This window comes from Nocardia sp. NPDC046473 (genome assembly GCF_040645995.1).
Lineage (GTDB): Bacteria > Actinomycetota > Actinomycetes > Mycobacteriales > Mycobacteriaceae > Nocardia.
On the sequence record NZ_JBEYZJ010000013.1, the window covers coordinates 112,606 to 227,948 of the forward strand.

Genomic DNA, 115,343 nt, shown 5'->3' on the forward strand with positions numbered 1-115,343 from the left:
CCGAAGACCAAACCCCAGCCGATGCCCTTGGCGAAGCTGCCGTTCACCATCTCCGCGATCCGCTGCGCCCACCAGCGTGGGATGAACGCGGACAGGATGAAGTAGGCGATGAGCAGGACGGCGAGCACCGCAAGCCCGCCGACGACCCAGGTCTTCCAGGCGATCCCGGTCGATTTCTGCTCCAGCTGTCCGTCGGTCGCAGTCATGAGCCCAGCGTAAGCCGGGTGAGCGGCGGAAACGTGGTGATCGCCCCGGCGTTTCCGGTACGGCCGTCCCGAGTGTCGCCCGGGACGCGCCGGGAACTACTTCGCGCGCTCGCGCAGGAACTTCAGCGCCTCGTCGGCGTGCACGTTGGCGCGCAGCTCGCCGGTGATGATCTTGCGGACGGTGCGGTCCTGATCGATGACGAAGGTCTGCCGCTTGACCGGCGCTAATTTGCCGAGCAGCCCGCGCTTGACGCCGAACTGTGCGGCGACCGTGCCGTCGGGATCGGACAGCAGCGGATAACCGAGCCCCTGCCTGTCGGCGAAACCGGCCTGGGTGTCGACGCCGTCGGCGCTGATGCCGACGCACGAGGCGCCGAGCGCGGCGAAATCGCTTGCCACATCACGAAAGTGGCAGGCCTCCGCCGTGCACACGGGGGTGTTCGCGGCGGGATAGAAGAAGAGGACCAGTGGGCCGTCCGCGAGCAACGCGTCGAGCGAACGGGGCGTGCCGGTTTGATCGGGGAGCTCGAACTGGGGAGCGAGCTGTCCTGTCTGCATAGAAAGGGACAGTACCGGGCACATGTCGCACCCGGTACCGGTCCGTTCGGGCTCCATGGCCAACCGTCGCCTGCCTGCCGACCGGATGTGGCCTGCCTGCGGACGACGCGGCTACGTCCTATATGCCGATCAGTGCCGCGACTTCGGGGTTCTTGATCTGCATGACGTCGAGAATGCCGTGCGCGCGCAGGAAAGGCTTGAGTTCCTTGATCCGGTCGGCGTGCGTGGCGTATTCGTCCGGGAAGTGGTTCTTGTCCAGGGATTCGAGTGCCTTCGCGTAGGTGACGAAGGTGGCTAGTGCGTTCGGGGCACCCTGTTGGCCTGGCTTCGACTGCAGACCGACCATCCGTGGGGCCTGGCTCGGCGCACCGCCCGGGGCGGCATGCCTGCCCTCCGGTTGCGAGGGGTACATCAGTTGTCTCCTCTCGATCATGGATACCGCGTGCGAGATGGAACGGAGCGAGCATAGAGACGCCCGTCACAGCGCTTCCTGGGGCATGAGAACCGGGCGGTCGTGTTTGTGACTGGTGTGAATTAGTGGGTGTGCGTCATCGACCCGGCAGATCCCTTCGGGGTGCGCCCGGGAAGGTGTCGGACGGACCTGGGAGGATGGGCCCATGCAAGGCGCGTCGACTCCCACCACCACGACCCGTGCACAGTTCCACCAGCTGGCCGCGGAACATCGAGTTGTCCCGGTGACCCGAAAGGTGTTGGCGGACTCCGAAACTCCGCTCTCCGCCTACCGCAAGCTGGCCGACGACCGAGCGGGCACGTTCCTGTTCGAGTCGGCGGAGAACGGACGATCGTGGTCGCGCTGGTCGTTCATCGGCGCGGGTAGCCCGTCGGCATTGACCGTGGTCGACGGCGAGGCGGCCTGGCTCGGCAACATCCCGGTCGACGCGCCCTCGGGCGGCGATCCGCTGCAGGCGCTGCGCGAAACACTCGAACTGTTGCAGACCGAGCGACTGCCCGGCCTGCCGCCGCTCACCAGCGGCATGGTCGGCTACCTCGGCTACGACGCGGTGCGCCGGATCGAACGGCTGCCGAACCTGGCAGCCGACGATCTGCAACTGCCCGAGATGGTGCTGCTGCTGGCCACCGACCTCGCCGCGTTCGACCATCACGAGGGCGCGATCACGCTGATCGCCAACGCCGTCAACTGGAACGGCACCGCCGACCGGGTCGACGAGGCCTATGACGACGCGGTCGCCCGACTGGACCGGATGACCGAGGCGCTGGCCGCCCCCGCACCGTCCACCGTGTCGGTCTTCGATCGGCCCGAGCCGGAATTCCGCCGTCGCCGCACCACCGAGGAGTTCGGTGTCGGCGTGCGCCGCCTGGTCAAGGAGATCGAGGCGGGCGAGGCGTTCCAGGTGGTGCTCTCGCAGCGGTTCGAGATGGACTACGACGGCGCGCCGCTGGACCTGTACCGAATGTTGCGCGCGTCGAACCCGAGCCCGTACATGTACCTGCTGCACATCCCGGACGGCGACGGCGGCACTGCGTTCTCCATCGTCGGCTCCAGCCCGGAGGCGCTGGTCACCGTGAAAGACGGTGTGGCGACGACACATCCGATCGCGGGCACCCGCTGGCGCGGTGCCACCGAAGAGGACGACCTGCTGCTGGAGAAGGGCCTGCTCGCCGACGAGAAGGAAAACGCCGAGCACCTGATGCTCGTCGACCTCGGGCGCAACGACCTCGGCCGGGTCTGCCAGCCGGGCACCGTGCGGGTCACCGAGTATCGGCACATCGAGCGCTACAGCCACGTGATGCACCTGGTCTCCACGGTGTCGGGTCGTCTCGCGGAAGGCAAGATCGCGTTCGACGCGGTGCGCGCCTGTTTCCCGGCGGGCACGCTGTCCGGCGCGCCGAAGGTGCGCGCGATGGAACTCATCGAAGAACTCGAGCCGACCCGTCGCGGTGTCTACGGCGGTGTTGTCGGTTATCTCGACTTCGCGGGTGACGCGGACACCGCGATCGCGATCCGCACCGCGCTGCTCAAAGAGGGCACCGCCTACGTCCAGGCGGGCGCGGGCATCGTCGCCGATTCGGTTGCCGAATACGAGGACGTCGAGGCCCGCAACAAGGCGATGGCGGTGCTCAAGGCGATCGCGGCGGCGAAGACGGTGCGCGCGTACGGCGCGACGAACGGCGGCGACGCATGACGGCAGGGCACAGCGACGGCGGCCCCGTGACCCCGGCGAACGCGGGGACCGAGTCGGCACCGCCGACCGAAACGTCGGGCCTCGATTCCGGCGTTCACCGCGGCGGCGCCGGCGGTGGAAATGCCGGGGCCACACCTGATCCCGACGTCGCCACCCCGGACACCGAGACGGTCGAACCGGCGCGGCGCAAATCCCCGATCGGCGCGCTCGTTCTGCTCGCCGTCGCGGCCGCCGCGCTGTGGGGCTCCTCGCGGATGACGTGGGTGACGGTCACCTCCAGCGACGGCCTCACCGAACCACGCACCGACCACCTCAACGGCGGCGTGTGGTTCGGCGCGCTCACCCCGCTGGCCTTGGTACTGCTCGCCTCGATCGCGGCCGTGCTGGCCACCAGGGGCTGGTTACGCCGCGTCCTCGGCGTGGTGATCGCCCTGGTCGCCGCCGTCGCCGCGGTACCGGCCTTCGCCCTGCTCACCAATTCCGGCAAGATCGCCGAACGCGCCGCCAAGCTGGCCGAGCTCCCCGCACGGGCACAGGTCGGCGAGGCGACGACCTCGGCGCTCCCGGCCGTACTCGCCCTGCTCGGCGCGTTGGCGGCGTTCGCGGCGGGCGGATTGCTCGCACGGATGCCACAGGACACCGCGCGACTGTCCGGCAAATACGACAACCCGGTGTTCCGCCGCGCCGCCGCCACCGAGCAGGTGACCAAGCAGCGCGCTGAGGCCGCCGCCGAGCCGGGCAGCACCCAGCTGTCCGAACGCGTGCTGTGGGACGCGCTGGACGCGGGCACCGACCCCACCGAGGACGCCGTGAACTCCGGTGGGCGACCCGACGATCCGGACGCCGGCCAGTCGGGCGGACGCGTCCGCTGAGTGATTCGCGCACGGTGACTGTGGCGGTACCCACCTTGCGCACGGACTGGTTGCCTGGTCCACAACATGCCCCGGCGCAAACGCGGCCGGTACGCCCATTTATTCTTTGTCAGCATCGGTGAGACAGCGCCTGGGGAGATTCTCAGGCAGCAAGTCCGTCTCCCCAGAAAGGATTCGAGCCAGATGACGGTACTCGACTCGATTCTCGACGGGGTCCGCGCGGATGTCGCCGCGCGGGAAGCCCTCCTCGATTTCCAGGCGATCAAGGCGGCCGCCGCGGCGGCCAACAGCCCGCTCGACGCACGCGCGGCCCTCCTCGAAGACGGCATCGGCGTGATCGCCGAGGTGAAGCGGGCCAGCCCCTCCAAGGGCGAACTCGCCGACATCCCCGACCCGGCCAGTCTGGCCAAGTCGTACGAAGACGGCGGCGCGCGCATCATCAGCGTGCTGACCGAAGGCCGCCGCTTCCACGGGTCGTTGGAAGACCTGGACGCGGTCCGTGCCACCGTGAGCATCCCGATCCTGCGCAAGGACTTCGTCGTCGGGCCGTACCAGATCCACGAGGCCCGTGCGCATGGCGCCGACGTGATCCTGCTGATCGTCGCGGCGTTGGAACAGGACGTGCTGTCCTCGCTCATCGACCGCACCGAATCGCTCGGCATGACCGCGCTCGTCGAGGTGCACACCGAGGAAGAGGCCGACCGCGCGCTCGAGGCAGGCGCCTCGGTGATCGGCGTGAACGCCCGCAACCTCAAGACCCTCGAGGTGGATCGGGACGTGTTCGCCCGGATCGCGCCCGGCCTGCCCACCGAGGTCATCCGGATCGCCGAGTCCGGCATCCGCGGCACCGCTGACCTGCTGGCCTATGCCGGTGCGGGCGCGGACGCCGTCCTCGTCGGCGAGGGCCTGGTGACCAGCGGTGATCCCCGTGCGGCCGTGTCCGAGCTGGTGACCGCGGGCACCCACCCGTCCTGCCCGAAGCCGGCGCGGCGGGGCCGGTGACCGGAGTGACCGAACTACCCAAGGCCAGCGAAGGCGTCGCGCACCGCAGCAAGCACGAGCCCGACACCGGCGGCCACTTCGGCGTCTACGGCGGCAGGCACGTGCCCGAGGCGCTGATGGCGGTCATCGAGGACGTCACCGCGGTCTACGAGAAGGCCCGGCTCGACCCGGACTTCCTCAACGAGCTCGACCGGCTGCAGCGCGACTACACCGGGCGTCCGTCGCCGGTGTTCGAATGCACGCGGCTCGCTGAGCATGCGGGCGGCGCGCGCATCCTGCTCAAGCGAGAAGACCTGAACCACACCGGTTCTCACAAGATCAACAATGTGCTCGGCCAGGCCCTGCTCGCCAAGCGGATGGGCAAGACCCGGATCATCGCGGAGACCGGCGCGGGCCAGCACGGCGTCGCCACCGCGACCGCGTGCGCGCTGCTCGGCCTCGACTGCGTCATCTACATGGGCGCCGTCGACACCGCGCGGCAGGCGTTGAACGTGGCCAGGATGCGGCTGCTCGGCGCCGAGGTCATCTCGGTGACCACCGGCTCGCAGACGCTCAAGGACGCGATCAACGAGGCGCTGCGCGACTGGGTCAGCAACGCCGACGACACCTACTACTGCTTCGGCACCGCCGCGGGCCCGCACCCGTTCCCCATGCTGGTGCGCGACTTCCAGCGCGTCATCGGGCTGGAAGCCCGGGTGCAGGTGCAGGAATCCACCGGCCAGCTGCCCGACGCGGTTGTCGCCTGCGTCGGCGGCGGCTCCAACGCCATCGGCATCTTCCACGCCTTCCTCGACGATCCCGGCGTCCGCCTGATCGGCTACGAGGCGGCCGGCGACGGCGTCGAAACCGGCAGGCACGCGGCCACTTTCACCGGTGGCACGCCGGGTGCGTTCCAGGGCGCCTACTCGTACCTGCTGCAGGACGAGGACGGCCAGACCATCGAGTCGCACTCCATCTCGGCCGGTCTGGACTACCCGGGCGTCGGCCCGGAGCACGCGCTGCTCAAGGACATCGGCCGCGCGGAGTACCTGCCGATCACCGATACCGAGGCGATGGACGCGCTGCTGCTGCTCAGCCGTCGTGAGGGCATCATCCCCGCGATCGAGTCCGCACACGCGGTCGCTGGCGCGCTGCAATTGGGCAAAGAACTCGGCCCCGGCGCGATCATCCTGGTGAATCTGTCCGGCCGCGGTGACAAGGACATGGATACGGCGGCGCGCTGGTTCGGGCTGTTCGATGAAGGGGCGGTGCAGTCGTGAGGGAGCGTAAAGAGCGAACCATGGATACAGCGTCTAGGGCGTCGACGGAGCCGAGCGTCAGCGAGGCGCAGTCGTGAGCCAACAGTCTCGTCTTGCGAATACCTTTGCTGCGGCGCGCGGTGAAGGTCGGGCTGCGCTCATCGGCTACCTGCCCGCAGGCTACCCGGACCTGGCCGGTTCCATCGAGGTCGTCCGCGCGATGGTCGAATCCGGTTGCGACATCATCGAAGTCGGCGTCGCCTACTCCGATCCGGTGATGGACGGCCCGACCATCCAGGCCGCCGCCGATCAGGCGTTGCGCGGCGGCGTGCGGGTGCGCGACGTGTTCTCCGTCGTCGAGGCGATCACCTCGGCGGGCGGCCAGGCCGTGGTGATGAGCTACTGGAACCCGGTGCTGGCGTACGGCGTCGACCGTTTCGCGCGCGATCTGGCCGGTGCCGGTGGCGCGGGCATCATCACACCGAACCTCATTCCGGAGGAGGCCGACGACTGGTTCGTCGCCTCGTCCACGCACAACCTCGACCGTATCTTCCTGGTCGCACCGTCCTCCACCGAGGAGCGTCTGGTGAAGACCCTGGAGGCGTCGCGCGGCTTCGTGTACGCGGCCTCGACCATGGGCGTCACCGGCGCCCGCGATGTGGTGTCCTCCGCCGCACCCGCATTGTGCGCGCGGATCCGGGCGCATTCCGACATCCCGATCGGTGTCGGTCTCGGCGTTCGTTCGGGTGCGCAGGCGGCCGAAATCGCTTCCTACGCAGACGGAGTCATCGTGGGTTCGGCGCTGGTGAGTGCCGCCGGTGAGAGCATCGACGCGGTCCGCGCGCTGACCGCCGAACTGGCCGAGGGCGTGCGTTCGGCGACCGTCGCCTCGTAGGGCCGCTCGACCGCTCTCCGGGTCTGGGGACGACTGTGGCGGTGCGGTGGTTCCAGTGTCGCTGAGCTTCTCCGCTACGGTGGCCCCGTGACCTTACGAGTCCTGGCGTACATACCCAGCCCCCCGCAGGGCGTGTGGCACATCGGCCCATTCCCGCTGCGGGCCTACGCGCTGTGCATCATCATCGGCATCGTCGTCGCCATCTGGTGGGGCGAACGGCGCTGGCGCGACCGCGGCGGACAACAGGGCGCGATCCTGGACGTCGCGATGTTCGCGGTGCCGTTCGGTCTGGTCGGTGGCCGGCTCTATCACGTCGCCACCGACTGGCAGAAGTACTTCGGCCCCGACGGCGACCCCAAGGCCGCGCTGGAGATCTGGAACGGCGGCCTCGGCATCTGGGGCGCGGTGGCGCTCGGTGGCATCGGCGCCTGGATCGGCTGCCGGGTGTATCGAATCCCGTTGCCCGCGTTGGGTGATGCGATCGCCCCGCCGATCCTGCTGGCCCAGGCCATCGGCCGCCTCGGCAACTACTTCAACCAGGAGCTGTACGGCCGCAAGACCGACCTGCCCTGGGGCCTGGAGATCTACTTCCGCTACAACGACAACCTGAAGCCGGACGCGATGAACGGCGTCTCCAACGGTGTCGTCGACAAGGTCGTGCATCCGACGTTCCTGTACGAGCTGATCTGGAACGTGCTGATCGTGGTGCTGCTCGTGCAGCTGGACAAGCGTTACCAGATCGGGCACGGGCGCCTGTTCGCACTCTATGTCGCGGGCTACAGCTTCGGCCGGTTCTTCGTCGAGCTGATGCGCGACGACGAGGCGACCAAGATCGCGGGCATCCGGATCAACTCGTTCACCTCCGCGGTCGTATTCCTCGCGGCCATCGCCTATTTTGTGTTCGCGACCAAGGGGCGCGAGACCGCCGAGCAGTTGCAACCGGCGACGGAACGCCGCCCGTGGCCGTGGCAGTTCGGCAAGTTGCGCGCTGTGGCCGCCGCGTCCGAGGCGGCGCTGGCCTCGGACAAGGTTGAGCTCGAAAAGGATTCGGCCGCCGATACCGACGGTGCGACGGCTACGGACGAACTCGAGCCAGACGAGTCGACCGAGACGGTCGAGGCAACCGCCGAGAAAACGGCAACCAGCACCGACACCGCCACGGTGAAGACGGTGGCGACGAAAGCCACGGATTCCGACAAGTCCTGAATACGACGGTGCCGCCGCCGATTACGCGGCGGCGCCGTCGTACCGCCCACCGGTTTGCTCCGAATTTCCCCTCGCCGATAACGATGGCGTATCACCTGCGATAACCCGGGGGAGAGCCGAGCATTACGGGGCGACAAATCACACTGGTCCGACCACAATGACTCGTGATCGTCGCGAGCATCTTCCCCGCTCGGCGGATCGATCAATGCCGGGCAGAGGGTGCCCAGCACGAATGAGGAGGACATTGGTGACCGACCCCTACCAGCAGAACAACCCAGGATTCGGCGGACCGCAGTACGGTCCGCCCGGTACGGGGCCGGATCTGAACAAGCCGCAGGACACCTCGGCGCTGCCGCAGTACGACTCGCAGCCCTACGGTCAGCAGCCGCCCGCCGACCCGTACGCCCAGCCGCAGTACGGCCAGCCCAACCCGTACGGCCAGCAGCCTGGCGGCTATCCGCCGGTCGGCGGCTACGGCCCGCAGGGCTACAACCCGAACGATCCGGAAGCGCCGTGGGGCCGTGACCAGTTCGGCGCGCCCTTCTCGGACAAGCAGAAGCTGATCGCGGGCCTGCTGCAGATCTTCCTCGGCGCGTTCGGCGTCGGCCGTTTCTACACCGGCTACACCGGCATCGCCATCGCCCAGATCGCGGTCACCTGGCTGACCTGTGGCATCGGCGGCATCTGGCCGCTGATCGACGGCATCCTGATGCTGGTCGGCAAGGTGCCCGACAGCGACGGGCGCCCGCTGCGCGACTGAGTCACACCGATAGACGACGGGCATCGCCGATCAGGCGGTGCCCGTTCGGCGTTCCAGGACCGGTACGGGCAGGTCAGAGGCCCCGAGAAATAGGGGCACACCCTCGCGACTCGTCCTCGAATTCGGCGAGTGCAACCCTTTCACGCACCATGATCGAGATAGGGTCCTTCGGATAAGTCCCGGCGTAGCATGAGCCGGATTTGCGTGTTGTGCGTGGGATGTCCGCGTACCGAAGAGAGGGAACCCGTGCGTCGCAAGCTGTTCGCCGCCGCCATGCTCGCCATCGTCGCCGCCACCGGGCTCACCGCCTGCGGTAGCAGCAGCGATCCGAACGTGTTGAAGGTCGGCACCGAAGGCACCTACTCCCCGTTCAGCTTCCAGGGCGCCGACGGCAAGATCACCGGCTACGACGTCGAGGTGATCCAGGCGATCGGCGACAAGCTCGGCAAGAAGGTCGAATTCGTGCAGACCCCGTGGGACGCCATCTTCGCCGGGCTCGAGTCCAAGCGCTTCGACCTGGTCGCCAACCAGGTGACCATCAATGACGAGCGCAAGGGCAAGTACGCGCTGTCCGCCCCGTACACCACCTCCGACGGCGTGATCGTCACCCGCGCCGACAACAACGCCATCACCACCCTGGCCGACCTGAAGGGCAAGACCTGCGCCCAGTCCGCCACCAGCAACTGGGGCAAGGTCGCCACCAACGCGGGTGCGAAGGTCGAGGCGGTGGAAGGCTTTGTGCAGGCCATCCAGCTGCTGAAGAACGGCCGCGTCGACGCCACCGTCAACGACACCCTCGCCGTCGCCGAGTACACCAAGAAGACCGGCGACACCGGCGTGAAGGTCTCCGGCAAGACCGGCGAGACCAGCCAGCAGGCCTTCGCCGCGCGCAAGGACGACGCGCTGATCAAGGACGTGGACAAGGCGCTCACCGAACTGCGCGCCGACGGCACGCTGGCCAAGATCTCGGACAAATACTTCGGCACCGACGTCAGCAAGTAGCCGACGCTCTCCATGGACCCCGCTACCAGGGAACTGATCTGGCACAACCTGTGGCCGATGCTGCAGGCCACCCTCAAAATGACCATCCCGCTCACCGCGGTCAGCTTCATCATCGGCCTGGCGATCGCGTTGTTCGTCGCGCTGGCCAGGATGTCACCGGTGTGGCCGCTGTCGGCGGCCGCCCGGTTCTATATCTCGATCATCCGCGGTACGCCGCTGCTGGTGCAGCTGTTCATCGTGTTCTACGCGCTGCCGCAATTCGGGTTGGTGATCGATCCGTTCCCGGCGGCGGTGATCGCGTTCAGCCTCAATGTCGGTGGCTATGCCGCGGAGATCGTGCGCGCGTCCATTCTCAGCGTTGCGAAGGGGCAGTGGGAGGCCTCGCAGGCGTTGGGGCTGACGTATCCGCAGATGATGCGGCTGATCATCCTGCCGCAGGCGTCGCGCATCGCGGTGCCGCCGCTGTCGAACACGTTGATCTCGTTGGTCAAGGACACGTCGCTGGCCTCGACGATCCTGGTGACCGAACTGCTGCGCGTCGCTCAGCTGGCGGCCGCGCCGACCTTCGATTTCTTCGCGCTGTACGGCGTCGCGGCGATCTACTACTGGGTCATCTGCCTGATCCTCGGCTTCGGCCAGACCAGGCTGGAGACGCGGCTCGCGCGGCACGTGGCAACCTGACGCGCCCCTCCTTTTCCCGGCTTGGCGGGCGCACGACCCGGCGTTAGGTTGTCCGGATCGAAAGGGGCTGCGGTGGACGGCTGGTATGTGCTCGAAGCCAGTGCGCCACATCGCTGTCGAATGCCGGTGCAGGACAACGCGCTACCGGCGGCTGTCGCGGCCGGTGAGTCGCTGGCCGCGGACTACTTTCGCGGGTGGTTGAGTTATCGCGCGTTGTACGGTCAGTGGTTCTTCCGGCTCTGGTGGACGGCGCGTCCGCCGGAGAGCTTGTGGGAGGTCGATCGGGTCGCCGCGCGTGGCGAATGCCTGCTCGCGGTGGGACCGCTGGACGAGGTGGTCGTCGAGTTGCGGCATGCCGTCGATGGGCTGCCGCATCGATATCGGATCGCGCGTCGAGTCGCGCCCGACTCGTCGTCGCGCACTGTGCGGTTCGGGCTCGGTCATGCGGTCACGGCCCGCGCCGACGAGGTGTTCGACGTGGACGCGGCCGCCGAGTTGTTCTGTGCCTACTACCGCACCGGGACTGTGCCGAGTGCGGAATATGTACTGCGAGAACTGGATTCGCCCGATGTGCTGACCGATTTCGGCGCGCAGACGCATGTGCTGACCGTCGAGTACGACCAGCTCCGGCCGGTGCTGGCGACGGTCGGTGACGGCGAGTTCGCAAAGGTGTTGCAGGAGTTCGCCGTCGACGCGGGTTTCGCCGTGCTCGTCTTGTCGCCACTGCCGTCGGGGCGGACATGGGCCGAGCTCGAAGGCGACGAGGCCACCGGGACCGAGGAATTCGTGCAGGCCGCCGGTTCGGGCGGACGTTACCTGGTCGAATGGCGAATGCGGGATGGCGACGATTACCGAATGTTCGTCGTCGGTCGTCACGCTAGGTCGGCGGTGGAAAGTCTGAAGGAGTCGATGCGGCGGCTCGGTGAGATGGGGGAGGAGATCCGGACGCTGCGGGTCTCGATGGACCGGACGTTGGACTCGATCAACGTCTCGGCGGTCGAGTTGGCGAGTGTCGCGGACTTCCCGGAGATCAAGTCCGCCGAGATCGTTTACTCGGATCCAACGGTCGCACGCGGGTACTCGGAGCCCACGATTGCGCCTCGCCCGATGACTGCGGCGGCCGAGATCAGGTACTCGGAGCAGGAGCCCTCGACCGCGCCTGTCCCGGCGACCGAGATGGCCGAGTCGAGCTACTCGGAGTCTGCGGTCGCTCCTTTGCCGGTGACCAAGGTGAACGAGATCAGGCATTCGGATCCGACGATCGCATGCGGGCACCTGGAGCCCTCGACCACGCCTCGCCCGATGACTGAGGTGGCCGAGATCAGGCATGCGGAGCCTACGATCGCGCCGCCACCGGTGACCGAGGCGGCCCAGATCGTTTACTCGGATCCGTCGCTGGCACCGCCCGCCGCTAACGACTCGGCGAACAGCGCTGCACGACAGCCCGGTCCGATCGATGAATCGAGCATCGCGCTGCCCGCCCCCGAGGTCGCGGCCGCCCCGCCCCAACCCGACCGCTTACCGACCGACGACATCCCGATCACCTTCGACGGCCACCTCCAACACGTCCACCCGAACGAGGTCTTCACACCCGCCGAAGTCGACCTTCTCCTCGTCCACTACACCCGCACCGGCACCCTCCCCGAACTCGGCTACAGCTACCGCGAAATCACCTTCGATTCGTGACCCAGCAACCCTGCGCCGACACGACCAATTCACTCGATTCGGCCTCGCGAATTTCTACCAGCGAGTAACATTTTCGGGTCATGTTTCAAATACACAGCGTTGGCCTGGGATGTTGCGCCATCCGTAACGCTTGTAGGTTTCACCAAGTCGCGAACGTTTTTTTCACTCAGCTTTCACCTGGGGCACAGGCGGCCCCGGGTACCCGTCGGGACTAGGCTCTACCCGTGATGCGACGGACGAAGATTGTGTGCACGCTCGGCCCGGCTACTGCCTCCGAGGACCGTATCCGCGAACTCGTCGAGAGCGGCATGGACGTGGCTCGACTGAACTTCAGTCACGGCGAACACGCGGATCACGCAGAGAATTACAAGAAGGTACGGGCGGCCTCCGATCACCTCGGCAGAGCGGTCGGCATTCTCGCCGACCTCCAGGGACCGAAGATCAGGCTCGGCCGATTCATCGAGGGCAAGACCGTCTGGGCGACGGGTGAAGAAGTCAGGATCACCGTCGACGACGTCGACGGAACCCACGACCGTGTTTCGACGACATACAAGGAACTCGCGCAGGACGCGAAGGCGGGCGATCGACTGCTCGTCGATGACGGCAAGGTCGGGCTCACCGTTATCCGGGTAGACGGCAACGATGTCGTCTGCCGGGTGACCGAGGGTGGACCGGTTTCCAACAACAAGGGTGTTTCGCTGCCGGGCATGGACGTCTCGGTGCCCGCGCTGTCCGAAAAGGACATCGAGGACCTGGAATTCGCGCTGAAGCTCGGCGTCGACTTCATCGCGCTGTCGTTCGTGCGGTCCCCGGCCGATGTCGAGCTGGTGCACGACATCATGGACCGGGTCGGCCGCCGGGTGCCGGTGATCGCCAAGCTGGAGAAGCCGGAGGCGATCGACAACCTGGAAGCCATCGTGCTCGCGTTCGACGCGGTCATGGTGGCCCGCGGCGACCTCGGCGTCGAGCTGCCGCTGGAGCAGGTGCCGCTCGTGCAGAAGCGGGCCATCCAGATGGCGCGCGAGAACGCCAAGCCGGTGATCGTGGCGACCCAGATGCTGGAGTCGATGATCGAGAACTCGCGCCCCACCAGGGCCGAGGCCTCCGATGTCGCCAACGCGGTGCTCGACGGCGCCGACGCGGTGATGCTCTCCGGCGAGACTTCGGTCGGCGCGTGGCCGATCGAGACGGTGCGCACCATGGCGCGCATCGTGCACGCGGTGGAGACCGAATCCACCAGGGTGCCACCGCTGACCCACGTGCCGCGCACCAAGCGCGGCGTCATCTCCTACGCCGCCCGCGACATCGGCGAGCGGCTCAACGCGAAGGCACTCGTGGCGTTCACCCAGTCCGGTGACACCGTGCGTCGCCTGGCCCGGCTGCACACCCCGCTGCCGCTGCTGGCGTTCACCCCGCTGCCGGAGGTGCGCAGCCAGCTCGCGCTGACCTGGGGCACGGAGACCTTCATCGTGCCGATGGTGGACACCACCGACGCTATGATCCACCAGGTCGATGTAGCACTGCTGTCCATGGAGCGATACCAAAAGGGTGACCTCGTGGTAATCGTTGCCGGCTCCCCGCCGGGTACGGTCGGTTCCACCAACCTGATCCACGTGCATCGCATCGGTGAGGAGGATCATTAATAGTGAATAGCTCCCTTGGCGGGTCGGTCGTCGATTCATCGGCGGCCGGGAAGTCTGATCTGGACGTTTTACTCGGTCTGCTCGATCTGGAGCAGATGGACGAGGATGTGTTCGTCGGTCAGCATCCGGAGAAGGTGTGGAGCCGCACATTCGGCGGCCAGCTCGTCGCGCAGGCGATCATCGCGGCGGGCCGCACGGTCGGTGACCGTCCGGTGCACGCGATCAACGCGCATTTCGTGCGCGGCGGCGACACGAAGAAGCCGATCGAGTACCGGGTCGACCGGCATCGCGACGGCCGAGCGTTCGCCAACCGCACCGTCACCGCCCTCCAGGACGATCAAGAGCTGTTCGTGATGCTCGCGGCGTTCCAGGACTGGAACAAGGGGCTCGAGCACGGGCACCCGCTGCCCGACGTGCCCGACCCGGACACGCTGCCGCGCATCGAGGAGAGCTTCGTCGGCTTGGAAGACAAGCTGGAGATGTTCATCAAGGCGCCGCACCCGATCGACATGCGCTACACCAACGACCCGGCCTGGATCATGAAGGCGACAGGGGAGCGGCTCAACCACAATCGGGTGTGGATGCGCACGGACGGGCGGCTGCCCGACGATCCGCTGCTGCACGTCGCGACGCTGGGTTATTCGTCCGACACGACGGTGCTGGATTCGATCATCACCACGCACGGGCTGTCCTGGGGACTCGACCGGATCGTGGCGGCGACGGTGAACCATTCGATCTGGTTCCACCGGCCGTTCCGGTTCGACGAGTGGGCGCTCTACGCCACCGAATCCCCGGTGGCGTCGGGTTCGCGTGGCCTGGCCACCGGTCGTTTCTTCTCCCGCGAGGGTGAGCTGCTGGCTACCACCGTGCAGGAGGGGCTGATCCGGCACTTCCCGGCGCGGGGCAAGTCGCCCGCGCGAGAGGTCTAGTTATCCGCTGAACTTCGCCGCATCCGCTTCCCGATCCACTGGGAAGCCGGTGCGGCGCAGTCGTTTCCGGGGTCAGATCCGTTCGCGCTCGACGTCGAGGTCCACGTCGGCGCGCTGCCTGGCGCGGATCGAGAACGGAATGTTCTGGCCCGGCTCGGTGCTCGCGGCGCCGTAGATCCCATGCAGCAGTTGCTGTTCCAGTCCGGCCGTATCGGCATCGGTGAGTTCGGCGGGCGCACCGACCAGGCTCAGCGCGATTTCATAGGTGCCGCGCTCGCCCGGCTCGTCGCCCGGATGCTCCATCCGCCATTGGGTTTCGAGCGTCACGTGGTTCGGCTCGTCGGTGTCCACCGGCAGCGTGAAGCGCCAGGCGAACACCTCGCGGTCCTGTAGATAATCGTCCACAACCTCGCGTACGGTCTCGACGACTCGTTCGAGGGTTTCCGGTGTCACATACACATGGAGCGAAACATCCGAAATGCGTTTCGGCATGTCTATTCCTGTCGTGTGTCGAACCAGCAACGGTGGAAGTTGGTGTCCGCGGGAGTGTAATACGTCCTGCCGGGAAATGGACATAGCAGCTCTGCATTGCTGTGTCGGGAGAGTGGTATTCGGTGAGTCGGAAGACTACCTGATGCGGTGCGCCGCGAGGAAAGAAGCCAGCGGCGGTGCCGCCTCGCCCGGCTCGATAACGAGGCCGGGGCGCTCGTCCGCGACGGGCCTGGTCTGCTCGTGCGGGGCCAGCGCGAGCAGCAGCGGCACCAACGCCTCGGCGATCCGGTCGCCCACCTCGCAATACGCCTGCTCGGACAGCCCGATCGGGTCGGTGATGTTCTCCCGGCCGACGATCGACAGATCGTTGCGGGCCCGGTGCAGTTCGGCGATCGAGCGGGCACCGGTCACGTGCGCGATCCGGTGCGCCTCCAGCAGCGTGAAGGTGCGGGCCGCGACGCCGAAGCCCATCTCGCTCACCGTGTCGCGGAGCTGCTGGGTCATGGTCAGCACCAGATCGGCGTTGTCGACCATCTCGTCCTTGAGTCGCCGCGCCTTGAAACCGCCGGCGTCCGCCCCCAGGCCCTCGATGGCTTGCGCGGCCAGCGGTTCGACCGGAAAGCCGACCAGGGCACGGGTTCCGGCGCTCTCCGCAGTGAGGTTCGGCAGGCCGTGTTCGACCGCGAGCGCGCGGGTGAGGCGCTCGGCGATCACCGAACGGCAAACATTGCCGTTGCAGACGAACAGGACGTGCATAGGAATACGGTAAACGTTGGATAACGCTGCCGATGTCCGAAAACCTCCGAAACTCACGGTCTAGACCAATATTTCATCTACAGGTCAGATGCCGTACACGAATAGCGGCGCACATGAGGCGTGCGTCGCATTGGTGATTGATCATGTTCGAGTGTGTCCCTGTGCACTTACCCTGCATCGGGATCATCGAAACGCAATGTTGTGATTGCGTTGTGATTTGACCGTACAGGAGATCATGGGACGACTGGGGAGCTAGTCGAGTTCACCACTGTAGTAAGTCTTTTCGTCCACCACCGGCGCAACCTTCGACTGCTTGTTCTCCACGCGGCCCCTGGTGGAGAACATCCGCCCGCGCGAGGCGATCACCGGCGCGAACCGCGCCATCCCCGTCGAGGCGTCCATGTCGTCGTACATCGCGTCGATGCCACCCCGCAGGAAGTACGCCTCGTGCCAGAACCCCGTCCCGCCCGAGTCCTGCAGGAACTTCTGCCACCAATCCCGATGCGGCGCCGACCGAGTCCACGCCTCCAGGCTGTCCAAGTCTCGCCAGTACTGCCGAGCTCCCCAGTGCGGCGGAAACAGCGACCAGATCACATCCTCGTGCGACAGCAGCCCATCCGGCCGATCCTGATGCGAGCTATACAGTTTCGGCCCCAGCCCGAGCAGCCGCAGCATGCCGCGGGGCTTGCGCACCCGCATCCCCAGATAGATGACGACAAGATCCGGATACCCACCCAGATCCACCGTGGTCCTGCTCACCCGCATCGCAACCTCCGCTGATTTGGGCGTCGTAGTTGCCCACCCTACGCGTGAATACGAGCCCGGTGGTCGATCGGTTCGATGTCTGTGGCGTCATGCGCTGACCGCCGTGGCCTGTCGTTCGCCGAGCGGAGCCATCTTGGTCGATAGCGTCAACGTGGGGTCGACCGTCCGGCTTCGGTTCGCTCTGCCTGGAATTTGTCGCTACTGATGAAGGTCATCGAAGCCCCGTTCGCACCTTAGGTGTGCTGACCGGATGGTCGGCCTGGCCGTAGCCGGCCTCATTGCCGCAGGCAGCCTCACCGTAGTTGCTCCCACGGCGCGAGCTGTCGATGTCTGGTTTTACGCCTGCGACACGAAGTCGCTCTCGGGTGGACAAACCGTCGGCGGAGGAGGGAATTGCGAGGCGTCAGGCAGGCACACAAATCCGGCTCGTTCAAGCAACGTTTCACCGTCAGCTTCCGCGACCGGCCCGGTGTCGACGTGACCTGCACAGACGGCGGTACCGCAACTTTGCCGCCGAAAGTTGTTGGCAAGGGCTGCATCACCGACTCCGGAATGGTCGGCTAGTCGCCGCGCTCGAACTATCGAATTCCTCGCACACCCCGCTCGGTTCTTCGCCCGATACAAAGGGTGTGCACACCCTCTGTATCACCTGTACACCCGCTATACCGGGTGTTCGGCTTACAACCGGGGTGTGCACTCAGTGCCCGGTGGCGCGGGATGGAACCTGTTTGGAACGTTCCAATCGAGTATGGCCGTTTTTCTGTAATCGACTGTGTTCCAACAGTTCTCGTCGGTGCTTCGACGTAAGGTATTGGCACCTCCAACCGAGGGGCGGTGGACATTGTCCAGACACCGCGCCCAGGAGGGAGGTGGTGGGGAATGGCGAAACATCGCCGAGCAAAGAGCAAAGCCCCGGTCGACTACGGCATCCTGCTGACAACAGCTGCCGTGGTCGCCGGGGCGCTCGTGCTAGTCCGCTGGTTGAGGGGCTAGGAGACCCACCAGGTGGGGCGTCGGTCACAACGGCGTCCCACCGCCCAGCATCACTTGCGTGACATCTCGATAATACTCGACTTCGAGCGAACCGTCTGGATTCGAACCAAATCGAACGTCGTTACGGGATCGAGGACGCGATCTGCGGCGACGAGATGCTCACCGACGCAACCGTGTCGGCCACTCCGTCTGGATGCGCAAAGCCCACAACCGCACGCTTTCTGATTCCCGCACCTGAATTCGCATGCGATTACCGGTGCGGTAAATCAAGAATGGTGCCGCCGTTGTGCCAGCGCTTCGCGTCGACCAGATCCGGTGTGGTAGGCCAATTTTGGAACGTGCGGTAGATCGTTCTGCCCTGTGCGACAGAGCCAATTTGGAACGTTCCATTGAGCAATGGTCGTTTTTCCGAAATCGACTGTGTTCCAACAATTTCGGTCGGTGGCTTGACGTAAGGTATTGGCACCTCCTTCCGAGGGGCGATGGACATGGTCCAAACATCGCGCCCAGGAGGGAGGTGGTGGGGAATGGCGAAACATCGCCGGGTAAAGAGCAAGGCCCCGGTCGACTACGGCATCATCTTGGCAACTGCTGCCGTAGTCGCCGGGGCGCTCATGCTGGTCCGCTGGTTGCGGGCTAGCTAAACCCACCAGGTGGGGCGTCGGTACGAACGGCGTCCCACCGCCCAGCATCACTTGCGTGACATCTCGATAATACTCGACGCCGAACGAGAAGGCTCGATTCGAAGAAAAAGAGTCGCCACGGAATCAAACGACGATCCACAACTACGAGATGCCAAGCGGCGCAAGTCGTGAGCTGCTGCGGACTGGTTGTGGAGTGCTGTCACTGGTTCGCTCCGGCTGAGTCTGTACGTGACCTCCACACCGCCCTTGATGGCCTGCCCCTGGACGGGCCTGCACGCTATATATCCGGTGTGTCCCATCCAAGATGTCCACAGGACCGAATACGTTCGAAACCTACGGTCAAATCGGCCGAATGGGTCCAACTCTAGGGATGGGAAGCACTGATGCGTATTGACCGCACACGAATCACCGCCCTCACCGCCGCTTGTGCCTTGACTGCCGCAGGTTGGGTTGCCGCCGCACCCGCGGCCTACGCCGCGGGCCCGACGATCACTCTGGACAAGGAGCTCAAGATCCTCAACGCAGGAGATGAGGTCGGCGCGACCGGGACCGCTTCCTGCTCTGGCGACAAACCTCAATACGTGGAGGTCCAAGTGACGCAAAACGACGGCGATAAGATCAGTGAGGGTATTGCCGAGATTGCGTGTGACGGGACCGTCCATAAATGGACTGCCTACGTAAGAGTCGCTCCCGCCGATTTCCGCCGTGGCGTCAAGTTCAAGCCGGGCGACACCACCGGCGTCGCAACCATCACTGGCGATGACGACAAGCCGGTCACGACTGGCAAAGTGCCTGTCGTGCTCATGTCGTAGTCTTTGCTGATTCCCTCGCGGAGAACTTCAGCGCGTCGCCGAGTCCGGTGCACATACCCGTCGCTACCGCTGATCGGGTGGTCTGTCGATCCCGGGTGTGTAACCCGGTGATGAGGATCCATTTCTCTGTGTGCTGCAACATGATTCGCCCTTCCACGGATAGCTCGCCTATCCGGCGACTTTCCATGCTGATCCGGCGATGAGAGCGGGCTCGGCCATGACGAGGATGATCGCGACGGATGGCCGAGCCCGACACGAAGAACCACCCGACTCCTACGGTCCCGGTGCCTAGAATCCTGGTGAAGGAGCTCGCGAAGCTGCTGGAGGGCCGTGTGTTGGATGAGCTGGTGTTCCCGAGCCATAAGGGCGGCTACCTGACCTCGACGGAATTTCGGTGGGTGTTTGACCAGGCGGCGGCCACGGTCGGATTGAAGGGTGTTGTGCCGCATGCTCTTCGCTATACGGCAGCGTCCCTGGCGATCAGTGCAGGGGCGAATATCAAGGTCGTCCAGCGGATGCTCGGCCACAAAACCGCGACGCTGACTCTGGACCTCTACGGCAACCCGCCCACGCACGCAACCACAACAAGGGGGTTCGGGGGGCGAAGCCCCGCCGAGCGGGGTCTGGGGGTCGCACCCCCAGTGTGATGACGAGACGACCCCCGTTCGCGCCTTCCGCGAACAGGGGTCGCCTGTCGTCGAGTGCCGAGTGTGGGACTCGAACCCACACGTCCTTCCGGACAACGGTTTTTGAGACCGTCGCGTCTGCCAGTTCCGCCAACCCGGCGCACCGGGAGGAAATGATAGCGGGTGGGTGGGGCTGGTACCTAACCGGTTGCTCGCCGACTCGCGCGCGGTGGGTTTGCCCTGGGTATATGCGTTCTATGCCGAAGTGAAAGGTACTCTTTACATCACTCGATAGCGCGGTGGTGAGGTCGATGGTCGGCTTGTTGGACCAACGTCCACACTGCCGCGTGTCGGGACAGGCATCTGAACCAGAGGGGTCTACCTATGAGCACAGCAGCAGGGGGCGCAAGCACTAAGCGCGACGCGGGGGCGAAGCGGGTTGTCGTCGCTGAGGATGAGGCGCTCATCCGCATGGACCTGGTCGAGATGCTGACCGAAGAGGGCTATCTGGTGGTCGGTGAGGCCGGCGACGGCCAGCAGGCGGTGGATCTGGCGGTGGAGCATCGCCCGGATCTGGTCATCATGGATGTGAAGATGCCGCGCCGGGACGGTATTGATGCGGCGGCCGAGATCGCGTCGAAACGTGTTGCGCCGGTGGTGATTCTGACCGCGTTCAGCCAGCGTGACTTGGTTGAGCGGGCGCGCGATGCCGGCGCGATGGCGTATCTGGTGAAGCCGTTCACCAAGTCGGATCTGGTGCCCGCGATCGAGCTGGCGGCCAGCCGCTTCCATGAGATCACCGCGCTGGAGGGCGAGGTCGCGAACCTGTCCGACCGGCTGGAGACGCGCAAGCTGGTGGAACGGGCCAAGGGCGTGCTGATGCAGACGCAGGGCCTTTCCGAGCCGCAGGCTTTCAAGTGGATTCAGCGGACCGCGATGGACCGCCGGACTACGATGAAGGCGGTCGCCGAGGTCGTGTTGGAGAACTTGGCTCCCAAGTGAGCGGTCGGGTCCGCTGAACGGACCGCAACCTCGGGGCACGGCGCGATGAAGGTCTGCGTCCGTCTGGGCTCATTAGGCGTCGATTTTACGTACGCGAAACGCAATCGTGAACAAAAATTCGACACGATGTCGCGTTCATGATCCGAATGTGATGCGGAACTAACGTATGAACGCTAAGTTCTGACCGGGCTGACGTGGTCGGCCTCCTCGGTGATCCCGGGGGAGCATGAGGACTTAGAGGTGAAACGTGCTTAGTTCGACATGGCACAGTCGTACGACGCGAGGTGTTTTGGCTATCGGCGCTGCCGCCGCGCTGGTGCTGACCGGATGTAGCGACAAATCGACCAGCACTGGTACGGACTCGTCCGGCACCAGCGGCGCGGCCGGGCTGGCCATCGTCCCGGTGGCGCAGGTAGACATCAACGGCAAAGAGGTCGCGAAGACCGACCCGGCCAAGGCCGCCGATCCCGCCGGTGACGGCAAGGGGACTTGCCCGGCCGGTACCGCGATCGCCTTTGCCGGCGCGTTGACGGGCCCGAACGCCGCGCTCGGGATCAACATCCAGATGGGTGTCAAGCTCGCGCTCGACCAGCACAACAAGGCCAACGCGGGCTGCAAGATCGAACTGAAGTCGTTCGACACCGAGGGCGACCCGCAGAAGGCCACTCAGGTCATCCCGCAGGTCGTCAACGACAAGTCGATCATCGGCCTGGTCGGCCCGGCGTTCTCCGGTGAGACCAAGGCGACCGGCAAGATCCTCAGCGACGCCGGCCTGGTTTCGGTGACCTCCTCGGCCACCAACGCCACGCTCACCCAGAACGGCTGGACCACCTTCTTCCGCGGCCTGGCCAACGATGACGTGCAGGGTCCGTCCGTCGCGAAGTACCTGACCGGCACCTCGGGCTACAAGAAGGTCTGCGTTGTCCAGGACAACAGCGACTACGGCACCGGCTTGGCCAAGAGCATCACCGAGGGTCTGGGCGCCGCGGCCGACGCTGCCTGCTCGTCCAGCATCAAGACCGGTGACAAGGACTTCTCCGCGACGGTCACCAAGATCGCCTCGGCCAACGCCGACGCTGTCTTCTACGCCGGCTACTACGCCGAGGGCGCGCCGCTGGCCCAGCAGCTGAAGTCCGGTGGCTTCAAGGGTGTCTTCATCGGCCCCGACGGCGTCAACGATCCGCAGTTCCTGTCCCAGGCGGGCAGCGCGGCCAAGGGCGCGATGCTGACCTGCCCCTGTGGTCCCGCCCCGGAGAAGTTCGCCAAGGACTACCAGGCCTTCAACGGTCAGGCGTCCGGCGTGTACTCGGTGGAGGCCTACGATCTGGCCACGATCCTGTCCAAGGGCATCGACGGTGGCAAGGTCACCCGTCCCGACCTGCTCGAGTACGTGAAGTCCTATGACGGTGCCGGCCTGGCGCGTCAGTACAAGTGGAACCCGAACGGCGAGCTGAGCAACGCGTTGATCTGGATCTACACGGTCAAGTAACCCACACGACGAGATCGCGCAGCACGTACCGGGGTTCGCGCGAATCCCAGTACGTGCTGCTGTGTCGTTCGGGCGAATCTATGAGGGCGAATCGATGAGGGCGAATTAGCGAAATGACTTCAACGGCATTAACCGGCGCTGTACAACTCGCCGGCGGATCAATCGACTTCAACTATGAAGGAGTGATCCACGATTTCTGGCGACTGACCGTCGACGGATTGTCCTACGGTGCGATCTACGCGCTGGTTGCTGTGGGCTACACCCTGGTCTACGGCGTTTTGCGGCTGATCAATTTTGCCCATTCGGAAATTTTCATGCTCGGCTTGTTCGGCCAGTATGTCGGGCTGATGTTGCTCGGGTTCTCGCCCAGCGGTGATGTCTACTCCCAGGGCATCGTGCTCACCATTACCTATCTGGCGTTGGCGATGATCTTCGGCATGGCGGTGTCCGGCGCCGCCGCGGTCGGATTGGAGCGCGTGGCCTATCGGCCGCTGCGCAGACGCGGCGCCAAACCACTGATCTTTCTCATCACCGCGATCGGCGCCTCGTTCGTGATCCAGGAGGTGGTGCACTTCGTGCTGCCGAAGATCTGGCCGAGCCTGGGCGGCACCAACGCGCAGAAGCCGATCATGCTGGTGGAACCGACCAAGCAGTTCAGCTTCGGCGGCGCGGACATCACCAACGTGACGCTCGTGATCATCGGCGCCGCAGTCATTCTCGCGATCGCCACCGAACTGCTGATCAACCAGACCAAGTTCGGCCGCGGCATCCGGGCCGTCGCGCAGGATCCCGATACCGCGACGCTGATGGGCGTTTCGCGGGAGCGGATCATCATGCTCACCTTCCTCATCGGCGGCGTGCTCGCCGGTGCGGCGGCGCTGCTGTACGCGCTCAAGATCCCGAACGGGATCATCTACTCGGGCGGGTTCATCCTCGGCATCAAGGCGTTCAGCGCCGCGGTGCTCGGCGGCATCGGCAACCTGCGTGGCGCGTTGCTCGGCGGCCTGCTGCTCGGGTTGGCGGAGAATTACGGTCAGATCCTGTTCGGCACCGAATGGCGTGACGTGGTCGCGTTCGTGGTGCTCGTGCTGGTTCTGATGATCCGCCCGACCGGCATTCTCGGTGAGAGCCTCGGGAAGGCACGAGCATGAGTGACACGAAAACCGTTACCCCGCCGACCAAACCGGAACGGCCGATGCACGGCGTCGGTGACAGCCTGCGTTCCTGGTGGGGCGGGCTGTCCCGCCCGGCCCAGTGGGCCGTCGGCGTGCCCGCGATCATCGTGCTGGCGTTGCTTCCGTTGTTCCCGCCGCCGTTCCTCGACACTCCGGGCACCAGCTTCGGCGGCGTGATGGCGCAGTTCGCCATGTACGCGCTGCTCGCGGTCGGCCTGAATGTCGTTGTCGGACAGGCGGGTCTGCTCGACCTCGGCTATGTCGGCTTCTATGCCGTCGGTGCGTACACCGTCGGCTTGCTCACCAGTCCGAACAGTCCGTGGAATCAGACGGACGGCGGCTGGCTGAGCGAGGACTGGGCCTGGCTGGCCTGCCTGCCGTTGGCGGCGGCGGTCACCGCGGTGTCCGGTCTGATCCTCGGCACCCCGACGCTGCGGTTGCGCGGCGACTACCTGGCCATCGTGACGCTCGGCTTCGGTGAGATCGTCCGGCTGCTCGCCGACAACCTCGGCGACGTGACCAACGGCAGCCTCGGCCTGTCCGGCATCGCCTACCCGCACATCGGCGAGTCCGAACACAAGCAGAACGGCGTGTTCTCCTCCGGCAACGTCGGAAACTCGGAGACCTCCAACATCTTCGACAAGGCCAACGCGGGCACCTGGTGGTTCTGGGTCGGCATGATCCTGGTGATCATCGTCCTGCTGATCGTCGGCAACCTGGAGCGCAGCCGGGTCGGCCGGGCCTGGGTCGCCATCCGCGAGGACGAGGACGCGGCCGAGATCATGGGCGTGCCGACGTTCAAGTTCAAGCTGTGGGCGTTCATGATCGGCGCCGCGGTCGGCGGGCTCTCCGGCGCGCTGTATGCGGGGCAGGTGCAGTTCATCAACCCGACCGGGTTCAACATCATCAACTCGATGCTGTTCCTGTGTGCGGTGGTCATCGGTGGGCAGGGCAACAAGCTCGGCGTGATCGTCGGCGCGTTCATCATCGTGTACCTGCCGAACCGGCTGCTCTCGGTGCAGGCCGTCGGGCAGACCGCGGTCGGCTGGGTGTTGATCGTGTTCTCGGTGGCCGTGCTGATCGCGTTGATCGTGGTGTGGCGCAGGTGGGCTCGCGATCAGGAACGGCCGATCAGGCTCGGTTATCTGGCCGGGTCGATCGTGGCGATCGTGGTGCTGTTCGTCTTGCTCGGCAATGTGCTGAAGTTCCACGAACCCGGCGCGCAATCGCTCGGCGACTACAAGTATCTGTTCTTCGGTATCACGCTGATGGTGGTCATGATCTTCAAACCGCAGGGCCTGTTCCCGGTCCGGCAGAAGCTGCTCGCCTACGGGCGTCAGGTGTACCAAGCTGTGCGCAAACCGTTCGGCGACGAGGCTATGGGAGCGACCCGATGACCGGGCCGGGCGCCGGTGGCGCACTGTTCGACAACGAGGACATGGCCGCGGGTTACGTGGCCGAACCGGAGGCGGCGCCCAGTGCCGGTGTGGTCGATCTGACCGCGGTGATTCCGGACCTGGCCAACGCGGAGACGGTCGCCGAGGTCGTCGCCTCCAGCCGGGAGATCGAAACGGCCGTCGGTGCGCCCCTTTTGCGCACCGAGGACCTGACCGTGAAATTCGGCGGTCTGACCGCGTTGGACGCGGTGAGTTTCGAGATCCGCCGCGGCGAGATCCTCGGTCTCATCGGACCCAACGGCGCCGGCAAGACCACCTGCTTCAACGCCATCACCGGCGTCTATCGGCCCTCGTCCGGCACGGTGTTCTTCGACGGCGCCCCGCTGACCAAGACCAAGCGCAACGCCATCACTCGGCTCGGCATCGCGCGCACCTTCCAGAACATCCGGCTCTTCGGCGAGATGACGGCGCTGGAGAACGTGGTGGTCGGCACCGACGCCAGGCACAAGACCTCGGTGCCCGGCGCCATCTTCCGCACCAACCGGCACCGGCGCGAGGAACACGACGCGATCGAGCGGGGCATGGCGCTGCTCGAATTCGTCGGTATCGCACCGAAAGCGGTGGAGAAGGCGCGCAACCTGTCCTACGGCGATCAGCGCCGACTGGAGATCGCCAGGGCGCTGGCCACCGAGCCGAAGCTGCTCTGCCTGGACGAGCCCGCCGCCGGGTTCAATCCGAGCGAGAAGTCGGCGCTGATGGATCTGATCCGCAAGATCCGCGACGACGGTTTCACCGTGCTGCTGATCGAGCACGACATGCGCCTGGTGATGGGCGTGACCGACCGGATCGTGGTGCTGGAGTTCGGCCGCAAGATCGCGGACGGGTTGCCCGCCGACATCCGGGAGGACCCCGCGGTGATCGCCGCCTATCTCGGTGTGCCCGATGACGGCACCGAGGCTGAGACGGCAAGCGCGCACGGGACGGACGGGTAGGAGCAGCGATGGTGCACAGAGAACCGGAACAGCAGACCGTCGAGGTGACCAAGAGCAGTTCTGACGCGCTGCTCGAGGTCACCGACATGGTCGTCAACTACGGCAGAATCCAGGCGCTGCACGGGATTTCGTTGCAGGTGGCGGCGGGCGAGCTGGTTACCCTGCTCGGCGCGAACGGCGCGGGCAAGACCACCACCATGCGGGCGTTGTCCGGGCTGCTGCCGCTGACCCGCGGTCGAATCATGTTCGAGGGTCGCGACATCACCCACATGAAGGCGCACGAGCGGGTGGGCGAGGGACTGATCCAGGCACCGGAGGGCCGGGGCGTTTTCCCCGGCATGACGGTGCAGGAAAACCTCGACATGGGTTGCTACGGAAGGCCGTTCAAGCAGAAGTCGGAATACAACACGACGCTCGACTGGGTGTTCGAGTTGTTCCCGCGAATGTCGGAGCGGCGCAAGCAGGTCGGCGGCACGCTGTCCGGCGGCGAGCAGCAGATGCTCGCCATCGGCCGGGCGCTGATGGCGCGACCGCGGCTGCTGTTGCTGGATGAACCGTCGATGGGTTTGGCGCCCATGATCATTCAGCAGATCTTCCGGATCATCTCGGAGATCAACCAGCAGGGCACCACGGTGCTGCTCGTCGAGCAGAACGCGCAACAGGCGCTCTCGCGCAGCGACCGCGCCTACATCATGGAGACCGGCGAGGTCACCAAGACCGGCTCCGGCCGGGAACTGCTCACCGATCCGTCGGTGAAGTCGGCGTACCTCGGCGTCGGATAGTCCGGTGTAAACCCCAGTGCCGCAAGGTCGTCCTCGAGGCATGATCGTCACCATGAATGGTCACGATGAGCTGACAGGTCTGGCCGAGCGGTACTGGGACACCTTCCTCGAGGCGAAACCCAGCGACGCTACACTGCTCGGCGACCGTCGATTCGACGACCGCATCGAGGATCTGTCCGGCGCGGCCGAGGAGCGTTTGCTGTCGACCTGGCGTGACCTGTTGCGTCAGGTCGACGCGCTCGACGCCGCCGCGCTCGACTCGACCGACCGAGTCACCCGCAGCCTGCTGCGCATCGAATTGTCCGGTGCGATCGAGCGGCTGGAATGGCGGCCGCTGGAAATGGCCTCCGATCAAATGGAGGGCGTGCACGCCTACGCGCTGACGATGGCGCCGCAGACCAACGCGCCGACGCCGGGGAACGCGCGGGCGCTCGTGCTGCGGTATCGGCAGTTCGGCGACATGCTCGGGCAGGCGGTCGTGCGGTTCCGAGACGGGCTCGCCGCCGGCCGGACACCGGCGCGGATCACCCTCGAACGATCGCTGAACCAGCTCGACGGATACCTGGCCTCGGAGCTGTCGGCGGACCCGTTCGTCACCATCGCCGGTCCGCCGGACTGGGACGGCGAGGCCAACTGGCGGGCCGAATTGACCGACGTGGCAAGGGATATCATTCGCCCGGCGTTCCAGAGCTACCGGGAGGTGCTGTTCGACGAGCTGCTGCCCGCGAGCCGCCCCGACGACAAGCCCGGCCTGTGCTGGCTCGGCGCGGACGGCGAGGACATCTACCGCCGCCAGCTGCGCTATCACACCACCCTGCCCGACCTCGGCGCCGACGAGATCCATGAGCTCGGCCTCACCGAGCTGGCGGCGCTGCGTGAGGAATACGCGACGATCGGGGAGCGGCTGTTCGGCACCGCCGAGCTCGGCGAGATCTTCGCCAGGCTGCGCGACGATCCGGCGCTGTGTTACGTCGACGGCGAGCAGATCATGTTCGACGCCCGCCACGCACTCACTTCGGCGAATGCCGAGATGGGCAACTGGTTCGGCAGGCTGCCCAAGGAATCGTGCGACATCGTCCCGATGCCCGACTTCCTTGCCGCGGACGCGCCTGCGGCGTACTACTTTCCGCCCGCCGCGGACGGTTCCAGACCGGGCACCTACTTCGTCAACACCTACCATCCCACCGGTCGCGGCCGGTTCGAGACGGCCGCGGTGGCGTTCCACGAGGCCATCCCCGGCCACCACCTGCAGCTCACTATCGCCAACGAGCTCGACCACCTGCCTCGCTTCCAGCGCCAGTCCTACGCGAACACCGCGTTCGTCGAGGGCTGGGCGCTCTACACCGAGCGCCTCGCCGACGAAATGGGCTTGTACGAGGACGATTTGGGCCGCCTCGGCATGCTCTCCGGCGACTCGTTGCGCTCCTGCCGCCTCGTCGTCGACACCGGCCTGCACGCGAAAGGCTGGACCAGGCAACAGGCCATCGACTTCATGGTCGCCAACGCCCCCGCAGGCATCGCCGAAATCACCACCGAGGTAGACCGCTACATCGGCATGCCGGGCCAGGCCGTCGCCTACAAAATCGGCCAACTCGAAATCCGCCGCCAACGCCTCACCGCCACCGAACGCCTCGGCAGCGCCTTCGACATCAAGCCCTTCCACGACACAGTTCTCGGCTCCGGCTCGGTGAGCCTCCCCGTCCTACGCGAACTCGTAGCAACGCTGCTGTCGTGATCCGCCGCCTCAGATTTCGGTCTCGGGTGGGCGGCCCTCGGGCGTGAAGGAGAAGGACGCGGCGAACGGGCCGGTGCCGTAGCGCGTCGCGAGCAGGATCGGTTCGGCGTGCTTCGGCCAGGTCTTCGTGTCCGGATCGGAGCCGTTCCACAGGTGGAAGAAGACCATCGGGTCTGATTTGTCTGCGGTTGCGTAGGCCAGCGTCTTCTCGTATCGCGGGTTCGTCCCGCCGAACAGCACGCTGGGTTCGCCGAATGCGTCGAGCACATCGCGCCAGGTGCGGTTTTCCGCGACGAACGTTTCGATCGAAGTGCGTAGGTGCGTGTGCTCGTCCATGGTCAGTGTCCGGTCGAGGCGGAGCCACCCGCGTTGCCGAGCGGCCTCGGCATACATCGATGGCAGCGCTGAGCCGAGGTCGCCGGGAAGGTGGCGTTGTAGCGCGCCCTTGACGCCGGTGGGTGTGAAAGCGTTGCGGGCGCGCCAGGATTCATGCAGGTCCTGCACGCCGTTGTCCGCGTCTTCCAGGAAGAACAGGTGGTCGAAGAGCGTCCACAGCGCGGGTTCGCCGCCGTACATCTCCAGTCGGCGCAGCATGAGGTTGACCTGGTCGATCAGATAAGCGTGCACGGCTTCGGCGGAACGGACCATCGGATTTTTCGTACTCCTCGTGACACTGCGGCCGGTACAGCAACGGAATCGTATGCCGTACCGCAGGCCGGCACCGGTGCGTCGAACATACGCAGGCAGTGAGTTGCGGTCTTGCCCGGCAAGGCGATTCGGTTCAGCAGTGCTCCACGATCATGACCAGGACGCGGTGGTCGGAGTCGCGGAACTCGGTGAGGAAGAAGTCGGCCATGGGTTGGGCCCGGCCTGCCCAGAATTCCTCGAGCCGGCGCACGAGGTCGTCTCGCTCTTCGCCGACGTGCTCGTGTGCCGGTCCGACGTACACGTGGTACACGATCGTGTCGGGTCTGCGCAGCAAGCGACGGGCGCGTGCCATGGGGAGTGGGTCCTGCCCTCGTCGACGCCAAGTCAGACCACTCGCGTCGGTCCAGAAACGTTCGAGGTGGGGCCGTGGACTCTCGTAGTCCGCACCCGTGTTCTCGGGAGCGGTGACAATGAGGCGCCGACGACGGTTGGTCGACATCCCTCGATTATGTCAGCGGCTACGGCGCTGCCCCGCAGCATTTTCCAGGCACGGACCGGTGCCTCGAGGCCGCTGGAAGCCGGGATCGTACGAGGCTGGTGTTATCTGGGTCACTCGGCGAGGTGGACGGGACTCGATGCACTGTGCATGGGTGTCGGCGTATCACCTTGTCGGTGCTGGTCCCTAGACTCTGTGGCGTGAGTTCACCCACGACTGCTCAGCGTCCTGCCACCGCGTCCGGCTCCGGCGATACCGCGTCGGGTGACCGGCCGACTCTGCTGTTGTTGGACGGGCATTCGATTGCCTATCGCGCGTTCTTCGCGCTACCGGCGGAGAACTTCAAAACGGTGACGGGGCAGACCACCAACGCGGTGTACGGGTTCACCGCGATGCTGATCAACCTGCTGCGCGACGAGAAGCCGACGCACATCGCGACGGCATTCGACGTGTCGAGGAAGACCTTCCGCACCGAGGCGTACCCGGAGTACAAGGCGAACCGTTCGCAGACGCCGGACGAGTTCCGCGGGCAGGTCGAACTCACCAAGGACGTGCTCGGCGCGATGGGCATCCCGGTGATGGCGATCGAGGGTTTCGAGGCCGACGACCTCATCGCCACCTTGACCACGCAGGCCGAGGCGCAGGGCTTCCGGGTGCTGATCGTCTCCGGCGACCGCGACGCCATCCAGCTGGTCGACGACAACGTGACGCTGCTGTACCCGAAGAAGGGTGTCTCCGATCTCACCAGGTTCACCCCCGATGAGGTGTTCGCCAAGTACGGTCTCACCCCGGCCCAGTACCCGGATTACGCGGCGCTGCGCGGCGACCCGAGCGACAACCTGCCCGGCATCCCCGGCGTGGGGGAGAAGACCGCGGCCAAGTGGATCCGCGAATACGGCGACCTGAACAGCCTCGTCGACAAGGTGGACGAGGTGAAGGGCAAGGTCGGCGACGCGCTGCGCGCCAACCTGAGCAGCGTGGTGCTCAACCGTCAGCTCACCGAGATGATCCGCGACGTGCCGCTGCCTTACACACCGGACCAACTGGCGCAGGCGCCGTGGGATCGCAACAAGATCCATCAGCTCTTCGACGACCTGGAATTCCGCGTGCTGCGCGACCGGCTGTTCGAGACGCTGGCCCCGAAGGAGCCCGAGGCCGAGGCCGGCTTCGAGATCAGCGGCGGCGCACTGGAGGTCGGCGCGGTCGCCGACTGGCTCGCCGAGCACGCGAAAGCCGGTGTCCGGCAGGGCGTCTCGATCGTCGGCACCGGCACCCCCGGTAACGGTGACGTGCGTGCGCTCGCCATCGCGGCCGCCGACGGTGAGAGCGGCTACATCGACGTCGCCATCCTCACTCCGGAAGACGAAGCGGCCCTAGGCGCTTGGCTCGCCGACCCGGCCGTGCCGAAGGCGCTGCACGAGGCGAAGGCCGCCATGCACGCGCTGCGCGGTCGCGGCTGGACCCTCGGCGGCCTCACCAGTGACACCGCCCTGGCCGCCTATCTGGTCCGCCCCGGCCAGCGCAGCTTCAACCTCGACGACCTCTCGCTGCGCTACCTGCGCCGCGAGCTGCGCGCCGAGACCGACGAGACCCCGCAGCTGTCGCTGCTCGACGACGAGGACACCGTCGACGCCGAGCTCGCGCAGACCGAAATGCTGCGCGCCAGGGCCGTCGCCGACCTGGCCGACGCGCTCGACGCCGAACTCCAGCAGATCGAATCCGTGCCGCTGCTGGAGGATATGGAGCTGCCGCTGCTCAGCGTGCTCGCCAACCTGGAGGACGCGGGCATCGCGGTCGACACCGACCAGCTGGAGACGCTGCAGCGCCAGTTCGCCGACAAGGTGTCCGAGGCTGCCAACGCCGCCTACGAGGTGATCGGCAAGCAGATCAACCTCGGCTCGCCCAAGCAGCTGCAGGTGGTGCTGTTCGACGAGCTCGACATGCCGAAGACCAAGCGCACCAAGACCGGCTACACCACCGACGCCGATGCGCTCGAGTCGCTGTTCGAGAAGACCGAGCACCCGTTCCTGCAGCACCTGCTCGAGCACCGCGACGCGACCCGGCTCAAGGTCACCGTCGACGGCCTGCTGAAGTGCGTCGCCGACGACGGCCGCATCCACACCACCTTCAACCAGACCATCGCCGCCACCGGCCGCCTCTCGTCCACCGAGCCGAACCTGCAGAACATCCCGATCCGCACCGACACCGGCCGGCAGATCCGCGACACCTTCGTCGTCGGCGCCGGCTACCAGTCGCTGATGACCGCCGACTACAGCCAGATCGAAATGCGCATCATGGCGCACCTTTCCGAGGACGAGGCGCTGATCGAGGCCTTCAACTCCGGCGAAGACCTGCACACCTTCGTGGCCTCCAAGGCGTTCGACATCCCGATCGCCGAGGTGACCCCCGAACTGCGCCGCCGCATCAAGGCGATGTCCTACGGCCTCGCCTACGGTCTCAGCTCGTATGGTCTTGCCGCCCAGCTGAAGATCAGCACCACCGAAGCCAAAGAACAAATGGACGTCTACTTCGACCGCTTCGGCGGCATCCGCGATTACCTCTACGAGGTCGTCGAACAAGCCCGTAAGGTCGGCTACACCTCCACTCTCTTCGGCCGCCGCCGCTACCTCCCCGACCTCGATTCCAGCAACCGCCAGCGCCGCGAGGCCGCCGAACGCATGGCCCTCAACGCCCCCATCCAGGGCACCGCCGCCGACATCATCAAGGTGGCGATGATCAACGTGCACAAGGCAATCCAGGAAGCAGGTCTGCGTTCCCGGATGCTCCTGCAGATCCACGACGAATTGCTGTTCGAGGTGGCCGAAGGCGAAAAGGAAACCCTCGAGGCCCTCGCCAAGGAACAAATGGCCGCCGCCATCCACCTGTCCGTTCCCTTGGACGTCTCCGTCGGGACCGGCCGCAGTTGGGACAACGCCGCCCACTGACGATGACGATGTTGCGCGCCGAATTTGGTCGGCGCGCAACATGATCAGGAATCAGGGACAGATCGTCAGGCCTTCTGTGTGTACGCGGGCCGGATCAGTCGGTGATCGGTCCGTGGAGATCGGTTCGGCGCGAGCCGATTTGGGTGAGCCCGTGGTCGATGAACCGGATCATCCAGTCGAAACTGGCGTCGGTGTCTTCGCTCCACTGGAAGCCGTCGGACGTTTGCAGGGTGGCGAATCCGTGCAGGGCGCCGCGTATCGAGCGCATCGCGTGCACCATGTCGGTCTCGTCGATGCCGTAGCCGTGCAGGACCGCTTCCAGGGACTGGAGTATCCGGGAACCGCTGTGCAGCATGGGATCTTCCGGTCCGGTGTAGGGCTCGCCGATGGTGGCGGCGTAGCGGCCGGGATGGGCGACAAGGTAGTTGCGGAAGGCGGTGGCGAACGCGGCCAGCGCCTCGGTTCCGGAGCGATCCTGCATGGCGTCGCGGACCTGCTGGTCGAGTTCGGTGATGGCCAGGGCGGCGATGCCGTGGCGCAGATCGGCGAGGCTGTCGATGTGTTTGTACAGCGACGGGGTGCGCACACCCACCCGCTGGGCCAGCGTGCCCAGTGCGAGGTTGGCGAAACCGACGTCGTCCGCGAGGGCGGCTCCTGCGGCGACGACGTCGGTTCTGTTCAGGCCGACCCTAGGCATGATGTTCCTTCAGGAACGGCAGGATCACCTCGGCGGTGCGCTCGGCGGCGTCGAATTGTGGGTAGTGCCCGCTGCCGTCGATCACGACGAGGCTGCCCAACCCGGCAGGCAGTGCGGCGACGATGCGTTCGCCTTCGGCCTGTGGGCTCGGGAAGTCGGGGTCGGCTGAGCCCATGATGATCAGTGTGGGCTGAGTTACGTTGGGCAACTGCGCTTCCGCGTCCGCAGGCGTCGTTTCACCGGTCTTCATGAACTCGGCCATCCGGCCGGGCTCGCGCAGCTTCGTCGCGACCGCGGCCAGGTACTCGTCGTAGTCGGTGGGCTTGACCGGAATGGCCACGCTCAGGTACTTCAGCCACTGGCCGACGCTCTTGAAGATCATCGTGCCCATCAGCGGCACCATGCCGCGCCGGTGGCGCGAGTTGGTGAGAAGCGCTGCGATATCGGTCTTCTGGGTCAGCGTGAACGGGTTGATCTCCACGATCGCCCGCACCAGGTCCGGCCGCCGCGCGGCAGCGACGGTGGCCGATCCGCCCGAGAGCGAGTTCCCGATGATGATCGCAGGCCCACCGCCCAGCTTCTCGATGACCGCGAGCAGATCCTCGGCCACGTCGGTCCGGCTGATGGCCGCCTTGCCGGTAACCGAGGCCCAGTTCATGCTCGACTCGCCGTGGCCGCGCATATCGGTGTTGACCACCCGGTATCCGGCGCCGACCAGCAGCGGGATCAGGTGCCGATAGACCTGCCGGTCCAGGCCCATCCCGTGCGACAGCACCACCAGCGGACCGGTGCCGCTCTCGTCGTACGCGATCCGGCCGCCGTCGATGTCCACATACTGCGTCATGGTCTTACCTTCCGAGAAAAGCTAACTGCCTTAGCCACTAAAGCTAATCGCATTAGCCTCGGGCGTCAACCCCTGACTGAGGATCTGGGAGTCGATGCGGGCGGCCGTCGGAATGGCTCGCCCGTATCCACCCACAGCACGAATGGCTTGCGGCACTGGCCGGTTCGCCTCGTGCGGCGGAGTAGCACGGACCCGTGGAAGGGGTGGCCGACTTGACCTCGACTGCGCTCGAGGTTGCATAGTGAGTGAATGCGGCTTAATCAGGTCACCGTGGGGAGCACCGACCTTGCTCGGTCCGAGCGGTTCTATCAACTTCTCGGACTGAGACTGATCGTCAAGAACGACCACTACATGCGGTTCGAATGTCCAGACGGTGGCAGTACGTTCTCGGTCGATCTGGTCCAGGCGGTCTCCGACGATGAGCACGTGACTGTGTACTTCGAGACGGATGACCTCGATGATCAGTGTGCGCGGTTGACGGACGCAGGCATTGTGTTCGACAGCCCGCCCGGTGACCAGTCATGGTTGTGGCGAGAGGCGCGGCTTCGCGATCCCGACGGACATCTACTGTGCCTGTTCTACGGCGGGGAAAACCGACGCAATCCACCATGGCGCCTCGCTGATTCAGCACTCAGCTGACACAACCGATGCCTCGGACTGCTCGGCACCGGGTAACCAATAGCGGGCGCCATCGCGGGTGCGATCGAGGCGGCCGGACACGACCAGATAGCGGCGTAGAGCGACGTAATCATCGAAGATTTCCGCGAGACGCTCGTTGACCTGCCCCTCGGTGTAGAAAACGTCCGGCTCGAAACGAGTGCGGGCAATGTGGCTGAGCAGCATCTCCCGCAACGCGCGACGCCGGGACTTCAGCGACGGCATCGACATCAACCGGCCATCGCGGAAGAGACGATCGATGGCCGGGTCACTACTACCGCTGCCGCCGTCGGGGCGCGGTCGAACGGGGACGGACGCCTTCGCCTCATTCATGCCCTCAGTGTCATGCGACCGCTCACGCTGTCGCAACCGGATTTCGAACCGGCCACACGACAGTTCGGCGGACACCAACGCGCGTCGTTCAATTGGGTTGGGCGGCAGCGGGAGTGGTGGTGGTGCGTGCGGTGAACGCGGCCAGTGCCGCGGCGGCGAGCAGGATGGTGCCTTCGATGGTGTGCACGATGTTGCCGAAAGTGTCGACTGCCATCAGGTGCAGGACGTGGTCGCCGCCGGAGAATCCGAGCGCCGCGATCAGCAGGTAGAACGGTCCGCAGGTCCAGGTGTAGGCGATCGCGCGGGCATATACGGGCGCGAGGACGAGCCCGGCCAGTCCGGTGAGTAGGTGAAAGAGGGCATGCCAGCCGTTCACGGTGACGGGGATGAACCCAAGGAACTGGATGGTGCATGAGTGCATATCGCCGCCGAAGGCCATATCGGGGTAGATGCCGAAGGCGATCACTCCGTTGGCGGTGAACCATGCTCCGGCCACGAAAACGAAGAACTGCAACGGTGTTTCGAGGATCGCCGTGACGTAACGCAGGGCTAGGGAGCGAAAGGCGTCGAACAGCATGGCGCGGGACCTCCGGTATGTCGGGTACGGGGGTGCCCCGCATTTCTAGGCCAGGTGTCCTAGACGGTTGGGTGCGAGTATGTTCTAGGACTACTGTCTTAGTCAAGGACGAGGCCGGGGAGGTGCGGTGGCGCGCGATACACGGATGCGGATGATCCGGCAGGCCGCGCTGCTGTTCCGCGGGCAGGGTTACGCCGCGACGGGCTTCCGCGAGATCGTCGAGAAGGCCGGGACCCACCGCGGCGTCATCTACCATCACTTCCCGCGCGGCAAGACCGAACTCGGCGAGGAAGTCCTCGCCCTCACCGACGCCGCGGTCGGCCCGGCCATCGAAGCGGTATGCGCAGACCTGGACCCGGTCTCGGCGATGCGCGCGATCATGGCCGGCGCGAAGATGGTCATGACCGGCGGCGGCTACCCGCCCGGCTGCCCGATCGCCGCCATCGCCCTCGGCGCCGGGCCGGAGGACCCGGCGCTGCTCACCGCCGCGCGTGACGTGTTCCGCCGATGGCAGCAACCGTTCCGGGAATGCCTGCGACGCAACGGAATCCACGAACCCGACGCCACGAATCTGGCGACGCTGTTGATCGCCGGCCTGGAGGGCGCGCTCGTACTGTGCCGGACCGAAGGCACAGTCGAGCCGCTGGACCGCGTCGCCGCCGGGCTGGAACGCGCACTGAAAACATGACCGAGCTCCTCGGCCGGCGGCTCGATCCTGTTCGTCGATGAACCACGGCAATAGGTCGGCATGACTCGACTCGAACCGCGATTCAGCGGCGTTGCGCTGCCCGGCGCTGTAGGGCGCGACGCAGCGGGATGGCTGTCGCGAACACGAATACCGCGAAGGCGGTCAGCTGGATCAGCCCGCCCTTGTTTGCGGCAAGCCAGCCGAGGTTGTCGTGGTAGTACTGCCAGTCGCTGATCCAGTTCCCGGTCAGATCCACTGCGACGACCGCGGCGGCGAGGATCGGCGCCACCGGACGCCGCAGCACGATCAACACCACGATAACGGCGTCGATGACGGCGAGGGCGACGAAGAATTCTCGAAATGGGTGTGGCGCATAGAGATATGCGTCGGGCCCGGACGCGACGAGATCGTGGAGATGGTTCCGGACGCCGACTGCCGCGAACACGGTCGCGTACACCGCTAGCGTCACGAATACCCAGCCCCGCACCGGCCGATTGCATCACAACCGGACCAGAATTCGCGATGTTTCGACGACTGGCCGGGTCTAGTACTCGACCGGTGAGCGCAACGTTCCGCGCGAACCAGGCGGGTGACGGCCATCGGCTGATCGGTTGGCCGCCAACGCCTCTGGAACGTTCGATCGTTCGGCTCTGGATGTCAGAAGCCGTGTTTCGCGAGGAAGTGGCGCTGTGCGGCGGCGCGGTCGAGGTCTTCTGGCGTATCGCCGCCGAATCCGCCGTGGGGCATGGCCTCGAAGACGTGTAGGTCGGCGTCCACGCCCGCGGTGCACAGTTTGCGGTGCATGCGGACTGTGTTGGAGAGCTGGGGCGGTGGCTTCGGCATGCGACTGAATTTGCTGTCGATAGCAATGAACACCCAAGCGCCGCACTGAGGTTCATCGAGCCGAACCTGTCCTTTTCCGCCGCCAGGACCGATGCGAATCTGATCGATCTGAGCATCGGTTTGGATTTGGAGTTCTCACCACCATGGCGACACCACATACGCGCTGGCGATCCGTTCGTCATCCGAAGTCGGTTCACCGCGGAGTCCGTGTCGGCCGCGGCGACCGATTGGACCGCCGAGACCGGCGACTATCCACCCTGAGGGAACGCGGCCCGAGTTCCCTCATCTCAGCGGTCCGAGTCAAGTCAGGGCTGGATGTTCTCCAGGTCCTCCAGGAGGCTGGGGTGCTTTGGTTCCCAGCTGAGTGTCTGGCGGGTGTGGGTGCTGGAGGCGGGCTGGTCTGCGGCGAAGATCGGGCCGAGGGGGCCGTAGGTTTCCGTTGGTACCGGCTCGACCGGGAGGTTCAGTCGTCGGCCGATGACTGCGGCGATGTCACGTACCGTGTCGCCCTCGTCGGCAACGGCGTGCCAGGAGGTACCAGCTTCGGCCTGTTCCAGGGCGAGCCGGAAGAGGACTGCCGCGTCGAGTGCGTGCACTGCGGGCCAGCGCTGGGTGCCGTCGCCGGGGTAGCCGGACACTCCGGTCTGGCGTGCGACGTTGGTGAGGACACCGGCGAATCCGCCTGCGCCCTCGTTGTGCACCGTCCGCGGCAGGCGCACGGCAGAGCTGCGGACTCCGCGCGCGGCCAGCTCGAGGACCGCCAGCACCGCACGACCGCGACCGCCGACCGGCCCGTCGGTCGGGGGCGGGTCGGCCTCGGTGGCGGCGCGGCCCGGCACCCACGGCGTGCCCGAGGCGGTGACGAAGGGGCGGTCGCTGCCGACGAGTTCCGCACCGAGGGTCGCGAGCGCGGCGGTTTCCTCGGCGACCCCACGCGCCAGCGCCTCGGGGCTGCTGAAGTCGTTGGCGAATGCCAGGTGGATCACCCCGTCGGCCTGGGCGACGCCCGCGCGAAGAACGTCCAGGTCGGCGAGCGCGCCGCGGAGCGGCTCCGCGCCTGCGGCCTCGGCGGCCAGCGCGGACGTGTCGGAGCGAGCGAGTGTGAGAACGGTGTGTCCGTTGCCGAGTAACTCCGCGACGACGGTGGACCCGATCAGGCCGGTGCCGCCGGTGACAAAAACACGCATGGGAACTCTCCTCAAGTGATGCGACTTTTGTCCCATCACTGTAACAGTACGACGGGACAAAAGTCCCGTCACATATGATGAGCGCATGGCTCGATGGGAACCAGGCGCGCGCGAACGCCTCGTAGTGGCCGCTGTCGACCTGTTCACCGAGCAGGGCTACGACGCCACGACGGTCGCGCAGATCGCCGAACGCGCCGGGGTCACCAAAAGCACCTTCTTCCGGCACTTTCCGGATAAGCGCGAGCTGCTGGTCGCCGGGCAGGAGACGTTGAGTCAGCTGCTGGCCGAGGGAATCGCCGAGGCGCCCGGTAGTGCCACCCCGCTCGAGGCGGTCGCTGCCGGTCTCGTACGCGCCGCGAGCGCGATGGGCCCGACGAGTCGCGAGCTCGCCCCGCGCTTGAAGGCGGCTATCGCCTCCAGTGTCGAACTTCAGGAGCGTGACGCCCTCAAGAGCGTCAGCCTCGCCGCCGCGATGACCACCGCGCTGATCGCGCGCGGCGTGCCCGACCCGACCGCGGCGCTCGCGAGCGAACTCGGCCTGCTCGCCTTCAAGCGGGGATACGCCGAATGGTCCGAGGGAGACGCCGACGACGAGCTCGCCGGGTACGCCCTGGCGGCCCTGGAGGAGCTGCGGGCGGCAAGCGCATCGTTGGGCTGACCAGAACTCCCCAGTTGCCTATTGCCGCATGTCAAGCGTTGGGGAACAACGGCTTTGGTTGTGCAGTCGAACAGTTCGTATTGTTGCTTTGCCCCCTTCTGTTTCTCGCCACTGCACGTAGCCATTTCTGGTAAACGGCAGTGTTTTCCACACCTTTGCGCCGCTGCTGTGCCCTCTCCCTGGAGCAAAAAATGATTCGCGCCCGTGCATTACAGGTGACGTTCGCCGCACTCGTGACCGCCTTGCTGCCCGCCACCGCCGCCCTTGCCGCACCCACCCCGGCACCCACCGACTATGTCGCACTCGGCGACTCCTATTCTTCGGGCGTCGGCACCGGCGACTACCGGTCCGACAGCGGCGACTGTCTCCGCAGCGACGCCGGCTACCCGGCACTATGGGCGAAATCCCATACGGTGGGCTCGTTTTCCTTCAAAGCCTGCAGCGGCGCCACCACCCAGGACGTGCGCACCAGCCAACTGAATACGCTGAGCGACCGGACCAGCCTGGTGACGATCACCGCCGGCGGCAACGATGCCGGTTTCTCCGACATCCTGCGCTCCTGTGTATTCCCGGCCAGCGACGCTGCTTGCGACGCGGCAGTAAATAAGGGCATCGCTTATGCCAACCGCACCTTGCCTGGTCGCCTCGATGGTCTCTACCAAGAAATCAAAGCCAAAGCGCCGAAGGCCAAGGTCGTCGTCCTGGGGTACCCCCGACTCTTCGAACGCGACGCCTGCCCGTTCAGCTTCAGTCTCCACAAACGCGACTCCCTCAACCACGGAGCCGACGAACTCAACCGGGTCACCGGAACCCGCGCTCAGTCCGCCGGATTCACCTTCGCCAACCCGACCCCCCGCTTCGCTGGACACGGAATCTGTGGCGGCGATCCGTGGATCAACCAACTGAACATTGCCGACCCTGTCGAGTCCTATCACCCCACCGCGGATGGCTACGCCCGCGGCTACCTGCCGACGCTGAACTCGGCCACCGGGCAAGCAGCCCTCGAGTCGGTCACCTCGAACGGGTCGTAGGCACCGATTGCCCGCGTTCGGCTGCTCTCCAGGAAAAGCCGACGCGGGCACGGTATGTCAGAATTCGCGGGTGCGAAGCCCCGTGATCGAGGCCGCTGTGGGTAGTGACATCGGCAGACGCTATCCGGCGAATTTCGATGTCACCTACCTACGCGAACAACCGCTGCTCGCCGTGGTGGCCGACGGTATGGGCGATGGCCCGGGCAGCGCCGCCGCCGGACGGACCGCGGTCGATCTCTTCGTCGGCTACCTCACCCGGGACCCCGAACCTGGGCCGGACACATTCCGTGCCGCAGTGGCCGCAGCCGACGCCCGGGTCGGCCAAATCGGCCAGGAATTGCGGAGTTTGGCCGGATGCACGCTGACCGCCATGGTGGCGACACCTCAGGGCTACTGGCTCGTTCAGATCGGTGACTCACGCGTGTACCGGTTGCGCAGCGGACTGCTCGAACTCCTGACGACGGACCACACGATGGCCTGGCTCGGAGCCGTAAACGGTTGGTACCCTTTCGATTCCGCGCAGGCCGCGTCGGCGCGCTACCACCTGACCCGCTACGTCGGTCTCGGCGCAGTCGAACCCGACGTGCTCAGCGTGACCATGCGCCCAGGCGACCGCTACCTACTGTGTACCGACGGAGTATCAGAGCAGGTCACCTACGACGACCTCCGCACCTTCCTCCACCGCGACGAGCCGCCGCAGTCCGTCATCACCAACCTGCTGGCCACCTGCGACAGAGCAGGCGGAAACGACAACGCCACCGCCATTGTGATCCGCGTCGACTGATCTATCGGCCGATGGAGCCGCACTTCGCTATGTGAGGCGAGCATGTGTCGCTCTGGCCACGCCAGTAAACGAATCACGGTGAGCAGGACCGGTTCGGGTGGGGCCGAGCGAGCCTATGGTGAGCCACGCCACGCATAAGCGCATACGTATCCACGCATACCGACCGCAGGGGACCAGCCATGACTGTGACCGATGAGTACCTGCAGAACAACGCTACCTACGCGAGCACTTTCACCGGGCCGCTGCCGTTGCCGCCTGCCAAGCATGTCGCGGTGGTAGCGTGCATGGACGCCCGCCTGAATGTCTATGGCGCGCTGGGCATCAACGAGGGGGAGTCGCACGTCATCCGCAACGCGGGCGGCGTGATCACGGCCGACGAGATCCGGTCGCTCGCCATCAGTCAGCGGCTGCTGGGCACCCGCGAGATCATCCTGATCCACCACACCGATTGCGGCATGCTGACTTTCACCGACGACGACTTCAAGGCGTCGATCCAGCAGGACGTCGGCATCAAGCCGGAGTGGGCGGCGGAGTCGTTCACCGACCTGGAAACCGATGTGCGCCAATCTATTGCCCGCATCGTCGCCAGCCCGTTCGTGCCGCACAAGGACTCGATCCGCGGGTTCATCTTCGATGTGGCCACGGGCAAGCTGAACGAGGTACTCGCCGACTGACCCGGCGAACACATCACGAGATCCGGGTCCACGGGCCCGGATCTTGTCGTTTCACGGAAAGCCGCGCGTCAACCCGACACACCGGCCCCGACACGCCCTCGCACATGTCGCGTACATGACGCACAGCTGAACATGTGCCGCGTGGCGCCGTCATGATCGGCCGTAACGCCGCCCAGCGCCCCTGAGCTGCGCGAACGCTACCGGCCAGTAGACAAATCGGGCATCGAATATGGTTGCTATTGCGCGGAGATGTCCCTATCCTCAAGCGCGTGCCGAATCCCGCCGACCGCCACAGCGCAGCGCTCACAGTCGCAGACCGCGACAGCGCCGTGCTAATTCCGCTTACCGCGATGGTGGCGACCCGGCGAATTCTCCTCGTAGTAACCCGCCGTAGCGGGGTCTGATTCGGACCGGCCCCCTCGCTGCGGGCTGAACGACTTGTTAGTGCTGGTCCCCTCTGTCAACTGAGCCACGACATTCCTCGGGAAGACCTACTTTCAAATGACAATCCTCACTCTCGATACCCACGCGTTCCATGCCGCCGCGCCCAAGGGCCTGCGCCACGAAAGCGCCGACCTCACCCCGGCGCAATTCCACGACCGCTACTGCGAGCACACCGGGCCGATCAAGCTCGGTGAATGGTCGCCCGCAGGTAGCCGAAACGCCGATTTCGCGGTCACGCTGGAGTTCACCGACCACCTGCGCACTGTGGTCGCCTCCGGCAGCCTCGTCGCGGCGATGACCTCGGCCCTCTACGAGGAGGGCTATCACGTCGAGATCCTGCAGTTCCACCAGCGTCGCACCGGCGAGGGCACCGCGACCTTCGTGCAGCTCGAGTGCAACGGCAGGCGCGGCTGGGGTGCCGCACTGGCCGACGACAGCGCCGAATCGACGGTTCGCGCGATGATTGCCGGAGCCAACAGGCTCGGCAGCTGACCCACAGCAAAAGGGCCGTCCCTCTCCGTTGAGAGGGACGGCCCTTTGTGGTTCGGCGTGTTTACTGCTCGGCGCCGGCCTGCTGCTCGGCGAGCTGCTTGCGCACCTCGTCCATGTCCAGCTCCTTCACCTGGGTGACCAGGTCCTCCAGCGCGGCCGGCGGCAGCGCACCCGGCTGCGCGAACACCAGCACACCCTCGCGGAAGGCCATGATGGTCGGGATGGAGCGGATGTTGGCGGCGGCCGCGAGTCCCTGCTCGGATTCGGTGTCGACCTTGGCGTGCACGACATCGGCGTGCTTCTCCGAAGAGGCCTCGAAGGTCGGCGCGAAGCTCTTGCACGGGCCGCACCACTCAGCCCAGAAATCGACGAGTACCACGTCGTTTCCGGTGACTACCTCATCAAAATTCTGCTGGGTCAGCGTCTGGGTGGCCATGACGTCCTCTCGTATTCGGTGTGCCAGCTACAACGCCGACAGTTGCCTATATCTTCCACGGACAAAATGGGCGGCGCACGGACGCTGCTTACCCGCGGTAGTCGACCGGCTCGGTTTTTGTCGCTTCCGCTGAGTTGTCCTCAGTAGGGTTCTTCCCCGGCAGTGGCCGCCTGACACCCGAAATTCGACCAACCGCACGATCTCCAGAAAATAGCGGTTGCCGAGCCGACGGTGGGTCGGTTCGCCGACAGCGGCTGCGCGGCGCGAGGATGATCCGGTGACCGAGTGTGGCGAACTACCCAAGAGGGCAGCGACCGGAGAGCTGTCGTGAGCGCGGCGACCGAATCGACGCTGCGGCTCGGGCTGATCGACGGCGACGGCATCGGCCCGGAAGTGGTGCGCGCCACCCGGCAGGTCGTCGACGAGGCGGTGTCGGCGGCGGGTGCCGCGCCGATCGAATGGGTGCCGCTGCCCATGGGCCATCGTGCCATCGAGGAACACGGCGACCCGCTGCCCGAGCCGACCCTGACCGCCCTGGACAGCGTCGACGCCTGGATCCTCGGCCCGCACGACAACGCCTCCTACCCGGCCGAACACCGCACCGCGGTCGCGCCGGGCGGTGCCATTCGCAAGCGGTTCGGCCTGTACGCCAACATCCGCCCGGCTCGTGCGTTCGCCGGTGTCCGGGCGATGGCACCCGAGATCGACCTGGTGATCGTCCGGGAGAACAGCGAAGGCTTCTACGCCGACCGCAATATGTTCGCCGGGTCGGGGGAGTTCCGGCCGACCGAGGACGTCGCCATGATGGTCGGCGTGGTGACCAGGCAGGCCTGCGAGCGGATCGCGCACGAGGCCTTCCGGCTCGCCTCGTCCCGGCGCAAGCGGCTGACCATCGTGCACAAGGCCAACGTGCTGCCGATGACGATGGGCCTGTTCCGCGACATCTGCTATGAAATTGCCCACGCGTATCCAGGCGTCGAGGTCACCGACGAACACGTCGACGCGACGGCCGCACACCTGGTCCGCGCCGCCGCCGACTACGACGTCCTGGTCACCGAGAACCTTTTCGGCGACATCCTCTCCGACCTCGCCGGCGAGCTGAGCGGCTCGCTCGGTCTGGCCGCCTCGCTCAACTGCTCGGCCACCCACGCCATGGCACAGGCCGTGCACGGCGCGGCGCCGACGATCGCCGGGCACAACCGCGCCAACCCCGCCGCGCTGCAACTGTCCGCGGCAATGCTGTTGCGTTGGTTGGGCACTCGCGATAGCGAAAGCACACTGCGGCACGCCGCTGAGCGGGTCGAACGGGCCATCGCGGCCACGTTCGAAGCGGGCATCGCCACTGCGGACCTGGGCGGACTGGCGTCGACCAGCGAGTTCACCGAACAAGTCTGTGCTAGGGTCCACCGCCGGTAGTCAGAGTGTGGTAGCCCGGAGTGTTCAGCAAGGAACGGATGAAACTTCCGTTACTGTCCAGCACGAAGCGTCTCGGTCGCTTAGATTGCCAACGGGTGGTGACACCCGGGTTTCTTGAATCCGAAATGTGGAGGGCTGCTGTGTCTGTTCGATCGGTTCTTGGCAGGCGCGCCCTGCAGGCGGTGTGCGTACTCGCCGTAGGCGCACTTGCCCTGACGGGCTGTAGTAATTCCGAAGACTCCGGACCAGCGGTGCAGAAGGTGGGGGGAATCGAGAAGGTCGATTCCATCGCCGCGCAGCTCCCCGACAAGATCAAGCAGTCCGGCAAGCTGATCGTCGGCGTGAACATCCCCTACCAGCCCAACGAGTACAAGGATCCCAGCGGCAAGATCGTCGGCTTCGATGTCGATTTGATGGATGCCGTCGCCGCCACCCTCGGCGTCAAGGCCGAGTACCTCGAGTCCGCGTTCGAGAAGATCATCCCGACCATCCAGGCCGGCACCTACGACGTCGGTATGTCCTCGATCACCGACTCCAAGGAACGCGAGCAGCAGGTCGACTTCGCCACCTACTTCAGCGCCGGTATCCAGTGGGCGCAGCAGAAGGGCAAGCCGGTCGACCCGGAGAACGCCTGCGGCAAGAAGGTCGCCGTGCAGGCCACCACCGTGGAGCACACCGACGAGGTGCCCGCCAAGAGCGCGAAGTGCGTCGCCGAAGGCAAGCCCGCCATCGACATCAAGGCCTTCGATGAGCAGAGCGCCGCGACCAACGCCCTGGTGCTCGGTCAGGTCGACGCGATGTCGGCCGACTCCCCGGTGACCGCTTACGCGATCAAGCAGAGCGACGGCAAGATCGAAAAGGCCGGTGCCGCTTTCGATTCCGCGCCGTACGGCTGGGCCGTGCCGAAGAGCTCGCCGCTGGCCGCCGTGCTGCAGAAGGCCGTGCAGAACCTGATCGACAACGGTAAGTACCTGGAAATCGCGAAGGCCTGGGGCGTCGAGGAAGGCGCGATCACCAAGTCGGTCATCAACGGCGCCGCGAGCTGATCGATGACGTCGAACGAAACCATGCCGGCGCCCGGCGACCCCGGGCCCGGCGCGGCAGACTCATCCCAGGAGCCGGAACCGATCAAAGCGGTTCCGCTGCGCAGGCCCGGCCGGTGGATCGCCGCCGCGGTCATCCTGGTGCTCGTCGGACTCTTCGTCTATGGCGCGGCGACGAACGAGGCCTACAAGTGGAACACCTACGGGAAGTATCTATTCGACACCAGGATCCTGTCCGGTGTGGTGGTCACCCTCGAACTGACCGTGCTCGCCATGGCGATCGCCGTCTCGCTCGGCACGTTGCTCGCGGTCATGCGGCTGTCGCCGAACCCGGTGCTGCGCAGCGCGTCCTGGGTGTATCTCTGGATCTTCCGTGGCACACCGGTTTTCGTGCAGCTGGTGTTCTGGGGCTTGTTCCCGTCGCTGTACAAGCACATCGTGCTCGGCATCCCGTGGGGACCGCATCTCGTCGATCTGGATGTGCAGAGCCTGCAGGCGGCGTTCCTCTTCGCGGTGATCGGCCTCGGCCTGAACGAGGCCGCCTACATGGCCGAAATCGTCCGTGCCGGAATCAATTCCGTCGGTGAAGGACAGCGCGAGGCGTCGACCGCGCTCGGCATGTCCTGGAGCATGACCATGCGCCGGACGGTGCTGCCCCAGGCCATGCGGGTGATCATCCCGCCGACCGGCAACGAGCTCATCGGCATGCTGAAGACCACCTCGCTGGTCACCGCGTTGCCGCTGAGCACCGACCTCTTCGGCCGGGCCCGCGATATCTACGGCGTCAACTTCCAGCCGGTCCCGCTGCTGCTGGTCGCGGCGACCTGGTACCTCGTGGTCACCAGCGTGCTGATGGTCGGGCAGTTCTACCTGGAGCGCTACTACTCGCGCGGCCTGTCCCGGCAGTTGACCGGGAAGCAGCTGCAGGATCTCGCCGACGCCCAGTCGATCGTGAGGGCGAAATGAGTACGGACACATTCAAAGACGACGCCCAACCGATGATCCTCGCCGATCGGGTATGCAAGAACTTCGGCGCATTGCACGTGCTCAAGGGCGTCTCGCTGGAGATCGGCCGCGGCGAAGTGCTGTGTGTGATCGGCCCTTCCGGCTCGGGCAAGTCCACCTTCCTGCGTTGCATCAACCATCTCGAAGATGTGAACGCGGGTCGGTTGTACGTGGACGGCGAGCTCGTCGGCTACGAGGAGAAGAACGGCAAGCTCTACGAACTACATCCGGGTGTGGCAGCCCGGCAGCGCCGTGAAATCGGCATGGTGTTCCAGCATTTCAATCTGTTCCCGCATCGCACGGTGCTGGAGAACGTGATCGAGGCGCCGATCCACGTCAAGAAGGTCCCCAAGGCCGAAGCGGTGGCCAAGGCGCATGAGCTGCTGGACCGAGTCGGCTTGGCGGAGAAGGCGAATGCCTACCCGGCGCAGCTGTCCGGCGGCCAGCAGCAGCGGGTGGCCATCGCCCGTGCACTCGCCATGGACCCGAAGCTGATGCTGTTCGACGAGCCGACCTCCGCGCTGGACCCGGAACTGGTCGGCGAGGTGCTCCAGGTCATGCGCGAACTGGCCCAGTCCGGCATGACCATGGTCGTGGTCACCCACGAAATGGGTTTCGCCCGTGAGGTAGCCGACAAACTCGTCTTCATGGACGGCGGCGTCATCGTCGAAGCGGGCGCCCCCCGCGAGCTGCTGGCCAACCCCAAACACGAACGCACCCAAGCGTTCCTGTCCCGCCTACTCTAGGCGGCCCCTTCCAGGGGTCTATACGTCTCACAGAGCGTCCATACGGTCCACAGGGTGTTCAGCCCTTGTGAGGCGTATGGGCGCTCTGTGCGTCTCACGCAGCGTTCCGAGACTGGCTGGCGCTGCTCCGGGTCCCCACTCCACTCCGGCGTCGATCCCGCTCCCGGGGCAGCCGCAAATGGTGCTGATCCCCAGACGGGAACGGTTCGGGGGAAGGGGCCACACGGTCGAGCTATGCGGCGCGTTCAGGCAGAATTGTGCGAAGCGCGTTGCTTCGCTTTGCCGCCCAGGGCGATACGTAGTTGGCCCAGTAGGACTTTGGCGGCGGGGCCCGCCGGACGGTCGGTGCGCCACACCAGGGCGAGGCGGCCGCGTAGTTCGGGTTCGGTGATGCGGATGGTGCGGACGCCGAAAGCTGTTGCCTCCTCGGGGGTCAGCCCCGGTACGACGGCGATGCCGAGCCCGCGAGCGGCCAGTTGGAGCAGGAGTGGGGGAGCGGCGGCTTCGAAGGCGACGTTCGGTTCGAATCCCGCTGCTGCGCAGGATCGTTCGAAGACGCCGCGGAGGCCGGTGCCGGCCGGCAGGCAGATCAGCGAGTGCTCGCGAAGTTCGATGAGCGGGATCTCGTCGCCATGTGTTCGGTCGTCGGCGGTCACCGCGGCGACGATCGCGGTTTCCAGTACCACGTCCACTCCGATGCCGGAATCCATTGGTGCGCCGGTCAATCCGACCAGGGCGACGTCCAGCTCGGCACGGCCGAGCGCGGCGAGCATGCGTTCGGAGGTGTCCTCGGTGAGGCTGATGCCGACCTCCGGATGGTCGTCGTGGAAGTCCGCGAGGACGGCGGCGACATCGAGCTCCTCGTTGGCGGCGCCGGAGATCAGCCCGACCCGGACATGCCCACGTAGCAGGCCGGCGAATTCGTCCACCGTGTCGGTGATGCGCTCGGTCGCGGCGAGCGCGGCGCGGGCGTGCTCGAGCACCGCCGCTCCGATCTCGGTCGGTACCACCGTGCGCCCGCCACGGTCGAGCAGCTGTTGGCCGAGCTCGCGTTCCAGCTGCCGGATCTGTGCGCTCAGCCCTGGTTGTGCCAGGTGCAGGCGGGCGGCGGCGCGGGTGAAATTGGCTTCGTCCACCACGGTGACGAGGTAGCGGAGCTGACGCAGTTCCATAACTGATGATTCTAGTAACTAGAAGATTTATCTGTTGTACTTCTAGATCAGATTCGAGCATCGTCTGAGGCATGGGAAACAACGCAGAGAACATCGCCGACACCTTCACCGGCCCGGTCTTCCGCCCGGGTGACGCCGGATACGACGAGGAGATCGCCGGCTTCCAGACCGCCTACACCCACCGGCCCGCGCTCGTCGTCGGCGCCGTGCACGCCGAGGATGTCCGCGCCGCGGTGGAATACGCTGCGCGGCACGGTCTTCCCGTCGCGGTGCAGGCGACCGGCCACGGGCTGTCGGTCGCGGCCGACGGCGGAGTGCTGATCAGCACCGGCCGGATGACGACCCTCGAGATCGACCCGGCGGCCCGCTCGGCCCGCATCGGCGCGGGAGTGCGCGCCGGCGCCCTGGTCGAGGCGGCCGCGGCGCACGGGCTCGCGCCGCTGAACGGTTCCTCCCCGTCGGTCGGCGTGGTCGGCTACCTGCTCGGCGGCGGAATCGGCCTGCTGGCAAGGGAATTCGGCTACGCGGCCGACCATGTCCGCGCCATCGAACTGGTCACCGCGGACGGCCGGGTGCGCAGGCTGGTCCCCGGCGACGAACTGTTCGGCGCGGTCCTCGGCAGCGGGGGCAACTTCGGCGTGGTCACCGCGATCGAGCTGGGGCTGCTGCCCGTCGCCGAGGTCTACGGCGGCCAGCTCATGTTCGACACCCCGCTGGTCGAGCGGGCCCTCGACGTCTGGAGGCAGTGGACCGCAACGGTTCCCGACGAACTGACCTCCACCGTCGCCATGCTGACCTTTCCTGACATCCCGCAGGTCCCCGCTCCGCTGCGCGGCCGTTACGTCGCCTCGTTCCGCATCGCGTTCAACGGTTCCGGCGAGGAGGGTGAGCGGCTGGTCGCCCCGCTGCGCGCGGTGGGCGAGCGGCTGAAGGACGACCTGCGCACCATGCCCTACGCCGAATCGCACACCATCCACAGCGACCCCGACCACCCGCACGCCTACGCCGCCACCAACGCGCTGCTCAGCGAGCTCAGCGGAGAAACGTTGTCCGCCTTGCTATCCGCCGCGGGCCCGGACTCCGGCGCCGACGCGGTCATCGATATCCGGCATCTCGGGGGAGCGCTGAGCAACCCGAGTGAGACCGTCGTCAACCATCGCGACGCCGCCTACATCGTCCGCATCATCACCGACCCCGACGACGAGACCGCGGCCAAGGACAAGATCCGCACCGCACTCGCCCCGTGGACCGTCGGCCACAGCCTCAACTTCCTCTACGGCGCGGGCGCCGACGCCGACGAGGCCCAAACCCAGGCGGGCTACTCCGGCGACACCTACCAGCGCCTTGCGAACCTGAAGGCAAAGTACGACCCGCACAACATGTTCCGCTTCAACCGCAACATCCGACCCGCCAACTGATCCGCCACCCCGGGAACCTCTGCCCCAGAGATTCCCGGGGCTTTCGGCAGTACCAGCACGCCCCGTCGTCTGCTATCTTCGTGATATCACTTTGATACCTGGAGGATGTCATGAAGCTTCGGCCCGCATTACACGTCAACGGCTTCTTGGTGCTGGTGGCGTGGCTGGTGCTCACCCTCGTCTTCGGCGGTGCCGCCGCGCTCGGCTACGTCGCGATGGCCCAGCACCACAACGTGCCCGCGCTGATCGGTGCGATCGTCGCGAGCCTCGTCGTGTTCGCGCTGCTGCTCGCGGCGACCGGCCTCATCGTGGTGAACCCGAACGAGGCACAGGTTGTCCAGTTCTTCGGCCGGTACGTCGGTTCGGTGAGTGAGCCCGGCTTCTTCTCGGTGCTGCCGTTGACCGACCGCAAGCGAATCTCGTTGCGCGTGCGTAACTTCGAGACGCAGAAGCTGAAGGTCAACGACGCCGACGGCAACCCGGTCGAGATCGCCGCCGTGGTGGTCTACCGCGTGGTCGACAGCTTCAAGGCCGCGTTCGCCGTCGACGACTACGAGGAGTACGTGCAGACCCAGTCCGAGGCCGCGGTCCGCCACCTCGCCACCACGCACCCCTACGATTCGCACGACGACAGCCGCACCAGCCTGCGCGACGGTGCCGAGGTGGCCGAGGAACTCACCGTCGAGCTGCGCGACCGCACCCTGCTCGCGGGCATCGAGGTGCTCGAAGCCCGGATCACCCACCTCGCCTACGCGCCGGAGATCGCCCAGGCCATGCTGGTCCGTCAGCAGGCCGCCCAGGTGGTCGCCGCCCGCACCCAGATCGTCGAGGGCGCGGTCGGCATGGTCGGCCTCGCGCTCGACAAGCTCACCGAGCAGGGCGTGGTGGAGCTGGACGAGGAGCGCCGCGCCACCATGGTGTCGAACCTGCTGGTTGTCCTCTGCGGCGACCGAGCCATCCAGCCCGTCGTGAACACCGGCTCCCTCTACAACTGAGCGCCGACGCCATGGCCGAGCGCAAGAAGCTCCTGCTACGGCTCGACCCGGCCGTCCATGAGGCGATCGCCAAGTGGGCGGCCGACGACCTGCGCAGCATCAACGCCCAAATCGAATACGCCCTACGCCTCGCTCTCGAACAGGCAGGCCGCAAACCGAAATAGCTGGCCGACCGAAGGCGACCTTCATCCGTTCAGACGGGTGGAAGGTCGCCTTCGGTCGTTGTTCGACGGGTGGGGATGATGCCGATGGGGGTGCGGCATCGGGTGTGGGCGGGCGGCTACCGTGAGGGTGTGCCAATCTCGTTCGACACCAGTGGGCTTCAGCCGATCGATAGCAACTCGTGGGGCGATCCGAGCACGGGGGACGTCGTCACGATGACCTACTTCGACCTGGTTCCTGACTTGCCCGCGCCGTTGACGGACGTGGACGTGCTGCGGCGTGGGCTGGCGGAGCGATCGGCCGAATCCGGTTGCCTGATCGAGGCTTTCGTCATCTGGGTCGACCGGGAGCCCGCACTGCTGCGGATGGAGAAGTTTCCGCTGCCGAACCAGCCGAGCGGCCTGGCCTTCGTCGCCTCGATCATCGTGCCGAAGGATCGCTGCAGCGCGGTATTCCAGATCCTCTGCCCGGAGACCGGCACCACCGGCGTCCGCGAAGCCGTCCTGATGTCGCAGATCGGCTACGAAAACATGTTCCCGCCGCACCCGTACGCCCCGGGCCTCAGCGGCCGACTGCCCTACAACGCCGCCGACGAAATGCGCTGGGACGCGCAATTCCCCGACCACCCGCTGACCCGAGCCCGCCGCTGGGTCGCCCGCACTGTCCCCACCGCCCAACTAGCCCCCGGCTTCGCCGCCCTACCCCCATTCGCGGGCCCGCTGCGGCCCTGACCGACGACCTGCCGCGCCAGTACCGCCCAGCAAACCGCGATGGTGCAACTCGCCGCGCACGCGTTGTCCCGCCGCGCACCAAATCGCCCGCTGATTCATGCGCAGCGGGCAAGCCTGTGCGGCGCGCGCGAATCAATGCGCGGCGGTGTTCAGCCTGGGGCGGTGCCGCGCTGCGCACGCGTTGTCCTGCGCCGCGCGCCAATCAATGCGCGGCGGTGTTCAGCCTGGGGCGGTGCCGCGCTGCGCACGCGTTGTCCTGCTGCGTACGTGTTGTCCTGCTGCGCACCAAATCGCCCGCTGATTCATGCGCAGCGGGCAAGCCTGTGCGGCGCGCGCGAATCAATGCGCGGCGGTGTTCAGCCTGGGGGGTGCCGCGCTGCGTACGTGTTGTCCTGCTGCGTACGTGTTGTCCCGCTGCGTACGTGTTGTCCTGCCGCGTACGTGTTGTCCTGCTGCGCACCAAATCGCCCGCTGATTCATGCGCAGCGGGCAAGCCTGTGCGGCGCGCGCGAATGAATGCGCGGCGGTGTTCAGCCTGGGGGGTGCCGCGCTGCGTACGTGTTGTCCTGCTGCGCACGAGTTGTGCAGCTGCGCACGAGTTGTGCAGCTGCGCACGAGTTGTCCCGCCGCGCACGAGTTGTGCAGCTGCGCGCGGAATCGCTAGCAATCTCGTGCGCGGCTTGCGAAAAGGTGCGCGGGGCCGTCTAGGCCGGCTTCTCCGTGATGAAGATGGCGGTGCCGGGGAAGATTTCGCCGCGTAACGGGCTCCATTGGCCCCATTCGCGGTCGAGCCATTCCGGCCAGTCCGGTTCCACGATGTCCACCACCTGCAGCCCGGCCGCGACGATCTCGCGGACTCGATCGCCGACAGTGCGGTGATGCTCGACGTAAGTCGGCTCGCCGTCAGCGTCGACTTCTACATAAGGAGTGCGGTCGAAGTAGGGGATAGTCGCGGTAAGGCCAGCAGGACCGGGGTCGTCGGGGAAGATCCAGCGCATCGGATGGTTCACCGAGAACACCCAGCGCCCACCCGGCCGCAGCACGCGCGCGACCTCGCGCATCACCTGTTCCGAATCGGCGACGAACGGGATCGCGCCGAACGCGGAGCAGGCCAGGTCGAACGATTCGTCGGCGAAGGGCAGCGTCTCCGCACCCGCCTGGATCAGCGGCACCTGTGGTCCGCCCCGTTCCATCGCGGCCCGGCCACGTTCCAGCATCCCCATCGATAGATCGAGCCCGACCGGATGCGCCCCTTGCCCGGCCAGCCAGCGCGCGCACGGCGCCGACCCGCAGCCGATCTCCAAGATCCGCTTACCGGCGACCTCGCCGAGGAATCGCATATCGCCCTCGTGCAGCCCCTCCGGGCACCAGACGAATTCGCCGTCTGGGGAATCGACACCGAGGAAATCGGCATGCGTCTCGTGGTACTGGCCCGCGTCGGCATCCCACCAGCGGCGGCTGGCTTGCTGACTAGCGGCGGAGCCGATCCGGGTGCGCGCGGTACCCGCGGTTCCGAGCAGTGTGTTTGCCTCTGCATGGCGATCTTCCGACACGCCGCCAGCGTATCCCGGCGTGGCGGCCGGACCGGTTTGCCCGGCTGGACCAAGGTCGCGTACGCTGAACGCGCGAGTGCCTTAGGTACAGCCGTACCGGAGTCAACCACCCGTGCTGAGTTTCACGTGCGTTACGTGCGGTACGTTCCTAGTGTCCGTCTTCACACCACCGCGGTGAATTCGCCAGCGTACCGAAAGTTCCAATGTCCGCAACCGACCACAATCCGTCCGGAGCAAACCGACATATGCCCACCACCGTCACCTCGCCGCAGGTAGCCGTCAATGACATCGGCTCCGCCGAGGATTTCCTCGCCGCCATCGACGCCACGATCAAGTACTTCAATGACGGCGACATCGTCGAAGGAACCATCGTCAAGGTCGACCGCGACGAGGTCCTGCTCGACATCGGTTACAAGACCGAAGGCGTCATCCCTTCCCGCGAACTCTCCATCAAGCACGATGTCGACCCGAATGAGGTCGTTTCCGTGGGTGATGAGGTCGAGGCTCTTGTTCTCACCAAGGAGGACAAGGAAGGCCGCCTGATCCTGTCGAAGAAGCGGGCTCAGTACGAGCGCGCGTGGGGCACGATCGAGGAGCTCAAGGAGAAGGACGAGGCCGTCAAGGGCACCGTCATCGAGGTCGTCAAGGGCGGCCTGATCCTCGACATCGGCCTCCGCGGCTTCCTGCCCGCCTCGCTCGTCGAGATGCGTCGTGTCCGCGACCTCCAGCCGTACGTCGGCAAGGAGATCGAGGCCAAGATCATCGAGCTGGACAAGAACCGCAACAACGTGGTCCTGTCCCGCCGCGCCTGGCTCGAGCAGACCCAGTCCGAGGTCCGCAGCGAGTTCCTGCACCAGCTGCAGAAGGGCCAGGTCCGCAAGGGTGTGGTCTCCTCGATCGTCAACTTCGGTGCCTTCGTGGACCTTGGCGGCGTCGACGGCCTGGTGCACGTCTCCGAGCTGTCCTGGAAGCACATCGACCACCCGTCCGAGGTTGTCGAGGTCGGCACCGAGGTCACCGTCGAGGTGCTCGACGTCGACCTGGATCGCGAGCGGGTTTCGCTGTCGCTCAAGGCGACTCAGGAAGACCCGTGGCGTCAGTTCGCCCGGACCCACGCGATCGGCCAGATCGTGCCCGGAAAGGTCACCAAGCTGGTTCCGTTCGGTGCGTTCGTGCGCGTCGAAGAGGGCATCGAGGGCCTCGTCCACATCTCCGAGCTGGCCGAGCGCCACGTGGAGGTTCCGGACCAGGTTGTCGCCGTCGGCGACGACGCGATGGTCAAGGTCATCGACATCGACCTCGAGCGTCGCCGGATCTCGCTGTCGCTGAAGCAGGCGAACGAGGACTACCACGCCGAGTTCGACCCGTCGAAGTACGGCATGGCCGACAGCTACGACGACCAGGGCAACTACATCTTCCCCGAGGGCTTCGATCCCGACACCAACGAGTGGCTCGAGGGCTTCGACAAGCAGCGCGAAGAGTGGGAAGGCCGGTACGCCGAGGCCGAGCGTCGCCACAAGATGCACACCGCTCAGATGGAGAAGATGGCGGCCGACGCCGCGGCCGAGGCCGCGAACGGTGGCGGATCGTCGAACTACTCCTCCGAGAGTGGCGGTTCGCAGGCAGCGTCCTCCTCGTCCTCCAGCTCGTCCGAGTCGGCCGGCGGTTCGCTGGCCAGCGACGCGCAGCTGGCGGCTCTGCGGGAGAAGCTCTCCGGCAACGCCTGATAGGTACGTGTGACGAAGGCCCCGGTCCAGTGGACCGGGGCCTTCGCCCGTTTCGGGGCCGAGTTGGCCGATGCCGGAGTGGGCTCCCGGTATTCTGAACGGTGATGTCCGATGCCGCGGTAGAGCTTCCGTCCACTTCCTGGGAGCGCAGGAAGATCGAGGCGATGAGCCGGATTCAGCGGGTCGCGCTGGATCTCTTCGACGCGCACGGGTACCGCAACGTGACGATCGAACGGGTCGCCGCCGAAGCCGGAGTATCGCCGAGTTCGGTCTACCGGTACTTCGGCACCAAGGAGATGCTCGTCCTGTACGACGAGGCGGACCCGAAGATCCTGGACGCGATCCGCACTGCGGGCGGGGAAGCCACCGTCGAACCCGCGGACCTGATCGCCGTCGCGCGCATGCTCGTCCCGCTGCTGATCGAATCGCTGCTGACCGAGGAGTCCGAGCATCGGATCCGCCAGCGGCTGCAATATACGGCGGCGGTTCCGGAGATCAGGGTCGGCCAGACCAAGCAGATGCGCGACCTGGAGGATCAGTTCCGGACGCTGTTCGCCGCACGAACCGGCTTCGACGCCAACGATTTACGGGTGCGGATGGGCGCGGCTACCGCGGTGTGGGGCTGCGTGGCGGCGCTGGACCATTGGGCCGGAACGGGTTTCGCCGGACGGTTGAAGGACGTCTACACCGAGGCCATCGGATCGATCATCGACCAGATCGAGCTGATGTACCGCTAGGCGCGCGGCCCACCCGCAGCTTCGGTAGCCACCAGTTCCAGCGGCCGAACAGCCGCATGAACGCGGGCACCAGCACCAGCCGGACCAGCACCGCGTCGATCGCGATGGCGACGGCCAGTGCGAAACCGATCTGCTCGAGCTCCAACACATTCGCGGTCACGAAGCTGGCGAAGACGGCGACCATGATCGCGGCGGCCGCGGTGATCGGCCGCGCTGTGCGCTGTAGTCCATCGGCGACCGCCGCCGCGTTGTCGTGATGGATGTCCCAGTGTTCCTTCATCCGGCGGATGAGGAACACCTCGTAATCCATCGACAGCCCGAACAGCACCGCGAAAACCAGCATCGGCAAATAGATCTGGAGAAATCCGGTGCTGTGGAACCCGAGGGCGGATTCGCCGACGCCGTGCTGGAACACCGCGACCGTAATGCCCAGCGCCGCACCGGTGGCCAGCAGGTTCAACAGAATTGCCTTGAGCGCCAGCACAATACTGCGGAACGCGACAATCAGGAAGGCGAGTGAGACTGCGAGTACCAAGGCGATCACCCACGGGAACCGACCGGTAATCCGTTGGGACACATCGACGAACAGCGCCGTCGTGCCGCCGATCTTGACCTCCGCGCTGCCGAGAGCTGCTGCGCGGGCGCGCAGATCGGTGACCAGGGCGGTGCCGGCGGTCGAGCCGAAGGCCGCGCGGGGGACGACAGCCGCGAACATCCGGCCGTCCGCGTACTGCGGCAGCACGGTCGCGATCCGATCATCGTGCGAGAGTTGGCCGAGGAACCGGTCGGCCTCCGCGCGCGCGTCGCTGGTCAACGGCGACCCGTCCGCGCCGGTCGCGACCACCTCGATCGGCGCGAGCAGGCCGGGGGTGAAGTTCTGTTCGACCAGCGCGATCGCCTGCCCGGACGGGCGGTCGGTGAGTGCCTCGGTCCCGACGTCGACGCCATAGCGCAGGCCGGTTAACGGTGCCGCCGCCACGAGCAGGAGCGCGACGCCGACCACGCCGAACAGCACGGGCCGCGCCATCACGGTGTGCGCCCATCGCGCCCAAGCACTCGAACCTGTCGTCGAGCGGACCTCCGCCGGACGCATCCGCGCAGGCAGCGCGCCGCGGTTCACGGCCGGGCCCAGCGTCGCGAGCAGCGCGGGTAGCAGGGTGAACGCGCCGGTCATCGTCGCGATCACCGCGGTGACCACTCCGATCGCGATCCCGTTCAACATCGGCAACCCGACAACGGCGAGCGAGCACAGCGAGATCATCACGATTAGCCCGGACGCGAGGACCGTCCGTCCGGTGGTGTCCATCGCCGCGCCGACGGCCTGCTGAATGGCGTTGCGGTCCTGGCGGTTTCGGACGCCGCGGCGGGTCAGCTCCTCGTTGAACCGGCTGACGATGAACATCGCGTAGTCGATCGCGGTCCCCGTGGCGATCATCGTCGCCACCGAAAGCACCAGGGAGTCGAAGGCGAGGAAGGTGGTCAGCCCGAACAGCGCGCCGACCGCTATCGCGATGCCCGCCGCGGTCACGGTGATCGGCAGCAGCGCGGCGGTCACCGCGCCGAGCGCCAGCACCAGCAGCACGGTCGCCACCGGGATGCCGAGCGTTTCGGCGCGCTGCAGATCGCTCGTCTCGATCTGCATCATCTCGGCCTGAATCGGCGCATACCCGGTGAGCATGACCTTGGTATCGTCGCCGGCCTCGGTCTCGATGGCGGTCCGCAATCCCTGCACGACCCGCACTCGCTCCGAGATGTCACCGTCCACGCCGACGATGCCGAACGCGGTGTGCCGATCGGCGGATATCTGAGCGGCATTGCCGTCGAACGGCCCGATCGCCCCGGCGATGCCCGAGGTCTGCCTGGCGATGCCGATGGTCCGATCGATCGTCGCGCGGTACGCCGGAGTATCGACGGTGCCATCGGCCGAGTGGAAGACGATCAGGTCCTGTTCGATGCCGAACTGGGAGAAGTGTTCCGCGACAAGCTGATCCACCGCGACCGAATCGGATCCCGGCACCGAGTAGTCGGGCGTCCCGAGTCGCGTATGCAACGCCGGATACGCCGCGCCACCCACCACCACAAGCAGCAGCCAAACCCCCAGCACAACCTCGCGATGCCTGGCCATCGCAACACCCCACCGCCCGGCCGCACCCCACCGCACCTCACGGTCGGGCGGTTCCTGCCGCTCGAGGACAGTGGGTTGTGCCATGAACCCTCCAAGGTTTGCTATCTGACAGTCACTATCAGGTGCTGTCGCTCAGCATATGAATACAGAGGGAAAATTAGCAAGGGACTATCAGATATCCATGTCAGCCGCACACCCTCTGATTTCTCGCACCACGACTCACCGACCTGACACCCGTGCGTGTGCCAGAAGGCGTGCGTCTGCGGCAGTGGATGCGGCTCGGTGCTTCCCGTGCGACAGCCATCGGCGAGGCTGCTGGCCCAGGCGTGAGGAGCTGTGCCGCTCGGGGTGGTCTGCCCAGTAGTCCATGCCGGCGACCTCGTCAACCTCTAACCGGCCACTTGGCGTTCGAAGCATCCTCTTGAGCTTGCACCCCACCTGACGTGCTCAGCGCTATCGGGTCATTCCCTTGGACGGGTATACCTATCCGGGCAAGTGCACCTAGGGATTTCCCAAGGTGAGCAGCTCAATGAGCTGAAGACCGTTCCCCGTTTTCCTGTGAGTAGTGCTGGGCGCGTCGTGTGCCGTACCCGGCTTTAGGTGCACGTCAGGCGCGCGGTGTCGCGTTGTGGAGGTGGTCATCTGGCTGTGGTTGCGTTACAAGCGCTTTGGACAACAGCGGGTGGTCGGTGACGGTTTGGTGGTCGATCAGTCCCGTGAGGTGGTCGGTGGCGGTTTTGGTGGTCGATCAAGTCCCGCGAGGTAGTCGGTGGCGGTTTTGGTGGTCGATCAGCCCCGCGAGGTAGTCGGTGCGGCTTTGGTGGTCGATCAGGCCCGCCGGGTGGTCCGGGGGGCGGTGTGCCCGAGGATCTGCACTCTGTCTCGGGATCTGCACTCGGAATAGGGCCCTAAAGTCTGGCGGATTCAGGTCCCGAGTGAGGGTGCGGATTCTGCTTTTGGCTGGGTGCGGTGGGGGTGCTGAGCACTCGTGGCGGGTGCGGTACCCGGTTTCGACCACGGATCCGCGCCCTCTCTCGGAATCCGCCCGGCGCTGGCCTTGGTCCGGGTGCGGGACCTCGACACGGGGTGCGGATTCTGCTGTTCGCGTGGGGGATTGGCGGCCGCTTACCCTTTGTGTGACCCGCTCGCCCGGTATTCGCCCGCTGCCAGGATGTTCGTGAGACGCATCGTGGTGGTGGGTGTGGGGTTCGGGCGTGGTCGCGAGTTGCGGTGGGTGCATCAGAAGGCATGTGGCTGCGGGCTTGGGCTACATTGTCGCGGGGTGTCGGCAAAGGCGCGAGGCGGTGGGTGTGCATGGCCGTGGAGCTAGTGCTTCCTTGGGATCTCTGGTCGCGGTATCGGCCGCATGCCTTCTGATTTCGCCCGCCCTGACTTGCCGGGCCGCCACGCGTGCGGATGTCAGAAGACGTGCGTCTGCGACAGTGGTGCTACTTGCTGCAAGGTGTCTGGCTGAAGTCGGTGGCGGTCAGTACAGACGGGCGCCACACTGGCTGCAGTGTCAGCGGCACATCTGCCGATTGAACACGGTGACTCGCCGCGCTGACACGCCTGCAATTCCGGGTGCGGCAAGTCGAGGTGTGCTGCTGCTTTGGGGATTATGCATCGAGTCGAGTCATATGGTCGCTTCCGAAGATCGTTTAACGACCATATGACTCGACTCGATGCTCGCGGCGTCGGTGCGGCCGTTGATCCGGTGTGAGTGTGACGCTCATCAGGGCCACAGGGGATCTGCAGATCGGCGGCACGTCCGCGACTGTGCTAGTAGAAAGCGCCGAAGTCGGTTCTCGGGGTTGCGCTTCCGCTTCTGACGGCGGACTGGCCGAGGCGGCGGGAGGGCTTGGTTGTGCCGCGGTTTACCTGCGGTGTGGTTGTTGGTGGTTTGGGCGGGGCTATGCCTTGGGCGGTGGTGAGGGCGACGACCTGGATTTGCTCCAGGCGCAGGCCGAGTCCGGCGAGGCGGGCGATTACGCCGAGGCGATGTTCCGGCAGGCCGGGGCGGATCGGCAGCGGGTCCCGGCCCAGCCTGCGCAGGACGAAGGTTCTGCGTTCGGCGTCGAACTCGATCGGCGCACCGTCGCGCACCGCGCGGTAGGCGTCGAGATCGAGGTCGTTGTGCCGAACCGGGTCGATCATCAAGGCCTCGATCAGCCGTTCCGCATGCGCGAGGCGCATGTCCCGGTCCGGTGGGTCCAGGTATTCCACCCGCTGGGCGACCCGCCACCGATATCCCTCGGCGGCGGATCGCAGCAGGTGCCGATGCCGTTCGATCTCAGCCGCCAGCTCAACCAGCCGGTCGACATCGATGGACATCGGGTCACGCGGGTCGGGCATCGAAGCTGGAACGTCAGGCATTGCGCCTCCTCGGTCGAGTTGCCAATTACGTTGGGCAACAACTCGATCGACGTCCGACCTGGTTTCTATTGTGGCAGAGGGGTACGACAGGTTTCAGTAGCCGACGGTGAAGCGGCGCTGGATGTAGCGCGGCTGCTCCACCTCGTCGAGCAAGGCGACGGCGAGATCCTCGGCGGAGATATCGTCCCCGCCGAGGAGCACCTGATCGCCGCCGACGCGGAAGCGACCCGTGCGCGCACCGGGGTTGACCCGGCCTGACGATGGACTGAGATAGGTCCAGTTGCGGTTGGACAGCCGATAGACATTCAAGGCCGACCGCAGCTCCCGCACCACTTCGATGTATTCGGCGGGCACCTCGAGGTCCTCGGTGAGGGTGCGGACGAACGCCGCACCGGTATCGACCAGCTGCCGCCCGGGCGCGATCTCCAGGCTGCCCGCACCGCCGACGATGATCACCCGAACCCGCGGCTGCTGTTCGAGCGCGCCGACCATCGCCTCTGCCCCGACAATGAAATCGCCTGCGTTGGAGATGGTGTCGGCGATGCCATGTCCGGCATTGACTGCGCTGATCACCACATCCAGACCGGCGATCGCCGCCGCGATGCTGTCGGCGTCGAGCCAATCGGCGACCTGCCAGGCCATCTTCCCACGCTCGGCGGGGAACCGAGCGGCGTCCCGGGTGAACGCGGTCACCCGATGTCCGCGCTGTATTGCCTCGGTGACCGCACGACTGCCGATGACACCTGTCGCGCCGAAAATCCCGATATCCACGATCCACTCCTACGCACTGTTCAATTACTACACACCGTTCAGTAACAGCACGGTAGATAGTAGCCAAACGCTGTAGAGTGTCAACCGTGGTGGAGGTCGTGAAGAGTCGCAGAGAGCGCATGCGTGCGCAGGCATCCGGTGAAATCAAGGCCATTGCGCTGCGGTTGCTGGCGGCGGGCGGTCCCGATGCGATCTCCTTGCGTGCCATCGCCCGCGACATGGGCATGACCGCGGGCGCCATCTACGGCTACTACGCGACCCGCGACGACCTGATCACCACGCTGATCTCCGACGTCTACACCGCCCTGGTCGACCGGGTCGAGGCCGCGCGCGACGCGGTGCCCGTCGAGGACCCGGCCGGGCGGATCGTGGCCTGGGGCGAGGCCGTGCGCGACTGGGCGATCGCCCACCCCGCGGAGTTCCGGCTCATCTACGGCGACCCCGTACCGGGTTACCAGCCGCCGCCGGGTGGTCCCGCCGTGGCCGCCGAATTGCGCGCCTGCACCGGCCTCGTCGGCTTGACGGCCGCCGCGTGGCCGCACGCGGCGAAGCGTCAAACCATCAGCGACACAACATGGTCCGAATTCGATCCGGGCCTCGTCGAACATGTCCGCGCGGATTTTCCTGATCTGTCACCCGCCGCCCTTGGCCTCGCACTGCGCATGTGGGGCCGCATGCACGGCCTGATCGCGCTCGAGGTCTACGGCCACCTGGTGCCCCAATCCCGCGACCCTGCAAAGCTTTTCCACACCGAGATGCTGGACCTGGTCTGTTCGCTCGGGTTGTAGTCCGTGAGTGATCTGGTTGCTACCGCCGGGAAACTGGCCCCGGTGGCGCTGGTTTTCGGTGCCGGCGTGGTCTTCGCCCGGCGCAAGATCATCGGGGCCGAGGTGTCGAAGGCGTTCTCCGAGTTCGCCTTTCTGTTCGCGATCCCGTGCTATCTGGTCGGCTCGCTCTACTCGAGCGATCTGGGGCGGCTGTTCGATCCGCGGGCCATCGCCGCGTATCTGGTGACCGCGATGCTCGGCATGATCGCCGTCGGGTGCTGGTCGCGGCGGGTGACCGGGGCCGACGCGCGGGGGGTGGCTCTGCGGATCATGGCCGGCGTGCAGGTGAATACGACCTACTTCGCCATTCCGGTGTTCGTGCTGCTGTTCGGTGATGTGGCGCCGATCTTCCCGATCATTCTGCTGCAGGTCTGTGTGCTCACCGTCGTCGTGATCGCGGTGATGGAATTCGGTGCCGCACAAGATGATCCAGAAAGACCGGCGAGTGGTGCGGTGCTGCGCGGGGTGCTTGCGGCACTGGCGACCCCCATCGTCGTGGCCTGCTATCTCGGGATCGCCGCGAACGCCGCCGAGGTGCCGGTGCCGCGCTGGCTGCTGGACGCGCTGTCGTTCGCCGGCAACGCCGCCGCACCTATTGCCTTGTTCGCGCTCGGCCTGCACCTAGGCGGAACGGGCCTGCGGTTGCGCGGCTCGCTGCGCGACGAATACGCGCTGATCGTGTTCAAATGCCTGGCTTTCCCACTGCTCGCGCTGCTGATCTGCAAGTACCTCTTCGGTATTCACGGCACCTGGCTGACCTACCTGGTCCTGATCGCCGCCATGCCCGCGCCGCAAAACCTGTTCATCTTCGCCCAGCGCTACGACACCGACGTGGACCTGGCCGCGTCGGTCGTCGCCAAGACGTCGCTGGCGGCGCTGCTGCTATTGCCTGTGTGGTTGCTGGTCGTCCGGTCGTAGCTCACAGCCCGAGATAGCCGACGGTGGCCGCGAACATGATGCCGGTGAACAGCGGCCAGAACAGGATCTTCGGCCCCAGGTTGTCGCGCCAGGTGATGGCCTTGCTGAAAGCGCCGTGCAGCAGCATCGTGGCGTTGAGCGCGACGAGCAGTGTCATCACGTACAGCGTGAAGTACCAGTACTCGATATAAGAGATGCCCGCGGAACCGATCTCCGATCGCGCCGCGTTGTCGTTGACCGCGACCACGAGCACGGTGGACACCGAGAAGGTGATGATCGCGAAGGCGGTGAAGCCGGAGATCGGCCGCCGGTCGGGATCGGTGGTGATCACGAACAGCGAGAGGAACATCAGCACGGCGAGCAACAGCACCGGGACGATCCGACCGAGCAGCGGGCCGAGCAGGCCGCGGCTGACGCCGACATTGAAATACAGCTCGTCGGTGTTGGCCAGGCCGGGATGGGCCAGCATGCTGTAGGCCTGGTGATTCAGGCTCCACACCGTGTAGTCGGGCTCCCAATCGCCGAACACCAGGCCGGGGTCCAAGCCGTTGAGCGCGTGTGCGTCCCACGGCGGGAACGATTCGAACGAGGGCACCAGCTGGACCTGGTGGATCATGTCGACCGGGCGCATCCGTAGCCAGATGTCCTGGTGATCCAGCGGATAGTCCGCGTAGTCGAACTGCTGCCGGATGACCGTCGAGAACGACCAGACGACCACGCGCCACGCCCCGAGCGGGTACTCGAAGACCTTTTTCGGGCAGTGCGGGTCCTCGGCCTCCAGCAGCTGGACGCCCAGCTCGATATCCGCCGGAAAGTCGGCGGGTATGTGTTGCCAGATATGCCCGGTGGCCTTGATGTTGTGCGCGTTGACGAACTGCAGTGAATTGACCAGCACGCCGGTGGACAGCCGGGGGACCGCCTGATCCTGCGGAAGATGTGGCGTCACAGCAGCTTCCGCCTCGGCGTAGCTGGACACCGTGGTGCCGATCTCCGCGACCGGAGCGTGCCTGCTGCCCGCGTGCGTCCAGGAGTAGACGGTGCCCGTGGCGAGCAGCAGGGACACGGCGATGGCGGCGAGCCACAGCAGCAGCTTTCCCTTCGGCACCAAGCGTTCCCTGATCGGCACAGCCAGGAGATTAGCTCAGGATTAGCCATTGGCTCGGTATCCACCCCTTCGGCGGGTATGTCGTGCCCGGCTCGGTGCATGTGTCCGATTTCACTGATAATGCTAATGAAAATCATTACCAATAGTTTACGATGCTGGCATGGCTTTATTTCGGATCGGGATGTGTGCTGCGGCAACGGCATTCGTAGTCGGGTTGACGGCGTGTTCGACGCCGGGGCAGAACACGGGGGATCCTGAGCAGTTCGTGGTGATCGATACCGAGGAACTCAGCGACTTCAGTCCGCTGCTCGGGCAGGGGAAGAACGGGGAGTCGAAGATCTTCGAGAGCCTGTATCGGGTGGAAGAGGGGGTAACTGAGCGGATACCGACGGCGGTTCCGGTGCTCGCGGTAGGGCCGCCGGAGCCGGTGGACGGGGATCTGTCGCGGTGGCGGGTGAATACCCGAACCGGTGTGACCTTTTCGGATGGAACTACGTTCGGTCCGGAAGACGTTGTCGCGACCTATAACTCGCTGATCGATCCGGCTTTCGCCGCCCCGATCGCCGCGGACTACGACTTCCTGCGCACCACCAAGCAGACCGGGCCGAACACCGTCGAGTTCGAATTGACCGGCGCTTATGCCGATTTCGACCATCGACTGTTCCTGGCGATCGCCCCGGCGGAGGCGTTCGCGCGGCCGGGGCCCGCCGACCGGGCCGAGCTCAATCGGCATCCGATCGGGACCGGGCCGTATGTCCTCGCTGAATCCCGGCCGGATCAGGTGGTGCTCACCGCACGTGACGACTACTGGGGTGAACGAGCACGAGTGCGCAAGTTCGTCATTCGCCGCGCCGACGACGACAACGCCAGGGCAAGCCAGCTGCGTGACGGCGCCGACGGGACGGTGCTGCCTCCGGAGTTGGCACAGGCCGCGGCCAAGGACGGCTACTGGGTCGTCCCCGCGGTGGCGAACGATTGGCGCGCAATCACTTTGCCGTCCGGCAACCCGGTGGCGGGCGACCCGGCGGTCCGCAAGGCGTTGAACTTCGCCGTCGACCGGCAGGGAATGGTCGACCATATTCTGGGCGGTCACGGTGCTCCCATGTCCACCCTGGTCGGTCAGGTGTACGGCGATACCTACGATCCGGCACAGGATTTCGGCTATGACCGGGCCGAGGCCGGGCGAGTGCTCGACAGTGCGGGCTGGCGCGTCGGTGCGGACGGCATCCGCGAACGCGACGGGCATCGGGCCGCCTTCGAGATCGCTTACTACCCAACGGAAGTGCTGCGTCGTGACCTGACGATGGCGGTGGTGTCCGATGCGAAGAAGGTGGGCATCGAGATCACCCCGGTTGCCGTCGACAAGCAGCGGATGACGCCGGACTACTTGGCGCACACCGCGTTCCTGCTTGGCGGTGGCGGCCAGCCGTACACGGTCGACAGCCAGCTCTACACCAAACTCCACTCCCGCTACGCCGCACCCGGCGTCGGATCCAAGTGGGACAACGCCTCGGATTACGCGAACCCGAAGATCGACCAGCTGCTGGATGCCGCGCGCGGGGAAGCGAATCCGCAGCGGCGGACCGAGCTGTATCGACAGGTCCAGGCCGAATACCATCGCGACCCGGCGATGCTGGCGTTGGTCACCACGAACCACGTCTATGTGTTGCGCGACAACGGTTGGCGGATCACCCCGACCGCGCTCGAACCGCACTCGCACGGCGTCGCGTGGGGGCCGTGGTACGGGCTCGCCCGCTGGACCCGTTGATGGGTGGCAGAGCAGGCAGGCTGATCGCTCGGCGGCTCGCCGTGGCCGTTCCGCTGGCCGGACTGGTCTCGCTGGCGGTGTTCGCGCTCGCCGCGGCCAGCCCGTTCGACCCCCTCGACGAGTACCTGGGTGCACACGGGGACGGATTCACCGAGGTGCAGCGGGCGGCGTTGCGGGAGCGACTCGGGTTGGAGCGCAACTGGTTCGAGGCGTGGTGGTCGTGGGTCGGTGATCTGGCGCGCGGCGAGTTGGGTGCGTCCCGGTCGTATCGCCAGCCGGTCGCGCAGGTGCTGGCCGAGCGGCTGCCGTGGAGCTTGCTGCTCGGTGTGCTCGGCGGCGTGGTTGCTCTGGTGCTGGCGGCGGTATTCGGCGCGTGGGCCGGGCTGCGGCGCGATGGACTCATCGATCGGACGGTCAGTGCGGCCGCGGTTGTGCTGCAAGCGATTCCACCGTTCGTGTTGGCGCTCGGCGCGGTGCTGCTCTTCGCGCTGACGCTACGTTGGTTTCCCGCTGCGGGATTGACCGATCCCGGCGGCAGCGTGACCGCCGGTTCGACGATCAGGCACCTCGTGTTGCCTGCTGTGCTGCTCGGCGTCACGCAGCTGCCGTGGCTGTTGCTCGGCCTGCGTGAGACGGTGGCCCGCGCCCTCGACAGCGACGCGGTCAAAGGTGCGAAGGCGCGTGGGTTGCCGTGGCGGGTCATCGCCTTTCGGCACGTGCTGCCGGTCGCGATCGTGCCGTTCCTGGCGCTGTGCGGTGCGCGGCTGCCCGAACTCGTGGTCGGCGCCACCGTGGTCGAAACCATCTTCAGCTGGCCGGGATTGGGGTCGGCGACGGTGACGGCCGCACGCAGCGTCGACTTTCCGCTGCTGGCCGTCCTCACGGTGCTGATCACCGCCGTGGTGCTGCTGGGCAACCTGGCCGCCGACGCGGCTGCGGTGCTCATCGATCCGCGGATCGACGCCGATGGGTAGGGCGCGGCCGATGCTGGTGCTCGCGGTCGGCGTGCTGGCAGTCGCGGTGCTGTATGCCGGGCTGGTGCCGTTGCTGCGGCCGGTCGACGACGCGCTGGTGGACTTCTCGATCAGCAGACGGCCGCCGAGCCTCGAATTCCCTTTCGGCACCGACAATGCCGGGCGCGACGTGTTCGTGCGAGTGGCGCAGGGCATGCGGATCTCGCTGCTGATCGCGGCGACCACGGCGGTGGGTTCGGCGGTCCTCGGCGTGCTGGTCGGCGTGAGTGCCGCAGCGTTCGGCGGGTGGTGGGACCGGATCGCGATGCGGCTGGTCGATGCGGTGAATTCGCTGCCGAGCCTGCTGCTCACGCTGCTGATCGTGGCCATGTATCGCGGGTCCGTACTCGCCATCGTGCTCTCGCTGGTGCTCACCCACTGGACCTCGATCGCCCGCGTGGTGCGCAGCGAGGTGCTCGCGCTGCGGCACGCCGAATTCGTGCAGGCGGCCCAGTTGCGTGGTCTGCCGCGGTGGCGGATCGTCCGGCGGCACTTTGTTCCGGTCGCGATGGGGCAGGCACTGGTCGGGGTGGTGTTGCTGATCCCACACGCGATCTGGCACGAGTCGACATTGTCGTTCCTCGGTGTCGGGCTGCCGCCGCAGCGTGCGTCGCTGGGCACGCTGCTGTCCGATGCGCAGGCCTCGATCCTGTTGGGGGACTGGTGGTTGCTGATCTTCCCGGCCGGTGTGCTGGTGCTCGTCACCCTTGCGGTGTCGCTGCTCGGCAGGCACTGGCAGCAGAAAGCCCACGTGCTGCAGGAGGTTGCCGCATGATCGCGAACGGCCGCGCGTGGGACGCCGAATCGACAGTGCGGCAGGAGGTTTCGCTATGACACTCACCCTCCATCAGGTCACGGTGCGGATTCCGCTGGCACCCGGCCGTTCGGTGCATGCCGTGACAGCCGCGGACCTGGTGGTGCGGCGCGGGACCGTACACGGGTTGATCGGGGAATCCGGTTCCGGCAAGTCGATGTTGGCCGCGACGATCACCGGGCTCCTGCCGAAGCGGGCGCACCTGACCGGTGCGGTAGCGCTGGAGCTCGACGATCGGACGCTGACCACCCGGGAGATCTGGCGGTCGCGCGGCCACACCGTGGCATGGGTGCCGCCGTCGGCGATGACCTACTTCACGCCGGTGCGGCGGATCGGGTCACAGCTGGCCGAGACGATTCGGTATCTCGGCGCCGCGCACGATCCGGTCGAACTTCTCGCCCGAGTTGGGCTGGAAGTCACTGTGCTGCAGCAGTATCCACACGAACTGTCCGGCGGCATGGCGCAGCGTGCGGCCATGGCCTTCGCGCTGGCGGGGGATCCGGCGCTGATCATCGCGGACGAACCGACCTCGGCACTCGACGCCGAGCGGGCGGCGGCGATCCTGGGGTTGCTCGGCGACTTCGCCGCAGGTGGCGGCCACGTCCTGCTGGTCACCCACGATCTCACCGCATTGCAGGAGTCCGCGATATGCACCGATGTCTCGGTGATGTACGCGTCCCGGATCGTCGAGTCCGGCAGTGCCGAGACAGTTCTCGACAATCCGGGGGAGCGGTACACCAAAGACCTGCTCGCCGCACTGCCGGAGAACGGGTTGTCGCCCCTGCCGTTCCGCACACCGGAGCTGGTCAATCTGCCCGACGACTTCCGATATGGCACACCATGACTCAACGATCGCTTGCTGCACACCATGTTTCGGCCCACCTTGGCGGGCGTCGGGTACTCACCGATGTGTCCATCGAGATCGGACACGGCGAGGTGGTCGGCCTGGCGGGACCATCCGGCACCGGTAAAACGACTCTCGCGCACGTCCTCTCGGGCCTGCGACGACCGGACAGCGGTCGCGTCACCTGCGACGGTGCGCCCTTGCCGCGGCGAAGGACCGGCCGGATCGCGATGCTGTTCCAGTCGCCACGTCGATCGTGCGATCCCCGCCTGCCGCTGCGTCAATCCATCGCCGAACTCGCCCGCGGACCGGTGGACTGGGACACCCTCGTCGAATCCGTCGGCATGACAGCGGATCTGCTCGACCGATACCCGGCGCAGGTCTCCGACGGCCAACTACAGCGGGCGGCGGTCGCCCGTGTCCTCGCCGCCAAACCCGACTACCTGCTCTGTGACGAGATGACCTCGATGCTCGACCCGGCCACCACCGCCACCGTGGCCCGCACCGTGACCGGCCTGGCCGCCACCGGTGTCGGGGTGCTGTTCATCAGTCACGACCTCGCGCTGCTCTCCGTGTGCACGGATCGCGTTGTGCACCTGGGCGACAACCCTTCTCCCGCCGCGGTACCACCGGCCGGGCGTCCTCTCGACATCGGAGTTTTATGAGTAACCCACTGCATATCCTCACTCGCGCCGATCTGGCCGATATCGACCTACCGCCCGCCGAGGTGATCGATCTGGTCGAGGACGGCTACCTGGCGTTCGCGCACGGCGACTCCCGCTGCCCGGTGAAGCTGATGATGCCTATCCCGAAGACCGAGCGCGACGCGGTGTCGTATTCGATGCTCGGCTACGACAGTTCGCTGGAGCACCTCGGATTCAAGACGTCCTATCGGCAGGGCAGCGCGAGCGCGGACAAGTACTACACGACGATCAGCCTGTACGACGACACCACCGGTCTCCCGTTCGCGTTCATGGACTGTCAGCGCGTCGGGGCCGCTCGCACGCCGGCCACCACCGCCATCATCGCGAAACACTGTGCCCGCGAGGGAGCTACCACCGCCCTCATGATCGGCACGGGCATTCAGGGCCAAAACACGTTGCCTTACTTGCTGACCGCGCTGCCGGGACTGGAGAAGCTGCGGCTCTTCGGGACGCATCCCGACGGCATCGCCGAAAGCCTTGCCGCCATGCGCCGCTGGTTTCCGAAGCGGGACATCGAGCTCGTCGACGATGTGCCGTCGGCGGTCGCCGAGTCCGACATCGTTGTCGTCGCCTCCGGGCGGGCCGCGCATCCCAAGGTGCGCACCGAATGGCTGCCGCCGGGCGGACTGCTGATCTCGGTGGCCAGCAAGGGTGTCGAGAGCGGCGCCCTGCGCGCGGCCGACTACGCGATCGCCACCAGCGCCGGGCAACTCGGCGTCACCGGCAGTCGGCTGGCGGGACCGGACGGTCCGGTCATCGACGCAGAACTGCCCGACATCGTGGCCGGAAAAACACACGGACGATCGAGCGACGCAGATCGGGTGTTCGCGTTCGCCAGCGGCATGATCATCACCGATATCCCGGTCGCCCATGCATTGGCCACCCGCGCGGTGGCGGCGGGACGCGGACAGCGGGTGGAACTGTGGTCCTGAACGCCTCGCTGGTCGATCTGCCCGCATTGCCCGCGCTGGAACCGGACTGGCAGCGGCGGGTGCGCGCGGATCGGCAGCTGCTCTTCGACATTCACCACGCGGTCGGCGGCCCGTTCCACGTCGTCTACCCGGAACAGTTCGCCGACAACCTCCGGTCCTTCCAGAAAACGCTTGCCGGACACCGCGTGCGCGGCCAGGTCTACTACGGGAAGAAGGCCAACAAGGCAGGCTGCTGGCTGCCGATCATCGCCGATCTCGACGGTGCCGTGGACGTCGCGAGTGAACCCGAACTGGTGCATGCGCTGGCGAACGGCATTCGCGGCCGCGATATCGGGGTGACCGGTGCGGCGAAAACCGATGGGCTGCTGCGGCTTGCCGCCCGGCACGACTGTGTGGTCGCCATCGACGCACTCGATGAACTGGATCGGGTCGCGGCGATCGCACGGAATGCCGGGTCGGTGCGCATCCTGTTGCGGACGTTGCCGCCGAACGCACCGCACAGCCGATTCGGTTTGTCGGCAACAGATCTCGACACCGCCATCGCGCTGTGTGCGCGACTACGGCCACGGGTCGAGTTGATCGGGTTCTCGTTCCACCTGGATGGCTACGCGGTCGCACCACGTGCTGAGCTTGCCTTCGACCTGATCCGATTGTGCGCCAGGGTGAAAGCGCAAGGTCTACCGCTCACCACACTCTCGATAGGTGGCGGCTTCGCTTGTCGCTACCTCGGTGACGACGACTGGAACGCCTTCGTCACGCACCAGCGCGACGACTGGTTCCACGCCGGAAAGCGGTTCGAGAAGTTCTACCCATACGCACAGGCCCCGACCGGTGCCGACATGCTGGAGGCCATCCTCACGACCGCATTCGAGGGCCACACGTTGGCGAACCACTTGCGTGACAACGACATCCAGCTCTTCATCGAGCCCGGCCGCGCGCTCCTCATCGATGCGGGCTGCACTGTGTTCCCAGTTCTCGGCTACAAGCAGAACGCCGACTACGGCATCACCGCCGTGCACGGTCTGAGTATGAGCGTGTCCGAACAATGGAAGGGCAGCGAATTCCTACCGGACCCGATCCTGGTGCCCCGCAATCTCGATCCGGCAGCGGAACCGATCGCCACCTGCGTCGGCGGTGCCAGCTGCATGGAATACGACGTGCTCACCTGGCGCAAAGTGCCGCTGCCGCAACGCCCCGGCCACGGCGACCTACTGCTGTATCCGAATACGGCGGGCTATCAGATGGACAAGAACGAAAGCGAATTCCACCAACTCCCGCTGCCGCCAAAGGTAGTCATCACACCGCAGGAGGACCGGTTCCAGTGGCGATTGGACAAGTGAACGCGCATGCCGTGCTGCCATTACCGGCCACCACCCAGCTGCCTCGGCGCAGCGAAAACGTCGTCCGCTCCGCCTCCGAACTCATCGGCTCCACCCCGCTCCTCGAACTCATTCGCACCGGCACGGGCACCCGCTTGCTGCTGAAGCTGGAGCAGTTCAACCCGACCGGCTCCGCGAAAGTCCGGATGGCACGCGAGATGGTGCTGCAGGCCGAACGCAGCGGCGAACTGCGTCCCGGCGGCCACATCGTCGAACCCACCTCCGGCAACACCGGCACCGGACTCGCACTGATGGCCCTGGAGCGCGGCTACACCTTCACCGCCGTAGTCGACGGCCACGCCGCCAAGGACAAGCTCCGTGCCATGAAAGCAATGGGTGCCCACCTGGTTTCGGTGGACAGCGGCACCGGCGGCGGCCCGAGCACCGTCGAACGCAGGCGCATCGCCGCCGAGATCGCCGCACGGACCGGCGCCTATCGCCCGGACCAGCACAACAACCCGCACAACAACGCGGGCTACCGCGACCTGGCTCGCGAACTCTTGGCCGACATCGACACCGACATCGAGTACCTCATCGGCGCCGTCGGTACCGGCGGATCCCTCTGCGGCACAGTCGAAGAACTACGCAGGCTCGGCTCTCGGGTCTACGCGCTCGGCGTCGAACCCACCGGCTCCATCATCTTCGGCGGCGCGGGCGGCAGCTACTGGCAGACCGGCGCGGGCAGCCCTGCCGGATTCCCAGTGGGCGGCAACGTGAAATACGACGCCATCGATGAGAACTGCCGAGTCCGCGACGTCGACGCGTTCGCCACCGCGCGGGTGGTGGCCCGCCGCACCGGCATCCTGGTGGGCGGAACCGGCGGCGCCGCAATCCAGGTGGCACTGCGCCGTCTGGTGCATGTGCCGGCGGGCAGCACGGTGATCGTGCTGGTGTGCGACGCGGGAGAGAAGTACCTCGACACCGTGTACGACGACGACTGGCTGCTCGAACGTGGCCTCTACGACCGGGCCGCGCAACAGCGAATCACCAGGCTCTGCCGCGCTTACGACGAATCGGTACGGCTGGCGGCATACGGCGTCGAGCGGGCGGGAGCGTAGGTGAACTTTCGACCGTATCGAGCCATCATCGCGCTGGCCGCCCCGATCGCCGGCATCCAGCTCGCCCAAGTGGCGCTGACCACCGTCGATCTCGCGATGATGGGACTGCTCGGCGTCGCGTCCGTCGCGGCGGGCGGCCTCGCGCTGTTGCTGTACAACCAGCTGCGCACCATGTGTGTCGGCATGATCACCGGTGTCGGAAACCTGATCGCCGAGGCGGTGGGGAGCAGCGAAAAACGCACCGGTCGTGTCGATATCGATGGGCAGGCGCGCGCCGAGATCCGTGGGTTGGTCCGGGCCGCGGCGTTTGTGGCCACGGTGACCTCGACAGCAGGCGCGCTGATCCTGATCACGCTGGGCTATGCGCTGCGTTGGCTCGGCCAGGACCCCGCGGTGCTCGACCTGGCACGCCCGATCATGTGGACGCTCGCGCCCGGCCTGATCCCGATGCTGTGGTTGAACGTGTTGCGGCAGTTCGCCGTCGGCCTCCGCCGGGCAGGTTCACTGTTACGCGTGACGCTGTTGTCGATCGGCGTCAACGCACTCCTGAACGCCCTGTTCATCTTCGGCTGGCTCGGCATGCCGAAACTCGGCCTCGCCGGAATCGGCCTGTCCACCACCCTCGTTCAACTGTGGACGTTCGGTCTCTATCTGCGCACCGTCAAACGCGACCCGCTGCTCGGCGATCTGCTGTCGCTGCGAGCGTGGCAGGCGGACCGGGCAACCATCACGCGAATCGTCCGGATGGGCACCCCGATCTCGTTGACCTACGGTGCGGAAGCGGCGATCACGTCCGTCGCCGCGGTGTTGATGGGCAGCTTCGGTCCGGTGGCGCTGGCCGCGAGCAATATCGTCAACCAGCTGGCCTACATCGTCTACCAGGTCAATATCGGTCTCTCCCAGGGCTCTTCGATCCTGGTCAGCCGGACGATCGGGCAGGGCGACCGGAATGCGGTGGCGGACATCGCCCGCCGTACCTTCGCCATCGGCTTCGCCTTCATGACCGTGATCGGCCTCGGCTACCTGCTGTTCCCCAGTGCCGTTCTCACGCCGTTCCTCGGCGCGCACCAGGACGACACCGCCGTCGTCGCCGCAGCCTCGACCCTGCTGTGGTTCGCGATCGTCCAGCAGTACTGCAAGGGCTCGCAGAACCTGTCCATCGGACTGCTGCGTGGCATCGGAAATACCAAGGCGGGGATGCAGAGCACGCTGATCGGCTATTTCGCGATCGGCGTACCGGCCATGGTGCTCTTCGGGTTCGGTTTCGGCTGGCGCGCGCCGGGCATCTGGCTCGGGCTGTGCCTGGGGTTCGGCGCCACCGCATTGCTGGTGTGGCGCAGGTTTCGGCGCGGCGCCGCCGACTTGGCCACGCCCACGCGGGAATCCGTGGCATCGATCGGGTGAAAGCGGGCAAAACGGGTGAAACACTCAGAACGGTATGATGTTTCGGGCAGCTATCGAGCTACTATCCAGGAATCGTCAACCCGCACCGTGCTTCTGCTCACTTCCCGGCATGCCTAAACGATCTTTCTCTGCGGCGTCGCAGCACGTCGGGTATGGTCGGCGCGGATCGCGAAACTCTGCTCGACAGCCCTGGCGGAAAGGTCGGCCGAAGACATGTGTGCAGCGGGGCCATTCAGTGGGCTCAATCGCAGACAATTCCTAGCGAAGGCGGCGGCGGCCGGTGCGGTGGGCGCGTTGGCCTCGTGGGCCAACCCGATCATCGAGCGGGCCTACGCCGCCGACCCCGCCGGGATGGGTGGACTCGGCGATATCGAGCACTTCGTGTTGCTGATGCAAGAAAACCGCTCGTTCGACCACTATTTCGGCACCCTGTCCGGCGTTCGCGGGTTCGACGACCCGTCGACGGCCTGGCGGCAATACGGCTGGACGCCCGGTGCGGGCCCCGGCCCGGACGGTTATGTGAATCCGTTCCGCCTGGACACCACCCGCGGTGCCTCGCTCGACGGTGAATGCATCAACGACCCGGACCATTCCTGGGAGGGCATGCATCGCTCCTGGAACGGCGGTCGCAACGACCAGTGGATGCCGATGTCGGTCGCCAGCGTCGGCCCGGCCAACGCACCCGCGGCGATGGGTTACTACCTGCCCGAAGACATTCCGATCCACACCGCGCTCGCCGACGCTTTCACGCTGTGCGACAACTACCACTGCTCGGTGCTCGGCCCCACCGATCCGAACCGGCTGTACTGGATCAGCGGAACCATCGACCCGGACGGACTCGCGGGCGGGCCGCTGGTGGAGACCCCCAAGCTGATTCCGCAGCACGTGTACAGCTGGCGCACGTACCCGGAGAACCTGTCCGAGGCAGGCGTCAGCTGGAAGGTCTACAACAATCGCGACGTCGGCCCGCTGTCCTCGGTGATCCTCGACGGCATGCTCGGCTGCTTCACCCAATCATCGGACCCGAACTCGGAATTGGCACGCCGCGGCCTGGCTCCGGTGTACCCCAACGACTTTCAGGCCGACGTCGCCAATGACACGCTGCCTGCCGTCTCCTGGGTGATCCCGTCGCTGCTGAACTGCGAACATCCCGCGCTGCCAGCGGCATTCGGCGCGTTCGGCATCGTGCAGCTGCTCGACATCCTCACCTCGAACCCGAAGGTGTGGGAGAAGACCGCGCTGATCATCAGCTACGACGAGAACGGCGGCTTCTTCGATCACGTCACCCCGCCGACCCCGCCGCCGGGCACTCCGGGCGAGTTCCTCACCGTGCCGCTGGACCGCGTGTCCGCCGCGAAGGGCATCGCCGGTCCGATAGGTTTGGGCTATCGCGTTCCGGCGCTGGTGATTTCGCCGTACACCCGGGGCGGGCTCGTCGCCTCCGAGACCTTCGACCACACCTCACAGCTGCGACTGCTGGAAACCAGGTTCGGAGTGGAGGTGCCGAATGTGACCGCGTGGCGACGCGGCGTCACCGGCGATATGACCTCCACCTTCGATTTCGGCTCGGCACCGAATATCGCGAAACCGGTGCTGCCCGACCCGAAACCGAAAATGGATGCCGCGGTCGCCCAATGCGGCCCGAATATCGCGTTGGGTACGGCGACAACCGGGATTCCCTATCCGGTGCCGCCGAATTCGATGCCGACACAGCAACCCGGTACCCGGCGCAAGCCGAGCGGGTTGATTCGGGCATGAGAGTGGCCCAGCCCTGGCGGGGGCTGGGCCACTTCTCGAACCGGTTCGCGAAGTCTGCGGTCAGCTCGCGGTGGCGGGCACCCACCGGACGGACGGCACGACGGAGCGTTTTCGCATGGCCGCGAAGCTGTGCCGGGCCGGGCTGAGCAGTGCGGTGAACCATGTACGACGGTGTTCGGCCAACGCGGCCGCGACAGCGGGGATGTGGATGCAGTGCACGCCGCCCGCCATACCCAGGCGGTGGCGAGCCGTCTGGTTCATTCTGGTGCCCAATGGTGTTCCTTTGCTTGCTGGTGCTGGCGCTCCGATCGCCAGGGCGAAGATTAGCCGAACGAAAGTGCCACACAGAGTATTTTGCGCAAGTAATTGCCTCGGCGTGTCGGAAAGTTGTCGCCGATGTACCCGGTCCGGCCGGAATTGTTGCGAATTGGTCTCGGCCTCGTCACGGATCGGGCAATTACGGCGGCGACAGGTGGAAACCGCGGCCCGGATGGGTAATCGGGCTGATTGTGCCGCCGTAGTCGAGCGTCGGTCCTTGCGTCACCCGCCGTGGGCGGCGAGCCCGCCGTCGGGCGCGGGATGCGAGACTGGTCGAATGTTGCGGATCGGCCTCACCGGAGGCATGGGAGCGGGCAAGTCCACAGTGGCGCGGATCCTCGCCGACCTCGGTGCGGTGATCGTCGACTCCGACGTGATCGCCAGAGAGGTCGTCGCGCCAGGTACCGAGGGCCTCGCTGCGCTCGTCGCGGCGTTCGGTACCGAGATTCTGGCGGCCGACGGCAGCCTGGATCGACCGGCCTTGGCGGCCAAGGCTTTTGCCGATGACGAATCCCGCGCGACCTTGAATTCGATTACGCACCCGTTGGTCGGTAAACGCACCGCCGAACTCATTGCCGCGGCGCCGGGCGATGCCATTGTCGTGCAAGATATTCCATTGCTGGTGGAGAACGGTCTCGCGCCATTGATGAACTTGGTAATTGTCGTCGATGTCGATGCGGAAATTCGGTTGCGTCGGCTTGTCGAATTCCGTGGCGTTGCCGAAGCCGATGCGCGGGCGCGTATCGCCGCGCAGGCCACCGACGAGCAGCGGCGCGCGGTTGCCGATGTGTTGCTCGACAACAGTGGGGCGCCGGGGGCAATCGAGGGCGTGGTGCGGCAGTTGTGGCTGGAGCGGCTGGAGCCGTTCGAGCACAACCTGCGCACGGGGACGCCCGCGCGTCGGAAAGAGGTACGGGTCGTACCCGCGAACCCGGAGTGGGCCGTGCAGGCACAACGGCTCATCGCGCGGCTGTGGGTGGCGTGCGGCGCGTCCGCATCGCGGATAGATCACATCGGATCGACTGCGGTGCCGGATCTTCCGGCCAAGGACGTGATCGATCTACAGATCACCGTTGCCGGCCTCGCCGCCGCCGACGGGCTGCGAGATGCGTTGGGCGCAGCGGGTTTTCCGGTTCGGCCGGAGGTTACCGAGGACTGCCCGCGACCGATGCCGCAGGATCCGATGGGCACGGACGTCGCGTTGTGGACCAAGCGCTATCACCAGAACGCCGATCCCGGCCGACTCGCCAATGTTCATGTGCGCGTGGCTGGTTCGCCCGGGCAAGAGTACGCGCTGCTGTTCCGTGATTGGTTGCGCGCCGACGCCGACGCGCGTGCCGAATACCTCGAGGTGAAGCGCGCGGCGGAGGCGAAGGCGGCGGGGCTGACAGGCGCGGAGGCGACGGAAGCATATCTGGATATCAAGGAACCCTGGTTCGCCGCTGCCTACCCCCGCATGCTGGCTTGGCGAGATCGGTAGCAGCGCAACAGCTTTGCGAGGCTGCCCCAGTCTTCCGCTACTTCCAGGTCAGCGTGATGCCGCGCTGCTCGAGCCAACTTTCGAGGCGGTAATCGTTGGCGGCGATGCCGTCGATGGTGCTGGTGGCGGTCTCGATGGCGGCCTGGGCCTGGGCGGCGGTGAGCAGGCCGGCCGCGTGCGCGGCGAGCAGCTCGTCGACGTCGAGCAGCTCGGTACCGCGACCGGTGCGCACGATGATGTCCAGATAGTGGTCCACCGACTTCCACCGTTCGGGCGCTACCTGACCGAACTCGCCGAGATCGAGGTAGAAGTCCTGGTCCCGCTGGTGCTCGGGGTGGTAGTGGAAGACGGAGGCGCGCAGCGCCAAGTCGGGCAGTAGCCACGATTCGATGTAGTGGAACTGTTCATGGTCGGAGGTTCGCGCCATGTACAGGCCCCACGGCTCCACGTGGTACTGCTCGACCGGCCGCACGAATCCCTTCGGATCCGTGTTCGTCAGGTCCGCGAGGTCGAAGTACTCGACCTTGGGCCGATGCACGTCAACGGATGGTGCCTGGGTCATGCATTCAGAATCTACCGCCGCGACGTCGGAGTCGAGTGGCCTCGCGGTTACATCCAGGTGAGCGTGATGCCCTGGGTGGCGAGCCAGTCCTCGACGCAGTGGTCGTTGGCGGCGAGTCCGTCCAGTGCCGCGGTCGCGCACTCGAAGGCCCGATGCGCCTGCGCGGTGTCCACCAATCCGGCCGCGTGGGCGGCGAGCAGGTCGTCGACGCCGAGCAGTTCGACGTGGTGGCCGCGATGTACCTCGATGTCGAGGTAGTGGTCGACGGCCTTCCAGCGTTTCGGCGCGACCTGGGTGAACTCGCCGATATCGAGGTGGAAGTCGTGGTCGATGTGGTGCGCCGGGTTCCGCCGAGCGCACGTCACCCGCAGCGAGAGTTCGGGCAGCAGCCAGGACTCCAGGTAGTGATGGTGCGGGACGGGCACGATGCGCGCCATATATACGCCCCACGGTTCGTGGTGGTAGCGCTCGACCTGGCGGACGAAGCCCTTGCTGTCGGTGCTGGTGTGCTCGGCGAGGTTGAAGTACTCGACGTGCGGCCGGTGCGGCGGATGGCCGGGCGGTAACGCGGTGTTCGGCGGGGCGGCGGCGTTGTTGTTGAGGCCTGGTACCGCCGCACGGATGTGTCGGGCGATACTTCCGGTGAAGCCGGTGGTCGGCACGGTATTGAGCAATGGAATCAGACCTCTCATGGCTCTAGTCCTTCGCCACATCCGAACTTTGTTGTCCGAACAACCAAGCCAGAGTACACCCGGGAAATGGTGATCGGGCGGATTGACGCGATATGTTTTTGGCCACGAAATGTGTTGGCGCATGGGACATTTCGGACACATAACGGTGCCTGAGAGTGAAACAGTATTGTCCCGGTAAAGCCTGGTATTGCTCCGGTAAAACTTACTCGTCAGAGGTTTATCCCGCCCGGGAATGGGGGAGAGACGATCGCGGTTTTATCTCCGGGGCTCGGCACACCACCACCAGGCCGAGACCCACCAGTCGGGGTCCGCGGCAGCCACCGCCCGCACGACCGCTGAAATCTGTCGGTGGCTGGGCTTAGGCTGGTGAGCATGGCATTCGCAACCGAGATTCCGACGGAAGGCTACGAGGAGAGGGTCGCGGGCGAGACCCCGCTGGCGCACTCCGAGCATCGGCCCGTCGGCGAGATCGAGCGCAGTGACGCGCGCTTCCAGGTGGTCAGCGAGCATGTGCCCGCCGGTGACCAGCCGGCCGCCATCGAGGAGCTGGAACGCCGGGTCAAGGCGGGGGAGCGCGACGTGGTGCTGCTCGGCGCCACCGGCACCGGCAAGTCGGCCACCACCGCCTGGCTCATCGAGCGGCTGCAGCGCCCCACACTGGTGATGGCGCCGAACAAGACCCTCGCCGCGCAGCTGGCCAACGAGCTGCGAGAGATGCTGCCGAACAACGCCGTCGAATACTTCGTCTCGTACTACGACTACTACCAACCCGAGGCGTACATCGCGCAGACCGATACCTACATCGAGAAGGACAGCTCGATCAACGACGACGTCGAGCGGCTGCGGCACTCGGCCACGTCGAGCCTGCTGTCCCGGCGCGATGTGGTGGTGGTCGCGTCGGTGTCGTGCATCTACGGCCTCGGCACCCCGCAGTCCTACCTCGATCGGTCGGTGCAGCTCGAGGTCGGCGGCGAGGTCGACCGCGACGCGCTGCTGCGGCTGCTGGTCGACGTGCAATACACCCGCAACGACATGGCGTTCACCCGCGGCTCGTTCCGGGTGCGCGGTGACACCGTCGAGATCATCCCGTCCTACGAGGAACTCGCGATCCGCATCGAGTTCTTCGGCGACGAGATCGAGGCGCTGTATTACCTGCACCCGCTCACCGGCGACGTGGTTCGCCAGGTGGACATGCTGCGCATCTTCCCGGCCACCCACTACGTGGCGGGCCCGGACCGGATGGAGCGCGCGGTGCGCGACATCGAGGCCGAACTGGAAGTGCGGCTGGCCGAGCTGGAACGACAGGGCAAGCTGCTCGAGGCTCAGCGACTGCGTATGCGGACCCAGTACGACCTGGAGATGATCCGCCAGGTCGGGTTCTGCTCCGGCATCGAGAACTACTCGCGGCACATCGACGGCCGCCCGGCCGGGTCGGCGCCCGCGACGCTGCTCGACTACTTCCCCGACGACTTCCTGCTCGTCATCGACGAGTCGCACGTGACGGTGCCGCAGATCGGCGGCATGTACGAGGGCGACATGTCGCGCAAGCGCAACCTGGTCGAATTCGGGTTCCGGCTGCCGTCTGCGGTGGACAACCGGCCGCTCACCTGGGAGGAGTTCGCCGACCGGATCGGCCAGGCGGTGTACCTGTCGGCCACGCCGGGGCCCTACGAACTGGGCCAGGTCGGCGGCGAGGTGGTCGAGCAGGTCATCCGCCCGACCGGCCTGGTCGATCCGAAGGTAGTGGTCAAGCCGACCAAGGGCCAGATCGACGACCTGGTGCACGAGATCCGGCAGCGTACCGAGAAGGACGAGCGGGTGCTGGTCACCACGCTCACCAAGAAGATGTCGGAGGATCTCACCGACTATCTGCTCGGGTTGGGTGTGCGGGTGCGGTATCTGCACTCCGAGATCGACACGTTGCGTCGCGTGGAACTGTTGCGGCAGTTGCGACTCGGCGAATACGACGTGCTGGTCGGCATCAACCTGCTGCGCGAGGGTCTCGACCTGCCCGAGGTGTCGCTGGTCGCGATCCTCGACGCGGACAAGGAAGGCTTCCTGCGCAGCAGCACCAGCCTGATCCAGACCATCGGCCGCGCGGCGCGCAACGTGTCCGGCGAGGTGCACATGTATGCCGACAAGATCACCGACTCGATGCGGCACGCCATCGACGAGACCGATCGCCGCCGGGCCAAGCAGGTCGCCTACAACACGGAGAAGGGCATCGACCCACAACCGTTGCGTAAGAAGATCGCCGACATCCTCGACCAGGTGTATCTGGAGGCCGACGACACCGAGGTTGCGGTCGGCGGCTCCGGCCGCAACTCCAGCCGCGGCCGCCGCGCGCAGGGCGAACCGGGCCGCGCGGTCAGCGCGGGCGTCTACGAGGGCCGCGATATCAAGTCGATGCCGCGCGCCGAACTCGCGGACCTGGTCAAGGAACTCACCGCACAGATGATGAACGCGGCCCGCGAGCTCCAGTTCGAGCTCGCAGGCCGACTGCGGGACGAGATCGCCGATCTCAAGAAGGAACTGCGCGGCATGGACGCCGCCGGATTGAGTTGAGCGGCAGCGCCTTCGGGACCGAGTCGTCAGTTCCGCACCATGCGGCACGACTCGGTTCCGACGTTCGCTGGGCACACCGACACGACGCAGCGGCGGTCCGGCGCCGCGAGGCACGTCAGCTCTGGGTGGCCATCCATTCGTTGACACGGCGCTCGGCTTCCTCGCGCGAGACGTCCTCGACCTTGGTCAGCACCGCCCAGCGGTGGCCGAACGGATCGATCATGACGCCGAAACGGTCACCGGTGACGAAGGTTTGGGGTTCTTCGGCACTGCGGGCACCGTGTTCGAGGGCCCGCTTGATGACGCCGTCGACGTCGGGGCAGTAGTGCACGATCGAGGTGTGCACCCACTCGCCGTTCGGGGCGAGCACGTTGTTGTCCGGTATCGGCATGCCCAACTGCAAGGTGGAGTCGCCGATCTTCAGCTCCGCGTGTGCGGGCTGGCCGTCGGGCAGATCGTTGCGGGTGATCACCTCGGCGCCGAGCACCGCGGTGTAGAAGTCGATGGCCTTGTTGCCGTCGTCGACCGCGAGGAAACAGGTGATGGAGTGGTAGCCCTCGGCGATGGGATTCACGGTGTTTGTCATGACATCAATCCTGCTCGGCCGCGCGCTGTTGGTCTTGTAAGAACGCGACACCATGGCCGGCGGGAGCGAAACCGTGTCCGGCAGCACTGATTCCGCGCCGCTGCCCCGGAACCCGGTGGCCCCCGCGGACACCACCGGCATCCTGCACCCGGACGAACAGGCCAAGTACCGCACGCTGGCCCGGCTGCCCGCCGGCCCCGCCGTGGACCGATTCGTCGAGTGGTACTGGTCGGTGCGCTGGGACCTACGCGGCAGACCGCCCTACCAAGCCGAGGTGCTCTCCTACCCCAGCGTGAACATCACCTTCGAGCGATCCGCAAGCCGCACAGGCGGTTTCGTCAACGGCGTATGCACCACGAAGTTCGTCCGCGAACTCAGCGACGAGGGTGAGGTATTCGGCCTGCGTTTCCGCGCGGGCGGCTTCGGCGCCTTCACCGGACTCGACGTCGGTTCCTTCCGTGACACCGTCGTCGAACTGACCGACGTCATGCCCGACGCGCACGGCCTGGCCGACCGCGTCCTCGACGTGGCCACCGACGAACAACGCCGCGCCATCCTCGAGGACTTCCTCGCCGCCCGCCCCGCCGCCGACGATCCGACCTATCACCTGGTGCTGCGCATCATCGACGCGATGGCCCAGGACCAGGATCTGACCAGGGTCGACCAGATCACCGACCGATTCGACGTACCGACCCGCACCTTGCAGCGCATGTTCCGCCGCTACGTCGGCGCGGGCCCGAAGTGGGTGCTGCGCCGCTACCGCCTGCAGGACGGGGCCGAACTGCTCGCCCGCGGTCGCACCGAAGATCTCGCCACATTGGCCGCGGAACTGGGATACTTCGATCAGGCGCACTTCTCGCGCGAGTTCACCGCGGAAGTCGGAATGGCTCCACTGGAATACGCCAAGAATTCGCTACGCTCGCGCAACGAGGTCACGGCAAAGGTCATGCCGACCAGGTCGTAGTTGCTGGGCCGACCGTTTTCGACCATTCGACCGCGGGCTCCGGGGAACACTTCCCAGGACACTTAGTTGAATGTTGCACTACTACTGTCAGCCAAAAAAGGAGCTGGACATGGATGTTGTGGTGTTGATCGGGCGGGTGTTGTTCTCGGTGTTGTTCCTGAGCTCGGCGGTCGGGCACTTCATGCAGACCGAAGCGATGGCGGGCTATACGGCGAGCAAGGGTGTGCCGATGGCGAAGCTGTCGGTGCTCGGTTCGGGCGCGCTGTTCGGTCTCGGCGGACTGATGGTGTTGCTGGGCGTGTGGGCCGATCTCGGGTCACTACTGCTCGCGGCGCTGCTGGTGGTGACCGCGGTGCTGATGCACCAGTTCTGGAAGGAAACGGATCCGCAGGCCAAACAGGCCGAAATGGTCAACTTCAACAAGAACCTCGCGCTGGTTGGCGCCGCGTTGATGCTGTTCGCGTTCTTCGCTCACGTCGACGACCTCGGATTGACCATCACCGGACCGCTTTTCGACCTCTGACCCCGCTTGTCGCGCTAATATTGCGCGTCCTTTTTACTGCAGGGAGAGGAAGGCATGGACATCATCGGAGCGATTCTCGGCTTATTCTGGGCGAACTACCAACAGTGGCCGTAATGGCACGGTAGTCCCAGGCTCCAGCGGCCCGTCCCGGTGCGCGATTTGCGCGCCGCGGCGGGCTGATGTCTGTTCGATCCCCGCTGGTATGTGACGAATATCCCAGGGAGACAAGACCGTTCATCGTCATTGTGCTTGATCACAGTTTGCCGGCCCGGCAATTGTGTCTGCCCAGGTTGGTCATGCCCTTCCCGCATTTCCTGGCGAACATGTGGCGGCAATGCCAGGACACCGGCAATGTGATGTGCTGCGATTTCTGATATTTCCGGTCTGTTTGCCGCTAGGGTCGACGCAAGTCGCTGCGCCGGGGCACGTCTTGGTATGCACCCTGGCGTAGGCACCCTGACACAGTTGGAGGAGAGAATGACCGCCTACCGGACCATTGTTGTCGGTACTGATGGCTCGGACTCGTCGTACGTCGCCGTCGAGAAGGCCGCCGCCCTGGCTGGAGTGTCCGACGCGACCCTGGTCATCGCGTGCGCTTACTACCCGACCGACGATCGCGACGTGGCCGCCGCCGCGGACGTGCTCAAGGAAGAGGCCTACCAGGTGCGCGGGTCCGCCCCCACCAACGAGATCCTGCGCACCGCGCGGGACAAGGCCGTCGCCGCGGGCGCGAAGAACATCGTCGAGCGCGCCGTGGTCGGCGAGCCGGTCGAGTCGCTGCTCACGCTGACCAAGGACGTGGACGCCGACCTGCTCGTCGTCGGTAACCGTGGACTGAACACCCTCACCGGCCGCCTGCTCGGCTCCGTCCCCTCGGACGTCGCCCGCAAGTCCCGCTCGGACGTCCTGATCGTGCACACGGTCCGTTAGCCATCCCACCAGGCCGAAGGCCCCCTTCGGCCCGGCAGACAGACCAAAGGCACCCTTCAGTCGAGACTGTCCACTCGACTGAAGGGCGCCTTTGGTCTGTATGGCCGACTGCAGGGGGCCTTCGGTGGGGGCGGTTAGGCCAGTGCGGTCAGGACGTCGGGCAGGTCCTCGCTGTGGACTACGCCTAGGCGCTGGGTGGCGCGAGTCAGGGCGACGTAGAGATCGTTGAGGCCGCGTGGGGATTCGTCCAGGATCGCTTGTGGCTCGACCAGATACACCGCGTCGAACTCCAAACCCTTCACGTCGTGCACGGTCAGTACGCGCACCGATTCATCGGCCAGTTCGGCCAACTCCTCGACCAAGGTGTGCGGCGCGATCACCGCGGTGGTGCCGGGCCCGGTCTCCTCGGCGACCAGCTTCGCGACCTGGTCGCGGACTTCGCTTGCGGTGACCCGATATCCGCGCGGCGGGTTGCCGCTGTCGCGCACCGAGCGGGGTGCGGACGCGGACGGATCGATCGCGGCGAGCACGTCCGCGGCCACGTCCATGATCTCGGCCGGGGTCCGGTAGTTCACGGTCAGCTCGGTGAGCTTCCACCGTTTGGCCACATACGGTTCCAGCACCCGCTGCCAGGACGACGCGCCGGCCGGGTCGCCGGTCTGCGCGACATCGCCGACCACGGTGATCCAGCGATTCGGGATGCGCCGCATCACCATTCGCCACGCCATCTCCGACAACTCCTGCGCCTCGTCCACGATGACGTGCCCGTAGGTCCAGGTGCGGTCACCGGCCGCGCGCTCGGCGGTGGTCTGGCTGGTGCGCACGTTCTGGCGTTCGGCGAGCTGGCTCGCGTCGATCAGGTCGTAGGCCATCAGGATTTCCGGGTCGAGCTCGTCTTCGAGATCCTGTGGGGCGGAACCGGTCAGGATGTCCAGCGCGTCCTGCGCCTCGGCCAGCTGGGCCCGCCAGCGGCGCCGGGAGCGTTCGCGTTCCTCGGTGTCGTCCACACCGAGCAGTTCGGCCAGCTCGTCGAGCAGCGGGGCGTCGGCGGCGCTGAATTCGCCGTTGTCCGGTCGCACCAGTTCCGCGCGATCCGCCGGAGACAGTGCGCCGGCGACGCGGTCGAGCCGCTTGGGGTCGGCCAGCAGATCGGCGAGCACATCCTGCGGGGACAGCAGCGGCCACAGCTTGCCGATGGCCTGCTGGATCTCTTGGTCGGCCCGCATCTCGTCGCGGATCTCGGCAATATCGGTGCGGCTGAGCAGGCTTGGGCCACCGGACAGATCGGAACCCATGGTCTCGGCGAGCTGTTCGGTGAGCGCATCGATGACCGCGCTGGTGAAGATCGGCTTGGCCAGATTGTGCGGGCGTCGCGAGGAACGCGCCCGGCCGCGCGCCCGGGTGGCGATCTTGCGATCCAGGGTCACCTGATAGCCGTCGAAGCTGAGCCGCACCGGTTCGGTAGGCACCTCCTGCCGGTCCCGGACCGCCTGCTTCAGGACCTCCAGGATGTCGAGCGAGCCCTTGATCTCGCCCGCCCGCAACGAGTCCTCACGAGTCGCCTTCACGCCCGGATACAGGTCGCCGATGGTGGACAGCAGCACGCCGGTCTCACCGAGCGAGGGGAGCACCTGGCCGATGTAGTCCAGGAAGGTGGCATTCGGCCCGATGATCAGTACGCCGCTCTTGGCCAGCTGCTGCCGGAAGGTGTAGAGCAGGTAGGCGGCGCGGTGCAGCGCGACTGCGGTCTTGCCGGTACCCGGCCCGCCCTGCACCACCAGCACGCTCTTGTGCTCCGAGCGGATGATCGCGTCCTGCTCGTGCTGGATGGTCTCGACGATGTCGTTCATGTGGCCGGTGCGTGCGGCGTTCAACGCGGCCAGCAGCGCGCTCTCGGCGCCGACCCCGCCGTCGTCGTCGGTCGCGCCCGCCTGGCGCGCGGCATCCAGATCGAGGTACTCGTCATTGATCGCGGTGACATTGCGGTTGCGCGAGCGGATGTGCCTGCGCCTGGTCACGCCGTCCGGCGCCGCGGTGGTGGCGAGGTAGAACGGGCGGGCCATCGGGGCGCGCCAGTCCAGCAGCAGCGTCTCGTAGTCATCCTTCTCGTCGAGGATGCCGAGCCTGCCGATGTAGCGGTATTCGTCGGCCAGATCGATCCGGCCGAAACACAGGCCGTGTTCTGCCGCATCGTATTTGGCGAGGTCCTCGTTGTAGAGCTGGCTGAACGACTCGCGTTCGCTGCGGGCCTGCGGGGTACCACCGGATTCCAGTAGCACGGTGCGCAGGCGGTTGCGGGCGTAGTCGCGCATCTCGTCGAGCCGGTCGTACAGCACCGACAGGTATTTCTGTTCCTGTTCGGTCTCGCGGGTCAGCTCGGGCGCGCCGTCACGAGCGGCACGGTCCTGAGTGAGGTCGGGCAAACTGAACTCCTTCACCGCGATGAGCCGAGCGAACGGTACACACGCATGGCAATAGGCACGCGAACGTTCGGAAAACAAGGTTGTCGAGTCTACTGCGATTGCGGCGTGGTCGCCGTATCCGCAGGTGTACCCGGTGTCGCGCCGCCGACCTCGCGGCGTTGGGCGCGACGGTTACCGACTCGACGACCGTGGACATGTCATAGAAGTGGTGTAACAGCTTCGGGCAGCGCAGGTATTCCGGCGACCCGCGAAGTTCTTCGAGAATCATCGATCGGACCCGTCAGGACGCGTGTGTGCTGTTCGGCCTGCGTACCGAACCGGCCGTATTTTCGCGGTGTCTGGCCGGTTTGGCCCGGTACATCGCCAGGTCCGCGTCGTGCAGCACGGCCTCGGGGGTGCGGCGGTCGTTGACGTTGAGCGGGGTGACGCCGATCGAGGCGTTCACCTCGATCCGGTGCCCGCGCGCGATGATCGGCTCGGCCATCGTCGAGCGCAGCCGGGCCACCAGCGCGTCGAGGTCCACCCGCCGGGTGCCGCCGGACAGCAGCACCAGGAATTCGTCGCCGCCGAGCCTGCCGACGATATCGTCGCTGCGCAGCGCGCGCTGCAATCGCTGCGCGACGATCTGCAGCACCGTGTCGCCGATGGCGTGCCCGAGCGTGTCGTTGATCGCCTTGAACCCGTCCAGGTCGATGAACAGCACCGTCGACACCGGCAGGTCTTCACTGGTGGCCAGCGCGCCGGCCAGCTGGGACAGGATCAGCGAACGATTCGCCAGCCCGGTCAGCGAGTCGTGCGTGGCCTGGTACTCCAATTGCCGCCTGCTGGCCCGGAATTCGGTGATGTCGGCGAACGAGGAGACCGCGGACGAGCGCCGATCGCCGGGATTGAGCAGCCGGCTGCTGCCCGACAGCCAGCGCCGCTGCCCGTCGGCCCGGTCGACGCCGAAGACGTAGCCGGTGATGGTCTCGCCGGTGGCCAGCGTGCGGGCGATCGGATGGCGGGTCGGCGCCAGCGGTTGTGCGTTCGCGTCGAGCAGGGTGACCGGCAGCGACTGGATCGTTTTGCCGATGAGCTCGTCGTCGCTGCCGAAGATGCGCACGGCCGCCGGGTTGGCCGACTCGATGCGGCCCTCCGGATCGATCACCACCACACCCTCCTCCAACTGCGAGACGACCGTGGTGAAGTGCTGCTCGGCGCGCTGCTGCGCGGCCTCGGCGTGGCGTTGGGCGGTGAGGTCGTGGATCACCACCTGGTAGGCGAGGTGGTCGTGCCAGGGGGTGAGCACCGACACAATCTCCACCGGCATCAGCACGCCGTCGGCCCGGACCAGCGTGATCTCGGTCGGCTCGGCGGCGGCCCCTTTGGTGGTCAGCGCACTGATCCCGGCCAACATCCCGGGCACAGAGCTCGGATGGACGAACTGAGTGAGTGGTTTGCCGATCACGTCGTCGACGCCGGCCGCGGCCAGCAGCCGCACGGTGGCGGGATTGACGTAGACGACGATGCCGTGCTCGTGCACGCAGATGGCGTCGGGCGTGTGCTCGACCAGAGAACGGTAGCGCTCAGCTAGCTGCTCGGCCGCTGCGACCGCGGCGGCTGCCTTGTCCTCGCTCACCTCTAACCCCCGATCATCGACCCGATTCCGGCCAGTGGAGCATGGGATTATTCTCGTATCGACGTGCACGCGACTACAGCGTCGACGCTATTGCCTCGATCACAGTTCAGGCGCTTAATCGGACAGTGTCTGGCGATCATTACAGAACCGGTGCCCAGGAATTGTCTCGCTGACCGTGGTTCGGCTGAAGAGTCGGTGCGGGAGCGTGGCCAGGCCCGGAGCCGATCCGAACAAGAGACAGCATCAAGATCATATGACGTTGGCCGGGATCGGTGCCGTCATCGCGAACAGCCACGCGCTGTGACATGGCTCGCTCGGCAGGAAGTCGACCGCCTGCGCACTGCGGTGGCGGCGAGCGAACCGGTCGACGTCGCTCAGGAAGTTCGCCCGAATCCGTCCGGCAGCGGCACCGACCAGCACAACCGGGTGCCCGGCATGGCGTCGCCGGCTTCGTTCGTGTTCCCGGCCGCACCGATGACGAAATGCCCGTCCGCCTTCTCCGCCCGCTGCTCCAGATTCCGTAGTCCGCTGCGCACCACGTGATTCGGGATGCCCCAGCCGTTGTCGGTCACCACGATGGTCAGATCGTCGTCGACACTGATCTCCACCGCGACCGTGTTCGCCCCGGAATGCCGGGCCGCATTGCTGACCGCTTCGCGCACAACGGCTTCCGCGTGATCGGCCAGTTCGGCCTCCAGTACCGACAGTGGGCCCGATACCGAAAAGGTCGACCGCAGTGCGGATTCGGCGGTCTGCTGGCGGATCGCGTGCTCGATCCGCTGTTGCAGCGGATTGCCGTTGCCGCCGTGCAGGTCGAAGATCGAGGTCCTGATCTCCTGCACTACCTCCTGTAGGTCGTTGACCACAGTGGAAAGGCGTTGCTGCACTTCGGGAACGGTGGCCTTGGCAACCGCGCCCTGCAGCGTGATACCGACGGCGAACAGCCGCTGGATGACGTGGTCGTGCAGGTCCCTGGCGATCCGATCGCGGTCGGCGATGATGTCGATGTCGCGCATCCGCTGCTGCGCGTCGGCCAGCTGCATGGCCAGCGCCGCCTGGTCGGTGAACGCGGCGGTCAGCTCGACCAGCTCGTCGGAATACGGGGCGGCGCCGACTTCGCGCACCGTGGTCAGCACGCCGAGCGTGGTGTCCGGCGTGCACAGCGGCAGGATCAGCAGCGGTCCCGCATCGGGGAGCGCGAGGCCGAGATCGACCGTGCTCGCGTCGTCGAAGCGCAGCGGGGTGCGGCGGGTGAACGCCTCGCCGAGCGCGGTCCCCTCGGTGGGCACCGCCTTGCCCTCGTAGCCTTCGCCGGGTCCGCACCAGGTGGTGACCGCGAGCGCGGTCGGCTCGCCGTCCTCGTCCGGACCGGTGAGAAACGACTGGTGCGAGTCGGTCAGTGTGCGCGCGTGCTCGACCACGTGCTCGAGCACACTGGCGGACTGGTTGCCTGCCAGCAGTTCGGTGGCGATATCGCGGGTTGCCGCGATCCACGCCTGTCTGGTGCGCGCCGATTCGTAGAGCCTGGCGTTGTCCACCGCGATGCCCGCCGCGGCCGCGAGCGCCTGGACCAGCACGTCGTCATCGTCGGTGAACGGTTGCCCGCCTGCCTTTTCGGTCAGGTAGAGGCTGCCGAACACCTCGCCGCGAATCCGCACCGGCACCCCGAGAAAGGTGTGCATCGGCGGGTGATGTGGTGGAAGGCCAACGGAGGCAGGGTGATTGGTGAGTTCATCGAGCCGCAGCGGTTTCGACTGGTGGAACACCACGCCGAGCACACCGTGGCCCTCGGGCAATCGTCCGATGGCACTGCGGGTTTCGTCGTCGAAGCCCTCGTCGATGAACTGCACCACCTGCTGGTCGTGGCCGCGCACGGCGAGCGCACCGTAGCGGGCGTCGACCAGGTTGATCGCGGTGCGCACGATGGTGCGCAGGGTGTCGTCCAGGTCGAGGCCGGAGGTGACGGCCAGCATCGCCTCGACCAAACCGTCCATTCGGTCCCGGGAATCGAGAATGAGCTCGACACGTTCCTTGACCTCGCTGAGCAATTCGCGCAGGCGCAGTTGCGACAGGGTGTCGCGCACGGAATAGGGGTCGTTGCCGTGATCGTCGGTCATATCGGCTTCCCCTTGTGGTGGGCGCGCGAACTGCGCCTTGTCTCAGTCTAGTTCGACCTTCGGGGACTTTCGGCCCTGTTCGCCACCGCATTGCGATGGTGACATGGGGCTACGGGATCTGAATATAGAAGGCAGGGCGTGTCACATGAAGTCGTCGGGGCTGTTGCACTCTTCGTCACCACAACACTGGCTCACCGCAAGTGATCTCGATCTAGCCGTCACCACCTTCGGTGCGGTTCCGGATGTGGACGTGACGAGGGCGGTCCGGGCGATCGGCCGGGTGCTACGCCGCCACCACCTCGACGCGGCGACCAGGGTGCGCGTCACCGCGCCCACCGATGCGGGCGAAGCGACAGTGGTGCAGGCCAACATTCGGTGCCGCACTATCGCCACCCGCGTGCAGGTGACCGGGCCGGGCGGGTTCGCAGTGACCTTCGCCGCCGAACGGCTCGACCGGCAGCTGGCCCGGCTCGCGGCGACCCGGTCCCGGGACTGGCCCGATCCGGCCCGGCCGCCGCTGGCCCAGGTCACCGAGCCGCGCCCGATCGTGCGGCGCAAGAAATGCGAGCTGCTCGTCGGCACTCCGGCGGAGGCGACGGCGGTGATGGACGCGATGGACTACGACGCGTATCTGTTCACCGACAGCGAGTCCGGCGCCGACGCCGTGGTGGCCTGGGGTGATCCGCTCGGTGTCCGGCTGTTCCGCCAGGATGCGGCGGTGAGCGGCCCGCCGACGGTGAATTTGCTTCCGCTGACAGTGGATTCGACACCGACCCCCGTCCTCGACGAAGAACGGGCCGCGCACGTCCTGTGCCAGCATGGCCTGCCGTTCCTGTTCTTCACCGACCCGGCCTGCGGCCGCGGCCGACTGCTGTACCGCCGCTACGACGGCGATCTCAGCATGGTCGAACCGGCGTAACCGAGCTCAGCTCAGCGGGACCGACCAGTGCACCCGCGTCCCACCGGACGCGGCGTGCTCGATGCTGCACCGGCCCTCCGATTCAGCCGCCCGCTGCGCGAGATTGGCCAGGCCGCTGGCGATTACGTCGTCCGGCACGCCTGACCCGTTGTCCTGGACCACGATGGTCAACTCGTCGGCCACGGTGATCTCGATCGTCACCGCGTCCCCGCCCGAGTGCCGCACCGCATTGCTGACCGATTCGCGCACAACGGCTTCCGCGTGATCGGCCAGCGCGGGTCCCACCACCGACAGCGGCCCGTCGACGCGCAGCCGCGCCCGGATCAGGGTCGCCGCGGTCTGCTGCTGGACCGCGTCCTCCATGCGGCGGCGCAGCGAGGCGCCCGCGCCGCCGTGCAGATCGAAGATCGTCGTCCTGATCTCGTGCACGATCTCCTGCAGCCGGTCGATCTCGTCCGAAAGCCGTTGCTGGACTTGCGGATCGTTCACCCGCGCGGCCATGCCCTGCAGGCCGAGGCCCACCGCGAAGACCCGCTGGATGACGTGGTCGTGCAGGTCGCGCGCGATCCGGTCGCGATCGGCGAGCACGTCGAGTTCGCGCGCCCGGCGCTGCGCCTCGGCCAGCTGCATGGCCAGCGCGGCCTGATCGGTGAACGCCGCGGCGAGCGCGCCGAGTTCGTCGGAGTACGGCTCGGCGCAGGGCGCGCGCACCACGATCAGCACGCCGAGCACGATTCCCGCCGTCTGCAACGGCAGGATCAGCGCGGGTCCGGCCGACTCGAGCGGGGCGCCGAGATCGATGCCCCGCGCGTCGGCCAGATGCACGGTCGTGCACTCGGCGAAGGCCTTGCCCGCGACGGTATCGACGAGCCGCACATACTGTCTCTCGGTGGGTGCAGCTGCCCTGGACCATTGCGCCACAACGAGTTCCGTGGCTTCCTCGGGGGGAATGCCGGGCTCGACCACCGCCAGGATGGCCTGCTCCGACCGGGTCAACGTGCGCGCGTGCTCGACCACTTGCCCGAGCACCCGATCCGGCTCGGTGCCCGCGAGGAACTCGGTGGCGATATCCCGGTTCGCCGTGATCCACGCCTGCCGGGTGCGGGCCCATTCGTAGAGTCGCGCGTTGTCGACAGCGATGCGGGTCGCGGTGTCCACGACGGCGCGCAACGTGTCGAACACGGTGTGCGGCACGGCGCCCGTCATCTCGCGAGTCAGCGCTCGCCGAGCTTGCTGGCCAGCACTGCCGCCTGGGTGCGCCGCTCCATGCCGAGCTTGGCAAGCAGCCTCGACACGTAGTTCTTCACCGTCTTCTCCGCCAAGAACATTCGCGCCGCGATCTGCCGGTTGGTGAGTCCCTCGCCGAGCAGCGCGAGCAGCTTGCGCTCCTGCTCGGTGAGCCCGGCCAGCGGTCCGTCGTCGTCGGGCGCGCCGTCGCGCAGCCGGGCCCGCAGCGCCGCGGCCGCCCGGTTGTCCAGCAGCGAACGGCCCGCGCCGACCGCCTTGATCGCCGCGGCCAACTCCATGCCCTTTATGTTCTTCACCACGTATCCGCTTGCCCCGGCCAGGATCGCGTCGAGCATCGCCTGCTCATCGGTGTACGAGGTGAGAATCAGGCAGCGCAGCCCCTCCACCTCGGCCAGCAGGTCGCGGCACAGTTCGATGCCGTTACCGTCGGGCAGCCGGACGTCGAGCACCGCGACATCGGGGCGCAGGACGGGAATTCGGGCCATCGCCTGCGCCACGTCACCCGCCTCGCCGATTACCGTCAGCTCGGGATCACCCTCCAGCAGGTCGATCAGACCGCGCCGGACAATTTCGTGATCGTCGACCAGAAATACCTCGAGCACGTCGGCCTCCCTGTCGTCGTCTACCGGACGAAAGCAGCGCCCGAAAGCCACGGGTAGATAACGAGGTTCCGGGTAAGCTTGCAATGAAGTCAACCAGAGGGGCCGTGGGCAGCGGAGCCATAAGGCTCATATGTACATGGGAACTCGAGCGATGACATATTCAGCGACACTAGATTTCAGCGCGATCTTCGGATCGCCGCGCGCCTGTCCGGGCTGCGGATCCGACCTTCTCGACGAACTACCCGATGTCCTTTTGCGCTGCGGCGGTTGCGGCGCACACTGGGGACCTGCAGAGGAAGGGCGTGGCGTCGAAGAACGCAGGCGCCCATGAGAATCGGGCAGATAGTCCCGCCATGGGTCCCGGTACCACCGCCCGCCTACGGCGGCACCGAAGCGGTGGTCGGCAATCTCTCGGTCGGTCTCGACCTGCTCGGCCACGACGTGCACCTGTTCACGGTGGGCGATTCCACCTGCCCGGTGCGCCGGTATTCGCTGTACGAGCATCCGACCGTGCAGATCGGCGTCGGTGAGGCCGAGCTGATGCACGTGCTCGCGGCGTACGAGACGCTGGCCGACGTCGACATCATTCACGACCACACCTCGCTCGGCCCGTTCGTCGGCGCCATCCAGGACGGGCCACCGGTTGTCGTCACCAACCACGGGCCGTTCACCGAGATGCGTCAGGAACTCTTCCGTTCGATGGCGCGCCACGCCAGCATCGTCGCGATCTCCGAAGCGCAACGCCGGATGGCAGGCAGCGTGCCGATCGCCGAGGTGATCCATCACGGCATCGACCTCGACGCGCACCGATTCGGGCCTGGCGGCGGCGGTTACCTGGTGTTCGTCGGCCGGATGAACGAGACGAAGGGCGTGCACCGCGCGGTGCAGATCGCCAGGCAGGCCCGGCGCAAGCTGCTCATGATCACCAAGATGCGCGAACCCGAGGAGCAGCGCTACTACACTGAGCGGGTGCGTCCACTGATGGGCCCCGACGATCCCGAGCCGCGTGAAGAACCCACCGCGCGCCGGGTCGAATTGGTGCGCCACGCCGACGCGTTGATCAATCCGATCGAATGGCCCGAACCGTTCGGTCTCGTGATGGCCGAGGCATTGGCTTGCGGCACACCGGTTCTCGCGTTCCCCAACGGCGCGGCACCGGAGATCGTGGAGCACGGCAAGACCGGGTTCCTGTGCCGCGACGTCGACGAGATGGTGGACGCGCTCGATCAGGTGCACACCATCGATCGACGGGACTGCCGGGCGGCGGCGGAGCAGCGGTTCGGCAGGCTGCGGATGGCACGCGATCACGAGCGGCTGTATCGCCGCCTGCTGTCCGACCGGACGACCCGGGTCATGGTGCCCACCACGGTGGCGTGAGTTTGCCGAGCGCCCTCGGGGCTGCGTGGTGACCCATCCTTGGGGCGACGGCTCGGACACGGAAGCACCGACGGCGATCAACGCCGGGGTCACCTTGGTCGAGGGCTCGACCTTCTGTATCAGCGAGGTCAGCGGTGCGATCAGTCCGAATCGCGCGGCGGGCTTGTTCGTTCGCGACACCAGGGTGCTGTCGCATTGGCGATTGACCGTCGACGGCAGGGAGCCGGAGCCGCTCACTGTGCGGTACGACGAGCCGTATAGCGCGACGCTGCTTGCCCGGACCGCGCCGCGGCCGGGCACTGCTGACAGCACTGCGCTGGTGATCATCGGCAGGCACGTCGGTGACGGTATGCGCGAGGATCTGGTGGTGCGCAACCTTTCCGGCGCGCCGCTGGAGTGTGCGATCCGATTGGAATTGGACGCCGATTTCGCCGATCTCTTCGAGGTCAAGGAAGGTCGCATCGGCCACGAGCACGAGGTGGTCACCTCGGCGCGTGCCATCGATGGTGCCATTCAGATCATCCGTGCCGAGCTCGGTGTGGCGGTGACGGTACGTGGTAGCGGAGCCAGCGCGACCGATCGCGAATTGTGTTGGGAAGTAACACTTCCCGGACGCGCTGAATGGTCCGCGTGCATCGAGTACCTGCCCGCGCTCGACGCCGATCCCGCGCCGCCGCGCTATCCCTGTGGGGTACCGGTGAACCACAGCGCGCCCGCGCAACGACTGCGCGAGTGGTACGCGAACTCGCCGACCGTACGCACCGATGACGAAACCCTCGCGTCGGTACTGCAACGCACACTCACCGATCTCGGTGCGTTGCGCATCTTCGATCCAGACCATCCGGACCGTGCCGTGGTGGCCGCAGGCGCGCCCTGGTTCATGGCGCTGTTCGGTCGCGACTCGCTGCTCACCTCGTGGATGGTGTTGCCGCTGGACCGCAGGTTGGCGGTCGGCACGCTGCAGAGCCTGGCCGACCTGCAGGGGACGAAAGTGCATGCGGCGACCGAAGAACAGCCGGGCCGGATCCCACACGAGGTGCGGTTCGGGCGCGCGGCGACGCTGCTGCTCGGCGGCGGCACCGCGTATTACGGCACCGCCGACGCGACTGCGCTGTTCGTGATGTTGCTCGGCGAGCTGTACCGCTGGGGATTGGACGCGCGGATCCGCGACGAACTGCTGCCGCACGCGGATCGCGCGCTGGAGTGGATCGAACGCTACGGCGATCTGGACGGCGACGGTTTCGTCGAATATCAATGCGCCGCCGAGCACGGCCTGGCGAATCAAGGCTGGAAGGACTCCTGGGACGGAGTGAACTTCGCGGACGGCACGCTGCCCGAAGCGCCGATCGCCCTGGCCGAAGTGCAGGGCTACACCTACGCGGCGTATGTCGCACGCGCCACCCTCGCCGCGGGCACCGGCGATCACCCGGCCGCAGAACGTTGGCGCGCCAAGGCCGCACAGTTGAAAACCGCCTTCAACGAGGCGTTCTGGCTGCCGGATCGCGGCTGGTTCGCGATCGGACTGGACCAGGACAAGCGCCCGATCGACGCGCTCACCTCCAATATCGGGCACTGCCTGTGGACCGGGATCATCGACGACGACAAGGCCGAGCGGGTCGCCGACCATCTGCTCTCGCCGGAGATGTTCAGCGGCTGGGGGATCCGCACGCTGGCCACGTCAATGGGCGCATACAACCCGGTCAGCTATCACAACGGCTCGGTCTGGCCGCACGACAACGCGATCTGCGCCGCGGGCCTGATGCGCTATGGCTTCACCGAGCACGCGAATCAGGTGGTCACGGCCGTGCTCGACGCTTCGACCCGGTTCGGCTACCGGCTGCCCGAACTCTTCTGCGGTTTCGACCGCGCCGAATTCGACATCCCCGTGCCCTATCCGACGTCCTGTTCGCCGCAGGCGTGGGCCGCTGCCGCGCCGCTGCTGTTTTTGCGTACGCTGTTGAGACTGGAACCGAGTGTTCCGGAGGGGGTGCTGTCGGTCGCGCCAGTGGTCCCCGCTCGCTACCTGCCCTTGCAGGTCGGCGGGTTGCGCGTCGGCTCGGACGTGCTGTCGGTCACGGTGGACGCGGAGGGCTGGCAGGTCCGCGGTTTGTCCGGTGACCTGCGGCGGACCTAACGTCGAGCGCACCGCAATATCGCTGATGCGAGCACTGTTGTCGCTGGTACGCCCCGGACGAGCCAAACTTGTCGGTGGGTGTGTTTAGCATGACGGCCGGATACGTCTGGACCCGTTTGTCGGTTCACCCGAACACGATCGAGAAGGGACTCACCTGGTGGCGGAACGCCTCACTGTGCGCGGAGCTCGGGAACACAACCTGAAGGGGGTCGACCTCGACCTGCCCCGCGACAGTCTCATCGTGTTCACCGGACTGTCGGGCTCCGGCAAGTCGAGTCTGGCGTTCGACACGATCTTCGCCGAGGGACAGCGGCGATACGTGGAGTCGCTGTCGGCGTACGCGCGGCAGTTCCTCGGGCAGATGGACAAGCCCGACGTCGATTTCATCGAGGGCCTCTCGCCCGCGGTGTCGATCGACCAGAAGTCGACCAACCGCAACCCGCGCTCGACCGTCGGCACCATCACCGAGGTGTACGACTACCTGCGTCTGTTGTACGCGCGGGCCGGCACCCCGCACTGCCCGGTGTGTGGCGAGCTGATCGAGAAGCAGACGCCGCAGCAGATCGTCGACCAGGTGCTCGCCATGGAAGAGGGCATCAAGTTCCAGGTGCTCGCGCCGGTGGTGCGTACCCGCAAGGGTGAATTCGTCGACCTCTTCGACCAATTGAACACACAGGGCTACTCCCGGGTCCGGGTCGACGGCGTGGTGTATCCGCTGACCGATCCGCCGAAGCTGAAGAAGCAGGAGAAACACGACGTCGAGGTGGTCGTCGACCGCCTGTCCGTCAAAACGAATTCCAAACAGCGCCTCACCGATTCGATCGAGACCGCGCTGCGGTTGGCCGACGGCATCGTGGTGCTGGACTTCGTCGACCGCGACGAGCACGCGCACGACCGGGAACGCCGTTTCTCCGAGCGCCTGGCCTGCCCGAACGGGCACCCGCTCGACATCGAAGACCTGGAACCCCGGTCGTTCTCGTTCAACTCGCCCTACGGCGCCTGCCCGGACTGCTCCGGTCTCGGCATTCGCAAGGAGGTCGATCCGGACCTGGTGGTGCCCGACCCGGCGCTCAGCCTGAACGACGGTGCGATCGCGCCGTGGTCGCGCGGGCAGACCGCGGAGTACTTCACCCGGCTGCTGTCCGGGCTCGCCGAGTCCATCGGCTTCTCGATGAAGACCCCGTGGGAAGACCTGCCGCTGAAGGCGCGCAAGGCCGTGCTCGAGGGCAGTTCCGACCAGGTGCACGTCTCCTACACCAACCGGTACGGCCGGAAGCGTTCGTACTACGCCGATTTCGAGGGCGTGATGCCGTTCCTGCAGCGGCGCATGGAGAGCACCGAGTCCGAGCAGATGAAGGAGCACTACGACGGGTACATGCGCGACGTGCCGTGCCCGGTCTGCAACGGCGCCCGACTGCGTCCGGAGATCCTCGCGGTCACCATCAACGCGGGCGGCGACAACAAGTCCATCGCCGAGGTCAGCGACCTGTCCATCGGGGAGTGCTCCAAGTTCCTGAACTCGCTCACGCTGGGGGAGCGCGAGGCCGCGATCGCCGGGCAGGTGCTCAAGGAGGTGCAGGCGCGGCTCGGGTTCCTGCTCGATGTCGGCCTGGAGTACCTGTCGCTCGGGCGGGCCGCGGCGACGCTGTCCGGCGGTGAGGCGCAGCGCATCCGGCTCGCCACCCAGATCGGTTCCGGGCTGGTCGGCGTGCTCTACGTACTCGACGAACCGTCCATCGGCCTGCATCAGCGGGACAACCGGCGGCTCATCGAAACCCTCACCCGGCTGCGCAATCTCGGCAACACGTTGATCGTCGTCGAACACGACGAGGACACCATCCGTGCCTCGGACTGGGTGGTGGACATCGGCCCGCTGGCCGGCGAGCACGGCGGCCGGGTGGTGCACAGCGGTCCGTACCAGGAGCTGCTCAACGAGCCCGAATCACTCACCGGCGCTTACCTTTCCGGCCGGGAGCGGATCGAGCTGCCGCTGGTTCGCCGTCCGGTCGACAAGAAGCGACTGCTCACCGTGGTCGGCGCGACCGAACACAACCTGCGCGGCATCGACGTCGACTTCCCGCTCGGCGTGCTCACCGCGGTCACCGGCGTCTCCGGTTCCGGCAAGTCGACGCTGGTCAACGACATCCTGGCGACCGTGCTGGCGAACAAGCTCAACGGCGCGCGGCAGGTGCCGGGTCGGCACACCCGGATCAAAGGGCTCGACGACCTGGACAAACTGGTTCAGGTGGATCAGTCGCCGATCGGCCGCACCCCGCGCTCGAACCCGGCCACCTACACCGGTGTGTTCGACAAGATCCGCACCCTCTTCGCGTCGACCACCGAGGCGAAGGTGCGCGGCTATCAGCCCGGCCGATTCTCCTTCAACGTCAAGGGCGGTCGCTGCGAGGCATGCTCCGGCGACGGCACGCTCAAGATCGAGATGAACTTCCTGCCGGACGTGTACGTCCCGTGCGAGGTCTGCCACGGCGCCCGCTACAACCGGGAAACCCTCGAGGTGCACTACAAGGGCAAGACCATCGCCGAGGTCCTCGACATGTCCATCGAGGAGGGCGCCGAGTTCTTCGAGCCGATCAGCTCGATCCACCGCTACCTGAAGACGCTGGTGGATGTCGGGCTCGGGTACGTGCGGCTCGGTCAGAGCGCGCCCACGTTGTCCGGTGGTGAGGCCCAGCGCGTCAAACTCTCCGCCGAACTCCAGAAACGCTCCACCGGCCGCACCGTCTACATCCTCGACGAGCCGACCACCGGCCTGCACTTCGAAGACATCCGCAAGCTCCTCAAGGTCATCAACGGCCTGGTCGACAAGGGCAACACGGTCATCGTCATCGAACACAACCTCGACGTCATCAAGACCGCCGACTGGGTCATCGACATGGGCCCCGAAGGCGGCTCCGGCGGCGGCATGGTCGTCGCGCAGGGCTCCCCGGAAGACATTGTCGCCGTAGCCGAAAGCTATACCGGCCAGTTCCTCCGGGAGGCGCTGGAACAAGCGGGCGCACCCGTGGCCGCGAAGAAGTTGCCTGCGAAGAAGGCGTCCGCCACCAAGGCACCCGCCAAAAAGGCTCCCGCGAAGAAGGCCACCAAGGCGGCGGCCGACAAGCCCACCGAAGCGCAAGCCGCGGCGAAAACCGCGACCAAGCGTTTATCCCGCAAGGCCGCAGCCCTGCGCTGACCACCTAGCAAGCGAACCACTTTCGAGCACACGCTCGCGCCCCACCACACTACGATCCGCACTCTCACTCGGGATCTGCACTGACTCTGGGGCCCTATTCCGAGTGCAGATCCCAAGAGCGGGTGCAACTGTCGCCGTTGATCACCGACCCCGACCATCGCACAACCCCGTCGGTCAGGCGAGCACCGTTTCTGTGCCCCGCCCACCCGCTGTACCGGGTGGGCGGGTGCTGCGGTGCTCTTTTCGAGCCCTTCGGAGAGTTGGGATATTGAGCGAAGGTTTGGTCGTTGGTCTGAATGCACACACTCTTTGTGTGGTGTGTACACCGTTTGAATAAGCTGCACACCCGGGCGTATAGAGGGTGGGCGGATTATCTAAACGATGTGAGCTTCGTTCGGTAATTGCTTTCGAGGGGCAATTGGGGAAGGTTGGGCCTGCGCCTTTGCTTTTCCCCAGTCGCGGGTGCTTGTGGGGGCAATAACTTGTGATTCCATTTGTAGGTGTGAACCTTAAACATAGAGCTGTGGCTCGTCATCTTGTCACGGTCGTAAGCGCAATAGTGGCAGCGGGTTTCGTTGCCGTGCCCAGTTCGTTCGCGGAGCCGCCGACTACTCCGGCGCCGCCCGGATCGATGGCGCCGAGGACGCAGCCGATACCGCTGCAACCGGATCAGCAGTCGCGGATCTATTTCAAGATTCCGGCTGCCAACGAAATGGTTCGGTTGCAGACGCATTTCACGGTGCCGCCGAAACCGCCCAGGGTGGGGACAATGTTTTTGTGGCCGGGGCTCGAGCCTCGCGAAGGTGGCAGAAACTACTATCCGATCGGACTCGGCGTGCTGCAGCCCGTGCTCACGTGGGGTGATGCCTGTGCGCCGGTGCAGCAGCCGCCGACCTACTCCACCTGGTGGATTTCCGGACAGTACGTCAACGTGTACTCCAAAGACCCGCGCTACGCCGACTGTCACTCCGGGCGGGCGATGTCGTTGAAGGTTGGGGAGGCCCTCGACGTCGACATCGCCCTGGACTCGGCGACCGGCGTATGGACGCAAACCATTACCGGACAATCGGGTTCGGTGCGCTACTCCATCAATATGGCCAAGCAGGCGCAGAACATGGCTCTGTTCGCGATCGAGCCCTGGGACAACGCGACGATCCCCAACCGACTCGTCTTCTCCGACACCACAATCACCTTCCAGAACGAAGCCAAACAAAGCTGCCTCACCCCGGAGCTCACCTACACCGGAACCGGCGGAACCATCACCCCGCCCACAACCACCGACGGCCGCCGCTGCCACATCGACACCGTCACGGTGAACCCTCCACGCAGTGCGGCCTGACACGTTCGATCGCATGATCTTCCCTAAACTTCCCTATTGCGATGTCTGATAGGGAAGTTTAGGGTTGTTTAGTGACCGATCGCCTGTACTCAGTGGAGCAAGTCGCCGAACGTCTCGGCCTGCACGTCCGGACGATCCGCAACTACGTGCGGGACGGGCGGCTCAATGCGGTGCGGATCGGGAAGCAGTATCGGATCGCGGAGGCGGATCTGGAGGCGTTCACCGGGCTGCCGGTGCCTGCGCCGGTCCGCGAAACGGTGCGGCGGCAGCGGCACGCCGAGGTGTCGAGCATCGTTCAGGTCGAGGCGGTCGGCGCCGAGCTGGCCGACCGCTTGACCACCCTGCTGATGGGTGCGGCCAACACTCGGTCGACGGAGGACGAGCCGCTGCGGATCGAAACGGCGTACGACGCGGAGCGGGCCCGCCTGAAAGTCATTGTCCTTGGCGGCCTTGCCGATACGGCTCGGCTGCTCGAATACATGGGAGGGGTGCTCGCGTCATGAGCGAGCGAAACGTCGACACCGCGCGTCGCGGCGGTGGCATGGCCAAGATCTACAAGTCCGAGAGCGGGGCGCGCAAGGTCCGCGAGCGTTACGAGGAACTGCTCGGAGAATGGCCCGTACCCGCTGAACACCAACGCATTCCGACTCGGGAGGGGGAGACCTTCGTCGTCGTCTCGGGCCCGCAGGACGCGCCGCCGCTGCTGTTGCTGCACGGCTCAGGCGCGAACACGACGATGTGGCGCGACGAGATCACCTCCTGGGCACAGCATTTCCGCACCTACGCAGTCGACATCATCGGCGAGGCCGGTGCCAGTGCGCCGTCACGCCCGCCCCTCGACTCCAATCGCCTCGCGCTCTGGCTTGACGATGTGCTGGAAAGTCTTGGGCTCGAAACCTTTTCGGTCGTCGCCGCCTCCCTCGGTGGTTGGGTGGCGCTGGACTATGCCGTCCGCAGGCCGGGGCGGATAACGCGCCTTGCCCTGCTGTGCCCCGGCGGTATCGGCGCGCAGAAAATGGGCTGGCTTCCATTAGCCTTGTGCCTCCGCTTCTTTGGACGTCGCGGCGTCCGGCAGACCACACGCATCGCCACCGGCCTGGACACAAAGTTGACCGAACAAGTCCTCGACGACGTTGTGCTCACCTTCACCCAGTACAAGCCGCGCACCGAGCGACTCCCCATATTCTCCGACGACGCCCTCCGCCACCTGACCATGCCGATGCTGGTAATAGTCGGCGCCCGCGACGTAATGCTCGACTCCGCAGTAACTGCGGAGCGAGTCCGACACTGTGTCCCCAACGCAACAGTGCATGTGCTCCCCGAGGTCGGCCACGCCATCCTCGGCCAGGCCGACCCGGTACTGAACTTCCTCGTCGATGAGCCCCAGCCCCAGCCGCCACTGACCCGCTAGTGCCGCGCCCAGAATGCTCAGCGCGATATCGACCGAAGGCGCCCTTCATTGCGTCCAACCAACCAAAGGGCGCCCTCGGTCGAGATAGATGCTGACGCTGTTCACCGACCGAAGGCGCCCTTCATCGCCTCAGTCCGACCGAAGGGCGCCTTCGGTCGGGTTTCATAGTTCAACGTATCGAGACGCGGCACTAGCCATCCGCACCGTGCCGCGCACGAACCCTCCGGCCGCGCACGAACCCTCCGGCCGCGCATGAATTCGCCAGCAAGCTCGTGCGCGGCAAGCTAATCCATGCGCGGCGTGCCGGTTGGTGGCAGGTACGGCGAGAGTGGAAAATTAGTGGACCGGGCCGGTGTACTTCTCGCCGGGCCCTTTGCCTGGCTCGTCTGGATGTGCCGACGCTTCCCGGAACGCTCGCTGCAGCGACTGCAATCCCTCGCGAATCGGGCCCGCGTGCGGTCCGAGGTACTCCACCGAGGCAGTGACCAGCCCGGCCAATGCGGTGATCACCCGCCGCGCCTCGTCCAGATCGCGTCGCGAGCTGGTCTCCGGATCCTCGTCCGCGAGCCCGAGCTTCTCCGCCGCCGAACTCATCAGCATCACCGCGGCCCGGCTGATCACCTCGACCGCGGGGATGTCGGCCAGTTCGCGCACGGAGTTGTCGAGCTCTTCTGTCATGCTCATCAGGCTAGCGACGCGACCTGCGGCCAGATGAATCGGCCGAGCTCGACGCGCGGTCGCCGGGCCGATTCGGCGATAGCCGAACAGAATGTTAGACTTTCCGCTGACGACCGCCCCTGGTTGTGTCTTCTTCCAAGATTTCGAGCCTGGGGCTGATAAGTGGAGCCCGACTCCCACCGTTGCCGACGAGCGATCGTCAGGTCAAACGGTCCGGTCACCCGCCTCCTCGGAGGCGGGTTTCTTGTGCCGGGGTTCTCTCACGAGAGCCGCGCACAAGATCGCACGCGAGTCTTTGGCGTGCGCTGACCGGTCGACCTCGGGCCCCGCAGCGGAATACCGCTCCGGGGCTTTTGTGTTGAAAAGGGGTTGCAGTTATTGCGTGCGGTCGTCTTGACGACACCGCTTGACCTAGGAGGCCCCATCAGCACTGAGACCCGCATCAACGATCGCATCCGTGTTCCCGAGGTTCGGCTCATCGGACCCAGCGGCGAGCAGGTTGGGATCGTGCGTGTTGAAGATGCACTACGCGTCGCCATGGAGGCAGATCTCGATCTCGTCGAGGTCGCTCCGGATGCACGTCCGCCGGTCTGCAAGATCATGGACTACGGCAAGTTCAAGTACGAGACGGCGCAGAAGGCGCGCGAGTCTCGGAAGAACCAGGTGCAGACCGTGATCAAGGAGCAGAAGCTCCGCCCGAAGATCGACGACCACGACTACGCGACCAAGAGGGGCCATGTCATGCGCTTCCTCGAGGCCGGGTCGAAGGTCAAGGTCACCATCATGTTCCGTGGACGTGAGCAGTCGAGGCCCGAACTGGGCTACCGGCTGTTGCAGCGCCTCGCGGCGGACGTGGCTGACTTGGGGTTCGTCGAAACCTCGGCCAAGCAGGACGGTCGCAACATGACCATGGTCCTCGCGCCCCACAAGGGTGCGAAGACGCGAGTGAAGGCACAGCAGGAGTCCGCAGCTCCGCGGTCGCAGCAGCCCGCTGCGCAGCCGAGCCCCGCGCCCGCTGAGGCCGTCACCGCAGACAGCGCGCCCGCCGCGGCTCCGGCCGAGCAGGCCGACCCGCCGCAGTAATACCGATAAGAGCCGGCGGTCCGCAAGGGCCGCCGGGACGAGACAGATAGAGGAATCCATGCCGAAGATGAAGAGCCACAGCGGCGCCTCGAAGCGATTCAAGGTGTCGGGCCGAGGCAAGCTGCTTCGCCAGCAGGCGAACCGTCGCCACCTGCTCGAGCACAAGTCGACCCGCCGGACTCGTCGTCTGGATGGCACGGAGGCCGTCGCGTCCGTCGACGTCCCGCGCGTGAAGAGGCTGCTCGGTCTCTGAGTTAGAGACCTCGCAAGCAACCGCGTTCCGGATTCCGGACGCCGACCAAATGACCAACCTCCGGGTGCCGCATGCGCCCCCTAGATCGACAAAGGACTGACCCATGGCACGCGTCAAAAGGGCCGTCAACGCTCAGAAGAAGCGTCGTTCCATCCTCGAGGCCTCCAAGGGCTACCGCGGGCAGCGTTCGCGCCTGTACCGCAAGGCCAAGGAACAGCAGCTGCACTCGCTCACCTACGCCTACCGGGACCGCCGGGCGCGCAAGGGTGACTTCCGCAAGCTGTGGATCGCCCGCATCAACGCCGCGGCGCGTCTGAACGACATCACCTACAACCGCTTCATCCAGGGCCTGAAGGCCGCGGGTGTCGAGGTGGATCGCAAGATCCTCGCCGAGCTCGCCGTCTCCGACGCCGAGGCGTTCGCCGGTCTCGTCGCGATCGCCAAGGCCGCCCTGCCGCAGGACGTCAACGCGCCTGCCGCGTAAGTCACCGGGTGACAAGCGAATATCTTTCGGAACGACCCGTGGACGCGCTCTCGGAGCGCAATCCACGGGTCGTTTCCGCTGTCAAGCTGCAGCGTGGTGCGCAGCGGCGCAAGAGCGGGCTCTTCCTCGCCGAAGGGGCCAATTCCGTTGCCGCCGCACTGGATACGGGCCGGGTGCAGGAGCTGTTCTACTCTGCCGGTGCCGCGGCCCGCGAGCAAGAACTGGTCGCCGGTGCCGCCGGGATGGGCGTGCGTACCACGCTGGTCAGTGACCGAGCCGCTCAGCAGCTGGGCGAAACCGTCACCGCGCCAGGACTTGTCGCGGTGTGCGAGCTGATCGATGTGCCGCTGGCCGATGTGCTCGCGACCGCGCCGCGGATGCTCGCCGTGCCCGTCGAAATGGCCGAACCCGGAAACGCGGGCACGCTCATCCGGGTTGCGGATTCCGTCGGCGCGGACGGTGTTGTGCTGGCTGGTGATTCGGTCGATCCGCACAACGGGAAGTGCGTGCGGGCCAGCGCGGGCAGCCTGTTCCATGTGCCGATCGCGCGGCATCGCGACATCGGTGAGACGCTGGATTCCCTTGCGGCGGCAGGCATCACGATCCTGGCGACGGCCGCGAACGGTGAGGTCGACCTCGACGACGCCGAGGAACTGTTCACCGGGCCGGTCGCCTGGCTGTTCGGCAACGAAGCGCACGGCTTGGATCCTGCCGTCACACAGCGCGCCGACCACCGCATCCGCATCCCGATCCGCGGCCGCGCCGAAAGCCTGAACCTGGCCACCGCCGCCGCCATCTGCCTCTACGCGAACTCCCGCGTGCGCTACGCCAAGTAGACCGCCGCACGCCTTCTGACTCCCCGCACCAAGACTCGCCGCACTAACACGCGTGCGTGTGTCAGATGTGGTGCGGCCGTAGGGGAGCCGATTCGTGTGCTGCGCGTGCTCAACCGCAGTGGCTGCATGCCTTCTGGCCTCCTGCACGCCGACTTGTCGGGCTGATACGCGTGCGTGTGTCAGATGTGGTGCGACCGTGGGGGAGCCGATTGGTGTGTTGCGCGTGTTAGTGCTCGGCCGCAGTGGCTGCACGGCTTCTGACTTCCCGCGTGCCGACTTGTCGGGCTGACACGCGTGCAGGTGTCAGGAGTGGTGCGGCGGCGGGTCAATCGTCGAGCACCGCGCAGTCGTTCAGCATTTCGGTTGCCCACTGGGGTGCGACCGCGCCGGGGCCGGCCACCTGGATTGCGCTCAGGACGGTGAGCAGCATGCCGGTGGCGATGAATTCGCGGGCCTGGTGGACGTCGGCGCCGGTCAGGTCGCGCACCAACTGGTAGATGTTGCCGAAGCGGGTGCGCACCTCGTCGCCGATGGCGGGGTCGCCGCTGGCCGCGAAGCCGTGCAGGAACAGCTGGAGCATCTCCCGGTCGGCCAGGAAGGTGTCGAAGCCATGACCTAGGGCGTGCAGGCCTTGTTCCGGTGTCGCGTCGGGCTCCGCTTCCGCGCGCGCCGCACGGAACACCTCTTCGATCCGATCGCACACGCGGTGCAGCGCGCTGATGAACAGGTGCTGCTTGGTGCCGAACAGCCGGATCACGTAAGGCTGGGAAACGCCTGCGCGCCTGGCGATCTCGTCGGTGCGGGTGGCCGCGTAGCCGGATTCGGCGAAGGCGGAGACGGCGGCTTGTAGCACCTGCTCGCCGCGCTCCGAGGCGGTCATCCGGACCCTGGTCGAACTCGACATCGTGCTCCATTCCGCTTGTCCGCCCGCTGGTATTGACATGTTATCAGTCGATGCATACTCTTCGATTCACTAGTTATCAGTCGATTACAACTAAGGGCCGGTCATGACCGAAACTCTCGAACCCGCCGTCTCGTCGGCGACCATCGAGCCAACCAAGCCGATGAGTGGCCGCACGGTCGCGGCGGTGCTCGCAGCCGTCGGCATCCCGATGTTCATGGTCACGCTGGACAACCTCGTGGTGACCAACGCGTTGCCGGTGATCCGCACCGAACTCGGTGCTTCCCTGTCCGACCTGCAGTGGTTCATCAACGCCTACACGTTGTCCTTTGCCTCACTGCTGCTCACCGTCTCCGCGATCGGCGACCGGCTCGGTCGCCGCCGGATCTTCCTGGCGGGCATCGCGCTGTTCACCGTGGCGTCGGCGGCGTGTGCGCTGGCCACCGAGCCGTGGATGCTGATCGCCGCGAGAGTCGTGCAGGGCTTCGGCGGAGCAGCGGTCGCGCCGCTGTCCTTGACCTTGCTGTCGGCAGCTGTACCGGAACGGATGCGCAGCGCGGCCATCGGAATCTGGGGCGGCATCTTCGGACTCGGCGTCGCGGTCGGCCCGCTCGTCGGCGGTGCCGTGGTCGAGGGACTGAGCTGGCAGTGGATCTTCTGGCTGAACGTGCCCGTCGGCCTCGTCGTCGTACCGTTCGCGGCCAGGGTGCTACGCGAGTCCTACGGCGCGACCAGGCGGCTCGACCTGATCGGCCTGGCGTTGTCGGCAAGCGGTGTGCTCGCGGTGGTGTGGGGCGTCATCCACGGCGCAGGCGACGGCTGGACCTCGGCCTCGGTGCTCGGCAGTTTCATCGCAGGCGCGGTGCTGCTGACCGGTTTGATCGGGTGGGAACTGAAGACACCCGACCCGATGCTGCCGCTGCGCCTGTTCCGCTCCCGCGCCTACCGGGTGAGCAACGTAACGAGCTTCACCTTCTCCATGGGCGTCTTCGGCTCGATCTTCCTGCTGGCCCAGTACTTCCAGGTGGTGCAGGGTTATAGCCCGCTCGAAGCGGGCGTCCGCACTATGCCGTGGACGATGGCCCCGATGGTGGTCGCCCCCATCGCCGGGATGCTCGTCGACCGCGTCGGCGCTCGCACCCTGCTGGCCGCCGGTCAGATACTGCTGACCATCGCGCTCGGCTGGATGGCGGCGATCACCACCGTCGACGTCGGCTTCGGCGCCGTCGTCGGACCGTTCCTGGTCGGCGGCATCGGCATGGGCCTGACCTTCGCGCCGAGCGCAACTGTCGTCATGGCCAGCGCCGCACCCGACGACCGGGCCATGGCCTCCGGCACCAACAACACCCTCCGGGAAATCGGCGTCGCCATGGGCATCGCCGTTCTCGCATCCGTATTCGCCTCGCACGGTTCATATCTCAGCCCGCAGGCCTACGTCGACGGTCTGGTGCCCGCGATCTGGGTCGGCGCCGCCATCGTCGCGGTCGGTGCGGTCATCACCTTCCTGCTGCCCGCCAAGATCGACCAGGCCTGATTCGACGGGCCTTCGGGACACCGATGCCTGCCGCGGTAGGGGAGCGGCAGGCATCGGCAGGTCTGCGGTGCTCGGCGACAGCGTGGTCGCGGGCGCGGTAGACGATCGACTGCGGCCGATCCAGTAGTAGGGCTGAGGGGAGCCTGCTCAGCGGATCGGCCGCAGTTGTCGTCGGGGAATGTGATCGTCGTCGCAATGTCACCCCTGACATGCAGCGCAATCGGTTCGCCACCGCGCACCGGGGAATCCGCGTGAATCGGATACGGCGCATCCAATAGGATTCCACCAGCAGCAATGTGGGTAGGGAACCAGCCGTGCCCGCGAACCGATCCCCAGGGGAGAGTCGAACCATCGTGGCCGACGACAACGACGCAGTCGAGCAGAACGCGACGCTGACCGAGGAGGCACTGGCCGCGGCGGCGGCGGCCGCCGAGAAGGCGTTTGCCGCTGCGGCCGACCTCGATGCGCTCGCGGTCGCGAAAACCGAGCATCTGGGCGGTAAGGCACCGCTCGCGCTGGCACAACGCGCGCTGGGCAGCATCCCGAAGACCGATAAGGCCGACGCGGGCAAGCGGGTCAACGTCGCGCGCGCCCGGGTGTCCGAGGCATTCGAGCAGCGCCGCGCGACCCTGCTCGAAGAGCGGGACGCGGCGGTCTTGGTCGCCGAGGCGATCGACGTGACGCTGCCCGCTCGCAGGCATCCGTTCGGTGCCAGGCACCCGGTCACCGTCATCTCCGAGCAGGTCGCCGACGTGTTCGTCGCGATGGGCTGGGAGGTCGCCGAGGGGCCGGAGGTGGAGACCGAGCACTTCAACTTCGACGCGCTCAACTTCCTGCCCGACCACCCGGCCCGCACCATGCAGGACACCTTCCACATCGCGCCGGAAGGCTCGCGCCAGGTGCTGCGCACGCACACCTCCCCGGTGCAGGTGCGCTCGATGCTGTCGCGCGAGCTGCCGATCTACGTGGTGTGCCCCGGCCGCACCTACCGCACCGACGAGCTCGACGCCACGCACACCCCGATCTTCTCCCAGGTGGAGGGGCTGGCGGTGGACAAGGGCCTGACGATGGCGCACCTGCGCGGCACCCTGGACACGTTCGCGCGGGCGCTGTTCGGCCCGGAAACCCGAACCAGGATGCGCCCCAACTACTTTCCGTTCACCGAACCCTCCGCCGAGGTCGACGTCTGGTTCCCGGACAAGCGGGGCGGCGCGGGCTGGGTCGAATGGGGCGGCTGCGGCATGGTGAACCCGAAGGTGCTGATCGCCAGCGGGATCGACCCCGAGGTGTACAGCGGGTTCGCGTTCGGCATGGGCCTGGAGCGGACGCTGCAGTTCCGCAACGGCATCCCGGACATGCGCGACATCGTCGAGGGCGATGTGCGTTTCACGCTGCCCTTCGGCATCCGGTCCTGACCCCACCCTTCGATCGAGAGAGCGAAACGTCAAGTGCGAGTAGCGCAGTCCTGGCTGACCGACATCATCCAGCGCACCAACCCCGACTGGTCGGTGACGCCGGAAGAACTCGACGCGGGCTTTGTCCGGGTGGGTCTGGAGGTCGAAGAACTCGACAAGCTCGAGCGGATCTCCGGCGACATCGACAAGCCGCTGGTGGTCGGCCGCGTCGCCGAGATCACCGAGCTGACCGAGTTCAAGAAGCCGATCCGGTTCTGCAAGGTCGACGTCGGCAATCCTGAGCTGCAGGAGATCGTCTGCGGCGCAAGCAACTTCGCCGTCGGCGACCTGGTGGTCGTGGTGCTGCCCGGCGGTGTGCTGCCCGGCGGTTTCGCGATCTCCTCGCGCAAGACCTACGGCCACGTCTCCAACGGCATGATCTGCTCGGTCGCCGAACTCGGTATCGGCAAGGATCATTCGGGCATCCTGGTGCTGGAGCCGGGCACCGCCGAGCCGGGCGCGGACGCGAACGAGCTGCTGGGCCTTGACGATACGGTCATCGAGCTCAACATCACCCCGGACCGCGGCTACTGCTTCTCGGTGCGCGGCCTGGCCCGGGAACTCGCCTGCGGCTTCGACCTCGACTACGCCGATCCCGCCGTGCGCACCCTGCCGGACGACGAGCCGGACGCCTGGTCGATCCGCCTCGAACCCGAGTCCAAGTGCACCCGGTTCGCGGCCCGCCGGGTTACCGGCATCGACCCGAATGCGGTGAGCCCCTGGTGGTTACAGCGCAGGCTGCTGCTGTCCGGCGTGCGCCCGATCTCGCCGGCCGTCGACGTCACCAACTACGTCATGCTCGAACTCGGCCAGCCGCTGCACGCCTTCGACGCGGCCAAGGTGAACGGCGGCCTGGTCGTCCGCACCGCCAACAAGGGCGAGACGCTGCGCACCCTCGACGAGGTCGAGCGCACCCTCGACGCCGAAGACGTGGTGATCGCCGATGATTCCGGCGTCATCTCGCTGGCCGGTGTGATGGGCGGCGCGACCACCGAGGTCGGCGCCGAAACGACCGACATCGTGCTGGAAGCCGCCACCTGGAACCCGCTGCTGGTATACCGCACCTCGCGCAGGCACCGGCTGGTGTCCGAGGCGGGCAAGCGGTACGAGCGGGTGGTCGATCCGGAGATCAACGTGGTCGCGCTGGACCGCGCCGCCACCCTGCTCGCCGAAATCGCCGGTGGCACTGTCGAATCCGCGCTCACCGACGTTCGGGTCCCGGTGCCGCCCGCGCCGCCGATCCGGATGGACATCGACCGGGCCGACCGCGTCGCCGGTGTCGTCTACCCGACCGGCACCTCCGCGCGCCGGCTGGCCCAGATCGGCTGCACCGTCGAGGTCGCCGTCGACGAGACCACCGGGCACGGTCAGCTGGAGGTCACGCCGCCGAGCTGGCGGCCCGACCTGGCCCAGCCCGCCGACCTGGTCGAAGAGGTGCTGCGGCTGGAGGGGCTCGAGCAGATCCCGTCGGTGCTGCCGACCGCGCCCGCCGGGCGTGGTCTTACCGCCACTCAGCTCCGCCGCCGCGCGGTCAGCCGGGCGCTGGCCTTCGCCGGTGCGGTCGAGGTGCCCGCGCCGTTGTTCATGCCCGCCGGTGTCTTCGACACCTGGGGCCTGGCCGCCGACGACCCGCGCCGGGCGAGCACCCGGGTGCTGAACCCGCTCGATGTCGAGCGCGCCGAGCTGGCCACCACGCTGCTGCCCGGACTGCTGGAAGTGGCCACCCGCAACATCTCTCGCGGCGTCCGCGACCTCACCATCTTCGGCATCGCCCAGGTGGTGCTGCCCGGCGACAACGTGCACCCGGTCGAGGCGCTGCCGGTCGACCGTCGTCCCACCGACGACCAGATCGCCGAGCTACTCGACTCGCTGCCCGCCCAGCCCGTGCACGTCGCGGCCGTCCTCACCGGCCGCCGCGACCCGCGTGGGCCGTGGGGCCAGGGTCGCCAGGCCGACGCCGCCGACGCCTTCGCCATCGCCGATGCGGTCGCGGATGCGGCGGGCGTCACCATCGAACGCCGCCCCGCCGCCTACCTGCCGTGGCACCCGGGTCGCTGCGCCGAACTGGTCGTGGACGGCAATGTCGTCGGCTACGCGGGCGAACTGCACCCGGCCGTGCTGGAACGTTCCGGCCTGCCGCCGCGCACCTGCGCCGTCGAACTAGACCTCGACGCCCTGCCGCTGCTCGAATCCCGCCCCGCCCCAACGATTTCCCCGTTCCCAGCGGTGCTGCAGGACGTCTCGGTGAGCGTCGAGAAGGCGACTTCGGCGGCCGCCGTCGAATCGGCCCTGCGCAGCGGCGGCGGCGACCTCCTCGAAGACATCGCCCTGTTCGACGTCTACGAGGGCACCCAAGCAGGCGAGGGCCGCAAGTCCCTCACCTACGCCCTCCGCTTCCGCGCCACCGACCGCACCCTGACGGAGGACGAGGCCAGCGCCGCCCGCGACGCCGCGGTAGCTGCCGCCGCCGACGCCGTCGGCGCAGTCCTGCGCGGATAGCCGCCCGCCGCGCACGAATCACCCTGCCGCGCACGAACTATCCAGCGATTTCATGCGCGGCAGGACAACACGTTCGCGGCGGAACAGCACATGCGCAGCGCAGCACTGCCTCTGGCTGAACGCTGCCGCGCACTGATTGGCGCGCGGCGCACAGGTTTGCCCGCCGCGCGTGAATCAGTGGGCGATTTCTTGCGCGGCTGCACAACCTGTGCGCGGCGGGACAGAACGTGCGCAGCCTAGGGCCGACTCGCGGTTGAACGCTGTCGCACTCAGCTGCGCATTGGTTGGTCTGCGGCGCACGAGTTTGCTTGTTGCGCGTGAATCAGCGGGCGATTTCGTGCGCGGGGTTATGGATCGTGCGCGGGGTTATGGATCGTGCGCGGGGGTGTGGAATGTGCGCGGCTGTTGTTCGGCGGGCGCGATCAGGCCCGGAAGGCGGACCCTCCGGGCCTGAGGTGGTGCGGATTTCGCTAGCTGGTGCGGCAGGCCTGGTCTAGGGCCGACATGGCGTTTTGCAGCTCTTGGTCTTGCAGCACGGTGCCGAGGTCGGCGTCGGATGCGGTGGCCGCCTTGTTCATGAACGGGACGGCGCCCGCGATCGCGGTCTTGACCGCGCCCTCGTCGGCGTTGGCCGCGGCGGTGTCCAGCTTGGCGGCCGCGGTGCCGAACGCCGCCTTCACCTCTGCCGCGGACCCGCTGCCGTTCGACTTGGACGCGTTGATCCCGGCGGTCAGTTCGTTGGCCGTTGCGCTGACGGACGCGCAGGTGTCCGTATCGCTAACCGCACTTGCGGGCACAGCTGCGGCGGTGAAGCCGGCGAGCGCCGCTACGAGCGTCACAGTCGCGAGAATCGTTGTCCGCATAAAAGATGTTCCCTTTCGTTGGTTGACAATCCCCGCCTTGTATACCCGTTCCGGCGGTGCGCGAAGCGGCCCGATCCCGGCGAGTCGCCGAGTAGGACGGTCGTGCATATCCGCGGGCGACAGCGGCAGCGGAGCGTGAAACTCATGCGGGTCGAGTGACCGCACGGCCGGGGGAGGAGTAAGAACGACAGCATGCGACACCCGGCCAGTCCGATACTGAACGCGTTGACCTATCTGCCGGATCGGCAGCTCCTGCAGACACCCGCCGTCCTCGGGATGACCTACACCGACCTGTCGATCAGCACCGCCGACGGGGAAACGCTGCACGGCTGGTGGCTGCCCGCGCCGAAGTCGATCGGGCACATCCTGTTCGCGCACGGCAACGCGGGCAATGTCGGCGATCGGATCGCGCTGTTCGCGCTGCTCGTCGAGGCCGGGTTCGACGTGCTCGCGTTCGACTATCGCGGATATGGGCAGAGCACCGGACGTCCCACCGAGCACGGCACCTATCTCGACGCGCGGGCAGCTCGCCGGGTGCTACTCGAACAACCCGGTGTCGATCCGAATCACGTTCTCTACCTGGGTAAGTCACTCGGCGGCGGCGTCATGGTCGAACTCGCCCTGGCGCATCCGCCCGCCGGACTGATGCTGATGTCCACCTTCTCCGGCCTGCGCGACGCCGCCAGATCCGTCTATCCCTTCCTGCCGGGCCCGCTCGTCCCTGACGCGTACCCGAGCGAAAAGCGGATCCGCTCCCTGCGCGCCCCGGTCCTGATCATGCATGGCGACAACGACGAACTCCTGCCGCTGCGGCACGCCGAACGCCTGTACGCCGCCGCCCGCGAACCGAAACGGCTGAAGGTCTTTCCCGGCGCGGGCCACAACGATCTGATCATCGTCGGCGGCTCGGCCTGGTTCGAGCTGGTGCGTGACTGGGCCGGTGCCATCGTCCGGTCGTGAGTCATCGCCCTGCGTAGCCTGGTGATATGACTGAAAACAGCGAGATCGCGGCCCGTTTGGCGGCGCTGTCCGACCGTGAATTGGTCGGCGTGCTGCTGGTCGCCACCGCGGAACGTCCCGGTTTCGAGGTCGTGCACGCCGCACTGCTCGGCCTGCTCGACGGCGGTGATGCGACCACCGTCGGCGGTGTGACTCCTACCACGATGCCGACGTCGGTGCATGACGCGCCGCCGCTGCACGACGTATCCGGCCAGGTAGGAAGCACCTCTGTGGTACCCGCGGTACCGGTACCTCCGACCGGTATGCCGGCACCGACTGAGACAGGTGGATATTCGTCTTCCGGTGTCCCTACTTGGGGGTCAGTTCGCGATAAGGTCGAGCAGCGCTTCGGCTCCGCACAGGGGATGAGCGAACTCGACCAGCAGACTCCCGCGGGCCGCAGCGCGGACGAGCAATGGGACGCGCGCGAGCAGGCGGCGCGTGAACGCCTGGATCAGATTCGGAAGTCGTTGCGCGGCAACGATACCGAAACACACGGCCCGTAACCTGGCCGGGCGGCCTCGCGCATCCGCGCTCGCAAGCGCACCCTGCGCACCGAACTACGACTGTGAATGGGTGGAACAACCATGACGGAGCCGCGCGAGATTGCTGAACGGCTACTCGATGCACAGGTGGAATTCGTGCTCGCCGAGGTCACCGGCGATCGCTTCGCCGAAGTTGTCGCCCGCGACGTCGAGTCGGTGCTCGGTGTCGCGGACACCCTGATCTTCAAGGACATCGTCGAGATCGATCAGGCCAAGCAGACCGTCGCGACCATCATCGATCTGATCGGCGGCAGCCCGGTGATCGCCGACATGGTCGGGGTTTTCGCCGATTCGATCTACGACCACATCGCGAACAACAACGACTACACCCTCGGTCAGGTGGTCGACCGCGAACCGGTCGAGGCGTTGCTGGAGAAGATCTTCGGCATGCACCAGGCCCAGGAGCGCATCCTGGATCGGCTCACCGAGAGCCCGCTGGTGGCCACCGTCGCGTCGAAGTTCGTGGACAAGTTGATCTCGGACTTCATGGAGGCGAACAAGCAGATCGCCGGCAAAATCCCCGGCGTCTCCTCGTTGATCTCGATGGGGCAGTCCGCGGCCAAGACCGCGAAGAAGGCGACCGAGAGCACCTTCATCGGCGACATGGCAGGCAAGGGTGCGGTTTTCGCGCTCAAGCGCACCAACAACGCGATCCGCGAAATGCTGCGCGATGCCCCGGTGCACGACGCCGCGATGGAATTCTGGGATCTGCATGCCGACGAGCCGGTGAGTGGCCTGCGCGATTATCTGTCGCAGAAGGACCTGAACGAGCTGGTGT

107 protein-coding genes, 1 tRNA gene and 1 pseudogene (2 of these 109 only partly in view) are annotated in these 115,343 nt (G+C 66.4%); 74 read left to right on the forward strand and 35 right to left on the reverse strand.

What is annotated here, in order from left to right:
- The 3 genes from ABZ942_RS39280 to ABZ942_RS39290 all read right to left on the reverse strand — a co-directional run.
- Positions 1–206, reverse strand: partial view of a permease gene (locus tag ABZ942_RS39280; protein WP_357391330.1) — the start only. The gene continues 367 nt to the left of window position 1, outside the view; 206 of the gene's 573 nt are visible here — the first part of the coding sequence; the start codon lies at positions 204–206; its stop codon lies off the left edge, out of view.
- Positions 207–302: 96 nt separating this feature from the next.
- A complete protein-coding gene (locus ABZ942_RS39285) occupies positions 303–764 on the reverse strand; it encodes a peroxiredoxin (RefSeq protein ID WP_357391331.1) in 462 nt (153 codons plus the stop codon).
- A gap of 118 nt (positions 765–882) precedes the next feature.
- On the reverse strand, positions 883–1,176 hold the full coding sequence (locus ABZ942_RS39290) for a hypothetical protein (RefSeq protein ID WP_357391332.1): 294 nt from the start codon (positions 1,174–1,176) through the stop codon (positions 883–885).
- Between the two features lie 205 nt (positions 1,177–1,381).
- Here ABZ942_RS39290 and ABZ942_RS39295 point away from each other — a divergent pair, with 205 nt between their 5' ends.
- The 12 genes and pseudogenes from ABZ942_RS39295 to ABZ942_RS39350 all read left to right on the forward strand — a co-directional run bounded on the left by ABZ942_RS39295 (position 1,382) and on the right by ABZ942_RS39350 (position 14,843).
- The gene (locus ABZ942_RS39295; RefSeq protein ID WP_357391333.1) at positions 1,382–2,929 is read left to right on the forward strand and encodes an anthranilate synthase component I; all 1,548 of its coding nucleotides are present in this window, start codon (positions 1,382–1,384) and stop codon (positions 2,927–2,929) included.
- Positions 2,926–3,801: a TIGR02234 family membrane protein gene (locus tag ABZ942_RS39300; RefSeq protein ID WP_357391334.1), complete on the forward strand. Its 876-nt coding sequence runs from the start codon at positions 2,926–2,928 to the stop codon at positions 3,799–3,801. The genes ABZ942_RS39295 and ABZ942_RS39300 overlap by 4 nt, the downstream gene beginning before the upstream one ends.
- A 183-nt stretch (positions 3,802–3,984) precedes the next feature.
- Positions 3,985–4,803 carry an indole-3-glycerol phosphate synthase TrpC gene (gene trpC / locus ABZ942_RS39305; protein WP_357391335.1) on the forward strand — a complete coding sequence of 273 codons (819 nt, stop codon included), beginning with the start codon at positions 3,985–3,987 and terminating at the stop codon, positions 4,801–4,803.
- Positions 4,800–6,062 carry a tryptophan synthase subunit beta gene (gene trpB, locus ABZ942_RS39310; protein WP_357391336.1) on the forward strand — a complete coding sequence of 421 codons (1,263 nt, stop codon included), beginning with the start codon at positions 4,800–4,802 and terminating at the stop codon, positions 6,060–6,062. The genes trpC and trpB overlap by 4 nt, the downstream gene beginning before the upstream one ends.
- A gap of 73 nt (positions 6,063–6,135) precedes the next feature.
- On the forward strand, positions 6,136–6,936 hold the full coding sequence (gene trpA, locus ABZ942_RS39315) for a tryptophan synthase subunit alpha (RefSeq protein ID WP_357391337.1): 801 nt from the start codon (positions 6,136–6,138) through the stop codon (positions 6,934–6,936).
- Positions 6,937–7,023: 87 nt separating this feature from the next.
- The gene (gene lgt, locus ABZ942_RS39320) at positions 7,024–8,142 is read left to right on the forward strand and encodes a prolipoprotein diacylglyceryl transferase (protein WP_357391338.1); all 1,119 of its coding nucleotides are present in this window, start codon (positions 7,024–7,026) and stop codon (positions 8,140–8,142) included.
- A 400-nt stretch (positions 8,143–8,542) separates the two neighbouring features.
- Positions 8,543–8,902, forward strand: a pseudogene (locus ABZ942_RS39325) (TM2 domain-containing protein); the annotation flags it as partial.
- A 273-nt stretch (positions 8,903–9,175) separates the two neighbouring features.
- Entirely contained in the window at positions 9,176–9,904 is a 729-nt protein-coding gene (locus ABZ942_RS39330; protein WP_357391513.1) for an amino acid ABC transporter substrate-binding protein, read from the forward strand.
- Positions 9,905–9,916: 12 nt separating this feature from the next.
- Positions 9,917–10,585, forward strand: coding sequence for an amino acid ABC transporter permease (locus tag ABZ942_RS39335; RefSeq protein WP_357391339.1), 669 nt, complete (start codon positions 9,917–9,919; stop codon positions 10,583–10,585).
- 72 nt (positions 10,586–10,657) lie between these two features.
- The gene (locus ABZ942_RS39340; protein WP_357391340.1) at positions 10,658–12,271 is read left to right on the forward strand and encodes a hypothetical protein; all 1,614 of its coding nucleotides are present in this window, start codon (positions 10,658–10,660) and stop codon (positions 12,269–12,271) included.
- Between the two features lie 224 nt (positions 12,272–12,495).
- Positions 12,496–13,914 (forward strand): pyruvate kinase, encoded by a 1,419-nt coding sequence (gene pyk / locus ABZ942_RS39345; RefSeq protein WP_357391341.1) that lies wholly within the window; start codon positions 12,496–12,498, stop codon positions 13,912–13,914.
- A 95-nt stretch (positions 13,915–14,009) separates the two neighbouring features.
- Complete coding sequence (locus tag ABZ942_RS39350; protein WP_357391514.1) at positions 14,010–14,843, forward strand: acyl-CoA thioesterase II; 834 nt, start codon at positions 14,010–14,012, stop codon at positions 14,841–14,843.
- Between the two features lie 72 nt (positions 14,844–14,915).
- On the opposite strand, the gene ABZ942_RS39355 is transcribed toward ABZ942_RS39350, so the two are convergent.
- From ABZ942_RS39355 to ABZ942_RS39365, 3 genes are all read right to left on the reverse strand, one after another.
- Entirely contained in the window at positions 14,916–15,335 is a 420-nt protein-coding gene (locus ABZ942_RS39355) for a hypothetical protein (protein ID WP_357391342.1), read from the reverse strand.
- A 135-nt stretch (positions 15,336–15,470) separates the two neighbouring features.
- A complete protein-coding gene (locus tag ABZ942_RS39360; RefSeq protein ID WP_357391343.1) occupies positions 15,471–16,091 on the reverse strand; it encodes a low molecular weight phosphatase family protein in 621 nt (206 codons plus the stop codon).
- Positions 16,092–16,343: 252 nt separating this feature from the next.
- On the reverse strand, positions 16,344–16,856 hold the full coding sequence (locus ABZ942_RS39365) for a DUF4188 domain-containing protein (RefSeq protein WP_357391344.1): 513 nt from the start codon (positions 16,854–16,856) through the stop codon (positions 16,344–16,346).
- A gap of 393 nt (positions 16,857–17,249) precedes the next feature.
- On the opposite strand from ABZ942_RS39365, the gene ABZ942_RS39370 reads away from it, so the two are divergent.
- The 3 genes from ABZ942_RS39370 (at position 17,250) to ABZ942_RS39380 (ending at position 19,952) form a co-directional block, all read left to right on the forward strand.
- Entirely contained in the window at positions 17,250–17,420 is a 171-nt protein-coding gene (locus ABZ942_RS39370; protein WP_357391345.1) for a hypothetical protein, read from the forward strand.
- A 1,456-nt stretch (positions 17,421–18,876) separates the two neighbouring features.
- Complete coding sequence (locus ABZ942_RS39375) at positions 18,877–19,305, forward strand: hypothetical protein (protein ID WP_357391346.1); 429 nt, start codon at positions 18,877–18,879, stop codon at positions 19,303–19,305.
- A 239-nt stretch (positions 19,306–19,544) separates the two neighbouring features.
- Complete coding sequence (locus ABZ942_RS39380; RefSeq protein ID WP_357391347.1) at positions 19,545–19,952, forward strand: tyrosine-type recombinase/integrase; 408 nt, start codon at positions 19,545–19,547, stop codon at positions 19,950–19,952.
- Positions 19,953–20,007: 55 nt separating this feature from the next.
- Here ABZ942_RS39380 and ABZ942_RS39385 read toward each other — a convergent pair.
- Positions 20,008–20,091, reverse strand: a tRNA-Leu gene (locus ABZ942_RS39385).
- A gap of 224 nt (positions 20,092–20,315) precedes the next feature.
- On the opposite strand from ABZ942_RS39385, the gene ABZ942_RS39390 reads away from it, so the two are divergent.
- The 7 genes from ABZ942_RS39390 to ABZ942_RS39420 all read left to right on the forward strand — a co-directional run bounded on the left by ABZ942_RS39390 (position 20,316) and on the right by ABZ942_RS39420 (position 28,503).
- Positions 20,316–20,933: an ANTAR domain-containing response regulator gene (locus tag ABZ942_RS39390; protein WP_150406672.1), complete on the forward strand. Its 618-nt coding sequence runs from the start codon at positions 20,316–20,318 to the stop codon at positions 20,931–20,933.
- A gap of 289 nt (positions 20,934–21,222) precedes the next feature.
- A complete protein-coding gene (locus ABZ942_RS39395; RefSeq protein WP_357391348.1) occupies positions 21,223–22,422 on the forward strand; it encodes a branched-chain amino acid ABC transporter substrate-binding protein in 1,200 nt (399 codons plus the stop codon).
- A gap of 113 nt (positions 22,423–22,535) precedes the next feature.
- Entirely contained in the window at positions 22,536–23,573 is a 1,038-nt protein-coding gene (locus tag ABZ942_RS39400) for a branched-chain amino acid ABC transporter permease (protein WP_357391349.1), read from the forward strand.
- Positions 23,570–24,994 (forward strand): branched-chain amino acid ABC transporter permease, encoded by a 1,425-nt coding sequence (locus ABZ942_RS39405; RefSeq protein ID WP_357391350.1) that lies wholly within the window; start codon positions 23,570–23,572, stop codon positions 24,992–24,994. The genes ABZ942_RS39400 and ABZ942_RS39405 overlap by 4 nt, the downstream gene beginning before the upstream one ends.
- The gene (locus ABZ942_RS39410) at positions 24,991–25,986 is read left to right on the forward strand and encodes an ABC transporter ATP-binding protein (protein WP_357391351.1); all 996 of its coding nucleotides are present in this window, start codon (positions 24,991–24,993) and stop codon (positions 25,984–25,986) included. Before ABZ942_RS39405 ends, ABZ942_RS39410 begins: the two co-directional genes overlap by 4 nt.
- Before the next feature lie 8 nt (positions 25,987–25,994).
- Positions 25,995–26,768 (forward strand): ABC transporter ATP-binding protein, encoded by a 774-nt coding sequence (locus ABZ942_RS39415; RefSeq protein ID WP_357391352.1) that lies wholly within the window; start codon positions 25,995–25,997, stop codon positions 26,766–26,768.
- 52 nt (positions 26,769–26,820) lie between these two features.
- Positions 26,821–28,503, forward strand: coding sequence for a DUF885 domain-containing protein (locus ABZ942_RS39420; RefSeq protein WP_357391353.1), 1,683 nt, complete (start codon positions 26,821–26,823; stop codon positions 28,501–28,503).
- Between the two features lie 9 nt (positions 28,504–28,512).
- Here ABZ942_RS39420 and ABZ942_RS39425 read toward each other — a convergent pair whose 3' ends face one another.
- A complete protein-coding gene (locus ABZ942_RS39425; protein ID WP_357391354.1) occupies positions 28,513–29,151 on the reverse strand; it encodes a hypothetical protein in 639 nt (212 codons plus the stop codon).
- Between the two features lie 133 nt (positions 29,152–29,284).
- On the reverse strand, positions 29,285–29,503 hold the full coding sequence (locus tag ABZ942_RS39430; RefSeq protein ID WP_357391355.1) for a hypothetical protein: 219 nt from the start codon (positions 29,501–29,503) through the stop codon (positions 29,285–29,287).
- A 344-nt stretch (positions 29,504–29,847) separates the two neighbouring features.
- Between ABZ942_RS39430 and polA the strand changes: the two genes are divergently transcribed.
- The gene (gene polA, locus ABZ942_RS39435) at positions 29,848–32,592 is read left to right on the forward strand and encodes a DNA polymerase I (protein ID WP_357391356.1); all 2,745 of its coding nucleotides are present in this window, start codon (positions 29,848–29,850) and stop codon (positions 32,590–32,592) included.
- Between the two features lie 94 nt (positions 32,593–32,686).
- Here polA and ABZ942_RS39440 read toward each other — a convergent pair whose 3' ends face one another.
- Both ABZ942_RS39440 and ABZ942_RS39445 read right to left on the reverse strand, forming a co-directional pair.
- A complete protein-coding gene (locus tag ABZ942_RS39440) occupies positions 32,687–33,289 on the reverse strand; it encodes a WHG domain-containing protein (protein WP_357391357.1) in 603 nt (200 codons plus the stop codon).
- Positions 33,282–34,133 carry an alpha/beta hydrolase gene (locus ABZ942_RS39445; RefSeq protein WP_357391358.1) on the reverse strand — a complete coding sequence of 284 codons (852 nt, stop codon included), beginning with the start codon at positions 34,131–34,133 and terminating at the stop codon, positions 33,282–33,284. The genes ABZ942_RS39440 and ABZ942_RS39445 overlap by 8 nt, the downstream gene beginning before the upstream one ends.
- A 249-nt stretch (positions 34,134–34,382) precedes the next feature.
- Between ABZ942_RS39445 and ABZ942_RS39450 the strand changes: the two genes are divergently transcribed.
- Positions 34,383–34,772: a VOC family protein gene (locus ABZ942_RS39450; RefSeq protein WP_357391359.1), complete on the forward strand. Its 390-nt coding sequence runs from the start codon at positions 34,383–34,385 to the stop codon at positions 34,770–34,772.
- On the opposite strand, the gene ABZ942_RS39455 is transcribed toward ABZ942_RS39450, so the two are convergent.
- Positions 34,758–35,123 carry a DUF2087 domain-containing protein gene (locus tag ABZ942_RS39455; RefSeq protein WP_357391360.1) on the reverse strand — a complete coding sequence of 122 codons (366 nt, stop codon included), beginning with the start codon at positions 35,121–35,123 and terminating at the stop codon, positions 34,758–34,760. The two genes, ABZ942_RS39450 and ABZ942_RS39455, sit on opposite strands and share 15 nt — an antisense overlap.
- Before the next feature lie 88 nt (positions 35,124–35,211).
- Positions 35,212–35,700 (reverse strand): DUF4383 domain-containing protein, encoded by a 489-nt coding sequence (locus tag ABZ942_RS39460; RefSeq protein WP_357391361.1) that lies wholly within the window; start codon positions 35,698–35,700, stop codon positions 35,212–35,214.
- Between the two features lie 127 nt (positions 35,701–35,827).
- Between ABZ942_RS39460 and ABZ942_RS39465 the strand changes: the two genes are divergently transcribed.
- Positions 35,828–36,388: a TetR/AcrR family transcriptional regulator gene (locus tag ABZ942_RS39465; RefSeq protein WP_357391362.1), complete on the forward strand. Its 561-nt coding sequence runs from the start codon at positions 35,828–35,830 to the stop codon at positions 36,386–36,388.
- 82 nt (positions 36,389–36,470) lie between these two features.
- Here ABZ942_RS39465 and ABZ942_RS39470 read toward each other — a convergent pair whose 3' ends face one another.
- The 3 genes from ABZ942_RS39470 to ABZ942_RS39480 all read right to left on the reverse strand — a co-directional run bounded on the left by ABZ942_RS39470 (position 36,471) and on the right by ABZ942_RS39480 (position 38,418).
- Positions 36,471–36,875 carry a hypothetical protein gene (locus ABZ942_RS39470; protein ID WP_357391363.1) on the reverse strand — a complete coding sequence of 135 codons (405 nt, stop codon included), beginning with the start codon at positions 36,873–36,875 and terminating at the stop codon, positions 36,471–36,473.
- A 170-nt stretch (positions 36,876–37,045) separates the two neighbouring features.
- Positions 37,046–37,231: a hypothetical protein gene (locus tag ABZ942_RS39475; protein WP_357391364.1), complete on the reverse strand. Its 186-nt coding sequence runs from the start codon at positions 37,229–37,231 to the stop codon at positions 37,046–37,048.
- 305 nt (positions 37,232–37,536) lie between these two features.
- Entirely contained in the window at positions 37,537–38,418 is an 882-nt protein-coding gene (locus ABZ942_RS39480; RefSeq protein WP_357391365.1) for an SDR family oxidoreductase, read from the reverse strand.
- Positions 38,419–38,503: 85 nt separating this feature from the next.
- Here ABZ942_RS39480 and ABZ942_RS39485 point away from each other — a divergent pair, with 85 nt between their 5' ends.
- The 5 genes from ABZ942_RS39485 (at position 38,504) to ABZ942_RS39505 (ending at position 42,501) form a co-directional block, all read left to right on the forward strand.
- On the forward strand, positions 38,504–39,076 hold the full coding sequence (locus tag ABZ942_RS39485) for a helix-turn-helix domain-containing protein (RefSeq protein WP_357391366.1): 573 nt from the start codon (positions 38,504–38,506) through the stop codon (positions 39,074–39,076).
- Between the two features lie 191 nt (positions 39,077–39,267).
- Positions 39,268–40,107, forward strand: coding sequence for an SGNH/GDSL hydrolase family protein (locus ABZ942_RS39490; protein WP_357391367.1), 840 nt, complete (start codon positions 39,268–39,270; stop codon positions 40,105–40,107).
- 70 nt (positions 40,108–40,177) lie between these two features.
- Entirely contained in the window at positions 40,178–40,891 is a 714-nt protein-coding gene (locus ABZ942_RS39495) for a protein phosphatase 2C domain-containing protein (protein ID WP_357391368.1), read from the forward strand.
- 179 nt (positions 40,892–41,070) lie between these two features.
- Positions 41,071–41,565 carry a carbonic anhydrase gene (locus ABZ942_RS39500; RefSeq protein ID WP_357391369.1) on the forward strand — a complete coding sequence of 165 codons (495 nt, stop codon included), beginning with the start codon at positions 41,071–41,073 and terminating at the stop codon, positions 41,563–41,565.
- A gap of 501 nt (positions 41,566–42,066) precedes the next feature.
- Entirely contained in the window at positions 42,067–42,501 is a 435-nt protein-coding gene (locus ABZ942_RS39505; RefSeq protein ID WP_357391370.1) for a 2-keto-3-deoxygluconate kinase, read from the forward strand.
- 61 nt (positions 42,502–42,562) lie between these two features.
- Here the strand turns inward: ABZ942_RS39505 and trxA are convergent, their stop codons facing one another.
- Entirely contained in the window at positions 42,563–42,937 is a 375-nt protein-coding gene (gene trxA, locus ABZ942_RS39510; protein ID WP_357391371.1) for a thioredoxin, read from the reverse strand.
- 327 nt (positions 42,938–43,264) lie between these two features.
- Here trxA and ABZ942_RS39515 point away from each other — a divergent pair, with 327 nt between their 5' ends.
- The 4 genes from ABZ942_RS39515 (at position 43,265) to ABZ942_RS39530 (ending at position 47,147) form a co-directional block, all read left to right on the forward strand.
- Complete coding sequence (locus ABZ942_RS39515; RefSeq protein WP_357391372.1) at positions 43,265–44,353, forward strand: isocitrate/isopropylmalate dehydrogenase family protein; 1,089 nt, start codon at positions 43,265–43,267, stop codon at positions 44,351–44,353.
- A gap of 125 nt (positions 44,354–44,478) precedes the next feature.
- Positions 44,479–45,399 (forward strand): ABC transporter substrate-binding protein, encoded by a 921-nt coding sequence (locus tag ABZ942_RS39520; protein ID WP_357391373.1) that lies wholly within the window; start codon positions 44,479–44,481, stop codon positions 45,397–45,399.
- A gap of 3 nt (positions 45,400–45,402) precedes the next feature.
- Positions 45,403–46,362, forward strand: a complete 960-nt coding sequence (locus ABZ942_RS39525; RefSeq protein WP_357391374.1) for an amino acid ABC transporter permease — start codon at positions 45,403–45,405, stop codon at positions 46,360–46,362.
- Positions 46,363–46,394: 32 nt separating this feature from the next.
- Positions 46,395–47,147, forward strand: a complete 753-nt coding sequence (locus ABZ942_RS39530; RefSeq protein ID WP_357391515.1) for an amino acid ABC transporter ATP-binding protein — start codon at positions 46,395–46,397, stop codon at positions 47,145–47,147.
- 245 nt (positions 47,148–47,392) lie between these two features.
- Here the strand turns inward: ABZ942_RS39530 and ABZ942_RS39535 are convergent, their stop codons facing one another.
- Positions 47,393–48,319 (reverse strand): LysR family transcriptional regulator, encoded by a 927-nt coding sequence (locus ABZ942_RS39535; protein WP_357391375.1) that lies wholly within the window; start codon positions 48,317–48,319, stop codon positions 47,393–47,395.
- Between the two features lie 71 nt (positions 48,320–48,390).
- Between ABZ942_RS39535 and ABZ942_RS39540 the strand changes: the two genes are divergently transcribed.
- The 4 genes from ABZ942_RS39540 (at position 48,391) to ABZ942_RS39555 (ending at position 51,625) form a co-directional block, all read left to right on the forward strand.
- A complete protein-coding gene (locus ABZ942_RS39540) occupies positions 48,391–49,737 on the forward strand; it encodes an FAD-binding oxidoreductase (RefSeq protein ID WP_357391376.1) in 1,347 nt (448 codons plus the stop codon).
- Positions 49,738–49,847: 110 nt separating this feature from the next.
- Positions 49,848–50,732: an SPFH domain-containing protein gene (locus ABZ942_RS39545; RefSeq protein WP_357391377.1), complete on the forward strand. Its 885-nt coding sequence runs from the start codon at positions 49,848–49,850 to the stop codon at positions 50,730–50,732.
- Between the two features lie 11 nt (positions 50,733–50,743).
- Complete coding sequence (locus ABZ942_RS39550) at positions 50,744–50,896, forward strand: toxin-antitoxin system HicB family antitoxin (RefSeq protein WP_110293694.1); 153 nt, start codon at positions 50,744–50,746, stop codon at positions 50,894–50,896.
- 129 nt (positions 50,897–51,025) lie between these two features.
- On the forward strand, positions 51,026–51,625 hold the full coding sequence (locus tag ABZ942_RS39555; RefSeq protein ID WP_357391378.1) for a hypothetical protein: 600 nt from the start codon (positions 51,026–51,028) through the stop codon (positions 51,623–51,625).
- Between the two features lie 704 nt (positions 51,626–52,329).
- Here ABZ942_RS39555 and ABZ942_RS39560 read toward each other — a convergent pair.
- Positions 52,330–53,178 (reverse strand): class I SAM-dependent methyltransferase, encoded by an 849-nt coding sequence (locus ABZ942_RS39560; protein ID WP_357391379.1) that lies wholly within the window; start codon positions 53,176–53,178, stop codon positions 52,330–52,332.
- A 245-nt stretch (positions 53,179–53,423) separates the two neighbouring features.
- Here ABZ942_RS39560 and rpsA point away from each other — a divergent pair, with 245 nt between their 5' ends.
- On the forward strand, positions 53,424–54,905 hold the full coding sequence (gene rpsA, locus ABZ942_RS39565; RefSeq protein WP_357391380.1) for a 30S ribosomal protein S1: 1,482 nt from the start codon (positions 53,424–53,426) through the stop codon (positions 54,903–54,905).
- Between the two features lie 104 nt (positions 54,906–55,009).
- Positions 55,010–55,642 carry a TetR family transcriptional regulator gene (locus tag ABZ942_RS39570; protein ID WP_357391381.1) on the forward strand — a complete coding sequence of 211 codons (633 nt, stop codon included), beginning with the start codon at positions 55,010–55,012 and terminating at the stop codon, positions 55,640–55,642.
- Here the strand turns inward: ABZ942_RS39570 and ABZ942_RS39575 are convergent.
- The 3 genes from ABZ942_RS39575 to ABZ942_RS39585 form a co-directional block, all read right to left on the reverse strand.
- Entirely contained in the window at positions 55,611–57,851 is a 2,241-nt protein-coding gene (locus tag ABZ942_RS39575; RefSeq protein ID WP_357391382.1) for an MMPL family transporter, read from the reverse strand. The two genes, ABZ942_RS39570 and ABZ942_RS39575, sit on opposite strands and share 32 nt — an antisense overlap.
- 1,695 nt (positions 57,852–59,546) lie before the next feature.
- Positions 59,547–60,140: a hypothetical protein gene (locus ABZ942_RS39580; protein WP_357391383.1), complete on the reverse strand. Its 594-nt coding sequence runs from the start codon at positions 60,138–60,140 to the stop codon at positions 59,547–59,549.
- A 93-nt stretch (positions 60,141–60,233) separates the two neighbouring features.
- Positions 60,234–60,911 carry an NAD(P)H-binding protein gene (locus tag ABZ942_RS39585; RefSeq protein WP_357391384.1) on the reverse strand — a complete coding sequence of 226 codons (678 nt, stop codon included), beginning with the start codon at positions 60,909–60,911 and terminating at the stop codon, positions 60,234–60,236.
- A gap of 98 nt (positions 60,912–61,009) precedes the next feature.
- Here ABZ942_RS39585 and ABZ942_RS39590 point away from each other — a divergent pair, with 98 nt between their 5' ends.
- On the forward strand, positions 61,010–61,699 hold the full coding sequence (locus ABZ942_RS39590) for a TetR/AcrR family transcriptional regulator (protein WP_357391385.1): 690 nt from the start codon (positions 61,010–61,012) through the stop codon (positions 61,697–61,699).
- 3 nt (positions 61,700–61,702) lie between these two features.
- Complete coding sequence (locus ABZ942_RS39595; protein WP_357391386.1) at positions 61,703–62,656, forward strand: AEC family transporter; 954 nt, start codon at positions 61,703–61,705, stop codon at positions 62,654–62,656.
- Between the two features lies 1 nt (position 62,657).
- On the opposite strand, the gene ABZ942_RS39600 is transcribed toward ABZ942_RS39595, so the two are convergent.
- Positions 62,658–63,782, reverse strand: coding sequence for a hypothetical protein (locus tag ABZ942_RS39600; RefSeq protein WP_357391387.1), 1,125 nt, complete (start codon positions 63,780–63,782; stop codon positions 62,658–62,660).
- A gap of 139 nt (positions 63,783–63,921) precedes the next feature.
- Between ABZ942_RS39600 and ABZ942_RS39605 the strand changes: the two genes are divergently transcribed.
- From ABZ942_RS39605 to ABZ942_RS39650, 10 genes are all read left to right on the forward strand, one after another.
- Positions 63,922–65,529 (forward strand): ABC transporter substrate-binding protein, encoded by a 1,608-nt coding sequence (locus tag ABZ942_RS39605; RefSeq protein WP_357391388.1) that lies wholly within the window; start codon positions 63,922–63,924, stop codon positions 65,527–65,529.
- Positions 65,529–66,503 (forward strand): ABC transporter permease, encoded by a 975-nt coding sequence (locus ABZ942_RS39610; protein ID WP_357391389.1) that lies wholly within the window; start codon positions 65,529–65,531, stop codon positions 66,501–66,503. The genes ABZ942_RS39605 and ABZ942_RS39610 overlap by 1 nt, the downstream gene beginning before the upstream one ends.
- Positions 66,496–67,317 (forward strand): ABC transporter permease, encoded by an 822-nt coding sequence (locus ABZ942_RS39615; protein WP_357391390.1) that lies wholly within the window; start codon positions 66,496–66,498, stop codon positions 67,315–67,317. The genes ABZ942_RS39610 and ABZ942_RS39615 overlap by 8 nt, the downstream gene beginning before the upstream one ends.
- Positions 67,318–67,372: 55 nt before the next feature.
- Positions 67,373–68,200, forward strand: coding sequence for an ABC transporter ATP-binding protein (locus ABZ942_RS39620; protein WP_357391391.1), 828 nt, complete (start codon positions 67,373–67,375; stop codon positions 68,198–68,200).
- A gap of 65 nt (positions 68,201–68,265) precedes the next feature.
- On the forward strand, positions 68,266–68,865 hold the full coding sequence (locus ABZ942_RS39625) for an ATP-binding cassette domain-containing protein (RefSeq protein ID WP_357391392.1): 600 nt from the start codon (positions 68,266–68,268) through the stop codon (positions 68,863–68,865).
- A complete protein-coding gene (locus ABZ942_RS39630; protein WP_357391393.1) occupies positions 68,862–69,836 on the forward strand; it encodes an ornithine cyclodeaminase in 975 nt (324 codons plus the stop codon). The genes ABZ942_RS39625 and ABZ942_RS39630 overlap by 4 nt, the downstream gene beginning before the upstream one ends.
- The gene (locus ABZ942_RS39635; protein ID WP_357391394.1) at positions 69,827–71,176 is read left to right on the forward strand and encodes an alanine racemase; all 1,350 of its coding nucleotides are present in this window, start codon (positions 69,827–69,829) and stop codon (positions 71,174–71,176) included. The genes ABZ942_RS39630 and ABZ942_RS39635 overlap by 10 nt, the downstream gene beginning before the upstream one ends.
- Positions 71,158–72,273, forward strand: a complete 1,116-nt coding sequence (locus tag ABZ942_RS39640) for a cysteine synthase family protein (RefSeq protein ID WP_357391395.1) — start codon at positions 71,158–71,160, stop codon at positions 72,271–72,273. The genes ABZ942_RS39635 and ABZ942_RS39640 overlap by 19 nt, the downstream gene beginning before the upstream one ends.
- A complete protein-coding gene (locus tag ABZ942_RS39645; protein WP_357391396.1) occupies positions 72,274–73,677 on the forward strand; it encodes an MATE family efflux transporter in 1,404 nt (467 codons plus the stop codon). It abuts the gene before it with no gap.
- Between the two features lie 213 nt (positions 73,678–73,890).
- On the forward strand, positions 73,891–75,435 hold the full coding sequence (locus tag ABZ942_RS39650) for an alkaline phosphatase family protein (protein WP_357391397.1): 1,545 nt from the start codon (positions 73,891–73,893) through the stop codon (positions 75,433–75,435).
- A 60-nt stretch (positions 75,436–75,495) separates the two neighbouring features.
- Here the strand turns inward: ABZ942_RS39650 and ABZ942_RS39655 are convergent, their stop codons facing one another.
- A complete protein-coding gene (locus tag ABZ942_RS39655; protein ID WP_357391528.1) occupies positions 75,496–75,708 on the reverse strand; it encodes a hypothetical protein in 213 nt (70 codons plus the stop codon).
- A gap of 322 nt (positions 75,709–76,030) precedes the next feature.
- On the opposite strand from ABZ942_RS39655, the gene coaE reads away from it, so the two are divergent.
- Positions 76,031–77,233, forward strand: a complete 1,203-nt coding sequence (gene coaE, locus ABZ942_RS39660; RefSeq protein ID WP_357391398.1) for a dephospho-CoA kinase — start codon at positions 76,031–76,033, stop codon at positions 77,231–77,233.
- 37 nt (positions 77,234–77,270) lie between these two features.
- On the opposite strand, the gene ABZ942_RS39665 is transcribed toward coaE, so the two are convergent.
- Positions 77,271–77,795 (reverse strand): DUF402 domain-containing protein, encoded by a 525-nt coding sequence (locus ABZ942_RS39665; RefSeq protein ID WP_357391399.1) that lies wholly within the window; start codon positions 77,793–77,795, stop codon positions 77,271–77,273.
- A 47-nt stretch (positions 77,796–77,842) separates the two neighbouring features.
- Positions 77,843–78,487, reverse strand: a complete 645-nt coding sequence (locus tag ABZ942_RS39670) for a DUF402 domain-containing protein (protein ID WP_357391400.1) — start codon at positions 78,485–78,487, stop codon at positions 77,843–77,845.
- 372 nt (positions 78,488–78,859) lie between these two features.
- Here ABZ942_RS39670 and uvrB point away from each other — a divergent pair, with 372 nt between their 5' ends.
- A complete protein-coding gene (gene uvrB / locus ABZ942_RS39675; protein WP_357391401.1) occupies positions 78,860–81,052 on the forward strand; it encodes an excinuclease ABC subunit UvrB in 2,193 nt (730 codons plus the stop codon).
- A 115-nt stretch (positions 81,053–81,167) separates the two neighbouring features.
- Here the strand turns inward: uvrB and ABZ942_RS39680 are convergent, their stop codons facing one another.
- Entirely contained in the window at positions 81,168–81,638 is a 471-nt protein-coding gene (locus ABZ942_RS39680; RefSeq protein WP_357391402.1) for a VOC family protein, read from the reverse strand.
- 73 nt (positions 81,639–81,711) lie between these two features.
- Between ABZ942_RS39680 and ABZ942_RS39685 the strand changes: the two genes are divergently transcribed.
- The 3 genes from ABZ942_RS39685 to ABZ942_RS39695 all read left to right on the forward strand — a co-directional run bounded on the left by ABZ942_RS39685 (position 81,712) and on the right by ABZ942_RS39695 (position 84,055).
- Complete coding sequence (locus tag ABZ942_RS39685) at positions 81,712–82,602, forward strand: helix-turn-helix domain-containing protein (RefSeq protein WP_357391403.1); 891 nt, start codon at positions 81,712–81,714, stop codon at positions 82,600–82,602.
- Between the two features lie 109 nt (positions 82,603–82,711).
- Positions 82,712–83,125 carry a DoxX family membrane protein gene (locus ABZ942_RS39690; protein ID WP_357391404.1) on the forward strand — a complete coding sequence of 138 codons (414 nt, stop codon included), beginning with the start codon at positions 82,712–82,714 and terminating at the stop codon, positions 83,123–83,125.
- Between the two features lie 477 nt (positions 83,126–83,602).
- The gene (locus tag ABZ942_RS39695) at positions 83,603–84,055 is read left to right on the forward strand and encodes a universal stress protein (protein WP_357391405.1); all 453 of its coding nucleotides are present in this window, start codon (positions 83,603–83,605) and stop codon (positions 84,053–84,055) included.
- Between the two features lie 134 nt (positions 84,056–84,189).
- Here ABZ942_RS39695 and ABZ942_RS39700 read toward each other — a convergent pair whose 3' ends face one another.
- From ABZ942_RS39700 to ABZ942_RS39710, 3 genes are all read right to left on the reverse strand, one after another.
- Positions 84,190–86,430, reverse strand: coding sequence for an ATP-binding domain-containing protein (locus ABZ942_RS39700; protein WP_357391516.1), 2,241 nt, complete (start codon positions 86,428–86,430; stop codon positions 84,190–84,192).
- A gap of 328 nt (positions 86,431–86,758) precedes the next feature.
- Positions 86,759–88,096: a diguanylate cyclase gene (locus ABZ942_RS39705; protein WP_357391406.1), complete on the reverse strand. Its 1,338-nt coding sequence runs from the start codon at positions 88,094–88,096 to the stop codon at positions 86,759–86,761.
- Positions 88,097–88,470: 374 nt separating this feature from the next.
- Positions 88,471–90,213: a GAF domain-containing sensor histidine kinase gene (locus ABZ942_RS39710; RefSeq protein ID WP_357391407.1), complete on the reverse strand. Its 1,743-nt coding sequence runs from the start codon at positions 90,211–90,213 to the stop codon at positions 88,471–88,473.
- Positions 90,214–90,358: 145 nt separating this feature from the next.
- On the opposite strand from ABZ942_RS39710, the gene ABZ942_RS39715 reads away from it, so the two are divergent.
- Positions 90,359–91,132, forward strand: coding sequence for a sigma 54 modulation/S30EA ribosomal C-terminal domain-containing protein (locus ABZ942_RS39715; RefSeq protein WP_357391408.1), 774 nt, complete (start codon positions 90,359–90,361; stop codon positions 91,130–91,132).
- A 6-nt stretch (positions 91,133–91,138) separates the two neighbouring features.
- Here the strand turns inward: ABZ942_RS39715 and ABZ942_RS39720 are convergent, their stop codons facing one another.
- Positions 91,139–92,338 (reverse strand): ATP-binding protein, encoded by a 1,200-nt coding sequence (locus ABZ942_RS39720; protein WP_357391409.1) that lies wholly within the window; start codon positions 92,336–92,338, stop codon positions 91,139–91,141.
- 8 nt (positions 92,339–92,346) lie between these two features.
- On the reverse strand, positions 92,347–92,982 hold the full coding sequence (locus ABZ942_RS39725; RefSeq protein ID WP_357391410.1) for a response regulator transcription factor: 636 nt from the start codon (positions 92,980–92,982) through the stop codon (positions 92,347–92,349).
- Between the two features lie 327 nt (positions 92,983–93,309).
- Here ABZ942_RS39725 and ABZ942_RS39730 point away from each other — a divergent pair, with 327 nt between their 5' ends.
- The 6 genes from ABZ942_RS39730 (at position 93,310) to ABZ942_RS39755 (ending at position 102,436) form a co-directional block, all read left to right on the forward strand.
- Positions 93,310–94,359 (forward strand): glycosyltransferase family 4 protein, encoded by a 1,050-nt coding sequence (locus ABZ942_RS39730; protein WP_357391411.1) that lies wholly within the window; start codon positions 93,310–93,312, stop codon positions 94,357–94,359.
- 28 nt (positions 94,360–94,387) lie between these two features.
- Entirely contained in the window at positions 94,388–96,493 is a 2,106-nt protein-coding gene (locus ABZ942_RS39735; protein WP_357391412.1) for a glycogen debranching N-terminal domain-containing protein, read from the forward strand.
- Positions 96,494–96,650: 157 nt separating this feature from the next.
- Positions 96,651–99,686: an excinuclease ABC subunit UvrA gene (gene uvrA, locus ABZ942_RS39740; protein WP_357391413.1), complete on the forward strand. Its 3,036-nt coding sequence runs from the start codon at positions 96,651–96,653 to the stop codon at positions 99,684–99,686.
- 769 nt (positions 99,687–100,455) lie between these two features.
- Positions 100,456–101,025 (forward strand): hypothetical protein, encoded by a 570-nt coding sequence (locus ABZ942_RS39745; RefSeq protein WP_357391414.1) that lies wholly within the window; start codon positions 100,456–100,458, stop codon positions 101,023–101,025.
- A gap of 71 nt (positions 101,026–101,096) precedes the next feature.
- On the forward strand, positions 101,097–101,528 hold the full coding sequence (locus tag ABZ942_RS39750; protein ID WP_357391415.1) for a helix-turn-helix domain-containing protein: 432 nt from the start codon (positions 101,097–101,099) through the stop codon (positions 101,526–101,528).
- Positions 101,525–102,436, forward strand: coding sequence for an alpha/beta hydrolase (locus ABZ942_RS39755; RefSeq protein ID WP_357391416.1), 912 nt, complete (start codon positions 101,525–101,527; stop codon positions 102,434–102,436). The genes ABZ942_RS39750 and ABZ942_RS39755 overlap by 4 nt, the downstream gene beginning before the upstream one ends.
- 336 nt (positions 102,437–102,772) lie before the next feature.
- On the opposite strand, the gene ABZ942_RS39760 is transcribed toward ABZ942_RS39755, so the two are convergent.
- Complete coding sequence (locus ABZ942_RS39760; protein ID WP_357391417.1) at positions 102,773–103,114, reverse strand: DUF1844 domain-containing protein; 342 nt, start codon at positions 103,112–103,114, stop codon at positions 102,773–102,775.
- A gap of 369 nt (positions 103,115–103,483) precedes the next feature.
- Here ABZ942_RS39760 and infC point away from each other — a divergent pair, with 369 nt between their 5' ends.
- From infC to ABZ942_RS39780, 4 genes are all read left to right on the forward strand, one after another.
- Positions 103,484–104,197 (forward strand): translation initiation factor IF-3, encoded by a 714-nt coding sequence (gene infC / locus ABZ942_RS39765; protein WP_357391418.1) that lies wholly within the window; start codon positions 103,484–103,486, stop codon positions 104,195–104,197.
- A gap of 58 nt (positions 104,198–104,255) precedes the next feature.
- Positions 104,256–104,450, forward strand: coding sequence for a 50S ribosomal protein L35 (rpmI, locus tag ABZ942_RS39770; RefSeq protein WP_040689021.1), 195 nt, complete (start codon positions 104,256–104,258; stop codon positions 104,448–104,450).
- Between the two features lie 103 nt (positions 104,451–104,553).
- Entirely contained in the window at positions 104,554–104,934 is a 381-nt protein-coding gene (rplT, locus tag ABZ942_RS39775) for a 50S ribosomal protein L20 (RefSeq protein WP_107655317.1), read from the forward strand.
- A 38-nt stretch (positions 104,935–104,972) separates the two neighbouring features.
- On the forward strand, positions 104,973–105,770 hold the full coding sequence (locus tag ABZ942_RS39780; RefSeq protein ID WP_357391419.1) for an RNA methyltransferase: 798 nt from the start codon (positions 104,973–104,975) through the stop codon (positions 105,768–105,770).
- Positions 105,771–106,095: 325 nt separating this feature from the next.
- Here ABZ942_RS39780 and ABZ942_RS39785 read toward each other — a convergent pair whose 3' ends face one another.
- Positions 106,096–106,713 carry a TetR/AcrR family transcriptional regulator gene (locus tag ABZ942_RS39785; protein WP_357391420.1) on the reverse strand — a complete coding sequence of 206 codons (618 nt, stop codon included), beginning with the start codon at positions 106,711–106,713 and terminating at the stop codon, positions 106,096–106,098.
- A gap of 64 nt (positions 106,714–106,777) precedes the next feature.
- On the opposite strand from ABZ942_RS39785, the gene ABZ942_RS39790 reads away from it, so the two are divergent.
- From ABZ942_RS39790 to pheT, 3 genes are all read left to right on the forward strand, one after another.
- The gene (locus ABZ942_RS39790) at positions 106,778–108,205 is read left to right on the forward strand and encodes an MFS transporter (protein WP_357391421.1); all 1,428 of its coding nucleotides are present in this window, start codon (positions 106,778–106,780) and stop codon (positions 108,203–108,205) included.
- 353 nt (positions 108,206–108,558) lie between these two features.
- The gene (gene pheS, locus ABZ942_RS39795) at positions 108,559–109,620 is read left to right on the forward strand and encodes a phenylalanine--tRNA ligase subunit alpha (protein WP_357391517.1); all 1,062 of its coding nucleotides are present in this window, start codon (positions 108,559–108,561) and stop codon (positions 109,618–109,620) included.
- Between the two features lie 33 nt (positions 109,621–109,653).
- On the forward strand, positions 109,654–112,158 hold the full coding sequence (pheT, locus tag ABZ942_RS39800) for a phenylalanine--tRNA ligase subunit beta (protein WP_357391422.1): 2,505 nt from the start codon (positions 109,654–109,656) through the stop codon (positions 112,156–112,158).
- A gap of 470 nt (positions 112,159–112,628) precedes the next feature.
- Here pheT and ABZ942_RS39805 read toward each other — a convergent pair whose 3' ends face one another.
- Positions 112,629–112,997 carry a hypothetical protein gene (locus ABZ942_RS39805; RefSeq protein WP_357391423.1) on the reverse strand — a complete coding sequence of 123 codons (369 nt, stop codon included), beginning with the start codon at positions 112,995–112,997 and terminating at the stop codon, positions 112,629–112,631.
- Positions 112,998–113,213: 216 nt separating this feature from the next.
- Here ABZ942_RS39805 and ABZ942_RS39810 point away from each other — a divergent pair, with 216 nt between their 5' ends.
- The 3 genes from ABZ942_RS39810 to ABZ942_RS39820 all read left to right on the forward strand — a co-directional run.
- The gene (locus ABZ942_RS39810; RefSeq protein ID WP_357391424.1) at positions 113,214–113,981 is read left to right on the forward strand and encodes an alpha/beta hydrolase; all 768 of its coding nucleotides are present in this window, start codon (positions 113,214–113,216) and stop codon (positions 113,979–113,981) included.
- A 26-nt stretch (positions 113,982–114,007) separates the two neighbouring features.
- Positions 114,008–114,526 carry a hypothetical protein gene (locus ABZ942_RS39815; RefSeq protein ID WP_357391425.1) on the forward strand — a complete coding sequence of 173 codons (519 nt, stop codon included), beginning with the start codon at positions 114,008–114,010 and terminating at the stop codon, positions 114,524–114,526.
- A gap of 81 nt (positions 114,527–114,607) precedes the next feature.
- Positions 114,608–115,343, forward strand: the 5' portion of a protein-coding gene (locus ABZ942_RS39820; RefSeq protein WP_357391426.1) for a hypothetical protein. It continues 287 nt past the right edge of the window; 736 of the gene's 1,023 nt are visible here — the first part of the coding sequence; the start codon lies at positions 114,608–114,610; its stop codon lies beyond the right edge, outside the window.

Excerpts from the sequence above, each read along its gene's own strand:
- ABZ942_RS39410 (WP_357391351.1), top strand. The coding sequence starts at position 24,991 with ATGACCGGGCCGGGCGCCGGTGGCGCACTGTTCGACAACGAGGACATG.
- ABZ942_RS39455 (WP_357391360.1), bottom strand. The coding sequence starts at position 35,123 with ATGAATGAGGCGAAGGCGTCCGTCCCCGTTCGACCGCGCCCCGACGGC.
- ABZ942_RS39440 (WP_357391357.1), bottom strand. The coding sequence starts at position 33,289 with ATGCCTAGGGTCGGCCTGAACAGAACCGACGTCGTCGCCGCAGGAGCC.
- ABZ942_RS39680 (WP_357391402.1), bottom strand. The coding sequence starts at position 81,638 with ATGACAAACACCGTGAATCCCATCGCCGAGGGCTACCACTCCATCACC.
- ABZ942_RS39405 (WP_357391350.1), top strand. The coding sequence starts at position 23,570 with ATGAGTGACACGAAAACCGTTACCCCGCCGACCAAACCGGAACGGCCG.
- ABZ942_RS39500 (WP_357391369.1), top strand. The coding sequence starts at position 41,071 with ATGACTGTGACCGATGAGTACCTGCAGAACAACGCTACCTACGCGAGC.
- ABZ942_RS39520 (WP_357391373.1), top strand. The coding sequence starts at position 44,479 with ATGTGGAGGGCTGCTGTGTCTGTTCGATCGGTTCTTGGCAGGCGCGCC.
- ABZ942_RS39335 (WP_357391339.1), top strand. The coding sequence starts at position 9,917 with ATGGACCCCGCTACCAGGGAACTGATCTGGCACAACCTGTGGCCGATG.
- ABZ942_RS39580 (WP_357391383.1), bottom strand. The coding sequence starts at position 60,140 with ATGCCTGACGTTCCAGCTTCGATGCCCGACCCGCGTGACCCGATGTCC.
- ABZ942_RS39755 (WP_357391416.1), top strand. The coding sequence starts at position 101,525 with ATGAGCGAGCGAAACGTCGACACCGCGCGTCGCGGCGGTGGCATGGCC.
- rpmI (WP_040689021.1), top strand. The coding sequence starts at position 104,256 with ATGCCGAAGATGAAGAGCCACAGCGGCGCCTCGAAGCGATTCAAGGTG.
- ABZ942_RS39710 (WP_357391407.1), bottom strand. The coding sequence starts at position 90,213 with ATGACCGACGATCACGGCAACGACCCCTATTCCGTGCGCGACACCCTG.
- ABZ942_RS39605 (WP_357391388.1), top strand. The coding sequence starts at position 63,922 with ATGGCTTTATTTCGGATCGGGATGTGTGCTGCGGCAACGGCATTCGTA.
- ABZ942_RS39420 (WP_357391353.1), top strand. The coding sequence starts at position 26,821 with ATGAATGGTCACGATGAGCTGACAGGTCTGGCCGAGCGGTACTGGGAC.
- ABZ942_RS39525 (WP_357391374.1), top strand. The coding sequence starts at position 45,403 with ATGACGTCGAACGAAACCATGCCGGCGCCCGGCGACCCCGGGCCCGGC.
- ABZ942_RS39480 (WP_357391365.1), bottom strand. The coding sequence starts at position 38,418 with ATGCGTGTTTTTGTCACCGGCGGCACCGGCCTGATCGGGTCCACCGTC.
- ABZ942_RS39300 (WP_357391334.1), top strand. The coding sequence starts at position 2,926 with ATGACGGCAGGGCACAGCGACGGCGGCCCCGTGACCCCGGCGAACGCG.
- ABZ942_RS39365 (WP_357391344.1), bottom strand. The coding sequence starts at position 16,856 with ATGCGGGTGAGCAGGACCACGGTGGATCTGGGTGGGTATCCGGATCTT.
- ABZ942_RS39450 (WP_357391359.1), top strand. The coding sequence starts at position 34,383 with ATGCGGCTTAATCAGGTCACCGTGGGGAGCACCGACCTTGCTCGGTCC.
- ABZ942_RS39400 (WP_357391349.1), top strand. The coding sequence starts at position 22,536 with ATGACTTCAACGGCATTAACCGGCGCTGTACAACTCGCCGGCGGATCA.
- ABZ942_RS39575 (WP_357391382.1), bottom strand. The coding sequence starts at position 57,851 with ATGGCACAACCCACTGTCCTCGAGCGGCAGGAACCGCCCGACCGTGAG.
- ABZ942_RS39535 (WP_357391375.1), bottom strand. The coding sequence starts at position 48,319 with ATGGAACTGCGTCAGCTCCGCTACCTCGTCACCGTGGTGGACGAAGCC.
- ABZ942_RS39610 (WP_357391389.1), top strand. The coding sequence starts at position 65,529 with ATGGGTGGCAGAGCAGGCAGGCTGATCGCTCGGCGGCTCGCCGTGGCC.
- ABZ942_RS39715 (WP_357391408.1), top strand. The coding sequence starts at position 90,359 with ATGAAGTCGTCGGGGCTGTTGCACTCTTCGTCACCACAACACTGGCTC.
- ABZ942_RS39505 (WP_357391370.1), top strand. The coding sequence starts at position 42,067 with ATGACAATCCTCACTCTCGATACCCACGCGTTCCATGCCGCCGCGCCC.
- ABZ942_RS39810 (WP_357391424.1), top strand. The coding sequence starts at position 113,214 with ATGCGACACCCGGCCAGTCCGATACTGAACGCGTTGACCTATCTGCCG.
- ABZ942_RS39290 (WP_357391332.1), bottom strand. The coding sequence starts at position 1,176 with ATGTACCCCTCGCAACCGGAGGGCAGGCATGCCGCCCCGGGCGGTGCG.
- ABZ942_RS39720 (WP_357391409.1), bottom strand. The coding sequence starts at position 92,338 with ATGACGGGCGCCGTGCCGCACACCGTGTTCGACACGTTGCGCGCCGTC.
- ABZ942_RS39380 (WP_357391347.1), top strand. The coding sequence starts at position 19,545 with ATGGCCGAGCCCGACACGAAGAACCACCCGACTCCTACGGTCCCGGTG.
- ABZ942_RS39295 (WP_357391333.1), top strand. The coding sequence starts at position 1,382 with ATGCAAGGCGCGTCGACTCCCACCACCACGACCCGTGCACAGTTCCAC.
- ABZ942_RS39390 (WP_150406672.1), top strand. The coding sequence starts at position 20,316 with ATGAGCACAGCAGCAGGGGGCGCAAGCACTAAGCGCGACGCGGGGGCG.
- rpsA (WP_357391380.1), top strand. The coding sequence starts at position 53,424 with ATGCCCACCACCGTCACCTCGCCGCAGGTAGCCGTCAATGACATCGGC.
- ABZ942_RS39375 (WP_357391346.1), top strand. The coding sequence starts at position 18,877 with ATGCGTATTGACCGCACACGAATCACCGCCCTCACCGCCGCTTGTGCC.
- ABZ942_RS39650 (WP_357391397.1), top strand. The coding sequence starts at position 73,891 with ATGTGTGCAGCGGGGCCATTCAGTGGGCTCAATCGCAGACAATTCCTA.
- ABZ942_RS39630 (WP_357391393.1), top strand. The coding sequence starts at position 68,862 with ATGAGTAACCCACTGCATATCCTCACTCGCGCCGATCTGGCCGATATC.
- ABZ942_RS39550 (WP_110293694.1), top strand. The coding sequence starts at position 50,744 with ATGGCCGAGCGCAAGAAGCTCCTGCTACGGCTCGACCCGGCCGTCCAT.
- ABZ942_RS39360 (WP_357391343.1), bottom strand. The coding sequence starts at position 16,091 with ATGCACGTCCTGTTCGTCTGCAACGGCAATGTTTGCCGTTCGGTGATC.
- trxA (WP_357391371.1), bottom strand. The coding sequence starts at position 42,937 with ATGGCCACCCAGACGCTGACCCAGCAGAATTTTGATGAGGTAGTCACC.
- ABZ942_RS39355 (WP_357391342.1), bottom strand. The coding sequence starts at position 15,335 with ATGCCGAAACGCATTTCGGATGTTTCGCTCCATGTGTATGTGACACCG.
- coaE (WP_357391398.1), top strand. The coding sequence starts at position 76,031 with ATGTTGCGGATCGGCCTCACCGGAGGCATGGGAGCGGGCAAGTCCACA.
- ABZ942_RS39415 (WP_357391352.1), top strand. The coding sequence starts at position 25,995 with ATGGTGCACAGAGAACCGGAACAGCAGACCGTCGAGGTGACCAAGAGC.
- ABZ942_RS39475 (WP_357391364.1), bottom strand. The coding sequence starts at position 37,231 with ATGCCGAAGCCACCGCCCCAGCTCTCCAACACAGTCCGCATGCACCGC.
- ABZ942_RS39285 (WP_357391331.1), bottom strand. The coding sequence starts at position 764 with ATGCAGACAGGACAGCTCGCTCCCCAGTTCGAGCTCCCCGATCAAACC.
- ABZ942_RS39350 (WP_357391514.1), top strand. The coding sequence starts at position 14,010 with ATGGACGAGGATGTGTTCGTCGGTCAGCATCCGGAGAAGGTGTGGAGC.
- ABZ942_RS39730 (WP_357391411.1), top strand. The coding sequence starts at position 93,310 with ATGAGAATCGGGCAGATAGTCCCGCCATGGGTCCCGGTACCACCGCCC.
- ABZ942_RS39695 (WP_357391405.1), top strand. The coding sequence starts at position 83,603 with ATGACCGCCTACCGGACCATTGTTGTCGGTACTGATGGCTCGGACTCG.
- ABZ942_RS39745 (WP_357391414.1), top strand. The coding sequence starts at position 100,456 with ATGTTTTTGTGGCCGGGGCTCGAGCCTCGCGAAGGTGGCAGAAACTAC.
- ABZ942_RS39760 (WP_357391417.1), bottom strand. The coding sequence starts at position 103,114 with ATGACAGAAGAGCTCGACAACTCCGTGCGCGAACTGGCCGACATCCCC.
- ABZ942_RS39570 (WP_357391381.1), top strand. The coding sequence starts at position 55,010 with ATGTCCGATGCCGCGGTAGAGCTTCCGTCCACTTCCTGGGAGCGCAGG.
- ABZ942_RS39460 (WP_357391361.1), bottom strand. The coding sequence starts at position 35,700 with ATGCTGTTCGACGCCTTTCGCTCCCTAGCCCTGCGTTACGTCACGGCG.
- ABZ942_RS39490 (WP_357391367.1), top strand. The coding sequence starts at position 39,268 with ATGATTCGCGCCCGTGCATTACAGGTGACGTTCGCCGCACTCGTGACC.
- trpC (WP_357391335.1), top strand. The coding sequence starts at position 3,985 with ATGACGGTACTCGACTCGATTCTCGACGGGGTCCGCGCGGATGTCGCC.
- ABZ942_RS39545 (WP_357391377.1), top strand. The coding sequence starts at position 49,848 with ATGAAGCTTCGGCCCGCATTACACGTCAACGGCTTCTTGGTGCTGGTG.
- ABZ942_RS39540 (WP_357391376.1), top strand. The coding sequence starts at position 48,391 with ATGGGAAACAACGCAGAGAACATCGCCGACACCTTCACCGGCCCGGTC.
- ABZ942_RS39425 (WP_357391354.1), bottom strand. The coding sequence starts at position 29,151 with ATGGTCCGTTCCGCCGAAGCCGTGCACGCTTATCTGATCGACCAGGTC.
- ABZ942_RS39785 (WP_357391420.1), bottom strand. The coding sequence starts at position 106,713 with ATGTCAATACCAGCGGGCGGACAAGCGGAATGGAGCACGATGTCGAGT.
- ABZ942_RS39485 (WP_357391366.1), top strand. The coding sequence starts at position 38,504 with ATGGCTCGATGGGAACCAGGCGCGCGCGAACGCCTCGTAGTGGCCGCT.
- ABZ942_RS39815 (WP_357391425.1), top strand. The coding sequence starts at position 114,008 with ATGACTGAAAACAGCGAGATCGCGGCCCGTTTGGCGGCGCTGTCCGAC.
- ABZ942_RS39530 (WP_357391515.1), top strand. The coding sequence starts at position 46,395 with ATGATCCTCGCCGATCGGGTATGCAAGAACTTCGGCGCATTGCACGTG.
- ABZ942_RS39790 (WP_357391421.1), top strand. The coding sequence starts at position 106,778 with ATGACCGAAACTCTCGAACCCGCCGTCTCGTCGGCGACCATCGAGCCA.
- rplT (WP_107655317.1), top strand. The coding sequence starts at position 104,554 with ATGGCACGCGTCAAAAGGGCCGTCAACGCTCAGAAGAAGCGTCGTTCC.
- uvrB (WP_357391401.1), top strand. The coding sequence starts at position 78,860 with ATGGCATTCGCAACCGAGATTCCGACGGAAGGCTACGAGGAGAGGGTC.
- ABZ942_RS39615 (WP_357391390.1), top strand. The coding sequence starts at position 66,496 with ATGGGTAGGGCGCGGCCGATGCTGGTGCTCGCGGTCGGCGTGCTGGCA.
- ABZ942_RS39670 (WP_357391400.1), bottom strand. The coding sequence starts at position 78,487 with ATGAGAGGTCTGATTCCATTGCTCAATACCGTGCCGACCACCGGCTTC.
- ABZ942_RS39430 (WP_357391355.1), bottom strand. The coding sequence starts at position 29,503 with ATGGCACGCGCCCGTCGCTTGCTGCGCAGACCCGACACGATCGTGTAC.
- ABZ942_RS39665 (WP_357391399.1), bottom strand. The coding sequence starts at position 77,795 with ATGACCCAGGCACCATCCGTTGACGTGCATCGGCCCAAGGTCGAGTAC.
- ABZ942_RS39330 (WP_357391513.1), top strand. The coding sequence starts at position 9,176 with ATGCTCGCCATCGTCGCCGCCACCGGGCTCACCGCCTGCGGTAGCAGC.
- ABZ942_RS39690 (WP_357391404.1), top strand. The coding sequence starts at position 82,712 with ATGGATGTTGTGGTGTTGATCGGGCGGGTGTTGTTCTCGGTGTTGTTC.
- ABZ942_RS39620 (WP_357391391.1), top strand. The coding sequence starts at position 67,373 with ATGACACTCACCCTCCATCAGGTCACGGTGCGGATTCCGCTGGCACCC.
- ABZ942_RS39445 (WP_357391358.1), bottom strand. The coding sequence starts at position 34,133 with ATGACGCAGTATGTGGACATCGACGGCGGCCGGATCGCGTACGACGAG.